Source organism: Streptomyces sp. NPDC050422, from assembly GCF_044458665.1.
Taxonomy (GTDB): Bacteria; Actinomycetota; Actinomycetes; order Streptomycetales; family Streptomycetaceae; genus Streptomyces.
Window position 1 is genome coordinate 114032 of record NZ_JBITIE010000006.1, and the last position, 113605, is coordinate 227636.

At 70.7% G+C, this 113605-nt stretch carries 95 protein-coding genes, 4 pseudogenes and 1 riboswitch (2 of these 100 cut by a window edge); of the genes and pseudogenes, 56 read left to right on the plus strand and 43 right to left on the minus strand.

The window, feature by feature from the left end:
• On the minus strand, positions 1-271 hold the start of the coding sequence (locus ACIBJG_RS10405) for a SpoIIE family protein phosphatase (protein ID WP_399306545.1). 2171 nt of this gene lie to the left of the window's left edge; 271 of the gene's 2442 nt are visible here — the first part of the coding sequence; it begins with the start codon at positions 269-271; the stop codon falls past the left edge of the window.
• A gap of 213 nt (positions 272-484) precedes the next feature.
• Between ACIBJG_RS10405 and ACIBJG_RS10410 the strand changes: the two genes are divergently transcribed.
• Complete coding sequence (locus tag ACIBJG_RS10410) at positions 485-655, plus strand: hypothetical protein (RefSeq protein ID WP_399306547.1); 171 nt, start codon at positions 485-487, stop codon at positions 653-655.
• Positions 656-936: 281 nt separating this feature from the next.
• On the opposite strand, the gene ACIBJG_RS10415 is transcribed toward ACIBJG_RS10410, so the two are convergent.
• The gene (locus ACIBJG_RS10415) at positions 937-1125 is read right to left on the minus strand and encodes an antitoxin (protein WP_399306550.1); all 189 of its coding nucleotides are present in this window, start codon (positions 1123-1125) and stop codon (positions 937-939) included.
• A 262-nt stretch (positions 1126-1387) separates the two neighbouring features.
• On the opposite strand from ACIBJG_RS10415, the gene ACIBJG_RS10420 reads away from it, so the two are divergent.
• Positions 1388-2974: a GMC oxidoreductase gene (locus ACIBJG_RS10420; RefSeq protein WP_399306553.1), complete on the plus strand. Its 1587-nt coding sequence runs from the start codon at positions 1388-1390 to the stop codon at positions 2972-2974.
• 130 nt (positions 2975-3104) lie between these two features.
• Here the strand turns inward: ACIBJG_RS10420 and ACIBJG_RS10425 are convergent, their stop codons facing one another.
• The 7 genes from ACIBJG_RS10425 to ACIBJG_RS10455 form a co-directional block, all read right to left on the minus strand.
• The gene (locus tag ACIBJG_RS10425; RefSeq protein ID WP_399306556.1) at positions 3105-3584 is read right to left on the minus strand and encodes a carboxymuconolactone decarboxylase family protein; all 480 of its coding nucleotides are present in this window, start codon (positions 3582-3584) and stop codon (positions 3105-3107) included.
• Positions 3581-4660: a dihydrodipicolinate reductase gene (locus ACIBJG_RS10430; protein ID WP_399306559.1), complete on the minus strand. Its 1080-nt coding sequence runs from the start codon at positions 4658-4660 to the stop codon at positions 3581-3583. Before ACIBJG_RS10430 ends, ACIBJG_RS10425 begins: the two co-directional genes overlap by 4 nt.
• Before the next feature lie 112 nt (positions 4661-4772).
• Positions 4773-6251: an esterase gene (locus tag ACIBJG_RS10435; protein WP_399306562.1), complete on the minus strand. Its 1479-nt coding sequence runs from the start codon at positions 6249-6251 to the stop codon at positions 4773-4775.
• 233 nt (positions 6252-6484) lie between these two features.
• The gene (locus tag ACIBJG_RS10440) at positions 6485-7387 is read right to left on the minus strand and encodes a transglycosylase SLT domain-containing protein (RefSeq protein WP_399306565.1); all 903 of its coding nucleotides are present in this window, start codon (positions 7385-7387) and stop codon (positions 6485-6487) included.
• Between the two features lie 5 nt (positions 7388-7392).
• Positions 7393-7578, minus strand: a riboswitch (cyclic di-AMP (ydaO/yuaA leader).
• Between the two features lie 283 nt (positions 7579-7861).
• Positions 7862-8767 (minus strand): ABC transporter ATP-binding protein, encoded by a 906-nt coding sequence (locus ACIBJG_RS10445; RefSeq protein WP_399306568.1) that lies wholly within the window; start codon positions 8765-8767, stop codon positions 7862-7864.
• Between the two features lie 7 nt (positions 8768-8774).
• Entirely contained in the window at positions 8775-9824 is a 1050-nt protein-coding gene (locus ACIBJG_RS10450) for a FecCD family ABC transporter permease (protein ID WP_399306571.1), read from the minus strand.
• Positions 9821-10903 (minus strand): FecCD family ABC transporter permease, encoded by a 1083-nt coding sequence (locus ACIBJG_RS10455; protein WP_399306575.1) that lies wholly within the window; start codon positions 10901-10903, stop codon positions 9821-9823. The genes ACIBJG_RS10450 and ACIBJG_RS10455 overlap by 4 nt, the downstream gene beginning before the upstream one ends.
• A gap of 163 nt (positions 10904-11066) precedes the next feature.
• Here ACIBJG_RS10455 and ACIBJG_RS10460 point away from each other — a divergent pair, with 163 nt between their 5' ends.
• The 7 genes from ACIBJG_RS10460 (at position 11067) to ACIBJG_RS10490 (ending at position 20854) form a co-directional block, all read left to right on the plus strand.
• Positions 11067-12062: an ABC transporter substrate-binding protein gene (locus ACIBJG_RS10460; protein ID WP_399306578.1), complete on the plus strand. Its 996-nt coding sequence runs from the start codon at positions 11067-11069 to the stop codon at positions 12060-12062.
• Positions 12059-12847 (plus strand): 2,3-dihydro-2,3-dihydroxybenzoate dehydrogenase, encoded by a 789-nt coding sequence (locus ACIBJG_RS10465; RefSeq protein ID WP_399306581.1) that lies wholly within the window; start codon positions 12059-12061, stop codon positions 12845-12847. Before ACIBJG_RS10460 ends, ACIBJG_RS10465 begins: the two co-directional genes overlap by 4 nt.
• A gap of 309 nt (positions 12848-13156) precedes the next feature.
• Entirely contained in the window at positions 13157-14374 is a 1218-nt protein-coding gene (gene dhbC, locus ACIBJG_RS10470; RefSeq protein WP_399306584.1) for an isochorismate synthase DhbC, read from the plus strand.
• Complete coding sequence (locus tag ACIBJG_RS10475; RefSeq protein ID WP_399306587.1) at positions 14371-16047, plus strand: (2,3-dihydroxybenzoyl)adenylate synthase; 1677 nt, start codon at positions 14371-14373, stop codon at positions 16045-16047. Before dhbC ends, ACIBJG_RS10475 begins: the two co-directional genes overlap by 4 nt.
• Before the next feature lie 12 nt (positions 16048-16059).
• Complete coding sequence (locus tag ACIBJG_RS10480) at positions 16060-16692, plus strand: isochorismatase family protein (protein WP_399306590.1); 633 nt, start codon at positions 16060-16062, stop codon at positions 16690-16692.
• A gap of 5 nt (positions 16693-16697) precedes the next feature.
• Entirely contained in the window at positions 16698-16925 is a 228-nt protein-coding gene (locus tag ACIBJG_RS10485) for a phosphopantetheine-binding protein (protein WP_399306593.1), read from the plus strand.
• Positions 16922-20854, plus strand: coding sequence for an amino acid adenylation domain-containing protein (locus tag ACIBJG_RS10490; protein WP_399306596.1), 3933 nt, complete (start codon positions 16922-16924; stop codon positions 20852-20854). Before ACIBJG_RS10485 ends, ACIBJG_RS10490 begins: the two co-directional genes overlap by 4 nt.
• 24 nt (positions 20855-20878) lie before the next feature.
• Here the strand turns inward: ACIBJG_RS10490 and fes are convergent, their stop codons facing one another.
• Positions 20879-22147: an enterochelin esterase gene (gene fes, locus ACIBJG_RS10495; RefSeq protein WP_399306599.1), complete on the minus strand. Its 1269-nt coding sequence runs from the start codon at positions 22145-22147 to the stop codon at positions 20879-20881.
• Between the two features lie 199 nt (positions 22148-22346).
• On the opposite strand from fes, the gene ACIBJG_RS10500 reads away from it, so the two are divergent.
• On the plus strand, positions 22347-23408 hold the full coding sequence (locus ACIBJG_RS10500) for a YncE family protein (protein WP_399306602.1): 1062 nt from the start codon (positions 22347-22349) through the stop codon (positions 23406-23408).
• 180 nt (positions 23409-23588) lie between these two features.
• Here ACIBJG_RS10500 and ACIBJG_RS10505 read toward each other — a convergent pair whose 3' ends face one another.
• The 5 genes from ACIBJG_RS10505 to ACIBJG_RS10525 form a co-directional block, all read right to left on the minus strand.
• Positions 23589-26396 (minus strand): hypothetical protein, encoded by a 2808-nt coding sequence (locus ACIBJG_RS10505; protein ID WP_399306605.1) that lies wholly within the window; start codon positions 26394-26396, stop codon positions 23589-23591.
• Positions 26393-27505: an AAA family ATPase gene (locus ACIBJG_RS10510; protein ID WP_399306608.1), complete on the minus strand. Its 1113-nt coding sequence runs from the start codon at positions 27503-27505 to the stop codon at positions 26393-26395. The genes ACIBJG_RS10505 and ACIBJG_RS10510 overlap by 4 nt, the downstream gene beginning before the upstream one ends.
• 12 nt (positions 27506-27517) lie before the next feature.
• Entirely contained in the window at positions 27518-28948 is a 1431-nt protein-coding gene (locus tag ACIBJG_RS10515) for a VWA domain-containing protein (protein ID WP_399307203.1), read from the minus strand.
• A 116-nt stretch (positions 28949-29064) separates the two neighbouring features.
• A complete protein-coding gene (locus ACIBJG_RS10520) occupies positions 29065-30453 on the minus strand; it encodes a hypothetical protein (RefSeq protein ID WP_399306610.1) in 1389 nt (462 codons plus the stop codon).
• The gene (locus tag ACIBJG_RS10525; protein WP_399306613.1) at positions 30453-30956 is read right to left on the minus strand and encodes a hypothetical protein; all 504 of its coding nucleotides are present in this window, start codon (positions 30954-30956) and stop codon (positions 30453-30455) included. Before ACIBJG_RS10525 ends, ACIBJG_RS10520 begins: the two co-directional genes overlap by 1 nt.
• Positions 30957-31201: 245 nt before the next feature.
• Here ACIBJG_RS10525 and ACIBJG_RS10530 point away from each other — a divergent pair, with 245 nt between their 5' ends.
• Complete coding sequence (locus ACIBJG_RS10530) at positions 31202-31633, plus strand: DUF6083 domain-containing protein (RefSeq protein WP_399306616.1); 432 nt, start codon at positions 31202-31204, stop codon at positions 31631-31633.
• Positions 31634-31677: 44 nt separating this feature from the next.
• Here the strand turns inward: ACIBJG_RS10530 and ACIBJG_RS10535 are convergent, their stop codons facing one another.
• The 3 genes and pseudogenes from ACIBJG_RS10535 to ACIBJG_RS10545 all read right to left on the minus strand — a co-directional run.
• On the minus strand, positions 31678-32460 hold the full coding sequence (locus ACIBJG_RS10535) for an SGNH/GDSL hydrolase family protein (protein ID WP_399306619.1): 783 nt from the start codon (positions 32458-32460) through the stop codon (positions 31678-31680).
• Positions 32447-33016 carry a PadR family transcriptional regulator gene (locus ACIBJG_RS10540; protein ID WP_399306622.1) on the minus strand — a complete coding sequence of 190 codons (570 nt, stop codon included), beginning with the start codon at positions 33014-33016 and terminating at the stop codon, positions 32447-32449. The genes ACIBJG_RS10535 and ACIBJG_RS10540 overlap by 14 nt, the downstream gene beginning before the upstream one ends.
• A 231-nt stretch (positions 33017-33247) precedes the next feature.
• A pseudogene (locus ACIBJG_RS10545) lies at positions 33248-33385 on the minus strand (VOC family protein); the annotation flags it as partial.
• 328 nt (positions 33386-33713) lie between these two features.
• Between ACIBJG_RS10545 and ACIBJG_RS10550 the strand changes: the two are divergent.
• Positions 33714-35924, plus strand: a complete 2211-nt coding sequence (locus ACIBJG_RS10550; RefSeq protein WP_399307205.1) for a HelD family protein — start codon at positions 33714-33716, stop codon at positions 35922-35924.
• 55 nt (positions 35925-35979) lie between these two features.
• Here the strand turns inward: ACIBJG_RS10550 and ACIBJG_RS10555 are convergent, their stop codons facing one another.
• Both ACIBJG_RS10555 and katG read right to left on the minus strand, forming a co-directional pair.
• The gene (locus ACIBJG_RS10555) at positions 35980-36528 is read right to left on the minus strand and encodes an FABP family protein (protein ID WP_399306625.1); all 549 of its coding nucleotides are present in this window, start codon (positions 36526-36528) and stop codon (positions 35980-35982) included.
• A 120-nt stretch (positions 36529-36648) separates the two neighbouring features.
• Entirely contained in the window at positions 36649-38880 is a 2232-nt protein-coding gene (gene katG, locus ACIBJG_RS10560; protein ID WP_399306628.1) for a catalase/peroxidase HPI, read from the minus strand.
• Between the two features lie 162 nt (positions 38881-39042).
• Between katG and ACIBJG_RS10565 the strand changes: the two genes are divergently transcribed.
• From ACIBJG_RS10565 to ACIBJG_RS10580, 4 genes are all read left to right on the plus strand, one after another.
• Entirely contained in the window at positions 39043-39459 is a 417-nt protein-coding gene (locus ACIBJG_RS10565) for a Fur family transcriptional regulator (RefSeq protein ID WP_399306631.1), read from the plus strand.
• 67 nt (positions 39460-39526) lie between these two features.
• Entirely contained in the window at positions 39527-41584 is a 2058-nt protein-coding gene (locus ACIBJG_RS10570) for a DUF4139 domain-containing protein (protein ID WP_399306634.1), read from the plus strand.
• Between the two features lie 8 nt (positions 41585-41592).
• Complete coding sequence (locus ACIBJG_RS10575) at positions 41593-43161, plus strand: mucoidy inhibitor MuiA family protein (RefSeq protein ID WP_399306637.1); 1569 nt, start codon at positions 41593-41595, stop codon at positions 43159-43161.
• Between the two features lie 707 nt (positions 43162-43868).
• The gene (locus ACIBJG_RS10580; RefSeq protein WP_399306639.1) at positions 43869-44156 is read left to right on the plus strand and encodes a hypothetical protein; all 288 of its coding nucleotides are present in this window, start codon (positions 43869-43871) and stop codon (positions 44154-44156) included.
• A gap of 80 nt (positions 44157-44236) precedes the next feature.
• On the opposite strand, the gene ACIBJG_RS10585 is transcribed toward ACIBJG_RS10580, so the two are convergent.
• Positions 44237-46465 carry a serine/threonine-protein kinase gene (locus tag ACIBJG_RS10585; protein ID WP_399306642.1) on the minus strand — a complete coding sequence of 743 codons (2229 nt, stop codon included), beginning with the start codon at positions 46463-46465 and terminating at the stop codon, positions 44237-44239.
• 329 nt (positions 46466-46794) lie between these two features.
• Complete coding sequence (locus ACIBJG_RS10590) at positions 46795-48669, minus strand: CocE/NonD family hydrolase (RefSeq protein WP_399306645.1); 1875 nt, start codon at positions 48667-48669, stop codon at positions 46795-46797.
• 224 nt (positions 48670-48893) lie between these two features.
• Between ACIBJG_RS10590 and ACIBJG_RS10595 the strand changes: the two are divergent.
• The 3 genes and pseudogenes from ACIBJG_RS10595 to ACIBJG_RS10605 form a co-directional block, all read left to right on the plus strand.
• Positions 48894-49048 (plus strand): annotated as a pseudogene (locus ACIBJG_RS10595) (biotin carboxylase); the annotation flags it as partial.
• A gap of 47 nt (positions 49049-49095) precedes the next feature.
• On the plus strand, positions 49096-49350 hold the full coding sequence (locus ACIBJG_RS10600; protein ID WP_399306648.1) for a hypothetical protein: 255 nt from the start codon (positions 49096-49098) through the stop codon (positions 49348-49350).
• Positions 49351-49383: 33 nt separating this feature from the next.
• Positions 49384-49512, plus strand: a complete 129-nt coding sequence (locus ACIBJG_RS10605) for an LPFR motif small protein (RefSeq protein WP_399306650.1) — start codon at positions 49384-49386, stop codon at positions 49510-49512.
• 80 nt (positions 49513-49592) lie between these two features.
• On the opposite strand, the gene ACIBJG_RS10610 is transcribed toward ACIBJG_RS10605, so the two are convergent.
• Positions 49593-51062, minus strand: a complete 1470-nt coding sequence (locus ACIBJG_RS10610; RefSeq protein WP_399306653.1) for an MFS transporter — start codon at positions 51060-51062, stop codon at positions 49593-49595.
• 142 nt (positions 51063-51204) lie between these two features.
• Between ACIBJG_RS10610 and ACIBJG_RS10615 the strand changes: the two genes are divergently transcribed.
• The 4 genes from ACIBJG_RS10615 to ACIBJG_RS10630 all read left to right on the plus strand — a co-directional run bounded on the left by ACIBJG_RS10615 (position 51205) and on the right by ACIBJG_RS10630 (position 55004).
• On the plus strand, positions 51205-51771 hold the full coding sequence (locus ACIBJG_RS10615; protein ID WP_399306656.1) for a TetR/AcrR family transcriptional regulator: 567 nt from the start codon (positions 51205-51207) through the stop codon (positions 51769-51771).
• A 433-nt stretch (positions 51772-52204) separates the two neighbouring features.
• Complete coding sequence (gene modA, locus ACIBJG_RS10620; protein ID WP_399307207.1) at positions 52205-53029, plus strand: molybdate ABC transporter substrate-binding protein; 825 nt, start codon at positions 52205-52207, stop codon at positions 53027-53029.
• Positions 53026-53886, plus strand: a complete 861-nt coding sequence (modB, locus tag ACIBJG_RS10625; protein ID WP_399306659.1) for a molybdate ABC transporter permease subunit — start codon at positions 53026-53028, stop codon at positions 53884-53886. Before modA ends, modB begins: the two co-directional genes overlap by 4 nt.
• Positions 53883-55004: an ABC transporter ATP-binding protein gene (locus ACIBJG_RS10630; protein ID WP_399306662.1), complete on the plus strand. Its 1122-nt coding sequence runs from the start codon at positions 53883-53885 to the stop codon at positions 55002-55004. Before modB ends, ACIBJG_RS10630 begins: the two co-directional genes overlap by 4 nt.
• A gap of 35 nt (positions 55005-55039) precedes the next feature.
• Here the strand turns inward: ACIBJG_RS10630 and ACIBJG_RS10635 are convergent, their stop codons facing one another.
• Together ACIBJG_RS10635 and ACIBJG_RS10640 are read right to left on the minus strand one after the other, a co-directional pair.
• Positions 55040-57388 carry an ABC transporter permease gene (locus tag ACIBJG_RS10635; RefSeq protein WP_399306665.1) on the minus strand — a complete coding sequence of 783 codons (2349 nt, stop codon included), beginning with the start codon at positions 57386-57388 and terminating at the stop codon, positions 55040-55042.
• Positions 57385-58077 carry an ABC transporter ATP-binding protein gene (locus ACIBJG_RS10640; RefSeq protein WP_399306668.1) on the minus strand — a complete coding sequence of 231 codons (693 nt, stop codon included), beginning with the start codon at positions 58075-58077 and terminating at the stop codon, positions 57385-57387. The genes ACIBJG_RS10635 and ACIBJG_RS10640 overlap by 4 nt, the downstream gene beginning before the upstream one ends.
• 221 nt (positions 58078-58298) lie before the next feature.
• Between ACIBJG_RS10640 and ACIBJG_RS10645 the strand changes: the two genes are divergently transcribed.
• The 3 genes from ACIBJG_RS10645 to ACIBJG_RS10655 all read left to right on the plus strand — a co-directional run bounded on the left by ACIBJG_RS10645 (position 58299) and on the right by ACIBJG_RS10655 (position 61214).
• Positions 58299-59576, plus strand: coding sequence for a sensor histidine kinase (locus ACIBJG_RS10645; RefSeq protein ID WP_399306671.1), 1278 nt, complete (start codon positions 58299-58301; stop codon positions 59574-59576).
• Positions 59573-60250 carry a response regulator gene (locus ACIBJG_RS10650; RefSeq protein WP_399306674.1) on the plus strand — a complete coding sequence of 226 codons (678 nt, stop codon included), beginning with the start codon at positions 59573-59575 and terminating at the stop codon, positions 60248-60250. Before ACIBJG_RS10645 ends, ACIBJG_RS10650 begins: the two co-directional genes overlap by 4 nt.
• A 271-nt stretch (positions 60251-60521) precedes the next feature.
• Positions 60522-61214, plus strand: coding sequence for a DUF2993 domain-containing protein (locus tag ACIBJG_RS10655; protein ID WP_399306676.1), 693 nt, complete (start codon positions 60522-60524; stop codon positions 61212-61214).
• Between the two features lie 217 nt (positions 61215-61431).
• Here the strand turns inward: ACIBJG_RS10655 and ACIBJG_RS10660 are convergent, their stop codons facing one another.
• Positions 61432-61797 (minus strand): ArsR/SmtB family transcription factor, encoded by a 366-nt coding sequence (locus ACIBJG_RS10660; RefSeq protein WP_399306679.1) that lies wholly within the window; start codon positions 61795-61797, stop codon positions 61432-61434.
• Between the two features lie 95 nt (positions 61798-61892).
• Between ACIBJG_RS10660 and ACIBJG_RS10665 the strand changes: the two genes are divergently transcribed.
• Positions 61893-63851, plus strand: coding sequence for a heavy metal translocating P-type ATPase (locus ACIBJG_RS10665; protein WP_399306681.1), 1959 nt, complete (start codon positions 61893-61895; stop codon positions 63849-63851).
• A 478-nt stretch (positions 63852-64329) separates the two neighbouring features.
• Here the strand turns inward: ACIBJG_RS10665 and ACIBJG_RS10670 are convergent, their stop codons facing one another.
• Together ACIBJG_RS10670 and ACIBJG_RS10675 are read right to left on the minus strand one after the other, a co-directional pair.
• Positions 64330-64938, minus strand: coding sequence for a class I SAM-dependent methyltransferase (locus ACIBJG_RS10670; RefSeq protein ID WP_399306683.1), 609 nt, complete (start codon positions 64936-64938; stop codon positions 64330-64332).
• 111 nt (positions 64939-65049) lie between these two features.
• Complete coding sequence (locus tag ACIBJG_RS10675) at positions 65050-65220, minus strand: hypothetical protein (RefSeq protein ID WP_399306686.1); 171 nt, start codon at positions 65218-65220, stop codon at positions 65050-65052.
• A gap of 454 nt (positions 65221-65674) precedes the next feature.
• Between ACIBJG_RS10675 and ACIBJG_RS10680 the strand changes: the two genes are divergently transcribed.
• The gene (locus ACIBJG_RS10680; protein ID WP_399306688.1) at positions 65675-66109 is read left to right on the plus strand and encodes a hypothetical protein; all 435 of its coding nucleotides are present in this window, start codon (positions 65675-65677) and stop codon (positions 66107-66109) included.
• A gap of 333 nt (positions 66110-66442) precedes the next feature.
• On the opposite strand, the gene ACIBJG_RS10685 is transcribed toward ACIBJG_RS10680, so the two are convergent.
• Complete coding sequence (locus tag ACIBJG_RS10685; protein ID WP_399306691.1) at positions 66443-67285, minus strand: helix-turn-helix transcriptional regulator; 843 nt, start codon at positions 67283-67285, stop codon at positions 66443-66445.
• A gap of 199 nt (positions 67286-67484) precedes the next feature.
• Between ACIBJG_RS10685 and ACIBJG_RS10690 the strand changes: the two genes are divergently transcribed.
• On the plus strand, positions 67485-68426 hold the full coding sequence (locus ACIBJG_RS10690; RefSeq protein WP_399306694.1) for an SDR family oxidoreductase: 942 nt from the start codon (positions 67485-67487) through the stop codon (positions 68424-68426).
• Between the two features lie 238 nt (positions 68427-68664).
• Positions 68665-69105 carry a hypothetical protein gene (locus ACIBJG_RS10695; protein WP_399306697.1) on the plus strand — a complete coding sequence of 147 codons (441 nt, stop codon included), beginning with the start codon at positions 68665-68667 and terminating at the stop codon, positions 69103-69105.
• A 17-nt stretch (positions 69106-69122) separates the two neighbouring features.
• Here ACIBJG_RS10695 and ACIBJG_RS10700 read toward each other — a convergent pair whose 3' ends face one another.
• Together ACIBJG_RS10700 and ACIBJG_RS10705 are read right to left on the minus strand one after the other, a co-directional pair.
• Positions 69123-69749 (minus strand): FAD-binding protein, encoded by a 627-nt coding sequence (locus tag ACIBJG_RS10700; protein WP_399307209.1) that lies wholly within the window; start codon positions 69747-69749, stop codon positions 69123-69125.
• Positions 69750-70146: 397 nt separating this feature from the next.
• Positions 70147-70536 carry a hypothetical protein gene (locus ACIBJG_RS10705; protein WP_285574611.1) on the minus strand — a complete coding sequence of 130 codons (390 nt, stop codon included), beginning with the start codon at positions 70534-70536 and terminating at the stop codon, positions 70147-70149.
• A 957-nt stretch (positions 70537-71493) separates the two neighbouring features.
• Between ACIBJG_RS10705 and ACIBJG_RS10710 the strand changes: the two genes are divergently transcribed.
• From ACIBJG_RS10710 to ACIBJG_RS10730, 5 genes are read left to right on the plus strand one after another with little or no spacing between them, the layout of a single operon-like run.
• Complete coding sequence (locus ACIBJG_RS10710) at positions 71494-72786, plus strand: helix-turn-helix transcriptional regulator (protein WP_365637114.1); 1293 nt, start codon at positions 71494-71496, stop codon at positions 72784-72786.
• A gap of 14 nt (positions 72787-72800) precedes the next feature.
• Positions 72801-73556, plus strand: a complete 756-nt coding sequence (locus tag ACIBJG_RS10715; RefSeq protein WP_399306700.1) for a toll/interleukin-1 receptor domain-containing protein — start codon at positions 72801-72803, stop codon at positions 73554-73556.
• Positions 73553-75556, plus strand: coding sequence for a hypothetical protein (locus tag ACIBJG_RS10720; protein ID WP_399306702.1), 2004 nt, complete (start codon positions 73553-73555; stop codon positions 75554-75556). The genes ACIBJG_RS10715 and ACIBJG_RS10720 overlap by 4 nt, the downstream gene beginning before the upstream one ends.
• Positions 75553-76635, plus strand: a complete 1083-nt coding sequence (locus ACIBJG_RS10725; RefSeq protein WP_399306705.1) for a hypothetical protein — start codon at positions 75553-75555, stop codon at positions 76633-76635. Before ACIBJG_RS10720 ends, ACIBJG_RS10725 begins: the two co-directional genes overlap by 4 nt.
• A 17-nt stretch (positions 76636-76652) precedes the next feature.
• On the plus strand, positions 76653-77090 hold the full coding sequence (locus ACIBJG_RS10730) for a hypothetical protein (RefSeq protein ID WP_399306707.1): 438 nt from the start codon (positions 76653-76655) through the stop codon (positions 77088-77090).
• 18 nt (positions 77091-77108) lie between these two features.
• On the opposite strand, the gene ACIBJG_RS10735 is transcribed toward ACIBJG_RS10730, so the two are convergent.
• Positions 77109-77258, minus strand: a complete 150-nt coding sequence (locus tag ACIBJG_RS10735) for a hypothetical protein (RefSeq protein ID WP_361344328.1) — start codon at positions 77256-77258, stop codon at positions 77109-77111.
• Positions 77259-77469: 211 nt separating this feature from the next.
• Here ACIBJG_RS10735 and ACIBJG_RS10740 point away from each other — a divergent pair, with 211 nt between their 5' ends.
• Positions 77470-79137 (plus strand): ATP-binding protein, encoded by a 1668-nt coding sequence (locus tag ACIBJG_RS10740; RefSeq protein ID WP_399306711.1) that lies wholly within the window; start codon positions 77470-77472, stop codon positions 79135-79137.
• 398 nt (positions 79138-79535) lie between these two features.
• Here ACIBJG_RS10740 and ACIBJG_RS10745 read toward each other — a convergent pair whose 3' ends face one another.
• A complete protein-coding gene (locus ACIBJG_RS10745; protein ID WP_399306714.1) occupies positions 79536-79958 on the minus strand; it encodes a YjbQ family protein in 423 nt (140 codons plus the stop codon).
• Positions 79959-80116: 158 nt separating this feature from the next.
• Here ACIBJG_RS10745 and ACIBJG_RS10750 point away from each other — a divergent pair, with 158 nt between their 5' ends.
• Positions 80117-81208 carry an NAD(P)-binding domain-containing protein gene (locus ACIBJG_RS10750; RefSeq protein ID WP_399307211.1) on the plus strand — a complete coding sequence of 364 codons (1092 nt, stop codon included), beginning with the start codon at positions 80117-80119 and terminating at the stop codon, positions 81206-81208.
• A gap of 21 nt (positions 81209-81229) precedes the next feature.
• Here the strand turns inward: ACIBJG_RS10750 and mltG are convergent, their stop codons facing one another.
• Positions 81230-82090: an endolytic transglycosylase MltG gene (gene mltG / locus ACIBJG_RS10755; protein ID WP_399306717.1), complete on the minus strand. Its 861-nt coding sequence runs from the start codon at positions 82088-82090 to the stop codon at positions 81230-81232.
• A gap of 512 nt (positions 82091-82602) precedes the next feature.
• The gene (locus tag ACIBJG_RS10760) at positions 82603-84411 is read right to left on the minus strand and encodes an ABC transporter ATP-binding protein (protein ID WP_399306720.1); all 1809 of its coding nucleotides are present in this window, start codon (positions 84409-84411) and stop codon (positions 82603-82605) included.
• Between the two features lie 330 nt (positions 84412-84741).
• On the opposite strand from ACIBJG_RS10760, the gene ACIBJG_RS10765 reads away from it, so the two are divergent.
• Together ACIBJG_RS10765 and ACIBJG_RS10770 are read left to right on the plus strand one after the other, a co-directional pair.
• Entirely contained in the window at positions 84742-85185 is a 444-nt protein-coding gene (locus tag ACIBJG_RS10765) for a MarR family winged helix-turn-helix transcriptional regulator (protein WP_399306723.1), read from the plus strand.
• A gap of 42 nt (positions 85186-85227) precedes the next feature.
• Complete coding sequence (locus ACIBJG_RS10770) at positions 85228-88188, plus strand: FAD-binding and (Fe-S)-binding domain-containing protein (protein ID WP_399306726.1); 2961 nt, start codon at positions 85228-85230, stop codon at positions 88186-88188.
• Here the strand turns inward: ACIBJG_RS10770 and ACIBJG_RS10775 are convergent.
• Positions 88178-88894 (minus strand): L,D-transpeptidase family protein, encoded by a 717-nt coding sequence (locus ACIBJG_RS10775; RefSeq protein WP_399307213.1) that lies wholly within the window; start codon positions 88892-88894, stop codon positions 88178-88180. The two genes, ACIBJG_RS10770 and ACIBJG_RS10775, sit on opposite strands and share 11 nt — an antisense overlap.
• 273 nt (positions 88895-89167) lie before the next feature.
• On the opposite strand from ACIBJG_RS10775, the gene ACIBJG_RS10780 reads away from it, so the two are divergent.
• The gene (locus ACIBJG_RS10780) at positions 89168-91045 is read left to right on the plus strand and encodes an ABC transporter transmembrane domain-containing protein (RefSeq protein ID WP_399306729.1); all 1878 of its coding nucleotides are present in this window, start codon (positions 89168-89170) and stop codon (positions 91043-91045) included.
• Positions 91042-92823, plus strand: a complete 1782-nt coding sequence (locus ACIBJG_RS10785; RefSeq protein ID WP_399306732.1) for an ABC transporter ATP-binding protein — start codon at positions 91042-91044, stop codon at positions 92821-92823. Before ACIBJG_RS10780 ends, ACIBJG_RS10785 begins: the two co-directional genes overlap by 4 nt.
• Before the next feature lie 94 nt (positions 92824-92917).
• On the opposite strand, the gene ACIBJG_RS10790 is transcribed toward ACIBJG_RS10785, so the two are convergent.
• Positions 92918-94552 carry an MFS transporter gene (locus tag ACIBJG_RS10790; RefSeq protein ID WP_399306735.1) on the minus strand — a complete coding sequence of 545 codons (1635 nt, stop codon included), beginning with the start codon at positions 94550-94552 and terminating at the stop codon, positions 92918-92920.
• A 275-nt stretch (positions 94553-94827) separates the two neighbouring features.
• Between ACIBJG_RS10790 and ACIBJG_RS10795 the strand changes: the two genes are divergently transcribed.
• Positions 94828-95823, plus strand: a complete 996-nt coding sequence (locus ACIBJG_RS10795; RefSeq protein ID WP_399306738.1) for an Lrp/AsnC family transcriptional regulator — start codon at positions 94828-94830, stop codon at positions 95821-95823.
• A 16-nt stretch (positions 95824-95839) separates the two neighbouring features.
• Here the strand turns inward: ACIBJG_RS10795 and ACIBJG_RS10800 are convergent, their stop codons facing one another.
• Positions 95840-96631, minus strand: a complete 792-nt coding sequence (locus ACIBJG_RS10800) for a metal-dependent hydrolase (RefSeq protein WP_399306741.1) — start codon at positions 96629-96631, stop codon at positions 95840-95842.
• Positions 96632-96801: 170 nt separating this feature from the next.
• Here ACIBJG_RS10800 and ACIBJG_RS10805 point away from each other — a divergent pair, with 170 nt between their 5' ends.
• Together ACIBJG_RS10805 and ACIBJG_RS10810 are read left to right on the plus strand one after the other, a co-directional pair.
• Positions 96802-99315, plus strand: a complete 2514-nt coding sequence (locus tag ACIBJG_RS10805; protein WP_399306744.1) for a DEAD/DEAH box helicase — start codon at positions 96802-96804, stop codon at positions 99313-99315.
• A gap of 46 nt (positions 99316-99361) precedes the next feature.
• Complete coding sequence (locus ACIBJG_RS10810) at positions 99362-100243, plus strand: acyl-CoA thioesterase (RefSeq protein ID WP_399306747.1); 882 nt, start codon at positions 99362-99364, stop codon at positions 100241-100243.
• A 4-nt stretch (positions 100244-100247) separates the two neighbouring features.
• Here ACIBJG_RS10810 and ACIBJG_RS10815 read toward each other — a convergent pair whose 3' ends face one another.
• Positions 100248-100478: a DUF6011 domain-containing protein gene (locus tag ACIBJG_RS10815; RefSeq protein ID WP_399306750.1), complete on the minus strand. Its 231-nt coding sequence runs from the start codon at positions 100476-100478 to the stop codon at positions 100248-100250.
• Between the two features lie 67 nt (positions 100479-100545).
• Here ACIBJG_RS10815 and ACIBJG_RS10820 point away from each other — a divergent pair, with 67 nt between their 5' ends.
• The 3 genes from ACIBJG_RS10820 (at position 100546) to ACIBJG_RS10830 (ending at position 104709) form a co-directional block, all read left to right on the plus strand.
• Positions 100546-101235 carry a hypothetical protein gene (locus ACIBJG_RS10820; protein WP_399306753.1) on the plus strand — a complete coding sequence of 230 codons (690 nt, stop codon included), beginning with the start codon at positions 100546-100548 and terminating at the stop codon, positions 101233-101235.
• Positions 101236-101443: 208 nt separating this feature from the next.
• Positions 101444-103210 carry a cation:proton antiporter gene (locus ACIBJG_RS10825; RefSeq protein ID WP_399306756.1) on the plus strand — a complete coding sequence of 589 codons (1767 nt, stop codon included), beginning with the start codon at positions 101444-101446 and terminating at the stop codon, positions 103208-103210.
• Positions 103211-103368: 158 nt separating this feature from the next.
• A complete protein-coding gene (locus tag ACIBJG_RS10830; protein WP_399306758.1) occupies positions 103369-104709 on the plus strand; it encodes a chloride channel protein in 1341 nt (446 codons plus the stop codon).
• 27 nt (positions 104710-104736) lie between these two features.
• On the opposite strand, the gene ACIBJG_RS10835 is transcribed toward ACIBJG_RS10830, so the two are convergent.
• The gene (locus tag ACIBJG_RS10835) at positions 104737-105174 is read right to left on the minus strand and encodes a hypothetical protein (RefSeq protein ID WP_399306761.1); all 438 of its coding nucleotides are present in this window, start codon (positions 105172-105174) and stop codon (positions 104737-104739) included.
• A gap of 157 nt (positions 105175-105331) precedes the next feature.
• Between ACIBJG_RS10835 and ACIBJG_RS10840 the strand changes: the two genes are divergently transcribed.
• Positions 105332-105913 (plus strand): helix-turn-helix domain-containing protein, encoded by a 582-nt coding sequence (locus ACIBJG_RS10840; RefSeq protein ID WP_399306764.1) that lies wholly within the window; start codon positions 105332-105334, stop codon positions 105911-105913.
• A gap of 13 nt (positions 105914-105926) precedes the next feature.
• Positions 105927-106493 carry a GNAT family N-acetyltransferase gene (locus tag ACIBJG_RS10845; RefSeq protein ID WP_399306766.1) on the plus strand — a complete coding sequence of 189 codons (567 nt, stop codon included), beginning with the start codon at positions 105927-105929 and terminating at the stop codon, positions 106491-106493.
• Here the strand turns inward: ACIBJG_RS10845 and ACIBJG_RS10850 are convergent.
• Positions 106427-107188: pseudogene (locus ACIBJG_RS10850) on the minus strand (amidohydrolase family protein); the annotation flags it as partial. The gene ACIBJG_RS10845 and the pseudogene ACIBJG_RS10850 sit on opposite strands and share 67 nt — an antisense overlap.
• Here ACIBJG_RS10850 and ACIBJG_RS10855 point away from each other — a divergent pair.
• The 3 genes and pseudogenes from ACIBJG_RS10855 to ACIBJG_RS10865 all read left to right on the plus strand — a co-directional run.
• A pseudogene (locus ACIBJG_RS10855) lies at positions 107188-107382 on the plus strand (Lrp/AsnC family transcriptional regulator); the annotation flags it as partial. The pseudogenes ACIBJG_RS10850 and ACIBJG_RS10855 overlap by 1 nt on opposite strands.
• 253 nt (positions 107383-107635) lie before the next feature.
• On the plus strand, positions 107636-107980 hold the full coding sequence (locus ACIBJG_RS10860; protein WP_399306769.1) for a hypothetical protein: 345 nt from the start codon (positions 107636-107638) through the stop codon (positions 107978-107980).
• Between the two features lie 35 nt (positions 107981-108015).
• Positions 108016-108504: a glutathione peroxidase gene (locus ACIBJG_RS10865; protein ID WP_399307215.1), complete on the plus strand. Its 489-nt coding sequence runs from the start codon at positions 108016-108018 to the stop codon at positions 108502-108504.
• Positions 108505-108584: 80 nt separating this feature from the next.
• On the opposite strand, the gene ACIBJG_RS10870 is transcribed toward ACIBJG_RS10865, so the two are convergent.
• Positions 108585-109814 carry an acyl-CoA dehydrogenase family protein gene (locus ACIBJG_RS10870; RefSeq protein WP_399306772.1) on the minus strand — a complete coding sequence of 410 codons (1230 nt, stop codon included), beginning with the start codon at positions 109812-109814 and terminating at the stop codon, positions 108585-108587.
• Positions 109815-110001: 187 nt separating this feature from the next.
• On the opposite strand from ACIBJG_RS10870, the gene ACIBJG_RS10875 reads away from it, so the two are divergent.
• A complete protein-coding gene (locus ACIBJG_RS10875) occupies positions 110002-110652 on the plus strand; it encodes a TetR family transcriptional regulator (RefSeq protein WP_399306775.1) in 651 nt (216 codons plus the stop codon).
• A gap of 12 nt (positions 110653-110664) precedes the next feature.
• Here ACIBJG_RS10875 and def read toward each other — a convergent pair whose 3' ends face one another.
• Positions 110665-111210: a peptide deformylase gene (def, locus tag ACIBJG_RS10880; protein WP_399306778.1), complete on the minus strand. Its 546-nt coding sequence runs from the start codon at positions 111208-111210 to the stop codon at positions 110665-110667.
• Between def and ACIBJG_RS10885 the strand changes: the two genes are divergently transcribed.
• The 3 genes from ACIBJG_RS10885 to ACIBJG_RS10895 form a co-directional block, all read left to right on the plus strand.
• On the plus strand, positions 111209-111430 hold the full coding sequence (locus ACIBJG_RS10885) for a hypothetical protein (RefSeq protein WP_399306781.1): 222 nt from the start codon (positions 111209-111211) through the stop codon (positions 111428-111430). The genes def and ACIBJG_RS10885 overlap by 2 nt on opposite strands.
• 228 nt (positions 111431-111658) lie before the next feature.
• Positions 111659-112897, plus strand: coding sequence for a MurT ligase domain-containing protein (locus tag ACIBJG_RS10890; protein ID WP_148015277.1), 1239 nt, complete (start codon positions 111659-111661; stop codon positions 112895-112897).
• A 34-nt stretch (positions 112898-112931) separates the two neighbouring features.
• Positions 112932-113605 carry the 5' portion of a type 1 glutamine amidotransferase gene (locus ACIBJG_RS10895; RefSeq protein ID WP_399306784.1) on the plus strand. 55 nt of this gene lie beyond the right edge of the window, so the window shows 674 of its 729 coding nt (coding positions 1-674); its start codon is at positions 112932-112934; its stop codon lies beyond the right edge, outside the window.

The window sequence follows — 113605 nt, forward strand, 5'->3', positions numbered from 1 at the left end:
CCATCAGCTGCGGGAAGCGACGCATCGCCTCCTCCGCGTCGGCGAGGTGCACGGCCTGGCCCGACCGGAACGCCTCGGCGACCGGGAACGGCCGGTTCACATGCATCCGCCACCAGGGCCGGAACAGCGGTCCGGGCAGTCCCGCCAGCACCGCGAGCCGCAGGAGACCCGGGGTGGCGGAGGCCAGGTACACACCTCCGGCCTGCCCGCCGGCGGATTCGATCGCGCTCACGACAGCCTGGGCGAGCACCAGCGACAGTTCGTCCGGCACCCGGCCGTTCCTGAGTCTCCCGGACACACTGCCACCCTCACTGAGCGGCTTACGCCGGACCGCGCCGTACCAGGTCACACAGCCAGCATGCTCCCGTGGCGCCGTGCGGCGCACTTCGGAGCGTTCGGCACAACCGACCGAAATGCACCCTTCGCACTTGTATGCAACTCTGAAGGCGGCCCATCGTCCGACATCCGGACAGGAGGCACGATCATGGGCAAGAAGCAGAGCCGGCAGAACCGCGGTGCCCGTTCCGGAGGCCATGAGCACTCCACGGCCACGGAGGCCAAGGAGCAGACGAGCACGGCGCCCGCACCCGATGCGGTGAAGGCGATCTCCGAACAGGTCTCCCACAAGCGCGAACGGAAGTTCGGCCACAACTGATCTTCCGGCACCTCGGCGCACCGCGTGACGAACCATGATGACCATGACGAAGGAGCGGCAGCCACCGCCAGCAAGGCGGCTGCCGCTCCTTCGTCGCCCTGCGGCCCCGCGACGGCCTCGTCGTCGTGCGGCCCCGCGACGGCCTCGTCGTCTTGCGGCCCCGCGACGGCCTCGTCGTCGTGCGGCCCCGCGACGGCCTCGTCGTCCGGCGCAGGCCCCGCGTCGGCGCAGCGCAGGGCCTGCGCCTGTCCGGGCGCAGGCCCTGCGGAGGGTGCGGTGCCCTACTGTTCGCCGGTGGGCGGACGGCGGTCACCGAACTGGTCATTGAGCTTCTGCTGAGCGGAATCGACCTGGCCGCTGTACTTGTTGCCCGTCTTCTTGTCCACGAAGTCGCCGCCCTTCTCGACTCCCTTGCGGGCCTGGTCGGGATGCCCCTTGATCAGGTCCTTGATCTTGTCGAGCATGCTCATGACTTTCCTCCTCATGGAACGCTGACCCTCCCAGCATCCATGCGATACCCCGGCGCCGCACCCCGGGGCGGCAGCCGCCTCCGCCATCGGCAGCGGAGGATCAGGGAGGCGGGGAGCCGGGGAAATTACCCATAGGTATGTAGTGACTTCTCACGCATGCGCCAGTAGAACTCGTTCCCATTCGATGGAGAGTGAGGAACGTCACATGACGGATTCGAGCTTGCCTCACAAGGGATCGAGCGGTGTCTCACGTCGCGGGTTCATGGCTAGAACAGGTTTCATCCTGGGGGCCGCGGCTCTCGCCGGTCACGCGACCGCCGCCCGGGCACAGACCACCGCCGCAGCCGGCGTGATCGGCAGTGGGGACCACGTCCCGGTTCTGGTGATCGGTACCGGCTACGGAGGTTCCGTCGCCGCCCTGCGCCTCGCCCGCGCAGGGGTCCACGTCCACCTGGTCGAGATGGGGATGGCCTGGGACACCCCGGGGGCGGACGGCAAGATCTTCGCCAACACGACGAAACCCGACGGGCGTTCGTACTGGCTCCGCACGAAGAGCAAGCAGCCCCTCAGTAACTTCCTCGGATTTCCCATCGACAGGGCGATCCCCCGTTACACCGGCATCCTGGACGCCGAGGACTTCAGCGGCATCACGGTGTACCAGGGGCGCGGCGTCGGCGGCGGGTCACTGGTCAACGGCGGTATGGCGGTGACGCCCAGGCGCGAGAACTTCGGTGCCATCCTCCCGTCGGTGGACGCCGAAGAGATGTACTCCACCTACTACCCGCGCGCCAACGCCGGGCTCGGGGTGGGCACCGTCGACCCGGCGTGGTTCGACAGCGTCGACTGCTACCAGTACGCCCGGGTCGGCCGCAAGCACGCGCAACGCTCCGGCTTCCCGTTCGTCTTCGTGCCCGATGTGTACGACTGGGACTACATGGAGAAGGAGGCGGCCGGCACCGTACCCAAGTCGGCACTGGACGGTGAGATCCTCTACGGCAACAACTACGGCAAGAAGTCGCTGCAGAAGACCTACCTCGCCCAGGCCGCGGCGACGGGCAACGTCACCGTCTCCCCGCTGCACCAGGTGACGTCGGTCGCCCCCGCACCCAGCGGCGGCTACACGGTCGTCATCGACCAACTCCGCACCGACGGGAGCGTCCAGACCACCAAGACGGTCACCGCGGACAAGGTGTTCTTCGCGGCGGGCAGCGTCGGCACCAGCAAACTGCTGACCCGGTTGAAGGCCACGGGCGCGCTGCCCGGTCTGAGCGACGAGGTCGGCAAGGGCTGGGGCGACAACGGCAACGTCATGTGCGGCCGCGCCAACCACCTGTGGGACCCGACCGGCGCGGTCCAGTCGAGCATCCCCTGCGGCGGCATCGACAACTGGGCCGCCGGAGGAGCGTTCGCCGAGGTCGCACCGCTGCCGACCGGGATCGAGACCTACGCCTCCTTCTATCTCTCGATCACGAAGAACCCGCACCGCGCCCGGTTCTCCTGGAACGCCGCCACGGGCAAGGTCGACCTGGACTGGCAGACGGCCTGGAAGCAGCCCTCCATCGACATGGCGAAAACGATCTTCGACAAGATCAACGCCAAGGAGGGGACGATCTACCGGACCGACCTGTTCGGTGTCTACAAGATCTGGGGCGACCACCTCACCTACCACCCGCTCGGCGGCGCCGTCCTCGGCAGGGCCACCGACAACTACGGCCGTCTGCACGGCTATACGGGCCTGTACGTCATCGACGGCTCGCTGATCCCCGGCAACACCAGCGTCAATCCGTTCGTCACCATCACAGCCCTCGCCGAACGGAACATCGAGAAGATCATCGCCACCGACCTGTGACAACATGCCGACCGGTGACCATGCTGCCGCCCTGTGCCGGCACTGCCGAAGGGGCGGACCTTCCAGTAGGAGGCTGTGGGCGGGCGTCCTACTGGACACGCGACGCAACCAGATCTGCCCGGCGGCCCGTTCAGTGCCCCGGCAGCACGCACACGGCGTCGAGACCCAGCACATGGTTGAGCCGGCCGAACGCCAGCCAGGAGCCGATGCTCATGCTCAGTTCGACGATCTCGTGCTGGCTGTAGTGCGCGGTCATCCGGGCCCAGAACGCGTCGTCCAGCCCGTGGTGGTCCAGGGCGTACCGCTCGGCGTACTCGGCCGCCAGCCGGGTCCGGTCGTCGAAGAGCTCGGTGGTACGCCAGTCGCTCACCGCACCGGCGAACTCCTCCTCGACCTTCTGGCCCTCGCGTTCGGTACGCCAGTCCAGGCAGAAGAGGCAGCCGTTGATCTGCGCGATGCGCAGCCTGGCAGCCTCGAACTCACGGAGCCCGAGCGTCGTGTGCTCGTACACCGACAGCGAGAAGTTCGCGGCGGCCATGCCGATGCCGGGGACCATGTCGCCCCATACGTAGCCGATCGGCTCCTGGCCCTCGGGGATGTCGATGATCATGACTGCTTCTTTCCGAGTCGGCCGACTGCGGGGCGGAGGGGGACGTCGAGCGCGTCGTAGAGTCCGGGTTCCGCCTCCACCAGCCAGTCGATGGCGTTCACCAGCCGGCCGACGGCGGTGGCGTTGCCGCCCGCCGAACGGTTCTCGCCCTCGTCGGTGGCCTCGACGGTGACCTCGATGCGCGGGCGCCCCTCGATGATCACCCGATGGGCACCGGCGCCGCCGGGCGGCGACGGCCAGTCCGGAGCACACGACGGATGGATACGGGTGATGTGCTCGATGACGATGCGGGGCTCGCCCTCGACGATGCCCTGGACCTCGAAGCGGACCGCGCCCTGGGTGCCGGCCTCGAACACGCCCATCGTCCTGGTGGTGACGGTCGTTTCGAGCGCCCGCCGCGCCATGGTCTCGCGGATGTCGTCGAGCTCCACGCCCAGGGCCCTGGCCATCAGGCGTATCTGCCCGCCCCACACCATGGTCGGTACGGAGGCCGCGAGCATGAGGGGCTCGTACTCCATGGGGTGCCCCATGCCGATGAGGTGGCGGACCGAGTCGGGCTGGTCGTACGTGGAGTAGTCGAAGATCTCCTGGCAGCGGATCGCGTCGACCGTGGTCCCGAGTCCGCTGATCAGCAGGGGCAGGACATCGTTGCCCCAGCCGGGGTCCACGCCGGAGACGAAGAGCGAACCGCCGCCGCCGGCGACGGCGGCGAGCACCGGTTCGCGCAGCTCGGGCGGGGCGCCCCGCTGGTCGTAGAGCGCGTACAGGGCGGGCGTGACGACGACCGCGCCTGCGGCCACCGCCCGGGTGATGTCGGCCAGGGCCTCGTCGGGGCGGATGTCGCCGGAGGCCGCGTACACGACGGCGCGCGGAGCCGTGGCGAGCACCGCGTCGATGTCGTCGGTCGCGGCGACGCCCAGATCGCGGTCCAGCCCGGCGAGGGCGCCCGCGTCGCGGCCCACCTTGCCTGGGTCGTGGACGAGTACGTGCGCGAGTTTCAGGGCCGGATGGGCCTCGACCGCGCGGATGGCCGCGCGGCCGACATTGCCGGTACCCCAGACCACCGTGGAAATCATGCGGCGGAGGGTAGCGCGCGGGATGAAAGGTTCATAGTGGCATCGCGCACCGGGTTGGGAACGGGCCGGGGGCAGCCCCGAAGAGTCCCGCCCCCGCCGCTCCCCCGGTCTGCTACTCGTCGATCGCGGACCCGTATCCGGCTCCGGTCTCCACGCCGCCGAACGTTCCCGCGTCGAACGTCCAAGAGCCGGCGGCGGTCACACCGCCGGTGCCGGCCGAGAAGGCCCAGACGATGCCGTCGCCGGCGTTCTCGCCGGGCGCGGCGGTCAGCAGACCGGACCGCCCGTCGTTGTCGGGGTCGGTCAGCCGCGTCCGGCCGCCCCAGCTGTCACCCTTCTCGGCAACGCCCGGCACGTTCACCGAGTCCTGGTCCCACGAAGCGGCGCCGGTGGCGGTGAGCCCGCCGGCCGCGCCACGCAGCACCCACACGGCCCCGGCATCGGCGACCGTGCCGATGTCCTCTCCGGGGGCGCCGATCGCCACGTCGGCGTAGCCGTCGCCGTCGGTGTCCGCCACGGAGAGGCCGGTGCCCCAGCCGTCGCCGGCCTCCGAGCCTCCGGGGACACCGGAGGTGTCCTGTGTCCACCACACGGGCGGGGTGCCCGGGCCCTCGGCGCCGACCGGCCCGTCACCGGCGCTGCCGTAGTACACGCCGACCACACCGCCGGTCACCGACTCACCGCCGTCGTCGGGGCTGTGCGGCTCCCCGGTGACGAGGTCGTCGTAGCCGTCGTTGTCGATGTCGCCGGAGGCGACGGCCGGGCCGCCGCGCAGATCGTGGTCGTAGCGGAGTCCCTGGACCTCGCCGAAGAAGAGCGCGGACCAGCCGTGGCCCGGCTCCTCGCCGACGGTGACGCCGGAGATGACCAGGTCGGCGAGGCCGTTGCCGTCGTAGTCGCCGGTCGTCATGGCCCGGGGGGCGATCTCGCGCCCCGGGGTGCCGGGGATACGGCTGCTGCGCGAGGTGGCGTTCCGCCGGGTCCCGGCGTCGTACTGGTAGAGAGTGAGGTCGGTGCGGTCGGTCACGGCCAGCTGGTCGCCGGGGATGTCGGGGCTGAAGTGCGCGGCGGCGAGAGCGCCGCCGAACCTGGCGCCGGCCGCGGGTTCCCCGGCCTGGAGCCAGTCGCTGTCCGCGCCGGAGAGCCCCTTCGCGGAGCCCCACAGGACGACGACGCCGCCCGCGTCGGTCAGCGGTTCGATGTTCTCGCCCGGGAGTCCCACGACCGCGTCGTCGTACCCGTCCCCGTCCAGGTCACCAGTGGCCAGGGCCCGGCCGAAGTCGTCGCCGGCCTCGGCGGCGCCGGGCACTCCGGTGGTGTTCTGGCTGAGGACGGCGCCGCGGACGGTTCCGATGCCGCCCGGCCCGCCGTACTGCACGGTCACGTAGCCCGCGCCCTTCCTTCCGTCGACGGTCCCGCCGGGCGCGCCGATGAGCACGTCGTCGTAACCGTCGCCGTCGAAGTCGGTGTTGCGGTCGTGTGCGCGCGTTCCGCCGGGGGTGCCGGCGTAGGCGGAGGGCGCGGCGATGGCGGCCCCTGCGATCAGGAGGAATGCGGCCGCGACAACGGCGGCGGAACGGTTGGTGCGCACGAGCGGCTCCTCGGTTCAAGGATGACCGGGCGGGGAGGCCGGTCCGGCCGATCGGGCCGGACAGACCGCTGGGCCGGGGGGACGCCGGGAAGGGCCCGTTGCCTTCCCGACGCCCTGTTTGACCGGCGCTGCGGCACAAGGGTTGTACGGCACGGCAAAAGGGGCGGAAGGGAGCAGTTCAGCCCCCTTCCGCCCCTGCTCACGACTCCGCCCGGGGGCGGACCCGCAAGGGGTCAGTAGGCCCCGAAGACGTTGTCGATCGAGCCGTACGTGGCCGCCGCGTAGTTGCACGCGGCGGTGATGTTGGCGACGGGGTCCAGGATGTCCAGCGAGGTGCCGGGCACGTGGAAAGCGTCGAACGTGGGCTGGATGACCTGGAGCAGGCCCTGGGACGGGGTGCCGGCCGCGGCGTTCGAGTCCCAGTTGTTGACGATCTGCGGGTTGCCCGAGGACTCGCGCAGGATGTTGCGGTGGATGCTGTCGTAGGTGCCGGGGATGCCGTTCTCGGCCATGACGGCGAGGGACTCCTTGATCCAGCCGTCGAGGTCGTCGGTGTACGCCGTCGCGGCCTGCGCCGGAGTCGTCTCGGTCTGCGCGGGGGTCGTGTCGGCGATCTCCTCGGCGACGGGCGTGGCCGTCGTCCGCTCGGAACGGTCGGCGCGGTCGGCACTGTCGGATCGGTCGGCCGACGGCTGCGAGGCACTGCCGGACGTGTTCTCCGCCTTGTACTCGCTCTTGGTCGCGGCCTTGGGGGCGGCGGCCGCGGACTTGGCACCGATGGTCAGCTTCAGGCCCGGGTGAATCAGGTCGGGGTTGCCGCCGACCACGTTCCGGTTGTCCTTGTACAGCTGCTCCCAGCCGCCACTGAGGGAATGCCCACGGGCGATCTTGGAAAGCGAATCTCCGGAGACCACGGAATAGATGGTGGACTCGGCCTTCTGTGCGGCAATTTCCTTGCCCGCAACGGAAGTCGAGGCTGCGGCCTTTTCTGCCACGACCGGCTTGACCGGCGCGGCGGAGGCCGATCCGGCAGCGATCAGGGGGAGCGCGAGAACGGCTCCGCCTGCGCTCACGGCGATGAAACCGCGGGTCAGGGAGGTGGACTTGGAACGACGGTGGTGACCCTTGATGGGCATGGCGCTTTTCCTCTCCGCCGCCTGCGAGGTGAGCTGTCGGGTTCGGACTGGAGATGCCCGGTCGCACATGGCGACTTCACCCCAAGCCGCTCCGGAAATCCGGACCGGCGTCAAACCTGGGTCCCCCGCTCCTGCCGTACGTGAGTGGTGTCGGGTTACCGGACGGCGGCAGGATTCGGCGTTCCATCCGGATTGACGGCGACCGTAAGCGAGAAAGGCCGGGCGAAACAAGCCCGGAATTCGTGATCACAATTGATGCGCAAGATCAATCAAAGGAAATGTGCGACACCGGTCACACCGACGCGGGTCAACTTTCTTGGCGCATCAGGGAACCGGCACCTCCGGTTCCGCGTCAGGGGTCGAAAACGTGACGCTGGCCACTGCGCCCGAAAGGGGCGTTTTGGTGGCTTTGCGAGCCTGTGGCCGGTAGAAACGCGACCCTGTTGAGCATTTCCGACTAATGCGAATAATCGCTTAATCAGGACAATACGGTGCGAGTGTCGGCCGGGCCGCCACCGCGGCACGGCTGCGCGGTACCACGACCGGTGAGCCGTCGCCCGGGGCGGGAAGAATGTCCGCGTCCAGCGCGTACAGCTCCTTCACCAGCGCCTCGTCGACCGTCTCGCGGGGGGCGCCCCGGGCGATGACGCGGCCGCCCTTCATGGCGACGAGCAGGTCGGCGTAACGGGCGGCGGCGGCGAGGTCGTGCTGGACCATGACGACGGTGCGGCCGGTGGCCGCGACCTCGCGGACGAGTTCCAGCACCTCGACGGCATGCCCGAGGTCGAGGGCGCTGGTCGGTTCGTCGAGCAGGACGACCGGGGTCTGCTGGGCCAGGACCATCGCGAGCCAGCACCGCTGGCGCTGACCGCCGGACAGCCGGTCGACGCGCTCCGCGGCCAGCGCGGTGGTTCCGGTGGCGTCCAGTGCGTCGCGTACCGCCCGCTCGTCCTCGCGCGACCACTGGCGCAGCAGCCCCTGGTGCGGGCTGCGGCCGTAGCGCACCAGGCCGGCCACGGTGACCGCCTCGGGGGCGCGCGGCAACTGGGGCAGCAGCGCGACATGGTGCGCGGCCTTGCGCCGGCCGGTCTCCCAGATGTCGGTGCCGCCGATCAGGACCGTGCCGGTCTCGGGCCGGTGGAGCCGGGCGACGGTCCGCAGCAGGGTCGACTTCCCGCAGCCGTTGGGGCCGACGATCGCGACGACCTGTCCCGCGGGGACGCTGAGGTCGACGTTCTCGACGACGGGGCGGCCGGGGTATCCGGCGTGCAGGCCACGGACTTCGAGGCCGGCGTCGAAGCCCGCGTCGTTGCCCGTCTCGAAGCCCGCGTCGTTGCCCGCTTCGAAGGCCGCCTTCGCGCCGGTCGGATTCTCGGTCATGTGCGGCTCACGCCTTTCCGGCGGCCGGGTCGGGCCGCAGCAGTACCCACAGAAGGAAGGGGCCGCCGAGGACGCTGGTGACGACCCCTACCGGCAGTTCGACCGGAGCGGCGACGCGTCCGATCGCGTCGGCCGCGGCGATGAGCGCGGCTCCGGTCAGTGCCGAGCCGGTGACCGGGACACGGGTGGGCCCGGTCAGCCGCTGGGCGAGGATCGGTGCCGCCAGGGCCACGAAGGCGATGGGGCCGCCGACCCCGACCGCCGTGCCCGCCAGCAGCACGGCCAGGACGAGCGCGACGGTACGCACGCGCCGCAGGTCGACGCCGAGGGAGCTCGCCACCTCGTCGCCGAAGCGCAGCAGTTGCAGGCGGTGCCCGGCCGCGAGCGAGAGCGGGACGAGGAACAGCAGGGCCACGGCCAGCGGCACACCGGCGTCCCAGTCGCGTCCGTTGAGGCTGCCGACGGCCCAGAGGAACACGCCGCCCGCCGTGTTGTCGTTCTCGCGCGACATGATCAGGTCGCCCACCGCGCCGATGAAGGTGGAGACGCCGATCCCGGCCACCAGCAGCCGGTAGCCCGCGCTGCCCGCTCCTCCGGCACTCAGGACGACCACGACCGCGGCGGCCACGGCACCGATCGGCCCGAGCCACCAGTTGCCGACCATGCCGGTGGCGGACCCCGCGGCGGCGGCGACCACGGCAGCGGTGGCGCCCTCGTTGACGCCGACCAGGTCCGGTGTGGCGAGCCGGTTGCCGGCCAGGGTCTGGGTGAGACAGCCCGCGATTCCGAGGGCGGCACCGACCAGCAGGCCGGTGAGGACGCGGGGCAGCCGGAAGTCCCGCACGATCATGACGGTCCCTGCGTCGCCGGTTCCGAGCAGTCCCGAGAGGGTCTCCGAAAGGCTCATTCCGGTTGAACTCGCCATCACCGCCAGCGTGATGAGGAGGGCGAGCAGCGGAAGAAGCAGCGCGGCGGCGAGCGCGCTGCGCTTCGGCAGGAGCCAGGACAGCGTTCCGGTGCGGAGCACGACGCTGTCGGGCGGGGTCACGTCCGTCATGCCGGGACCCCTGCCGTGGACAGCCGGGAGGAGCGGGCGATCCACACCAGCAGGGGGCCGCCGACGAAGGCGAGCAGCACGCTGACCGGGGTCTCCCAGGGCCGGATGACGATCCGCGCGAGAATGTCCGCGATGATCATGATGTCGGCCGCGATCAGGGCGGACAGGACCAGTTGGGCCGTCATCCGGGCTCCGGCCAGAGCCCGGGCGGCGTAGGGAGCGAACAGCCCGAGGAAGGCGATGGGGCCGGCCACGGCGACGGCGCAGCCGGCGAGCAACGAGACGGCCCCGGCGACGACGAGCCGGATCCGGCCGGGGTGATGCCCCAGGGAGCGGGCGCCGTCGTCCCCGAGTCCGAGTGCCGCCAGCGGCCGCGCACAGCCGAGCGCGGTGAGCAGGCCGACCGCGATGAGGGGCAGGAGGGGCAGCAGGTCGGAGATCCGGATGCCGGCGAGTGAGCCGATCGTCCAGTAGCGGTAGGTGTCGAAGGTCGACTGAGTACCCAGCAGGACGTACGAGGTGAGGCCGTGGAAGGTGGCGCCGAGCGCCGATCCGGCCAGGACGAGCCGCAGCGGCGATCCGCCACCGCGTCCCGACGCGGCGAACAGGAGGACGGCCGCGCTCGCGACCATGCCTCCGGCCAGGGCCCACACCAGCAACGAGGCGGGTGAGTCCGCGCCGAAGAAGGTGAGCCCCAGCACCACGGCGAAGGCGGCTCCCGAGTTGACGCCGAGCAGCCCCGTCTCGGCGAGGGGGTTGCGGGTGGCGGCCTGCAGGAGACATCCGGCCGTCCCCAGGCACGCTCCGACCAGGATCGCGGCGAGTGTGCGCGGCAGGCGTACGTCCACGACGGCCAGGCGCAGTTGCGCGTCTGCGCGGGCGGCCGGGTCGCCGACGAGGTAGTCCCAGGCGCCGCCCGTCGAGCTCGACCCGGTGCCGATGAGCAGGGACAGCAGGACGAGGGCCGGCAGCAGGAACACGAGACCGGTGGCCGCCCACACGGCCGCGCGCCCTTCCCGTGGCGGGACTTCGACGGGGCGGGGCCCGGTGACGGGCTGTCCCCCTTGGACGATCGACATATGGTTAGCCTAACCTAAGTACGTCGGGCGGCCGGCGGCGGGTCCCAGGGCTCCCCCCTGCCCTGAAACGGCGTCAACCGCCGTGCCGCGTCCCGCTTCGGCAGGGCGGGGCACCCGTCCGGACCGTCCCCCATCAATCGAACGCAAACGGAGATTCCAGGCCATGGCGCCGAATTCGACCTTCTCTTCCCGTGGCCTCGCCCGACCGTCGGTGGCGGCCTCCCTCATCGGCATCTGCGCCCTGGCGATGACTGCCTGCGGATCCTCCGAGGCGTCGGACGGATCCGCCGGCTCGGCCGCCTCCACGTCCCCGGAGACGGCCCAGCTGACGGATGCGACCGGGACGTCCGTGAAGGTCCCCTCGACGCCGCAGCGCGTGGTGGTCCTCAGCGAGATGGACCTGGACGCGGCCCTCGCGCTGGGCGTGAAGCCGGTGGGCCTGACCGCCGGACGCGGCCAGAAGGGTGCCCCCGGCTACCTCGCCGACCAGGCGAAGGGCATCCCCGTGGTGGGTGCGGTCACCGGCCCCGACATCGAGAAGGTCGTCCAGGCGAAGCCGGATGTGATCCTCGCCGGTCAGCTCGCCGACGAACAGGTCCTCCAGCAGCTGCGCAAGGTCGCGCCGACGGTCGTCACGATCGACGGCACCAAGGACTGGAAGAAGGCGCTCTCCCTCACCGGCAAGGCACTCGGCCGTGAGAACAAGGCCGCGTCGTTCCTCGCCGACTACGACACCCGGGTCACCGCACTGAAGAAGGACCTGGGCGCGGAGGCGGGCAAGAGCGTGTCCGTCGCCCGCTACTCGGCCAAGGGATCGGCCGTCATGCAGCAGGGCGTGTTCATCAGCGACGTCCTGAAGGACCTCGGCTTCACCCGCCCCGGCATCCAGAACGAGAAGGGCGAGGGCCACTCCACGCCGATCAGCGACGAGAACCTCAAGGAGATCGACGGGGACTGGCTCTTCATCGGCACCCTCACCTCCACCGGATCGGACCAGGGGCTCGTGGGCGAGCTGTCCAAGAAGCCGGCGTACAAGCAGCTGGAGGCCGTGAGCAGCGGTCAGTCGACCGTGATCGACGGCACGAAGTGGACGAGTCTGGGCGGCGCACAAGCGGCCGTCTCGGTGCTCGACGACATCCGCAAGGCCATGGTCAAGTGAACCCCGCCCCGGAACTCACCGGCCGGCTCGCCCTCGTGACGGGGGCGGGCCGCGGGATCGGCGAAGCGGTGGTGCACGCCCTCGTCGAACGCGGCGCCCGCGTCCTGGCCACCGACCTCGCCGCCGACGGCGTGACCGCGCTCGCCGCTACGTACGGCGAGCGGGTCACGGCCCGCACGCTCGACGTCACGGACGCCGCGGCCGTCGACGCACTCGTCGCCGAGGCCGAGGACACGCTCGGCCCCCTGGACATCGCGGTCAACGTCGCCGGAGTACTGCGGTGTTCCGCGGTCGCCGAGCTGACGGACGAGGACTGGGCGGCCACCTTCGCCGTCAACACCGACGGAGTCTTCCACGTCTCCCGGTCGGTCTCGCGCCGGATGGCCGGACGCGGTGCGGGCAGCATCGTCACCGTCGCGTCCAACGCCGCGGGCATCCCCCGTACGAGCATGGCCGCGTACGCGGCGTCGAAGGCCGCGGCCGTCATGTTCACCAAGTGCCTCGGCCTCGAACTGGCCCCCCTGGGCATCCGGTGCAACACCGTGTCACCGGGCTCGACCCTCACCGACATGCAGCGCGGCATGTGGCCGGCCGGAGACGAACACGCCGCAGCCCGGCGGGTCATCGACGGGGACGGGGCGAGCTACCGCACCGGCATTCCGCTCGGCCGGATCGCCGACCCGTCCGACATCGCCGACGCCGTCGCCTTCCTCGTGTCCGACCGCGCCCGCCACATCACCCTGCACGACCTCTACGTCGACGGCGGCGCCACGCTGCGGGCCTAGGCCCTGTCCGGCGGATCATGGCCGGATTGGCCCTAGGGCCTCTCGTCCGGATCAGGTTGGGCTCGCGAGGCAACGACACCGCACCTCGCCGCATTGTCGTCGCCTCGCCATGTTCCGCGCGAGCTCTCGGCTGCGCTCGGCTGCTCTCGAGCAGGGGCCCCATTCGCCATGGCTCCCTCCTCCGCCTTGCGATGCACGGCAGCGGACCCCGCCCCCTTGTCCAGCCCGATCCGAACGAAAGACCCTGACCCGCCCGCCCGGAACTTCCGACAGCGGATCGCAGCCCTCCCCCACTGGAGACAAGAAGACATGTCTGCCTCACTGCGCGTACCCACCGCCCCGCACCGGGCCGCCCACCGCACCTCCCCTCCCCCCTCCCCCGGCGCGGCGACCGCACTGCTCGACGCCTACCGGCCCGGCGTGGACCGCTTCCTCGCCACGTCCTGCCGGACCCTGCTCGCCACCGGCACCGTCGCCGAAGTCCCGCACGACTCACGGCCGTTGAGCGACCGGGTACGCGAGGTGCTCGACGGCCGACGGCGCGCCGGGGACCCGGCGCCGATCGTCGTGGGCGCGCTGCCCTTCAGTCCGGACGCCCCGCCCGCGCTGGCCGTCCCGCAGTCCGTGCGCCGGGCGTCGGCCCTGTGCGAGGACCCGCTCATCGCGCTTCCCGGCCCGTCGGCGAAGCCCGGCACCTGGCGGACCCGAGAGGTCCCGGCCGCCGCCGACTACGCCGCCTCGGTGGCAGCGGCGGTGCGGCGGATGCGCGCCGGGGAGTTCGACAAGGTCGTCCTCGCCCGCACCCTGGAGCTGACCTCCTCGCACGACCTCGACCTGCCCGCCTTGCTGCGCCGGCTCGCGCAGCACGACCCGAAGGGCTACACCTTCGCCGTCCCCAGCGGACCGGGCCGCACCCTCGTCGGTGCCAGTCCCGAACTCCTGGTCGCCCGTGCCGGGAACGTGCTCACGGCCAATCCACTGGCCGGATCCGCGCCGCGCAGCGACGATCTCGCCGAGGACGTGCGGCGCGCGGCCGCGCTGCTGGAGTCCCCCAAGGACCTGCACGAACACGCGGTGGTCGTCGCCGCCGTGCGAGAGGCCCTCGCTCCGTTCTGCGTGAGCCTCGACGTGCCCGAACGCCCCACCCTCGTACGGACCGCGGCCATGTGGCACCTGTCGACGACCGTCACCGGCACGCTCGCGGACCCCGGCACCTCCTCCCTCGACCTCGCCTCGGCGCTGCACCCCACGCCCGCCGTGTGCGGCACCCCGACCGAGGTGGCCCGCGCCGTCATAGCCGAATCGGAGCCCTTCGAGCGCGGCGTCTATACCGGCATGGTCGGCTGGCAGGACGCGGACGGGGACGGTGAGTGGGTCGTGACGATCCGCTGCGCCGAGGCCGAGGGCCGCTCGCTGCGGCTCTTCGCCGGTGCCGGTGTGGTGGCCGCCTCCTCGCCCGAGGCGGAGACCGCGGAGACGGGCGCCAAGTTCCGCACCTTCCTCAGCGCCGTGGGGGCGGCCCTGTGAGCGCGACCCCGCAGGTAGACGACGCACCCGCCTGGCCGGCCGGATTCGCCGAGCGCTACCGTGCGGCCGGGCACTGGCGCGGCGAGACGTTCACGGGCGTGCTCCGCGCGCGCGCCGCCGCCCACGGTGGCCGGGTGGCGGTCGTCGATCCTGCGGACGGCCGGCGCGCCTGGACGTACGGCGAGCTGGACGAGCGTGCGGCCCGGCTGGCGGCGGGGTTCGCGGCGCGGGGCATCGCCGAGGGTGACCGGGTCGTCGTCCAGCTGCCCAACGTCGCGGAGTTCGTCGAGGTCGTCTTCGCGCTCTTCCGGATCGGTGCCTTGCCCGTCTTCGCCCTGCCCGCCCACCGGGAGACGGAGATCGGCTACTTCTGCTCGTTCACCGAGGCCGTCGCCTATGTGATCCCGGACCGGCACGCCGGCTTCGACCACCGTGCGCTGGCGACCGCGGTCAAGGCGCGGACTCCGGAACTGAGGCACGTGTTCGTCGTCGGCGATCCGGGCGAGCACACGGCTCTGTCCGACGTGCCGTGTGAGGAGTCCGCTCCGCTCGACGGGCCCGAGCCGCACGACCTGGCGTTCCTTCAGCTGTCGGGCGGCACGACCGGGGTGCCGAAACTCATCCCGCGTACGCACGACGACTACATCTACTCGCTCCGCGGCTCCAACGAGATCTGCGGAGTCGACGAGGACACCCGCTTCCTCGTGGTGCTGCCGGCCGCGCACAACTTCCCGATGAGTTCGCCGGGCTGGCTCGGTGCGCTGTACGCGGGCGGCACGGTCGTCCTGTGTCCGCGGCCGGACCCGGCGACGGCGTTCGCGCTCGTCGAGCAGGAACGGGTCACCATGACGGGGATGGTGCCACCGCTCGCCCTGGTGTGGACCGAGGCCGCGCCGGACACGGAGCATGACCTGTCGAGTCTGGAGCTGGTCCTCGTCGGAGGCGCCAAGTACAGCGAGGCGGCGGCTCGCCGCCTGGAACCCGCGCTCGGCTGCCGGCTCATGCAGGTCTTCGGAATGGCCGAGGGCCTCGTCAACTACACGCGGCTGGACGACGACCGGGAGACCGTGGTCACCACGCAGGGCCGACCGATCTCCGAGGACGACGAGATCCGGATCGTGGACGACGCCGGACAGGACGTCGCCGAGGGGGACTTCGGACATCTCCTGACCCGTGGCCCGTACACGATCCGCGGCTACTGGCGTGCCCCCGAGCACAACAGGACGGCCTTCACCGAGGACGGCTTCTACCGCACGGGCGACATCGTGCGCCGCACCGCGAACGGCAGTCTCGTCGTCGAGGGCCGGGCGAAGGACCAGATCAACCGGGGCGGCGAGAAGGTCGCGCCGGAGGAGATCGAGAACATCATCCTCGCCCACCCGTCCGTGCACGACGTGTCGGTCGTCGGCGTCGCCGACGCGTTCCTGGGCGAGCGCACGCTGGCGTACGTGATCCTGCGCGAGGGCGCCGAACCGCTGAGGCCGGTCGCGGTGAAGCGGCACGTACGCGAGCGCGGAGTCGCCGCGTACAAGGTTCCCGACCTCGTCGAGTTCGTCGACACCTTCCCGCAGACCGGAATCGGCAAGGTCAGCAAGAAGGGACTGCGCTCCGGATCCGCTCCCCACCCCGGCGCCGACGCCGGCTCCCGCTCCGCTGAACCCGACCGGCACTGAAAGGCCCTCCCCATGGCACTTCCCGCCATCGCCCCCTATCCCCTGCCCGGCGCGGACGACCTCCCCGCGAACCGGGTCGCGTGGACCGTCGACCCGGCACGCGCCGTGCTCCTCGTCCACGACCTCCAGAACCACTTCCTCGCTGCGTACCGCTCCGGCGAACAGCCGCTGACCGGCATGCTCGCCAACACGGCCCGGATCATCGAGGAGTGCCGCGCAGCCGGCGTCCCGGTGGTCTACTCGGCGCAGCGCGGCGGCCAGACCGCTGAGGAACGCGGGCTCCAGCTCGACTTCTGGGGTCCCGGCGCGGCCGACGACGCCGAGGCTCTCGCCATGCCGGACTCCGTCGCACCGACGGCCGGTGACACGGTGCTCACCAAGTGGAAGTACAGCGCCTTCGTCCGTACCGAACTCGAGTCACTGATACGGGAGTCGGGCCGCGACCAGCTGGTGATCACCGGTGTGTACGCGCACATCGGGGTACTCATGAGCGCCGCCGACGCGTGGATGCGGGACATCCAGGCGTTCGTCGTGGCCGATGCCGTCGCCGACTTCTCGCGCGAGGACCACGACATGGCCCTGCGCTGGGCTGCGGGCCGCTGCGCGGTCGTGACCACCACCGAAGCCCTTCTGAAGGAGATCTGAGCACCGTGGCCCTCACCCTGGAACAGATCCGCAACGACGTCGCCGAGTCTCTGGGCGAGGACCCCGCGGACATCCCCCTCGACGAGAGCCTGCTCGACTACGGGCTCGACTCGGTCCGCATCATGGCGCTGCTCGGCGGGTGGCGCCGCGAGCACGAAGTGCGGGCGGACTTCGCCGATCTCGCCGAACAGCCCTCCATCGAGGCCTGGGCCCCGCTGCTGGGGGTCTCATGACGGTCCTGCTCACCGACGGAACCGGCACGGCGACGGACGGGGCGGACACCGAACTGCCGTTGACGGCCGCCCAGTCGGGCATGTGGTACGCCCAGTCGCTCGACCCGCTCAGTCCGGCGCAGAACACCGCGGAGTGCCTGGCGATCGACGGGCCGCTCGACCCGGCGGTGTTCGCTGCGGCGCTGCGCCGGGTCACCGACGAGGCGGACGTGCTGCGCGTCCGGGTCGAGGACGGACCGCAGGGGCCGCGGCAGATCGTCGCGGACTCGGTCGGACTGCCGCTCACCGTGCACGATCTGCGGGACGTGCGCGACGCGGACCGGCAGGCGGAGGCGTGGATGCGCGCCGACCTCGCCGAGCCGTGCGATCTCGCGGCCGGCCCATTGTTCCGGCACGCGCTCTTCCGGGTCGGGAACGAGCGCTGGCTCTGGTACCAGCGGATCCATCACCTCGTGATGGACGGTTTCGGCTACTCACTGCTCGTCCGGCGTACGGCCGAGGTCTACTCGGCACTGGCCCGGGGCGAGAATCCAGGACCGCGGACCTTCGGGACGCTCAGCGACCTCGTTGCGCAGGACGCCGGTTACCGGTCGTCGGAGGCGTTCGCGGCAGACCGCGCCCACTGGTCCGCCGCCTTCGCCGACCGGCCGGAGGCCCCCCGGCTCGCGGGACGCGGCGCGCTGCCGTCCCGCACGTTCCTGCGCCGCACCGCCTACCTGGGTCCGCAGGACACCGAACGGGTGCGGGAACTCGCGTCACGACTGCGCGCGACCTGGCCCGAGGTGCTGATCGCCGCTCAGGCCCTCTACACCTCACGCGCGACCGCCCGCTCCGAGGTGGTGCTCGGGCTGCCGATGATGGGGCGGGTGGGGTCGGTCGCCCTGCGGGTGCCGGGCATGGTGATGAACGTCCTGCCGCTGCGGCTGACCGTCGCCCCCGGCGCGAGCTTTGCCGAACTGGTGCGCCAGGTCGTGCTGGGCGTCCGCACCGTCCGCCGCCATCAGCTCTACCGCTACGAGGACATCCGCCGCGATCTGCGGCTGCTCGGCGAGAACCGGGGCCTGGTGGGTCCGCTCGTCAACGTGATGCCCTTCGACTACGACGTGGACTTCGCGGGTGCGCGGGCCCGGGCTCGCAATCTGTCCGCCGGTCCGGTCGACGACCTGACCGTCAACATCTACGACCGTGCGGACGGCCGCGGGCTGCGCGTCGACCACGACGGAAATCCGGCCCTGTACGACGAGGACGCCCTCGCCGCCCATCAGGAGCGGTTCCTGCACCTCGTGGGACGGCTGACCTCGGCGGACCCGCACGCGCCGCTCGCCGCACACGGCATCGCGACGCCTGCCGAACACGCGCTGGTCGTCGAGCAGTTCAACCGCACGGCCCGCGAACTGCCGCCGACGACGCTGATCGGGCCGATCGAGGCGCAGGTCGCCCGCACCCCGGACGCGACCGCGGTGGTGTACGGGGACGTCTCCCTCACGTACGCGGAGCTGAACACCCGCGCCAACCGACTGGCCCGGCACCTGCGGACGGTCGGCGCCCGGCCGGGGGCCGTGGTGGCGGTGGCGGTGCCGCGCTCGGTGGACCTGATCGTCTCGCTGCTCGCCGTGCTGAAGGCGGGGGCCGCCTATCTGCCGCTCGACCCGGAGTACCCGGCGGAGCGGATCTCGTTCATGCTGCGGGACGCGGCACCCGTCTGCGTGATCACCGACCGTGCGGACCGCCTCGCCGACGACGCGGCGACGGCGAGGGTCGTCGTGGACGGCCTCGACGTCTCCGGGTACCCGTGGTGCGATCCGTCGCGCCCGCTGACGCCCGCGCATCCGGCGTACGTCATCTACACCTCGGGCTCCACCGGCCGGCCGAAGGGTGTCGTCGTGTCGCACGGTGCGATCGACAACCGGCTGCGCTGGATGCAGGACACCTACGGGCTGACGGCGGACGACCGGGTGCTGCAGAAGACGCCCTCGTCGTTCGACGTGTCCGTGTGGGAGTTCTTCTGGCCGCTGCGCGAGGGCGCGGCGCTGGTCGTCGCGGAGCCGGGCGGTCACAAGGACCCCGCCTACCTGGCCCGGCTGATCGACGAACAGGCCGTCACCACCTGCCACTTCGTCCCGTCGATGCTCCAGGTCTTCCTCGCGGAGGCGGACCCGGGTGCGTGTGGCGGGCTGCGCCGCGTCTTCTGCAGCGGGGAGGCGCTGCCCCGGGAGACCGCGCACGCCTTCGCCCGCGGTCTGCCGCACGCCGGGCTGCACAATCTGTACGGGCCGACGGAAGCGGCCGTCGATGTCAGCTTCCACGCGTGCGCGGCGCACGACACCGGGCCCGTGCCGATCGGGCAGCCCGTGTGGAACACCCGGCTGTACGTCCTCGATGCCGCGCTGCGGCCCTGCCCTCCTGGGGTGCCGGGCGAGCTGTACCTGGCGGGCCGGCAGCTCGCCGACGGCTATCTGAACCGCCCGGACCTGACCGTGGCCCGGTTCGTCGCCGACCCCTTCGGGGGCCCGTCGGAGCGGATGTACCGCACGGGGGACCTGGCGCGCTGGACGGAGCGGGGCGAGGTCGAGTACCTCGGGCGTACGGACCACCAGGTCAAGCTGCGCGGGCAGCGCATCGAGCTCGGCGAGGTCGAGGCCGCCCTGGCTGCCCGGCCGCAGGTGGACGGGGCGTGTGCCCTGGTGCGCGAGGACCGGCCCGGCGAACAGCGGCTCGTGGGTTACGTGACGGGAGCCGCCGATCCCGCGGCCCTGCGGGCGGCACTGGCCCGGGAGCTCCCGGAGCACATGGTGCCGTCGGCCGTGGTCGCGCTCGACGCCTTTCCGCTGAGCCCCAACGGGAAGCTGGACCGCCGCGCGCTGCCCGCCCCCGTCTTCACCGGCGCCGGAGGCGGAGCCGGCCGGCGGACGATGAGCGCCCGCGAGGAGGCACTGACGCTGTTGTTCGCGGAGATGCTCGGGGCTGCCGCCGTGGGCCCCGATGACGCGTTCTTCGACCTGGGCGGGACCTCGCTGCTCGCGGTCCGGCTCGTGGCGCGGGTGCGGGAGGAGTTCGGCGCGGAGCTGACGATCGGTTCGCTGTTCGAGGCGTCCACCCCGGCCGCGCTCGCCGCCCGGATCGACGGTGCGGGGCCGGCGGCCGCGGACGCTCTGGACGTCGTCCTGCGCCTGCGTGGGGGCAGCGCGCGGACGCCGCTGTTCGCCATTCATCCGGCGGGCGGCATCGCCTGGTGCTACGCGGGGCTGGCCGCCCGGCTGGGCCCGGATCAGCCGGTGTACGGCATCCAGGCACGCGGCCTGGTCCGCGAGGAGCCGCTGCCGCGGACGCTGGAGGACGAGGCGGCCGACTACGCCCTGCGCATCCGGGAGGTGCAGGCCCACGGGCCGTACCGGCTGCTGGGCTGGTCGGTGGGCGGGGTGCTCGCGCACACGGTGGCGGTGCTGCTCCAGGAGGGCGGCGAGGAGGTCGAACTCCTTGCGCTGCTGGACGCGTTCCCGGCCGAGCAGTGGCGGGAGCGCCCGGCTCCGGAGGAGGGCGACGCCCTCACCGCGGTGCTGCGCATGGCGGGATTCGAGCGCACCGGCGAACGGACCCGCGAGGACGTGCTGGCCACACTGCGACGGGCGGGCAGTCCGCTGGCCGGGCTCGCGGACGGGACGCTGTCGAGGATCGTCGACATCGTGCCCAACCACGCACGCATGATGCGTGAGCACGTGCACCGGGGCTATAGGGGCGACCTGTTGTTCTTCACCGCTGCCGCGCCGCGGGCGGAGGACTGGCTCACCCGCGAGGCATGGCGCCGGCATGTGTCGGGCGCCGTCGTGAACCACGATCTGGACGCCACGCACCCGCAGTTGATGCAGGACCGCTTCCTCGACACCATCGGGGAGGTGCTCGCGGACCGGCTGAAGGAGCTGGACGCATGAGCGCCTCGCTCCGGGCGGCACCGGTCAGGGCGAGGCGGTGACCGGGGTCAGCAGGCCGACCAGGCCGTCCGCGAGCTCCGTACGCCAGCAGAGGTAGTCGTGCCCGCCGTTGAACTCCCGGTAGGAGGCGTCCTCGTAACCGGCGGACGCGAGGGTGTCGCGCATCCTGCGCGCGGCGGGCAGGGCCACCCACTCCTGCTCGCCGAAGGAGAGCCAGAAGCGGACCGGCAGGCGCGGGGATTCGGCGATTCGCGCCGTGAGCCACTCGGCCTCCGGCCCGTCCGGCCACCAGAACGAGCCGGACTGCGCGAGGACGTTGCCGAAGCGGCCGGGGGCCACGAGGCCGGCATAGGCGGCGGTGAGGCCGCCCAGGCTCTGTCCCGCGACGACGGTGCGCGCGGGGTCGTCCGTGACCGGGAGGCGCGCGGCTGCCCAGGGCAGCAGTTCGTCGCCGAGGAACGCGACGAAGTCCTGGCCGCAGGCGAGGTCCGTCCAGCGGGTGGCCACGTCGACGGAGTCCGGCAGCAGGGCCACCAGCGGGGGGATGCGCCCATCGGCGATGAGGTTGTCCAGAAGGTGCGCGAGCCCGAGGTGCGGCTGCCAGTGCTCTCCGTCCAGGAGGACGAGCACCGGCAGTTCGGTCGCCCCGTGGGCTCCGGCCGGGCGGTACGTCCACACGCGCCGGTTCCCGCCGAGCCGCTCGGAGGGAACCTCGTGTACGGACACCTCGCCCCGGGCGGCATCCGGCCTCGGCAGCCAGTCCCGGGCGCTCGGGGCGGCCGGGAGCTCGGCGTAGGAGACCGGGTCGCCACCCCAGCGACGGGGCAGCGAACGGTGGTTCAGCGGATCGTGACGGCGTCGGGTGCGCAGCCACTGCCAGTGGTCGGCGGCCTCGGGAGCGGGGCCGTCGCCTTCGTCGACGTAGAAGTCGTACGTGCCCCGCCAGTCGTTGCGCAGCCGCAGCGTCCAGTGCCACACATCGGTATCGGGGACGTGCTCCATCAGGTTCCCCTCGGGGGCCCGCGGGTCGCCGAGCTTGTTGGGCAGCACCTGGACGGCGCGGGTGCCGGGGGCTCCGCGCCAGAGGAACGTCACGGCGACGTGGTCGTCGGTGCCCAGCGGGTCCGGCCCCACGAGCGGCGTGCCGGACCTGGCCGCCCCGGCCCAGAACTCCTCGACGCCCTCCGGGTCCGGCAGGGCGCACACGGGTTCCGCGAGCCGGGACAGCGGGTCCGGCCGGGCCGTCCTCGGCGGTCGCTGAGGGGCGTCCTGGGGCGGCACGGGCGTGTTCACGAGGGGAGCTCCGAATGACGAGACGATCAACTTAGGGTCACCTTACCTTTCGGGTCGCACGGTCGATTGCGGCGTAATCCAGATCACACACCTGAAAGAGCGTTCCTTAGGTAAGGCTAAGCTCAGTTCTGACATGCGGATCCGAGCGGATCCCCCCGTACGAATCCCCGTGAAACACCATCAGGGAGTTGACCTCAGCATGACCTCACCCACCCGCAGCCTGCGTCGCACCGGTACCTGTGCGGCCATCGCCGTCGTGCTCGCCGCAGGCAGCACCGCGGCGCTGACGGGCACCGCGTCCGCTCAGACCCGGCCTGCCGCTTCGGCCGTCGCCACCGCGCCGGTCACCAACGGGCTCTACCAGTCCTCCTACTCGGAGCGGAACCACGTCCTGTGGACCACCTCCGCGGTGGGCAGGCCGCCGGTGACGAACTCCGCCCTGACGAAGGTGGACCCGCGGACGCTCGCGGTGAAGGCGACCTACGCCCCGCCGGTCACCGATGCGGCCACCGGCGCGGTCGAGGCGGTCTACGGGGTGGCGGTCGACGACGAGCACAACACCGTCTGGACCACCAACACCCGCAACAACTCGGTCGCCGTCTACAGCCAGCGCACCGGCGAGCACCTCGCCACGCTCCCGAACGTGAACCACGCCCGTGAGATCGTCGTCGACGAGCGCCACGACACCGTATGGGCGAGCGGGTACGCCGACGGCACGCTCGTCGCGTTCGACAGCCGCACCCTGAAGGAGAAGAAGCGCGTCACGGTCGAGGGTTCGGGCCCGACCGGCCTGGCCGTGGACGAGAAGTCCGGCACGGTCTACGCCGCGGACCTCACCAATGACCAGATCATCCAGGTCTCCACGCGCTCCACCACCCCGCGGCTCATCCCCGCCGGCGACGGCCCGATCTCGGTCGCCCTGTCCAAGGACGGCCGCACCGCCTACACCGCCAACCAGGCCGGCGGGGACGTCTCGGTCGTGGACCTCCGCAAGGGCCTCGTCACCAAGTCGGTGGCCACCGGCCAGGGTCCGCTGTCCGTGGCCACGGACAGCGGCTCGGGCAACGTGCTGGTGGTCAACCGCACGGACGCCACCGTCTCCGTCGTCAGCCCGCGCAAGGGCGCTGTCGTGGAGACCGTGGCCACGGGCGCCAACCCCAACCACATCGAGGTCACCGGCGGCATCGCGTACGTCGTCGACAAGTCCGGTGCGGGCGCCGACGGCAAGGACCAGCTCCACCGCATCCGCCTCGCCCGCTGACCTCCCGCCACCCGCCGTCGGGGGGGGGGGGGGGCCCGCGCCGGGGGCGGGGGGGGGCCCCCCCCCCCCCCCCCCCCCCCCCCCCCCCCCCCCCCCCCCCCCCCCCCCCCCCCCCCCCGCGCGCGCGCCCCCCCCGCCCCGGGCGCCGCCCCCCCCCCCCCCCCCCCCCACGGCGCACGGTCAGCCGGACAGCAGCGCTTCCAGGGCCAGCGCGGTGTCCGGGTGACGGCCGGCCAGGGCCACGCCCCCACGGCGGCCGCCCCCGGGACTCTCCCAGGTCCCCTCGCAGCCCAGCAGGACCGCTACCGCGTCGCAGGTCCCGGGGTGGTCGGCGAGCAGCGGGCAGCCACGGCCGGCGTCCGGACGGCCGGACGACGGCGCCTCCGGCCGCACCCGCCACGGCGGTATCCACGTGTCGAGCGCGTCGAGGCGGCCGGGAAAGGTGCGTCCGGCCTCACGGATGAGCAGCGGGGCCAGGTCCGCGCCGCCCGCGCGCAACGCGGTGACCAGGGTCGGCAGCCAGGGCAGGAGCACCGGGTCCGGCAGCCGTCCGAAGGCCTGCGACACCGCCTCCACGACGAAGTCCGTGAGGCCCGGGACGGGTTCCAGGGCATGGACCAGGCCGCTGAGGTAGCGCGGGTACGCGGGCACCACCAGGGGGTTGCCCAGCAGCGCGTCGCACCTCGACCGCAGCTCGTCACGGGAGAGTTGCCCGAGCTGGACCTGCGCCGCCCACAGCAGCGCCGTCCTCGACGGCTCCTGCGGATGCGACTGGGCCAGGGCCAGCTGGAGCTGGGTGCGGTCGCAGCCCAGCGACAGGGCCAGGCTCTCCATGCTGAACAGGAAGCCGAGCATCGCCGCCACCTGACGGACGGTGGCGTCGTCGTCGGTGAACGACATCGGCAGCAGGGTGCAGTAATGCGCGTACCCGGTCTTGACGAAGGACTCGATCCACGGCGGCAGGACCGGTTCACCGGTGCGGTAGTACGCCAGCAGCCGCCGTACCCGGCGCAGTACCTCAGGTGCCCCGTCGACGGTGCGTTCGGCCGCCAGCACCTCCAGCGCGCGGGTGCCGAGCTCGTCGGCCAGACGGCTGCTGCGTAGGTACAGCGTCGCGTCCTCGACGGCCTCCAGGACGCTCGCCGCGGTGGCCTGCGGGGCGTACGCCGCGCGGCGCAGCCGCTGCTCCAGCACCTGTTCGATGCTGACGCCCTCGTAGCCGAGCTCGATGAGGGCGCGCTGGTGGGTGCCCAGCGCCAGGTCCCACGACTCCTGGATCGACCGCTCGCCCAGGCTTCGCTCGCCCATGATCGGCCGGGCCGCGCCCGGCGGCATCAGCCGGCGCAACATCCACAGGACGTCGGAACACCGCTCCAGTTCCGGCCGGGAGGCGAGGTCGAGGAGCGCCCGCTGCACACCGCGCTGCTCGAGCCGCAGGTCCAGGGCCGCGAGCCGGTCGTGCACGTCACGGGCCAGCGGTGGGAGGGACTCGTAGCCGACCTGACCGATCCGGTCGCCGCCCATCATGATCTCCACCAGCCGGCGCACGTCGCGCCGGCCGGGCACGGTGTCCTTCTCGATGCAGGTGACGGCCGCGTCCTGGAAGTCGTACGGCGTGGGTCTGGCCCGGTCGCGTATGCCGGCCAGCAGGATCGACGTCTCGAACACCGCGATGGCGTCGGCGGTGGAGGCTAGATAGCCGTTGCGGCGGGCCGCGCGCACGATATCCACGCACCAGCCGAGTAGTTCGGCCTCGTCGAGGCGGTCCAGGACGGGCGGCCGCCGAAGGAATCCCGACAGCTTGTCGGAGGGATCCGCCGGCGGTGCGGGAACGGGCGCGGCCACGGCCTTCCTTGCCTTCGGCTTCTTCCCGCCCGCCTGGCCGGCCAGGCGGAAAGGCTCCACGCGGGTGCGCCGGATGTTCTTCGCCCAGAGAGTCGCGGCGATCGACACCGAGCCCGCCGCGAGACCGAACTGCGCCTCGATCGCCGCGTGGCTGGACGGGATCAGTCCGTGCTGCCACTTCGTGGCGGTGCGCGGGGCGATTGTGAAGGTGTCGCTGCCGCTGACACCGAACTCCGCCACCCGGCTGGCCGCGTGGAAGGCGCCGCAGACATAGAGGCCGTCGGCGGGGTCGGTCCCGGTCGCGGCCAGGTGTTCACGCATCCGCGTCCACATGTGGCGTTCGCGGTCCTCGTCCACGCGGACCCGGTGGGGGTCGCCCGGTGCGAGGTGCCGGAAGAGGCTGCCGATCAGGAGCATGACCTGGCGGTAGGTGTCGTGATCGCCCTCGCCGAGGGGGAGTTCCACGTACTGGTGCCACCACTCCGACCAGTGCCGCACCTTGCCGTGACGCAGCAGGTGCTCCTCCAGTTCGGCGAAGCGGGGCCGCAGGTCGCCGATCCCGACGCCGACCGCGTCGCCGTGCAGCGCGGCCTCCTCCTCGGCGGGTGGTGACTCGGATCCCGGTGATGCCGCGTCAGCAGCGTCGTCGGGCTGTTCCGCTCGGGCGTCCCACTGGTAGACGTGGTCCGAGGAGCGGTCGACGAGGACCAGTTCGACGCCCGGTGTGTCGAGGGCGTAGGAGATCGCCTGGTACTCGGCCGAGGCCTCGGTGACCGGGGCGACCACCGAGAGCGGGGCCCACTCTGCCGGGAAGCCGTCGGTCTCGGTCGCGAACGCCTGGACGGCCACGGGAAGCCTGCAGTTGCGCAGTTCCGCCAGCAGGGGCGCCATGTCCTCGCACAGCTCCAGGTAGACCACCTTCGGCTGCTTCGCCCGCAGCCGGCGCGCCATCGCGAGCGCCGACGCAGGCGAGTGGTGGCAGACGGGAAAGATCTCCAGGGGCTCACGCACGGCACGGTCCACGTCGTCGACGATGCCGAGGAGGATGGACTCCAGGGCGTCGGGCCCGTCGGCGAACGTCGCGGCGGCCTCCCGCAACTGCGTGCGCAGCTCTTCGAAGCTCCGCTCGTGCTCGGCGGTCACGACAGGGTGGCGATCGTCTCGCGGCCGCCCTCCAGGAATTCGGGCCAGGATCCGCCCTCTTCCTTGCTGCGAGGCTCGACGACACCGTGCAGGTACTTGTTGAGGATGGCCAGATCCTCGGGATCGCGCCGGGCCAGCGAACCGACGAGCGAGGAGGCCAGGGTCCTGGCGGTCAGGTCCCGTTCGCCGAAGAAGTTGCCGTGCAGGATCGCGTCCTCCAGTACGCCGATCTGTTCGGCGGTGGACAGGGCGGACTCCAGCTTCTCGTCGTCGCTGCCGGCGGCGGCCGCGGAGGCGCGCAGGTCGGCGAAGCTCTGCAGCAGCACGTCGAGGAGTGTCGGGGGCACGTCGAGCTCGATGCTGTGCCGGCGCAGCAGTTCCTCGGTGCGGAAGCGGACGATCTCCGCCTCGCTCTTCTTGTTCGTCACCACGGGGATGCGTACGAAGTTGAAGCGGCGCTTGAGCGCCGAGGACAGGTCGTTGACCCCCCGGTCACGGCTGTTGGCCGTGGCGATGACCGAGAAGCCGGGCTTGGCGAAGACGATGTTGTCGCTGTCCAGTTCGGGCACGGAGATGTACTTCTCGGACAGGATCGAGATCAGCGCGTCCTGGACGTCGCTGGTGGAGCGGGTCAGCTCCTCGAAGCGGCCGATCGCGCCGGCCTCCATCGCCGTCATGATCGGTGAGGGGATCATGGACTCCCGGGACTGTCCCTTGGCGATGACCATGGAGACGTTCCACGAGTACTTGATGTGGTCCTCGGTGGTGCCTGCCGTGCCCTGCACTACCAGCGTGGAGTCGCGGCAGATCGCGGCGGACAGCAGCTCGGCCAGCCAGCTCTTGCCGGTGCCGGGGTCCCCGATGAGCAGCAGCCCGCGGTCGGAGGCCAGGGTGACGATGGAGCGCTCGACGAAACTGCGGTCGCCGTACCACTTCTGTGTGATCTCCCGGTCGAGGCCGTCCGAGCGCTCGGAGCCCAGGATGAACAGCCGGACCATCTTCGGGGAGAGCCGCCAGGAGAAGGGCTTGGGGTTGTCGTCGACGGACTCGAGCCACGCCAGTTCCTCGGCGTACTTGATCTCGGCGGGGGCGCGCAACAGGTCGGACATGAGAGGCCCTTTCTAGGCGAGGAACGTCTTGAGCTCGTGGACGAGCTTGCTGATGTGGCCGGAAAGCACCGGCGTGCCGAGGGCCTTGAAGCGTTCGCGGAACCAGGGGTTGACCTCCTGGCGGCCGGAGCTGGTGACCGACCCGACGGGGATGAACTTCACTCCGGAACGGTGGACGGCCTCGATCCCCTCGAAGAGCGGCTGGGAGCGGCCGAACTCGTAGAAGTCCGAGATCCACACCATCACGGTGTCCTGGGGGTCGGTGATCTTCGGACGCGCCATCGCCATCGCGACGGGACCGTCGTTGCCCCCGCCGAGCTTGGTGCGGAGCAGGGTCTCGAAGGGGTCGTGAACCCAGGGGGTGAGGTCGAGCGCCTGTGTGTCGTACGCGATCAGGTGGACGTCCACCTTGGGGAGCCCGGCGAACACCGAGGCCAGGATGGTGCAGTTCACCATCGAGTCGACCATCGAGCCCGACTGGTCCACGACGACGATCAGCCGCTGGGGTGTCGTCTTGCGCGCGGTGTGCCGGTAGTAGAGGCGGTCGACGTACAACCGCTCCTCCTCCGGGCTCCAGTTGGTGAGGTTCTTCCAGATCGTGCGGTCGAGGTCCAGATTGCGGAAGACCCGCTTGGGCGGGACGGACCGGTCCACGGCGCCCACCGTGGACTTCGCCACCTGGGTGCGCAGCACTTCGGCGACCTCGTCGACGAAGCGGCGGATCAGGGCCTTGGCGTTGGCCAGGGCGACACCCGAGAGGTTGTTCTTGTCCCGCAGCAGTTGCTCGATGAGCGACATGCTGGGGGTGAGCTGCGCCGCGAGGAAGGGGTCGGCCAGCACCTCGCGCAGGTGCATCCGCCGGACGAGGTCGGCTTCGAGGGCGCCGAGCTCCGGCCCGATCGCCGGGATCAGCCGGGCGAGGTCGGGATGTGTGCCGCGCCCCGATGTCCCTCCCCCGGTGCGGCCGCCGCGCAGTTCGCCGGGCGTGCAGCCGAGCGCGCGCTCCAGCCATCCCGCGTCGGACTGCCAGCGCGCCAGTTGTCCGGCGGTGACCGTGCCGGAGCCGGAGGCGAAGACGTTGAGCAGCACCTTCGACACCAGCGCCGCCCGTCGCACCTCGGCGGCCCGGTCCCGTACGCCTTCGTCCGCGGGCCCGGGGGCCATCAGGCCGTCGAACTCGTCGGCCAGCTCCGGGTGGCGCTGCACGACCGAGTCGACGGAGGCCTGCGGGTCCAGCAGTGCGGACGGCAGCGCGAGGTCCTCGACGACGGCGAGGCTCGCCGACTCCAGCGCGGGCTGCTCCTCGGGGTCGAAGAGCCGGGCGAGGAGGCGCCAGTACAGGACCTGGCGGCGGTTCTCGTGCGGGTCGGCCTCGGGGGTGCGCGGGGACGTGGCCGGGTGCGTAGCGGACGGCTCCGGCAAGGCCGTCGTGTGCTCCGTCACGTGCTCCGTCGTCTGCTCCGTCACGTGCTCCGTCACGTGCTCCGTCGTCTGCTCCGTCACGTGCTCCGTCGTCTGCTCCGTCGTCTGTTCCGTCACGTGCTCCGTCGTCTGCTCCGTCATTTCCGCAGCAGCCTTCCCGCGCGCTCCCTCAGTACGGCCACCGCATCGGTGGCGGCCTTCTCGGCCCTGACGCCCGCCTTGTCGGTGGTGCCGCCCGCCCAGCCGCCGGCATGCAGCGCGACCGCCTTCTTGCGGACGGTCGTCTCGACGGCCAGGGGCTGGAGGCGGTAGCTGCCGGCGTCCCAGCGGAGCAGCGCGATGCAGGCGCCGGACGCGGCGACGGCTTCGGGCGTGAGCGGCCCGGCGGCCGGAATGCGGTCGGTGTCGACCTCCAGCGGATGGCCGGCCACGGTGAAGATCAGCGCGTCGTCGCCCTGTTGCACGGCGTAACCCTCCAGGAACACCGGCACGGCGATGCGTGCCGGATGACGGTCCAGAGGTGCGGTGGCCGCCTCGGTGGCGGCAGGCAGGGCGACCCGGGCCGTGACGAACGCGTCGGCGCTCCCACCCGGACGCGCGTGTGCGTCGCTCCAGATCAGGTCGCCCTCACCGGTGACCGGCATGGCGTCCAGGTCCATCGAGCGGCCTTCACCGACGGCTGCCAGAAGGGACATGTGCGGGCGGAGCAGTTGCCAGATGCCGGCTCCGACCACCGTGTCGGGCTTCGGCACCGCTATGCCGGCCCGTACCAGGCGGGCTCCCGTGCCGTCGGCGGGTTCGAACACCGCGTGCACCTGGGCCTGTACGGCGGTGGCGTGCTCGTGCAGGTCGACGCCGAGGGGCAGGAGGCGGCCGGTGGCCGTACCCGTGGCGGGCGCACCGGCGGCGCCGGGCAGTGTCAGCAGCATCGCCCGGGACCAGAGGTCGGCCCAGCGCCGGGCCGGAACGCGTTCCAGAGCCACGCCCGGGCAGGACGCGGCGAGTTCGGCCGCGAAGCCGTCGAGCAGTGTCGCGAGGCGGCGCAGAGCGGGGTCCGGGAGCATCGCGGAGACGAGGGGTGCCGCCCCCGAGATCACGTCGTGGTCCATTCCCTGCCAGCCGGCGCGCGCCAGGTCGGCGAGCCAGGAGCGGGCGGCCGTGAGCAGGTTCACCGTGGGCCGGCTCTCGGGTGCCGGTGCTTCGGCCACGCCGCGCGGCCTGCCGGTCGCTTCTTCGACGCGGCTCATCAGTGCGTCGTGGACGGAGCCGAGAAGCGCGGTGCGGGCGGCGGCGAGGGCGACGAAATCGTCCGCGCCGGCGGATCCGTCAGCGGTCCGGCCGGCCGCCTCGGCGACCCTCGCGGCCAGGGGTGTGCCCGCGACGGCGTGTGCGAACTCGGCCAGGCCCGCGGCCCGGTCGGGCCGGGGACGGAGCAGTCCGTCGACGAGGGCCCGGTCGAAGAAGTCGACGGCCGCCAGGGCCTCGTCGAGCCCGGGGATGGTTTCGAGGAGCGGATCGGTACGCATCACGCCACCGTCCTGGTAGGCGGGAACCACTGCATCTCAGGCAACGGCGCCGCGCTCGGCGCGAGTTCCAGATACGCCAGGTGACGCAGGAAGCGGCTGAAGACGGGGGCGGCGTCCTTGGTGTCCGCCTGCGAGGGACGGGTCCCGCTCATCCCGGCCTCGATGGCCGGAGCGCCCGGCTCCCCGTCGGCGGTCTCCACCTTCAGGTAGCGGGCCAGGCGCTCGGCACCGTACTGCAGCACCGCCTCGTTGATCAGGGCCCGGATGTGGTTGCAGAACGACCCCCGCGCGCCGCCGCAGGGCCGGTTGTTGTTGGTGCTGCAGGCGAACGCGTACGTGCCGGCGGCGACCGACGAGACGTACACCCGCCCGATGTCCGAACCGCTCGACACCACGCCCTGCAGACGCCCGCCGGCCAGCTCGACGAACGGTACCTTGGCCAGTTTGCGTGGCCGCGCGGGTGCTGTCACCCGTGCTGTGCTCGACCTCTCCCAGTCCGACAACGCACCATCTCCTATGCACCGAGGGGGCGTCCGCGCCACAACGGCGGAACACCACTGAACCTACGTGCGACCACTGACAACGCGGTCGTTCACGTACTCGGGGCCGGCCGCACGGAGCGGCGCCGCGGTGTCCCGCCTTCTCCTCGCGCGGTGCGCAGCCGCGTACCGGGCGGGTCTCCCCGGCCGCCCGGTACGGCCGGATTGCGGCCTACCGGATCCGGCCGCCGGTATGGACCCTGTGAGGTATGGGGGACATCGAGAACTCCGCCACCGGTCCGGACCGACCCGACGACGCAGTGCAGGCGGCCCTCGAAGGCGCCACCGCGCCGCCTCCGCCCGCCCCGCCCGACTGCCCGCACTGCGGCCTCGCCCAGGACCGCCGCCCGACGCACTACGACGGGCACTGGGTGTTCCTGGAGCCCGGTGTCGTCGTCGCCACGCACACGGTGCCGCCGCGCGCGCGCTGGATCCTCACCCCGGACGGCAGAGCCATGAACCTGTGGGATGCCGAACCGCTCCCCGACGCCCGGTGCCGCATCGCTCACCGCGCCGTCTGCCCCTGTCTCCCCCGCGAGGACGCCCCTTCATGGGTCACCGCCCTCCGGCAGCGGAACGAACACCGGGCACAGCGCCTGTTCGACCTCCCGGACGCATGGGGCCTGTCCGACACCGGCTGACGGGCGGCCGCATCCGCGTCACCCGCGGATACACACCCGGGGCCTCAGGAACCGACGCTCAAGGGCAGGAGCTGCGGGCGCTTGGCGGTACGTCCGTCTCCTGATGACCGGCCGCGCAGCCGGCGCCCGAGCCAGGGGCCGAGGAACCCGGCCGCCCAGCGCAGTTCGGCACCTGTGGACTGCCAGCCGCTGCGGACGGCCTGTGGGGGCAGCGGGTGCGTCCAGGTGTCGTCACTACGGGGCAGGTCGATGGCCTGGGCGACGGCTGAGGCGATCCGCGCGTGGCCGAGGGGGCTGGCGTGGAGCCGGTCGACGCTCCACAGGCGTGGGTCGGTGGAGACGGCGTGAGGGGCGATTTCCGCGACAGCGACCCCGTGGCGGGCGGCCGCGGCACGGATGTGGATGTTGAGCTCCGACACCCGCGACCTGACGGGCCGCGCAAGGGGCGCGATCTTCCCCACGTCCGGGACGGTCAAGGTCGCCACCTGTGCCCCCGCGGCGGTGAGCGCGGCAAACATCTCCTCCAGTTGCCCGGCCACCTCCGCGACGTCGAACCGGGGCCTCAGCAGATCGTTGACCCCGGCGACAACAGTCGCCAGGTCGGGGCGCAGGGCCAGGGCCGGCCCCAGCTGTTCGGCGCGCACCTGACCCGCGACCCGGCCACGCACGGCCAGATTGGCGTACTGGAGACCGGGGTTGACGGTCGTGAGCTGCTCGGCGAGCCGGTCGGCCCAGCCCCGGAGGCCGACGGTGTCGTCCCCGTCGCCGACCCCTTCGGTCTGGCTGTCGCCCAGTGCGACGTAACGCAGGTACTCACCGCTCGGCATGGCTGGCCTGCCTCTCCCGCAGCACTGCCGCGATCCGCAGGCACCAGTCCCGGTGCCCCTGTTCGAAGGCCACGCCACGCAGACACGTCAGGTACGGCCCGATCCGTTCGCCGTGGCGGAGGAACTCCTCCTCGTCCGCGTCCCCGCGCAACTTGCGCAGCAGATCGTCGAGAAGCGCGATCTTCGCCTCCGCCGCGGCCACTCGCTCATCGAGCTGCTCGATCACCTGCACGGTGCCGATGCGGTCGGCGGACTGGACCTTGACGAGCAGATCGTCGCGGATGAACGACGGTTTGGAGGCGGTGGCGGCGAACTTCTCCAGCTCGTCGCGGCCCGCGTCGGTGACCCGGAAGACACGCTTGTTGGGCCGGGTCTCCTGAACGACCTGCCGGCCCTGGACGAGCCCTTCCTTCTCCAGCCTGGCCAGCTCCGTGTACAGCTGCTGGGGCAGGGCGTGCCAGAAGTTCGCGACGCCGACGTCGAACGCCTTCGCCAGTTGGTATCCGCTGAACTCGCCGTCCAGCAGCGCCGCCAGCACGGCATGTCGCAAGGCCATCGAAGCAGCCCCTCCCTGTCTTCACCACGGGTCAGCACGGTGGCACCGGCCGACATACATCGTACTCAAGAATATGACTACTCAACTCATTGAGTACGTGATTCCGCGAACCCGGCCCCTCGATCGGCGACGGGGAGCGGCAGGAGCACAGCCGCCGCAGCTCCGGTGGAACCGCGGCGGCCGACAGAAGTACGGCGCCAGGCCGCGGGAGGACGACGGAAGACGCCGGGCCTACGACGCCACGGACGTCACTTCGTCGCCCCCGTACGGGCGCGTGATGATCTCCATACCGTGACCCGAAGGCTCAATGAAATACAGCCCGCGACCGCCGTCATGGCGATTGATCCCGCCCGGCTGTTCGAGGTGCGGGGCGCTCGCCGAACTGGTGGGCCGGGAAGCCGTGTCGTTCCCCGGCGGGCACAACGGCAACACCACGCACCCCCGCGCGTACGCGGCACGGCTTCACGACGTGACCACCGGGGCGTGACCCCGAGGACCGGATCCCGGCCCCGGAACCAGCACCGATTCGCAGTCGGCCCGCGATACAAGAAATCCCCGGTCCGCAATTGCGGACCGGGGATTTTCCCGAGTATATTGAGCGCTTCTGTGTGCCCACAGAAAAGGCCCCACACGGGGGGCCACTAAGAAGCACCTTATCCGCCAGGGAGCAATGTTGTCAACTCGGGAAAGCGCCGAATTGCAGAAGGAGCAGGAATTCATCGACCGGCTCTACGACCGTGTCGACGCCCTGCGCGGGGTCGCCGCCGAGCACCTCGACGACGCGCTGACGCCGGTCGGGACCGGGCTGCAGGCCCGTCTCGAACGCGATGTGCTCGTCGCCGAGCGCTCGGGACTGCTGGCCGCGCTGAACGCCGTGGACGGCTCTCTGTGTTTCGGACGGATCGATCTCTCCGACGGCGCCGCGCACCATATCGGCCGCATCGGAATCCGTGAGGACGACACCGCGCACACGCCTCTCCTGATCGACTGGCGTGCGCCGGTCGCCCGCCCCTTTTATCTCGCCACCGGTCACACACCCATGGGGCTGCGGCGGCGCAGGCACCTCACCACCGAGGGCCGCACCGTCACCGAGCTGCACGACGAGATCCTCGACGTCGGGGACCGTCAGCGCACCGGATTCGAGGACCCGAGCGGCGATACCGTGCTGCTCGCCGCCGTGAACTCCGCCCGCACCGGTCGCATGGGCGACATCGTGCGGACCATCCAGGCGGAACAGGATCGCATCATCCGTGCCCCGCACCGCGGTGTGCTCGTCGTCGAGGGTGGCCCCGGCACCGGTAAGACCGCGGTGGCGCTGCACCGGGCGGCGTTCCTGCTGTACGAGCACCGTGAGCTGCTCGCCAAGCGCGCCGTCCTGATCGTGGGCCCCAACCCCGCCTTCCTGAGCTATATCGGCGAGGTACTGCCGTCACTCGGCGAGACCGGAGTGCTGCTCGCCACGCAGGCCGAACTGTTCCCCGGCGTCCACGCCGACGGCGTGGACGCCCCACGCGCCGCCGCGGCCAAGGGCGGTGAGCCGATGGCGGAGGCGCTCGCCATGGCCGTACGCGACCGGCAACTGCTGCCCGAACCCGGTGCGCCCCTGATCATCGCGCACGACGACGGGGACCTGGTCCTCGACTGGGAAATCGCCTACGAGGCCCGGCAGTCGGCCCGCGACACCCTGCTCCCCCACAACCTCGCCCGCCCGCACTTCGCGTTCCGGATCATCGACGCCCTCACCGCGCAGCTCACGGAGCGCATCGGTGCCGATCCGTACGGCGGTCCCAACTTCCTGGGCCCCGACGACATCGCCCAGCTCGGCAAGGCGGTCGCCGTCAGCGGGGCGGTGCACAGCGCCATCGACGAGCTGTGGCCGCCGCTCACGCCGGAGGCCTTCCTCACCGGCTACCTGGCCGACCCCGTGTACGTACCGGCCGAGGACGCCGAGGCGATCAGGCGTGCGCCCGGCGGCGCGCGGTGGACCCCTGCCGACGTACCGCTGCTCGACGAGGTGGCGGAGCTCCTCGGGGCCGACGACAGCGCCGAACGGGCGGCCGCCGAGGCCGAGCGCCAGGAGCGGATCGCGTACGCGCAGGGTGTACTGGAGCTGTCGAGAGGCTCGGAGTCGTTCGAATTCGAGGACGAGGAGTCCGAGGTCCTGGCCGCCCACGACATCATCGACGCGGAGCGGATGGCGGAGCGGCAGGAGGAGGCCGATCACCGCAGTGCGGCCGAGCGCGCCGCCGCCGACCGCACCTGGGCGTTCGGGCACATCATCGTCGATGAGGCGCAGGAGCTGTCGCCCATGGCGTGGCGGCTGCTGATGCGCCGCTCGCCGACCCGCTCGATGACACTGGTCGGCGACCCCGCGCAGACCTCGGAGGAGGCCGGTGTCGGCTCGTGGGACGAGATCCTGAAGCCGTACGTCGGTGACCGGTTCGCGCACGTCGCACTCAAGGTCAACTACCGCACGCCGGCCGAGATCATGGAGCTGGCGGCCAGGGTGCTGCGCGCCGGCGATCCCTCCTTCGAACCGCCCGCCTCGGTGCGGTCCACCGGCGAGGCCCCGTGGCTGCGCGAGGCCGGGGACGACCTGGCGGGCGCGGTGGCGCGGGCGGTCCTGGAGCTGTCGCCCGGGGAGGGACGCCTCGCGGTGATCGCGCCCAGGGCGCTGCACGAGGAGATCGCCGCCGCGGTGGAAGGTGTGACGGCCGGTGCCGAGCCCGACCTGACCCACCCGGTGGTCCTGCTCGACCCGCGACAGGCGAAGGGGCTCGAGTTCGACCATGTGCTGGTCGTGGAGCCCGCCCGGTTCGGGACCAGCGACCTGTACGTGGCCCTGACCCGGGCCACGCAACGCCTGGGCATCATCCACCGCGAGGCACTGCCGGAAGCGCTGCGCTGAGTCCCGCGCCGCACCGGTCCCGTCCGCCCGGAGCCCTACGGGCGCCGGGCAGCCCTCAGTCCCGGCTTCCGCGGCGGAGCTGCGCCGCGAGGTGGTGCTGAAGCCGGTGGCCGACCGCCGCGAGGTCGTGGACGAAGTCGAGCGTGCCGTCGTCCGCCAGGGTGTAGCGACGGCGGCTGGCCTCGACGCCCTTGGCGGTGGGGGTGAGGGCGACCTGATGGGTGGTGAGGTCGACAGCTCCGCCGGCCGCGCGGCCGGTCAGGATCTCCGCGATGCCGGTGGGCTGGGTGATCAGTGCCTCCACCCGGCCGTCGGGCTGCATCCGCCACCAGCCGCTCTCCCGTGCCGCAGGCCGCAGGGGCAGCCCGTCCGCGTCCAGCAGCCAGGCGCGTGCCTCGTAGTGGAGGAAGGGCCGCCCGTCATGGCTGAAGGTGACCTCCTGCGCGTACACGAAGTCCTCGGCGAGTGTCGGGTACCCGCCGCGGCCCCGGCCCGTCCAGGTACCCAGGTACCCGGTCAGCGGTTCCAGCAGCGGGTGCGGCGCGGGGGCTTCGTCCGGCCGGAAGGCATCGGGGTACGGGGATGTCCGTGCGGGGTCGAACATGGGGTGCGCTCCTGGGTCGGGTCCGGTGCCGGTTGGCAGCCTAAGGGCTGTCCCGCCGGGGTGCCGTCCCGCGACACAGGTCCGGGCCGGCCCCTGCGAGAGGCCGGCCCGGACCCGCGCTCAGACGAGGTCGAACCGGTCCAGGTTCATGACCTTGTCCCACGCGGCGACGAAATCGTTCACGAACTTCTCCTTCGCGTCGTCGCTCGCGTAGACCTCCGCGACCGCGCGCAGCTCGGAGTTCGAGCCGAAGACCAGGTCGGCGCGGCTGCCGGTCCACCGGACCGCACCCGTGGCGGCGTCGCGGCCCTCGAACGTGCTCGCGTCCTCGGACGTGGCCTTCCACGTCGTGCCCAGGTCGAGCAGGTTGACGAAGAAGTCGTTGGTCAGGGACCCGGGTGTCTCGGTGAGGACACCGAGCGAGGACTGCTGGTAGTTGGCGCCCAGAACACGCAGGCCGCCGACGAGGACCGTCAGCTCGGGGGCGCTGAGGGTCAGCAGGTTCGCGCGGTCGAGCAGCAGGTACTCGGCGGGCAGCCGGCTGCCCTTGCCGCGGTAGTTGCGGAATCCGTCGGAGGACGGCTCCAGCTCGACGAACGACTCCTCATCGGTCTGCTCCTGCGAGGCATCGACGCGGCCCGGGGTGAAGGGGACCTCGATCTCGAAGCCGGCGTCCTCGGCGGCCTTCTCGACGGCTGCGGCGCCGGCGAGCACGATGAGGTCGGCGAGCGAGACCTGCTTTCCGCCCTGCTGGCCGGAGTTGAAGGACTCCTGGATCCCCTGGAGGGTGCGCAGCACCGCTGCCAGCCGGTCCGGGTCGTTGACCTCCCAGCTGTTCTGCGGTTCGAGACGGATGCGTGCGCCGTTGGCGCCGCCTCGCTTGTCGCTGCCGCGGAAGGACGAGGCGGACGCCCAGGCGGTGGAGACGAGTTCGGACACCGACAGGTCCGAGGTGAGGATCCGCGCCTTGAGGGAGGCGATGTCCCCCGCGTCAACGAGTTCGTACGTCCGGGCGGGCAGCGGGTCCTGCCACACCAGGACCTCCTCCGGGACCTCCGGGCCGAGGTAGCGGACGACCGGGCCCATGTCGCGGTGGGTCAGCTTGAACCACGCGCGGGCGAAGGCGTCGGCGAACTGGTCGGGGTTCTGGTGGAAGCGCCGCGAGATCTCCTCGTACGCCGGGTCGAGGCGGAGCGAGAGGTCGGTCGTCAGCATCGTCGGCGCGTGGGTCTTCGACGGGTCGTGCGCGTCGGGGACCGTACCCTCACCGGCGCCGTCCTTCGGCCGCCACTGGTGGGCGCCGGCCGGGCTCTTGAAGAGCTCCCACTCGTAGCCGAACAGGATGTCGAAGAAGCTGTTGTCCCACGTGGTCGGGGTGTCCGTCCAGATGCCCTCGAGACCGCTGGTGATCGTGTCGGCGCCCTTGCCGGTGCCGTGCGTGCTGCGCCAGCCGAGGCCCAGCTGCTCCATCGGGGCGGCCTCGGGGTCGTCGCCCACGCTGTCCGCGGGGCCCGCACCGTGGGTCTTGCCGAAGGTGTGACCGCCCGCGATGAGGGCGACCGTCTCCTCGTCGTTCATCGCCATGCGGCGGAACGTCTCGCGGATGTCGCGGGCCGCGGCGATCGGGTCCGGAGTGCCGTTGGGGCCCTCGGGGTTGACGTAGATGAGGCCCATCTGCACCGCACCGAGGGGGTTCTCGAGCTCCCGGTCACCGGTGTAGCGCTCGTCGCCCAGCCAGGTGGTCTCGGGGCCCCAGTAGACGTCCTCGTCCGGCTCCCACACGTCCGCGCGGCCGCCGCCGAAGCCGAAGGTGTCGAGGCCCATCGTCTCCAGGGCGACGTTGCCGGTGAGCACGATGAGGTCGGCCCACGAGAGGTTCTTGCCGTACTTCTTCTTGACCGGCCAGAGCAGTCGGCGGGCCTTGTCGAGGCTCGCGTTGTCCGGCCAGCTGTTGAGCGGCGCGAAGCGCTGCTGCCCGGCTCCGGCGCCGCCGCGACCGTCGCTGATCCGGTAGGTGCCGGCGCTGTGCCACGCCATCCGGACCATGAACGGGCCGTAGTTGCCGAAGTCGGCGGGCCACCAGTCCTGCGACGTCGTCAGTACCTCGGCGATGTCCCGCTTCACCGCGGGGAGATCGAGGCTCTTGAAGGCCTCGGCGTAGTCGAACTCCTCACCGAGCGGATTGGCCACGGCGGGGTTCTTGGCGAGGATCTTCAGGTTGAGCCGCTCCGGCCACCACTGGCGGTTCCCGCCGCCCTGGGTCGGGTGCGGCGCGCGACCGTGCGCGACCGGGCACCCGCCGGCGTCCTCCGCCTTCGGGTCGGTGACGATCGCGTCGTGGTTCTCAGTCATGGAAATCCTTCCGGACGGGGCGGATCACGGTGCTGAGGAACTATGTCCTGTCCCTTGGCTGTCGACCGGAACCGATCCTACGATGGACATAGTCCAAGTCAATACGAACGACAGGCGCGTACGGATCCATTCGTCGGACAACGCACAGATGGGCTGGTGGGCATGAGTGACCTGCTGCAACGGCTTCGGGCACGTGGCTGGCGAATGACTGCTCAACGCAGGGTGGTCGCCGAGGTACTGGCCGGTGAACACGTCCACTTCACCGCGGACGAGGTACTCGCACGCGCCACTTCCCGGCTGCCGGAGATATCCCGTGCCACCGTCTACAACACCCTCGGTGAACTCGTCTCGCTCGGCGAGGTGATCGAGGTGGCCACCGACGGCCGCGCCAAGCGCTACGACCCGAACGCCCACCACCCCCACCAGCACCTGGTGTGTTCCGGCTGCGGCGCCATCCGGGACGTCCACCCGTCCGGCGACCTCCTGGCGGAGCTGCCGGAGTCCGAACGGTTCGGCTTCACCGTCTCCGAGGCCGAGGTGACGTACCGGGGTCGGTGCCCGGACTGCGGACCCGTCTGACCGACGCGTACGCGCGACCGTCCCGGCGTAGGCTTCACCCACCATGAACGCGGCGGGGGCGGAGCGCATGAGGGCTGAGTCGGTACAGCGGTGGGGGTCGACCCTCGATTCCGTCGTGGTGTACGCGCAGGGCGCGCTGTGCACCCGGCTGGCCCGGGGCGGTGTGCCCTCCGACGGCCGGGTACGGGTGACGGGACTGCCCCGCTCCATGGACCCGGGATCGCTCCGGGTCCAGGTCCTGGGAGCGCCCGGGGTACGTGTCACCGAGGCCCGGGTGGAAGTCGAGGCCGAGCTGCCCGGCACGGATGTGCTGGACACGTTGCGGAGCGAGTACGAGCGGCTGAGCGACGCGCTCGCCGCGGCGCAGGGGCGCCGGGACCGGCAGCTGAGCCTGATCGAGGAGGTCAGGGCCCTCCATCCGGTGCCGCCCGCCCGCAAGCGCGACGACCCGCACCGCCGCACCCCGGCCGACGCGTGGCTGGAACTCGCCGACTTCGTCGACGAGCGGCTGACGGGACTGCATACCCGTCTCGTCGAGCTGGAGGAGGCGCTGCGCAGCGTCGAGCACGAGCTCTCGGTCGTCACGGACCGGATGGAGCGTGCCTCTACCGACGCGCCGTCAGCACATGTGGAGACGACGGTCTGCGCGGTCCTGACGCTCGTCGGCACCGGTGACACCGTCGGCGCCGAGGTGGAACTGGAGTACGGGGTGCCGGGCGCCGTCTGGGTTCCCGCGTACCGCCTCACTCACCGTCAGGGCGACGGCGGTGGACGTCTGGTGCTGCGTGCGTCGGTCGCCCAGCGGACCGGCGAGGACTGGACCGGTGTACGCATCGCCCTGGCCACCGCCGATCTGCGGCGCCGCACCGGTATGCCGAGGCTCCGTTCGGTCCGGATCGGCCGCAGCCAGCCCGCCCCCGCACCCTCCGGCTGGCGCGAGCCCCCGGCCGGGCTCGTCGGCCTGTTCTCCGGATACGACGCGGCAGGCCCTGCGCCGGCCAGGGCGTCCTCGCCCGCGGCCGCCGGGAGCGCCGGCTTCTTCGTGGGTTCCATGAGTGACGAACCCGCCTCCGGTCCCGTTCCGGCGCCTGCGCCGCAGGGTTACGGCGGTCCGCCGCCCCCGCCGGCCTTCGGCGGCCAGGTGCCGGCACCCGCGCCGCCGACCGGGGCGCGACCGCGCGGCAGGACGCGTTCCGGCGGTGGGCCCCTCGCGGGCGCCCCTGCCGCGGCGGCGCCCCCGGCTCCTGGCATGGCCCCGCCGCCGCCCCCTCCCCCACCGGTGGAGGGCCCGCCCAAGCCGACCGACGCCGAACTCGACTACGCCGCCCTTACGCTCGCCGGCCCGGGCGAGGAGGGTGCTCGCAGGGGCCGGCTGTTCCCCGGCTCCGGCTTCGACCCGGTGGCCGCCGAGTACCGCCGCCGTGCCGAAGTGGCGGCCGCGCTGCCGTTGCCCGGAAATGCCGTGCGTCCCCGTGAGTCGGCGGGTTCCTTCGACCACCGCTTCGATGCCGCCGCGCGCGCCGACATTCCGTCGGACGGCACCTGGCACACCGTCACCGTCGGCGAGATCCCGGTCGGCCTGCGCACCGAGTACCTCTGCGTGCCGTCCGTGGAACAGGTCGTGTACGCCACGCTGGTGCTCTCCAACGCGACCGAACAGGCGCTGCTGGCCGGCCCGGTGGAGGTCACCGTCGACGACGAGTTCCTCCTGACCACCGCGCTGCCCACACTGGCGCCCGGTGGTGTCCGCCGGGTGGGGCTCGGTCCCGCCGAGGGCATCCGCGTGACCCGCCGTACGAACCTGCACGAGTCCACCTCGGGCCTGCGCAACAACACCACCGTGCTCGACCACCGCGTCCACGTGGAGCTGGCCAACCGGCTGTCGGGGTCCGTCACCGTGGAGGTCCGTGAGCGGGTCCCGGTCACCTCGGAGCCCGACGTCAGGATCGAGGAACGGGCCGACTGGACGGCGCCCGATGAAACTGCGGGCCCCGATCGGCACGCTCCGGGTACCCGGATCTGGCGACTGGACCTTCCGGCAGGCGGCACGGCCGCTCTCGACGGCGGTTACGAGATCCGCATCCCGGCCGGCAAGGCCCTGGCCGACGGCAACCGCAGGAGCTGACACACCCCATGTCCACGGAAACCATGCCGAGGCCGATCGCCCTGCCGGTCACCGCCGTCACCTGCCTGGAGGACCGCGCCCACGTCGAGCGCGCGGTAGTGCTCGACCTGGAGGCGGGGGTCCAGCGGCTGCGTCTCGGGCCGGTCAGTGCGCTGGCCGTCGACCGGACCCTCCACGCCGTGCTGAGCGCTGACCACCCCGCGACGGTGCTCGACATGCGGATCGTCCGCACGTGGACGCCGCGCGAGCCGCTTCCCTCCGCGGAGGACGACTCCGCCCTGCGCCGTCGGGCGCACGCCCTCGGGGAGGAGCAGCAGGCGCTGGAACTACGCCGCGACCGGCTGCATGCCCGCCTCGACCTGCTCGGCCGCCTCGCCGGCGATCTGCTGCGGGAGATCGGCGAAGGCGCCGGCTCCGGAGAGACGGAACGGTCGCGCTGGTCCCGCGAGCTGGACCGGGTCGACACCGAACGGGACGCTCACGCCGAGCAGTTGCGTACCGTGCAGCACCGGCTGACCCGTCTGGCCGCCGAACTCATGGACGTACAGCGGGCACTGAGCCTGTCGGAGGAGGAACCGGCCGAACTGCTCGGGTACATCGAGCTGACCGTGAGGACCGCCGTGGCCGGGCCCGTCGGGCTGCGCCTGAGCCATCTCACCCCGTGTGCGCTGTGGCGGCCCGCCTACCGGGCCGTGTTGGACGGGGAAGCCCTGACGCTGGAGACCGATGCGGTGGTCTGGCAGCGCACCGGGGAGGACTGGTCCGGCGTACGGCTGACCTTGTCGACGGCCCGCTCGGCGATGGCCACCGAGCCACCACGGCTGGACGAGGACCGGCTGACGCTCAGGGACCGCTCCGCGGCGGAGCGCCGCACGGTCGACGTCGAGCTGCGCGAGGAGGAGATCGGCTCCCTCGGACCGGCCACGGTGGTCGGCCTGCCCGGGGTGGACGACGGCGGCAAGGCCCGGGTGCTGAGGTCCCCCGCACCGGTCTCGGTCCCCGGTGACGGCCTCGCTCACCGGGTGCCGCTCTCGGCGTTCACCACGGCGGCAGGGAGCGAGTACGCCTGCTCGCCGGAGTTGTCCCCCCTGGTCACCCAGGTCGTGCGGTTCGACAACCTGTCCGGCCACGCGCTGCTCGCCGGGCCCGTGGACCTCATCCGGGGCAGCGGGTTCAGCGGCCGCGGCACGCTGGACTTCACCGCCCCGGGCTCCCCCGCCGAGCTGGCCTTCGGCAGCCGCGACGACTACCGGGTGGTCCGGCACGCGGAGGAGTCCCGCGATTCCTCGGGACTCACCCAGCGCACCGTGGTCACCCGTACGGTCCGGCTGCACCTGTCCCGGTTCTCCGCCCCCGGTGAGCACGACGACACAGTGGTAGCCCTTCGGGAACGCGTCCCCGTCTCCGAGGTCTCGGCGGTGACCGTACGCCTGCACAAGGACGCGTGCTCCCCGGCGCCCGACCTGGTCGATGCCGAGGGAATCGCCCGCTGGGACGTCACCCTCCCGCCGGGCGGCCGACGCACAGTCACCTTCGTCTACGAGCTGTCGGCGAGCGCCAAGGTCAGCGGCCTCTGAACCGGCCGGTCGCCGCACCCTCGTTCCGCGACGGCCGACGGCAAGGCCGTCGCTGACTACAAGCGCCGGGCGATCGCCTCGTCCTTCGTGCTGACCGCACGCGACGGCCGCTGGTCCGGCCGTGGCGCCGCCGACGGCAAGGGACAACATCGTCATGCACCTCACCACCCCCGCCCGTACCTCCCTGCGCATCCCGCCCGGCACCGACGCCCCAGTGCCTCACCCACGCACCCGACGAGAGCGTCGTTTCCACCGAGATCGAGCACATGGCCCACGTCGAGGCCCTCTTCCTCCTCCACTACGCGGCCACTGGCGGTCAATGACCGGAGATCCTCGCGTGGCCCCCCTCCTGGCCTGAAGCGGGGGCCCAGCGGTAGGTGGCGTCGGGCTCGTTCTCCTCGTTGCGGCTGCCGTGATTCCGCAGCCGCACGAGCCGGTTGTAGGTCCGAACGATCCACACACGCCCACGACGACCAGAACCGCAACAATCGCACCCACGATGACACCCACGGCGTCGCCCCCAGAGGCCGTAAAAGATCCGCCCCCTGGCCAATGGGCGTGATCATATTCCGACCGTCAAGGCCCGCACCGGCCGGGGAGTGATAGCCCTCTGGGTCCACGGTCCGACGTCCTCGCGCCCACCGTTGGCACGGCCCCGCTGCCCCGGCACCGGTTGCCTGCGGCAACTCGCGTGAGATCATCCGTCCATGAGCAGCGACCTGGAAGTGAGCGCTCTGGCGATCAACATCACAATCCCGCAGGAGCTCCGCTGGACGGACACGCGACGCGGTGAAGCGTTCACCCTGACCACACTCAACGTCCGGCTTCTCCCGGACGGCCGTCTCGCCGCAAAGGCGTACGGCCGTCCGGTCAGTGGTGGCCGGGGCGCATATGTGTCCTTCCCCGTCCCGGACAGGCCCGAGCTGGCGGCTCTGGTCGCAAGCGCCGCCGACCGTGCCGGCGAGCTGTGGGCCGCCCATCGCGGTCTCGGCTGAGGGCAGTTGAGTCGAAGCGCAGGACAGACACCTCGTCGCGGGGCGGCGACATGGGGCCGCGCCGTCCGGTGGTGCCCGGGTCAGCCTGCCTTCGGCGGCTTCTGCGTGTCGAAGGCGAAGAGAGTGTTGTCGGCCGCGGCCACGATCACCGCACGCCCCGCGACGGTCACGCGTGCGCTCGCGCCCTGCTCACCCGTCAGGCCGTCGGCCTGCGGATCGGTGGTCCACAGGAGTTTGCCGTTGCCCGGAGCCAGCGCGACCACCCGGCCGGTGGCCGAGCTGAAGTACAGCGCGTCGGTGCCCGCCACCGGGCCCGACGCACCCTCCACGCTCGTCTGGCGGGCCCACTTCTTCCGGCCGGTCGCGGGGTCGAGCGCCGTGACGAGGCCGGTCTGCCCGCTCACGTAGAGCGTGCCGCCCGCCATGCCGGGCGTCCCCGCATACGTTTTGGCCAGCCGGGAGTACGTGACCTTCCGCGAGACGGGGTCGACTCGCGCCACCCCGTCGTAGCCGACCCACGCCGCTCCCTCCGTGCGCTCCTGAAGGAGTACGAGCCCGCCGTTGGCGACGCCCATCGGCACGGCGGGGCCGTCGAGCGCGATGGGCCCGCCCAGTTCCCCCGAGGCGCGGTCGAGCGGGTAGAGGGTGGGGTGGCGCACCTCTGAGGCGTCCACCTCCGCGTTCGCCGCGCACATCGCGAAGAGCTGAGGGCCCGCCGGAACGGGAGCGCACTGGGTGTCCGCGGGGAACGAGGTCCGCCAGGCGACGTCACCGCTGTGCGCGTCCCGGGCCTCGAAACCGGAGTTGGAGGCGTCGACCGTCACGACGGCGGAGCCGACCACAAGGGCGTCCTGGGACCGTCCCGTGACGGCCTGCGACTGGGCGCCGGACGGCACGGACCACAACTCCCGGCCAGTGTCCGCGTCAACGGCCACCACTTCGCTGGGAGGGTCCTGCGGGGCGTCCTCGGCGGCGAAGCGGTAACCGAGCACCGTGTCGTCGGTGGCGCCCACCAGGTGCATGCCCTGGACGGGGATTCCCGGGGCGTTCACCGTCCACCCCCGCGAGCCGTCAAGGGTGCTGATACGGGTCGCGACAACACCGCCGCCCCCGCAGAAAAGCGCGTCGCCGTGCGCGATGCAGCGCAGCTCGTCGGGGACGTCCTCGCGACCGCCCGGCACGGTCTTGTGCCAGGGCCGGAAGCCTGCCGGAATTGTCGCACCCGCTGCCGCGACGCCGGTGTTCTTGTCACCGTCGCTGTTCTCCCCGAAGCCGCCCGCATTGAGTGCGGCCACTCCCCCGCCGATCGCTGCGACCGCGACCGCGGCCGCGAGCACGGAGCGCCATCGGCGAGGCACACGGGCGCCGATGGAGGTTCCGGTGCCCCCTGTACCGGCACCGGCCGGGGTGACGGTCCGGGGGGCCGGCGTAGCGAGGTGATGCTGGGTGATCATGTCGCGGGTACGGCCCGCGCTCATCCTGTTCGCTTCGGACCCGCCCAGGTCGGCCGGCAGGTCCCGTAGCAGCACGAGGAGTTCGTTTGCCGAGGGACGCCCCCCGGGCTCCTTGTCCAGGCACGACTCGACGACCGCGCGCAGGGCCGTCGGAACAGCATCCAGTGACGGCTCCTCGTGCACCACCTGGTACGCCGTCATGTAGGGACTGTCCGCGTCGAAGGGCCCGTGGCCCGTCGCCGCGTACACGAGCAGTGTCCCCAGCGAGAAGACATCGGACCCCGGACCCACACCACGCGGCGCCTGCAACTGCTCGGGCGACATGAACGGCGGCGTACCGATGACGCGCCCCGTCATCGTCAGCGTCTGCTGGTCCGCGGCGCGCGAGATGCCGAAGTCGATGACGCGCGGGCCCTCGGGCGAGAGCACGACGTTCGAGGGTTTCAGATCGCGGTGGACGACCCCCACGCGGTGGATGTCGCGCAGCGCCTCCGCCAGCCCGATGGCGAGCCTCCTCAGCTCCGCTCCGTTCAGCGGGCCCTTCGCGGCGATGTGCTGGGCGAGCGTGTGCCCCTCGATGTACGTCGTCGCCATCCATGGGTGCTCGGCCTCGGGCGCAGCGTCGACCACGGCGGCGGTGAACGCGCCGCTCACCCGCCTCGCCGCCGCCACCTCCTGCCGGAAGCGGATGCGGAACTCGTCGTCCCCCGCGAACTGCTGGTGGATCAGTTTGATCGCGACAGGTCGCCCCGAGCTCGTACGGGCCAGGAAGACCGTGCCCATGCCACCCGAACCGAGCCGCGCCTCAAGCGGATAGCCGCCGATTTCGGCTGGATCACCTGCGCGCAGCGACACTCTTCCCGACCTTCCGTTCCCCGTGCACCCTCTGCCGCCACGGGCCCGCGTATCTGTCCTGCACACAAACTAGCCGCAGGGCAGTGCGGCAGAGAAAAGCGGGGTGGCCAGGGCGCCCCCGGGCGGCACCCGGGAGCGGCTCGCGGGCCGCCGGCCGGGCCACCCTGATCAGGAGATCCTGCCTGGGGCCCCGTCTGGACTCCCCCACCAGCAGTACCAGCGGATACGCCGGCGCGACGAAGGCGATGGGGCCCGTTGTCGGCCGGCACCGGCTGCGGCGGGCGGGGCTTCGAGCCATGCCCCGCCCGCCACGCCGGTCCCCGTCTCGGTCAGTCGGAGCGCCCGGGCCGCAGCCGGAACGTCCCCTGCGCCGAGGGGAGCTGCACCGTGTACTGGCGCAGGTAGGTGTCCAGGAACGGCGAGCGGGCGCCGGCCGTAGCGATGTCGTTCGCCGGGTCGTCCAGCGCCAGTGCGAGCCGGGCGTCCTTCACCTTGATCGTCTCGCCCGAGGGGGTGTCCCGCCAGGAACCCGTCTGGATGGAGCCGATCTCCACGGCCAGGACGTGACCGGCCGCCAGTGTCCAGTCGGTGGCCTTGAGGTCGACGGTCAGCCGTCCCCGGTCGACCAGCGACACCTGCTCGTCGAACATGACGGCGCTGCCGTCCGGGGCGACGTCGTACAGCTTCACCATGACGTTGCCCTCACCCTTCGTGGTCAGGGAGAGCCGGGGGGTACCGGTGACGCGGACCGCCCGGGCGACGGGTTCGGACCGGACGAAGAAGCTGGACGTCACCTCGCCCGCGGCCTGCAGCCGGGCCGCGCCCGCGGCCAGTGCCTTCGGTGCGGCCGGGTCCAGGGAGGGGGCGTTCTCCAGGTCCCACTCGCCGGACGGCTGCGCGGAGGGCCGCAGCGTCGGGCCGCCGTCCCCGGCCGCCGCCCCGCGTGCCGACGCGCCCCCGTCGTCCACGTACGCACCGCTGCCGAGCGCGACGTTCACCGTCCGCGACTCACCGGGCCAGGTGCGCTGGGCACGCCAGGTACCGGTGGAGTCCTCCACGGAGTAGGCAGGGTACGAGACCGTGGGCCGCTTGCCCTTGAGGTACTGGTCGTAGAAGGAGAGCGTCTCGTCGTACCACCCTTCGCGCCCCATGGAGAGGCGGCCGTCGGAGGTGCGGTCGCCGCCGCGGACGTGTTCCCACTGGCCGAGCCAGCCGCGCTCGGGGCCCTTGTGGTTGTCGAGGTACTCCTCCATCTCCTCGGGCTTGGTGTTGTTCTCGATGAAGCCCTGGGTGACGAAGAGTGGCGTGTCGGTGCCCTTGGCCTTCCTCGCCAGGTCGCGGGAGGTCCAGTAGCGACTCTGCTGATCGGTCGTCCGGTAGCCCGCGGTGTTCTGGGTGAGGCACTCCGGATGGGCCTGCTCGTAGGCTGCGTTGGCCTGGTACCGGGAGTCGTCGTCCGCCAACGCGCCCATCGTGGCTATGGAGTTGTAGGCGTTGGCCGTGCCGGTGACATTGGGGCGTGGCACTCCGTTGGAGTAGATGTACTGGTACATGTCCCAGACCGGTTCCTGTGCGACGACCGCCTTCAGGGCACGCTGGTCGAGGTCGTTGCCGATGAGGCCGGTGGAGGCGTCGTAGGACTTGCCGTACATGCCTACGGCGCCGGTCGACCACGACCGGTCCGCCGCCCAGTCGATGGCCGCCCGGACGTCCGCCTGTTCACCGGGGCCCGCCCAGTCGAGGCAGCCGGTGGAGCCTCCGAAGCCGCGCAGGTCCACCATGACGAAGGCGTAGCCGCGGGCGAAGAGGTCCGTGCCCTCGATGAAGTCCTGGAAGCGGGACGAGGGGCCGGTGTGACTCCAGCCCTCCGGGCCGGTCTGCCCGGAGTGCCCGAAATAGGGACCGACCGACAGGATGACGGGTACCCGCGCACCCTTCGGCAGCCCTTCGGGCAACAGGACGTCGGCGTGCAGTTCGGTGCCGGAGCGGTCGGACGAGGGGAAGTAGTGCTGGCTCCAGACGGCGCCCTCGGGGACGCGGTCGTTCTCCTCGTGGGTGATGGGGTCGGAGGGGGCGGAGGTGCCGGCTACCGCGGCCGGCTCCGCCGCGAGGGCTGGTGTGACGGGACCGGCGAGCGCACCGGTCAGGGCGAGGGTGGCGACAAGGACCGAGGCAGCCAGGGCTGCCGTGCGACGTACTTTCACATGCTCCTCCGGTGTGGTGGTGAGGCATGGTTCGGGTGGTACCGATCGCGCTCGGCCCCCGCCCCCGCCGAGGGTGCGCAACGGAGCACGGAACATGCCCACAATTGGTCGCGGACACGTCAATAGGCCGACGGCGAGCCTATGATCAACGCGGTCGCGGAGCAACGCCCCTGCGTGTACGGCTTGTTAACAGCGCCCCCGGGCACTGGCCGGCTCTCTTCAGACATTTGCACGAGGTGAGCGAGCGGACCATCCGACAGATAGGCATGGACTCCGCCACCTTCAGCATTGAGTACATCTACGACCCCAAGGGACCGACGACGTCTCGCTGCTGGAGATCAACCCGCGGCACTCGCCGTCGCACGCCGAGCTTTTCGACTGTCCTGCGCAGCCTCCGGCGAGCCCGAAGGCTGTGCACCGCCGGACGTGACCCAGCTGACCGAGACGGAACAGGCGTGGACCGTGTCGAGGAACCTGGTCGACTACCACTCCTCGCTCGACATCATCAAGGACCGCGGACTCCAGCGGTACGAGGAGATCGGCGAGGTAGACGACGGACTGCTGCAGACCGTGGGCTGCGCCCCCGCACACGAAAGGCGGGCGGGCAGGGGCCCGTTTCCCCGTGGGAAGCAGGGGTACGCGACGAGGACGCTCGGCTACGCGACCCACTCCCTGCACTGAGAGCGGGGCGGGCCGGTAGGAAGGGAGAGTTCCATGTTGCAGGCAATCGCAGACGTTTTCCGTTCGATCGGCAGCGCGGTCGCCACGGTGGTGAGCCTGCCGTTCCGTGCGATCGGTCGCCTCTTCGGCGGAGCCTCCGGCGCAGCGCACCGCCACGGCTGACGTGTGGTGCGGGGACAGGCCGGATGCCGGTCGGGCGGTCACGGGCCGTGACCGCCTGTCGGCCGAGCTCGGTGTCGCCGTCAATGGCTTTTCGCGGGCGCCTCGTTCGAGACGGAGACCGCACCTGGATCGGTGGAACGCCGTGGTGCCGTGGAGCCTTTCGCGGGCTTGGACTTTGCCAGCCACAGGCCCGTGAACACGGCAGTGGCCAAGGTGACGGCGCCGGCAGCGAGGAAGGCGCTGTTGAGGCCGGCCTCGAAGGAGGCGCCGCTGGATTGCCGAGCGCGGACGACGGCTCCGAGTACCGCCACGCCGAGCACCGCGCCGATCTGCCGGGTGGTGCTGCTGATACCTGACGCGAGGCCGCCTTCGTGCGCGCTGACTGCTTGGATGGCGGCTCCCGTCAGTGGGGACATGGTCAGGGCGAAGCCGGTGCCGACGACTCCCAGCCGCCACCACACGTTCCCGTAGCCGGTGTCGGCGTGCACCATCCCGAGGGCCAGCAGTCCCGGACCGGCCAGAGCCAGGCCGGCGGTCACCACGATGCGGAAGCCGTACCGGGCGGCAAGCCGGCCCGCGTACGGGCTGACGATCACCATGCCGAGGGACATCGGCAAGGTCTGCACGCCGGCGCGCAGGATCGAGCTGCCCTGGACGTACACGAAGAACTGGGAGAAGAAGAACGACGAACCCATGAGCGCGAAGCCCACCACGACCATGGCGGTGTTGGACACGGTGAACAGGCGCTGCCGGAACAGCCGGAGCGGCAGCAGCGGCGAAGGACGACGCGCTTCGACGGCGACGAAGGCGGCGAGGAGGACCACCGCGGCGGTGAAGCTGCCCAGGATCACCGGGGCCGTCCAGCCGCGGGCACCACCCTCGATCAGCCCGTAGGTCAGCGCGCCCACCCCCAGAACGGACAGCACCGTCCCCGGGACATCGATGGCGGGGGCGCTCGGATTGCGGGTCTCTTCAAGGCTGCGCAGACCGACCAGCAGAAGGACCACGCCGATGGGCAGATTGACCAGGAAGATGGCGGGCCAGCCGAAAGCTTCTGTCAGCACGCCACCGGCCACGGGGCCTGCGGCCAGACCGATTCCGCTGAGTCCGGCCCACAGCCCGATCGCCTTCATCCGTTCTTGCGGTACGGGATAGGCGGCGGCGAGCAGGGCGAGCGAGGCGGGGCTCAGCGCCGCGGCCCCGATGCCCTGCAGTACCCGGCCGGCGACCAGCCAGCCGACCGAGGGCGCGAGGCTGCACAGCAGCGACGCGATGGTGAACACCGCCACGCCGGTCAGGTACACCCGCTTGCGACCGAACCGGTCGGCGAAGACACCGCCGGACATCAGCAGCATGGCGACCAGCAGTACGTACGCGTCGACGATCCATTGCAGACCGGTCAGCTGAGTGTGCAGCCGGTGCTGCATGTCGGGCAGCGCCGCTCCGACGATCGTGTTGTCGAGCAGGACCATGAACTGGCCCAGGCACGTCACCGTGAGCAGCACGGCCCGGTTCGGTCGACTGCCTACGGGCGCAGGCGATGCGGCCATGAGGACCCTCTCCATCGTTGATTGCGCCTCCACGGCCGATGCAATCAGCCCCTGGGCGCCCTAAAGCAGTCACTGACTGCGTTAGGGGACTGTAGGGAGGGTTACCCACAAACGCAAGTACTCACTGCGTTAAGGTGGGGGCATGAACGAGCAACAACCAGCCCGGCGGCCCGGCGGGCGCAGCGCCCGCGTCGGCGCGGAGGTGCACCAGGCCGTCGCCGACCTGATCGGCGAACGCGGCTACGGCAACTTCAGCGTCGGCGAGGTCGCAGCCCGTGCGGGTGTGGCCGACAGCAGCATCTACCGCCGGTGGGGCAACCTGGAAACCCTGCTCACCGACGTGGCGCTCACCCGCCTCAACGCGCAGTCACCGATGCCCGACACCGGGAGCCTGGCCGGCGACCTGCGCACTTACGCGGCCCAAGTGGCCCGCGAGATCACCGGACCCGACGGTCTGATGGTGCTGCGCCTGGCCGTCGCCCTGTCGAGCAACGATCAGCAGGGCCGGCAGGCGGGTGAGGACCTCCGCGCCGAACGCACCCGGCAACTGCAGTCCATGCTCGATCGCGCCCGCGAACGCGGCGAGCCCGCACCCGACGCGTTCGGCGTGCTGGACCACATCCTGGCCCCGATGTACATCCGCGTCCTGTTCGGCATGGGGCCGCTCACCCCGGAGTACGTCGACGGGCTGGTCGACCGATTGCTGTGACCCCGACCCGGCCCCCGGGGTGAGCCCGCGGCCGGCTCACCCCGCGCGGCCGACAGAGCGAGATGGGGGCAGGTCCTCGGGGTCGATCGTGCGGCCCTCCGGCCCTCTTCCTGGCGCCGGCGCACGGAGTACCCGCCGTCCACTCGTACAACGTTGATACGTCGCCCCGTACAAACGCACATACCAGCCATTGCATTCATGATCCCGACTCATGCGAAGCAACAGGAGACTTTTACCTCGCACCTGCGGCAGTATCATCTGCACAGCATTGCCTACCGGAGCGGGACGCCGCCGCACTGAACCGAGGCCTGGAGCCCGGCGTCCCGGCGGTTGCCGTGATCAAGTCGACCCACGCGGTCGTCGAGAAACCGTAGATGGTCCGTCAGGACCGCAGGTGATTGTGTCCGTCAGGACAAGAGGGAGCAGGCCCGTGATGACCCGTACCGCGCTCAGGACCCGCCGGACGCTTCAGGTGGCCGGTGCAGGAGCCGCCGCCCTGCTGGCTCTGAGCGCCTGTTCGTCGTCCGACGACTCCTCGTCGACGGCATCGGGCTCCTCCGCATCCGACGCGTCGGAGAAGGTGTCCGGGACGGTCACCGTGTTCGCCGCCGCCTCCCTCAAGGAGAGCTTCACGGCGCTGGGCAAGGAGTTCGAGAAGGCGCACCCCGGCACGAAGGTCACCTTCAGTTTCGGCGGCAGCGACTCCCTCGCCGCGAGCATCACCGGCGGCGCCCCTGCCGACGTGTTCGCCTCGGCCAGTCCCAGGACGATGAAGATCGTTACCGCTGCGGGCGACGCATCCGGCACACCCGCCACCTTCGTCCGCAACCAACTGGAGATCGCCACCCTGCCGGGCAACCCCGACAGGATCGCCTCTCTCAAGGACCTCACGGACTCCAGCCTCAAGGTGGTCCTCTGCGACAAGGAGGTGCCCTGTGGCGCCGCCGCTCAGAAGGCCCTCGACGCCGGCAAGCTCAAGCTCACCCCCGTCTCCTACGAGCAGGACGTGAAGTCCGCTCTGACCAAGGTCGAGCTGAAGGAGGCCGACGCGGCCGTCGTCTACAAGACGGATGTCCACGCGGCGGGCGACAAGGTGGAGGGCGTGGACTTCCCCGAGTCCGCGGACGCCGTCAACGACTACCCGATCGTCCAGCTCAAGGACACGAAGAACGCCGGGGCTGCCAAGGCGTTCATCGCCATGGTGCAGTCCTCCGCGGGCCAGAAGATCCTGACCGAGGCCGGGTTCCTCAAGCCGTGACGAAGCTCGACAGGTCCGGAGCCGCCGCCACCGGTACCCGCCCGGGTGAGCGGCGGCGGCCTGTCCGGACGGGCGGAAGCCGAGGCGTACCACTGCCGCTGCTGGTGCCCGCACTGATCGGCCTCGCATTCCTGATCGTGCCGCTGGTGGCACTGCTCGTACGGGCCCCCTGGACCAGCCTGCCCGAGCTGCTGACCAGCGCCGAGGTGTGGCAGGCGCTCCGGCTGTCCCTGGTCTGCGCGACCGCCGCCACCGCGGTGAGCCTGGTCATCGGCGTACCGCTGGCCTGGCTGCTGGCCCGCGTCGAGTTCCCCGGCCGCGGCCTCGTGCGGGCCCTCGTCACGCTGCCGCTCGTCCTGCCCCCCGTGGTCGGCGGTGTGGCACTGCTGATGGCACTCGGCCGCAACGGCATCGTCGGGAAGACGCTGGACGACTGGTTCGGGATCACCCTGCCGTTCACCACAGCGGGCGTCGTGATCGCGGAGGCGTTCGTCGCGATGCCGTTCCTCGTCATCAGCGTCGAGGGCACCCTGCGCGCCGCCGACCCGCGCTTCGAGGAGGCTGCCGCCACCCTCGGCGCCTCCCGCTTCACGGCCTTCCGCCGGGTCACGCTGCCGCTGATCGCACCGGGCATCGCCGCGGGCGCTGTGCTGGCCTGGGCCCGCGCCCTGGGCGAATTCGGCGCGACGATCACTTTCGCCGGCAACTTCCCGGACCGGACCCAGACCATGCCGCTGGCCGTGTACCTGGCTCTGCAGAGCGATCCCGAGGCGGCCATCGCCCTCAGCCTGGTCCTGCTCGCGGTGTCCATCGCAGTGCTGGCCGGCCTGCGCGACCGTTGGATGACCGCAAGATGACCAAGGCTTCCGATTCCGCCCGCAACGCCCACTCCGCCACGTCCGAAGAGGCCCGCAACGCCCGCTCCGACACGCCCCAAGAGGGCCTCGACGCCCACCTCGTCGTCGAGCGCGGCACCTTCCGTCTCGATGTGACGCTGACCGTCGCACCCGGCGAAGTCGTTGCACTGCTCGGCCCCAACGGCGCCGGCAAGACCACTGCCCTGCGCACTCTCGCCGGCCTGACCCCACTCACCGGCGGTCATCTGCGGCTGGACGGAGCGGTGTTGGACCGTACGCCGCCCGAGTTGCGCCCGGTCGGCGTCGTCTTCCAGGACTACCTGCTCTTCCCGCACCTCACCGCGCTGGACAATGTGGCCTTCGGGCCGCGCTGCCACGGCGCGTCCAAGGCGGCGGCCCGGGTCCTGGCGGCCGAGTGGCTCGACCGCCTGGGTCTCGCGGACCACGCCGGCGCCAAGCCGCGGGGCCTGTCCGGTGGCCAGGCGCAGCGTGTCGCCCTGGCACGCGCACTGGCCACCCGCCCGCGCCTGCTGCTCCTGGACGAGCCCCTGGCCGCGCTGGACGCCCGCACCCGCCTGGAGGTCAGGTCGCAACTCCGGCGGCACCTGGCCGAGTTCGAGGCCGTCGCCGTCCTGGTCACACACGATCCGCTGGACGCCATGGTGCTGGCCGACCGCCTGGTCGTGGTCGAGGACGGCCGGGTCGTCCAGGAGGGCGCCCCTTCCCACATCGCCCGCCACCCCCGCACGGACTACATCGCCCAGCTGGTCGGCCTGAACCTCTACCGGGGTGCAGCCGACGGCCACACCGTCCGCCTCGACGCCGGCCCCGCCATCACCACCACGGAGGCCCTGTCCGGCCCGGTCTTCGTGGCCTTCCCCCCGAACGCGGTCACCCTCCACCGCGACCGGCCCGCCGGCGCCAGCGCCCGCAACCTCTGGCACTGCGAGATCGCGGGCCTGGAGACCCACGGGGACCAGATCCGCGCCGACCTCACCGGAGAGCTCCCTCTCACCGCCGACCTGACCACAGTCGCCGCCGCCGAACTCGACCTGCACCCGGGCGCGGCGGTCTGGGCGACGGTGAAGGCGACGCAGACACACGCCTACCCCACCTGAGAACCGCACGCCTGCCCCTTCCGGGAACCGCACGCCTACTCCGTGCGCAGCGCCGTTGCCGTACGGGCCCTGGCCGCCCAGCCCGCCGGAAGCATCGCGCCCAGCATCGCGATGGCGACGCCGGCCAGCCCCAGCAGGACCAATTGCCAAGGCTCGTACACATCGAGGATCGACGGCGGCAGATTGGTGCCCCCCGCGTGCCCCATCACCGGCAGCACATAGCCGTGCAGCGCGTACCCGGCCGGGACGCCGATCAGGCCTCCGAGCACGCCGATCCCGGCCACCGAGGCGAGCACGAGGCTCACGGTCTGCCGCGGGGACATGCCGAGCGCCTTGCAGACGCCGATGTCGTGCACGCGTTCCCGGGTGTCGAGGACCACGGAGTTGAGCACCCCGAGGCCCGCGACCGAGACCAGCATGAGGGTGAGCAGCACCGCCATCGCGTTCAGGATCAGGATCATGTTCTCCCCTTCGGATGGGGAGTTGGCCATGACATCGGCGCCCAGCGGCTGCACCACCGAGTTCAGCTTCTGCGCGTAGTCGGCGGAGGAGACGCCCGGCTTCACGTCGATGAGGAAGTCCTGGGGCTCGGCCCCGGTGAAGGTGGCGAGGTCCATGGTGAGGTGCAGGCCGTCGTCCGAGGTGTCGAAGGTTTCACCGACGATTTTCAGGGGTTTCGTCTGCTCCTCGTAGGTCACCTGGACCGTGTCACCGATCCTGGAGCCGGTGCGCTCCAGGAAGCCGGTGGGCACCACGGCCTCCCCCGGTGCCGCGAACCAGCGGCCGGAGATCATCTCGTAGCGGCCGGAACCCGTTTCGCCCTGGTAGAAGCCGGCCCTGACCGTGCCGGAGATCCCGGGCACGATGACGTCGTCCTGCATCAGGCCGTAGTACGAAGCGGTGCCGGCCTGCGCCTCGATGGCGGCGCGCACCTCGGCCGGGTCGGCGTGCGGAGCCGGCCGGCCGCCGGGCGGGGGTTGGCCGCCCTCCGGCCTGTCGGCGATGACGGTGACCTCGGCCCGCTCCTCGGGGTCCGCCGCGGCGCCGACCGCGTTGAGGGACGAGGTCAGCCCCAGCGCGAAGGTCGCCGCGACCGTCCCGAAGGCCACCGCGAGGAGCAGCGCGAGCGCGCGGACGGGGTGGGCGAAGGGGCTCGCGAGGCCGTACGTCACCGCCCGCGGCAGCGGCAGCCGTCCCGCCGCCCGGTGTGCCCACTGGCCGCGCCCGGTACGTGGGGCCCGGCCGACCGCGATGGCCTCGACGGTACGCAGCCGGCCGGCCCGCAGCGCGGGGACCAGCGCCGCGACGCCGACGACGAGCATGGTGACGGCCACCACCAGTACGTCCACCCACCAGGCGACGGAGAGCGAGGCGGTGCCGTACACCGACTCGGTGTCCGCCAGCAGCGGCATGGCGAGGAGGTTGCCCAGGACGACGCCCAGCGCGATGCCCGCGCCGGCCGGAATCAGCGCCTGGGCCACATAGGCCCGGACGACCTCGCGCGGGGTGAAGCCGATGGCCTTGAGGATGCCGATCCGGCGCAGACCGGTGCCCACCGAGCCGCTGATCACGCTGCCGACGATGATCACCGACATGATGATGCCCAGCACACCGAACGCGATCAGGAACGGGATGGTCGGAGCCGCGCCCCGGTCGGCGGCCCGCTTGGCGTCCAGCCAGGACCGGGTGCCCACCAGCGCGCCTGAGGGTACGGCGGCGGCGAGCTGCTTGCGGCCGGCGGCGATCTGCCCCTTCGTCCCCGCGGAGTCGAAGCGGTAGAGCATCTGGCTGGTTTCCGGGCCGGCCTTCGAGGCCAGCGCGCTGACCTGGGCGGGGGCCGCCCAGGCGTCGGCGGTCCTGGCGGCGGAGATGGCGAGACCGACGACGGTCAGGCTCGGGCTGTTCGCGTCGTCCGAGGCCTTCAGGGCCGTGCCGAGCTCGAAGTCAGGTCCGGCGACGGACGCGGTGAGCACGATCTCGCCAGGCTTCGCGGCCCATCGGCCGGACTTCAGATTCAGATCGTCCACCTTGCTCTGCGGACCGGTCCGTCCGACCAGCGTCAGCGGCGTCAGGTGACCTCCTCGCTCGTCCACCGGGCGGATCGTCGTCGTCGGAAAAGGGCCCGCGCTCGCGCTGACCCCGGGCAGCTGTCCGGTCTCCACGAGCTGCGCCGCACTCACCTCGGCCGGGTCGAACTGCGCGGTGATGTGCGCCCCGCGCTGCTTGGCGAAGGCGTGGTCGAAGGGGGCGTCCGCGGCGACCATGAGCGACCCGGCGACCACCGCCGAGGCCACGGCCATCATCGTGGCGATGGCGATCACCACGGTCTGCACCCGGCGTCGGCCCACCCCGGAGCGCACGACCCGGCCGAGAGCGCTGCTCATCGGACGGCCTGGGTGTGCGTGTCGAGCGCGAGGTGCCCGTCGACCAGGTGGATGGTGCGGCCGGCACAGGACTCCGCCAGTGCCAGATCATGCGTGACCAGCACGATGGTCTGCCCGCCGCGGTGCAGATCCACCAGCAGCTCCCGTACGTCCTGGCCCGAGGCGGTGTCGAGCGCACCGGTGGGTTCGTCGGCGAGCAGCAGTGCGGGCCGGTTGACCAGCGCCCTGGCCACCGCGACCCGCTGGCGCTCGCCCCCGGAGAGCCGGCCCGGGTAGGCGCGGGCATGCTTGGAGATGCCCAGCACCTCCATGAGCTCACCGGCGCGGACCGCCGCCTTCTTCCTCGCCGTCCCGGTCAGCTGGGCGGGAAGCTGGATGTTGTCGGCGACGGTGAGGTCGTCGAGGAGATTGAAGAACTGGAAGACCATGCCGATCTGCTCGCGGCGGAAGCGGGCCAGGGAGTGTTCGCTCAGCTGGTCGATCCGCCGCCCGGCCACGGTCACGGCACCTTCGGTCGGCTTGTCCAGGCCGGCGACGAGGTTGAGCAGGGTGGACTTGCCGCTGCCGGAGGGACCGGTCACGGCGAGTGCCTCGCCCTCGGCGACGCTGAGGTCGATGGGTCCGAGCGCAGGAGCGCCGGCTCTGTCGTAGCGCTTGGCCACGCCCCGCAGTTCGATCACGTGAGTCATGGGGGTTGTCCGTCCTTACGGTCGAGAGAGTGCGCATGTCCTGGCCGGCCCGGCGAACTTAGGGGCGCGTGCACGTGGAGCGCGTCCTCCGCGGCACCGACATCCGCCCTCCGCTCGGAGGATCCGGCCGCGGGGTCATCCCTGCGACGTACGCCCGCGGGACGGCGGCCTGGTCAGGAAGACGGACGTGCATCGGGGCGGAAGAGCCGCACAATGTGCTGATGGAGACGGAGGAACGGCGTCGGTGGGCCGGGCAGCTGCGCGATGCGCTACGCCCGGATCCCCGGCCTGCTCCGGTGTCGTCCACGGCAGTGCGCTTCGATGTGGTGCTGGCCCTCGTGCTGACCGTCGTTGCGTTGTACTGGGTCGCGCGTTATCCCGACGCCGGACACCTCGTCCGGATCGACAGGGATGCTTTCGCGCCCCCGGGGCCGGAACGACCCATCGTCGTACGGGAGCCGGAGCACGCGTCAGTGATCTGGCCCTTCGTCGTGCTCTCGTCGCTGCCGCTGGCGGCCCGGCGCCGGTATCCGCTGGCGGCCTTCTCCGTAGTGATGTGCGCGACCCTGGTCATGGTCGACGACGCGTCCTGGATGAACATGGTGACCTGCGTCATCGGCGCGTACAGCGCCGTCGTGCACAGTCGCTACCGGATGCGGGCGATGGCCGGAATGGTCATCGCCGCTGTGCTGGCCGGCCTCGCGTTCCGGGAGACGGAGCCCATCCTGCCGGGCTGGTCCAGCCCGGCGGTCGTGCTGCTGATCGCCGGGGTGGTGGCCAGCCTCGTCCGGTTCTGGCAGCGGCAGTTACGTGCGAGCCAGGACCGCTACGCACAGCTGCAGCAGGCCCAGGAAGAGGGCACGCGCCGGGCCGTCGAGGAGGAACGGTCCCGGATCGCCGCCGAGTTGCACGATGTCGTGACCCACAATGTGAGCGTGATGGTGATTCAGGCGGGCGCGGCACGCAAAGTGATGGACGCGGCGCCCGAGCGCTCGAAGTCAGCGCTGCTTGCGGTCGAGGCCGGAGGACGGGCCGCCATGTCCGAACTTCGCCATGTGATGGGCCTGCTGGCGGCTCCGGCCAACGAGCGGCCCGACGGCTTCGAGCCCCAGCCCGGGCTGGGGCAGCTCGACACCCTGGTGGAGCGGGTACGCGCCGCCGGGACACCGGTGCGTGTCGCCGTGACGCTGCCGCCGGAACCGCTGCCGCCCGGGGTGGACCTCGCGGCGTATCGCGTCGTCCAGGAGGCGCTGACCAACACGATCAAGCACGCCCCCGACGCCGAGGCATCCGTGATGATCGGCTACGCCGAGGACTGGCTGGAGATCGAGATCGCTGACACCGGCGGCAGACGAGAGGCCGTACCGGCGGAAGGCAACGGCAGCGGCCTCATCGGACTGCGTGAGCGGCTGGCGGTCTACGGCGGCGAACTGGCAGCCGGGCCGACCCTTGCCGGCGGCTACCGGGTCAAGGCCCGTGTCTCCTGGAGGACCGCATGAACCGGCCGGGCTTGCGCGCCGTCGTCGCCGACGACCACGCCCTGGTACGAACGGGCTTCGGGATGATCCTGGCCGCGGACGGCATCGAGGTGACGGCCGAAGCGGCCGACGGAGCCGAGGCGGTCGCCGCGGTCCGCCGCACGCGGCCCGATGTCGTTCTCATGGATATCCGGATGCCCCGGATGGACGGCATCGAAGCAACCAGGCGGATCCTCGCCGACGGCCAGGACAACACCCGCGTCATCATCCTGACCACGTACGACCTGGATCACTACGTCTACGCCGCCCTCACCACCGGCGCCAGCGGCTTCCTGCTGAAGGACGTCAGCCCCGAGCACCTGGTGGCCGCCGTACGACTGGTGCAGTCCGGCGATGCCCTCCTCGCACCTTCGATCACCCGCCGCCTGATCGAGCGCTTCGCCTGCCGTGAGGAGCCAGGGACCACCTCCGTACACCGCGAACTGACGGGCCTGACCCCGCGCGAGCTCGAGGTGCTCCGCCTGCTGGCGACCGGCCTCAGCAATGCCGAACTCGCCGAGCGCCTCTTCCTCAGCCCGACCACGGTCAAGACGCATATCGGCCGCATCCTGTCGAAGCTGGACCTCCGCGACCGTGTACAGGCCGTGGTCCTCGCGTACGAGACAGGGCTGATCGTTCCGGAGGGCGGCGCCTAGCGGTGAAGTCGCACAGGCCGACCGGCCTTGCCGCAACCCGAGCGACCGTTGTCCAAGTCGCTGCCCCTGGACTCCACCCAACCTCGTTCACAACAGCCGCCGGATCGCTGGGGTGCACGCATTCTGACGCTCATGAAGTAGGTCACGGATCTTGTTCGGTGAGGCAATCCCTTCGCAAAGCACCCCCTCGGCGCGCCCCGCGCGACGCACGATCACGACGCCAAAATCGAATGAGTGATCGCATGGAGGAAGTGACGTGAGTCGTAGATGGGTGAAGGTCCTGGCCATCACGGTGGTCGTGCTGGCCGTACTCTTCACCGCTGTCGACCGGATAGCCGTGCACTACGCGGACAAGGAGGTCACTCAGCTCGCGAAGGAGAAGTACGGCTACGCGAACACCACCGACGGACATCTGGACCTGTCCATCAAGGGATTCCCCTTCCTCACCCAGGTGGCCGGCGGCACCCTTGATCACGTGACACTGGATGCGGGCAGGTTCTTGGTCGACAGCACGACCAACGCACGGGGCGGTTACCTGCATATTGAACGTCTCCACCTCGACCTGAACGGTGTGACGGTGAACTCGCTGACCGCCCGCAGCGCTGAGGCGAATCTCGCCACTGGCACCCTGACCCTTTCCTACAAGGAACTGTCCGGAGCGGTGACGCGACTGGTCGGCGGTGGTGGCCCGCTGACCGTTTCGAAAGCCTCTGGATCGAGCGGCCAGGCAGCACACATCAAGATCTCGGGCACGGCCGGCGGGAAGGCGGTGAACGGTACGGGGACACTTCTCGCGCAAGCCGGAGAACTCACCCTGAACATTCCGGGCATCGAGCGGGAAAACCTGGCGTGGTCGGTCGGTCTCCCGAGCGGCGCCGACTTCACCGCCGCCCGCGCCGACGAGGACGGGGTGGAGGTGAGCATCGTCGGGCATCAGGTGAACCTTGGCTCATCTCGCTATTGAACCTTTTCCGATCCGGCGGCACCGAAGGCAAGTTGGGTACAGGGCGCCGCCGGTCGCAGTATCGGGGAAGTCGTCGAACCGTCCGGCGTCCCCACCCGTGGACGATCTGCCGAAGCAGAGAACCCGTCCTTCCCGCAGATCACCAGCACGTGCAGGGCGCAGGCCCCGCAGGTGGCGACGGCCGGAGCCGCGCGGTCGCGCCTCCGGAGCCGCGCGGTCATGCCTCCGGGGCCGCGTCGCGCAGGCCGAGCCTCAGGTGCTCGACATGGAAGAGCGCCTGGTCGAGGAGTTCGGCAACGTGGTGGTCGTAGAGGGCGTAGACGACGGAGCGCCCGTTGCGTTCGCTCGCGACCAGTCCGAGGTTGCGCAGCAGCCGCAGCTGGTGCGAACAGGCCGACTGCTCCATGCCGACCGCCGCGGCCAGATCCCCGACCGAGCAAGGACCTTCCTGGAGACGGGCAAGGATCCACAGCCGTGAGGGTGTTGCCAGTGCCTGAAGGGTGGCCGCGACATCCGCGACACCTACGACGTCGAGTCGTTCGCGGGTGGTGGCGGTGCTCTTGTCGTCGACTCCATGGCCCATGGGCCCATCGTAGCCAGGATGCATGAAAAGGTGTTCATGTATTCCTGTATCGTGGTGAGCGTCGCTCCTCCCGTGCCTCGAAGGGTTGCTCCCGCATGCTGTCTGCCGTGACACAGCGCCAGGACCAGGCACCACCGGGCGCTCCACCCGCCGGGCCGCGCCGGCCCACACGCGTATTCGCCCTCACCGAGGCACGATGGGCCGCCCTGGCCACCATGGCCTTCCTGGTGGCGCTGCCCCTACAGCTGACCGGCGCCCCGGCCTGGGCCTGGGGCCCGCTGTATGCCGTCGCCTATGCGACCGGCGGCTGGGAGCCGGCCCGGGCCGGATTGCGGGCCCTGAGGGAGAAGACCCTGGACGTCGATCTGCTGATGATCGTCGCCGCCATCGGAGCCGCCTCGATCGGCCAGGTGATGGACGGAGCCCTCCTGATCGTCATCTTCGCCACCTCCGGAGCTCTGGAGGCCCTGGCCACTGCCCGCACCCAGGATTCGGTACGCGGCCTGCTCGACCTCGCGCCCTCGACCGCCACACGACTGACAGGGGGCAATGGCGAAGAGACGGTGCCCACAGCAGAGCTGGTGGTCGGTGACACGATCCTGGTCCGGCCCGGCGAGCGCATCGGCGCCGATGGCCTCGTCCTGTCCGGGAACAGTGATGTCGACCAGTCGACCATCACCGGAGAGCCGCTGCCTGTCGCCAAGCAGCCGGGCGACGCCGTCTTCGCCGGCACACTGAATGGCACCGGCGCCCTGCGCGTGGAGGTCGAACGGGACGCCGCCGACTCCGCGATCGCCCGGATCGTGGCCATGGTCGAGGAAGCATCCGAGACCAAGGCACCGACCCAGCTCTTCATCGAGAAGGTCGAACAGCGCTACTCCCTCGGTCTCGTGGTCGCGACCCTTGCCGTATTCGGCATCCCGCAGGCCTTCGGCTCCAACCTGACCGATGCCCTTCTGCGGGCCATGACCTTCATGATCGTCGCCTCTCCGTGTGCCGTGGTGCTGGCGACCATGCCTCCGCTGCTCTCCGCCATCGCCAACGCCGGACGCCATGGCGTACTGGTCAAGTCGGCCGTCGTGATGGAGCGTCTGGGCCGGCCCGACACCGTCGCGCTCGACAAAACCGGCACTCTGACCGGAGGCACGCCCCGCGTCACCGCGATCCGCCCGCTGCCCGACAGTGGTCTGACGGAGAACGAACTCCTGACTTCGGCGGCAGCGGCGGAGCACCCCAGCGAGCACCCACTGGCCCGTGCCGTCGTCGACGCCGCCCACACCCGCGGTCTCGACATCCCCATCGCTGAGAACTTCACCTCCGTCCCGGGCGTCGGCGTCAGCGCGACCGTTCGGGGAGTCGCGGTTTCCGTCGGAGCCCCCGCCCGCCTCCCCTCACACGCGGAGGCGCTCGCCACGGTCTCCGAACTGGAAGAGAGCGGCCACACCGCCGCACTCGTCCTGCTCGACGACCGTCCGGCAGGCGTGCTCGGCATCGCCGACCGGCTCCGCCCCGATGCCGCCGCCACCATCTCCGCTCTCACCGCACTCACGGGCAGCGCCCCGATGCTGTTGACCGGTGACAACCCACGTGCGGCTGCCCGCCTGGCGGCCGAGGTCGGCATCACCGACGTACGAGCCGGCCTGCTGCCTCAGGACAAGGTCACTGCGGTACGCGAACACGAGGCGGCCGGACGCAAGGTACTGGTCATCGGCGACGGCGTGAACGACGCGCCCGCCCTCGCCGCCGCCCATTGCGGCATCGCCATGGGCCGCGCGGGCTCCGACCTCGCCCTGGAAACCGCGGACGCCGTCATCGTGCGCGACGAACTCACCACCGTACCCAAGGTCATCCAGCTCTCCCGCCGCGCGCGGGGGCTGGTGGTGCAGAACCTCTGCATCGCGGGGATCTTCATCTCGGTGCTCGTCGTCTGGGACCTCGCCGGTCATCTGCCGCTCCCCCTGGGCGTCCTGGGTCACGAGGGCTCCACAGTCATCGTCGGCCTCAACGGTCTGCGGCTGCTGCGCGAAGGGGCCTGGGGAACACCTTCGGGCTGACGCAGGGAACCGGTCGAACCTTCGCCCGACGACGGTCTCGCCGTCGGAGACGTCCGGGGCGCAGTCAGCTCTTCCTGACCGCCTCGCTTGCCGCTGCCGATGAGGTGCGTCAGGGGCGCCATGGCCGGGGAGCACCCAGGACGCCACCGGTCCGGCGATTCGGGTGATTGAGGCGAGCGCCTCGGCCGGGTCGCCCGTGTCGCCAACAACTGCATGTGCGACAGCCGCCGCACGCTCCACATCACAGACCGGAGAACGAGAAGAACGCCTTCAACCACTGGCGCCTGAGAGCACGACGCTCCCTCTCCACAAGGCGCCCGGCACGGCCTGGCCACGCGCATGCCGATCGGGCGGCACGGCCTCAAGGAGTGCGCCGGTCGGGCCGGGGGAGCCTTCCTCCGGCTCAGGGCCGCTTCGCCCGGAACTCAGCTGACATCCCCGCCATGGCGAAGCTTCGGAGCAGACGCCCGGCACGCCCTCACCGACGGTGGACACTGACGGCGTAACCGCCGCCGTCGTCGTAGGGGTCGGCATCCCAGGTGGCGAACCGGTCGACGAGGGCGAGTCCGGCCGCTGCGCAGCAGTCGTCGTAATCCGAAAGTGTGAGGTTGGGCGGCACCGGCAGGTGCGCTTCGTCCAAGCCGAAGCCGGCGACCAGCAGGCCGCCCGGACGCAGTGCCGCGGACAGGTGCTCAACCACCGTGGCCTCCGTGCCGGGGGTGAGCAGCGGGAAGATATTGCCCGCAGCAACGACAAGGTCGAAGCCTCCCGCAATGCCGAGCAGGGCAGGCTCGAACTCGGCCAGGTCGAGCTGGAACCAGGGCAGTCCAGGCGCCTGCTTCCGCGCCACTGCCAGCATCGACGCGTCCAGGTCCACCCCGACACAGTCGTATCCGAGTTCCGCGAGCCGGATCATGACGCGTCCGGTGCCGCACCCGGCATCCAGCACCCGTGCCCCGACAGGCACGAGAGCTGCACAGAACCGCGCCTCACCGTGCACGTTCTTGCCACTACGAGCCAGGGTCGCGAAGCGTGCGGCGTAGTCCTCTCCGGACGCCTTCCCGGCCAAATCCGTCCAGCGACTCATAAGGACAACTATAGGGCGCCCGTGTGGCTACGCGAAGAAGTGGCTGGGCGCGCAGCACTGAAGGCCACATCCTGGGTGGACCTCGGACCCGAAGGCCCAGAGGCGGGCCTTCTACTGCAGCGAGGAGTGCGACTCCTGGCGCACGGTCCACAGCGCCGGGTCCAGACCCTTTGCCCCGCCGCTCATTCGTCCACCGGCGATGAATCCCACCACCCCAGCGGCTACGCCGAGGCCGATACCTACGCCGAAGGGGACCGCCCCGACGAGATGACGGTGCCTCATGGGAACTCCCCCGTACCTGACAACATGTATCGCGTGTGACCCGAATCGCGATGCATCCAGGACAGATTACGTACACCGATCGCCGTCTCGTTACTCCGGCACCCTCACGAGGCCGCCGCCCGGTAACACCCGCTTGTGGAACGGGTGTTCATGGCGTGCCACTGACGGCGTCGAGCGTGTGCACCGCGCCCCGGTCCTACTCGTCGCAGGCGCGCGCCCCTTTGCGTAAGACCTGTCCGGCAACAGCTGCAGCCACCGCCCCCGCGGCGCGACCGCGTATGACCCAACTCGGCACGCCTGCACCTGACTCGGGCATCGAGGCCCGTTGCCCTCGGCTGTTCGGTTGCTCGCAGTCCGGCTGGAACGGCAGATCAACTACCCGGTCGAGAACCGGCGCAGCCGCCGGGACCTGTCCGGGCGATCGCGGTCGTGGACGGTCCGGCATGATGTCCGGGTGAGTATCATCGCCGAGTTCTTCGCCGCTCCGGATGACGCGTCAGCGGCACTGATTCTCCAGACCGGGCCACAGCGCGCATTCGAGTCGCTCTCCTTCGGGAACTTCGATCCCGAAGAAGCTGTGGTCGAGTGGCAGTGCCTTCTTGCCGGCGGCAGCTTCGAGGAACTCCTCGAAGCCGGTGAGCCTCGTCCCGTCGCCGGCCAGGGCGATGACGGATGCGTCGTCTTCGCGATCTCGCCCCGCCTGTCGGCAGCTCTCGCCGAGGCCGAGCGGTCCGAGTGGGAGGATGCCGCCGGCGCTTGGGCCTTGCAGCGTGCGGAGGAGGGCGAGGTTGTCGACAAGGAGATCGCCTGCGTGATCCTGGGTGATCTGGCTGCTCTCGTCCGCAATGCCCGGCACCAGGGCCAGAACGTCTACTGCTGGGTCGCGTAGGGGGCCACACCGACGCGGGCTTGTTGCCTCGTGGCATCCCTTCTCATCGGGAAGTCGTAGGACGCCGGCGGTTCGTCGACGTCGTCGGTGATCTCCCGGGCCGCCTTGGCCGCTTCGCGCCGTAGGCCTACTCGGACGAGGCGAAGGCCTTGACGGCGCGCTCGCGGTCCTCGGTGTTGTGGGTGTGCTGGAGCCGAGCGCGCCGTTGCCGACGGCGAGGGCGGAGGCGCGCATCCCGCGCCGTGCGGCGTCCCGGAGCAGGTCCGCCCAGGACTCGTCGTCACGCTGTCGTCATCGCCCGGCGGACGTCAGCTTGAGACGGGTCCTTGTCGGTCAGCGCATCGCTTGCGTCCCTATGACCGACAGCAGTTGCAGCCGGTCATAGCTCTGGCTGCCCGGCGCGGCCGTGTACACGAGCAGACTGTGCGACTGGTCCGGGTCCAGCAACTGCTGGCAGTTCAGCTCCAGTACGCCGACCTCGGGGTGGATGAAGCGTTTGACCTCGTGCGGACGGATGCCGACCTCATGCCGGTCCCAGAGACGGCGGAACTCGGCGCTCTGTTCGAGCAGCACCTCGGCGCAGTGCGCCGCGCGGGAGCCGGTGCCCCGCAACGTGGCCCGCTCCCGCAGGCCGGACGCGAACATGCGGGAGAGGAAAGCATGGTCGTCGGCCACGTACAGCGACCGGGTCCCGGGGTCGGTGAACCAGCGGTAGCCGATGCTGCGAGCGAGGCCGGTGTAGCGGGTCGTGTCGCCGGTGAGCGCGACCCCGAGCGGGCTCTGGCGTACCGTCTCGCCGAGTTCGGTGACGATCTCGGCGGGGGTGTCGTCCAGCCGGTCGAGGATGCGGAGCAGACCGGGGCCGATGTGTGCGCCGGTCGTGCCCCGGGCGGGCGGGGTGTGCCCGGAGAGCCGGAAGAGGTGGTCGCGCTCGTCCAGGGAGAGGTGGAGGCCCTGCGCGATGGAGGCGATCATCTGTTCGGACGGCTGCGGGCCGCGTTCGCGTTCCAGCCGGGCGTAGTAGTCGGTCGACATGTGGCAGAGCACGGCGACCTCCTCTCGGCGCAGTCCGCTGGTCCTGCGGCGTTGTCCGCGCGGGAGGCCGACGTCCTCCGGTTGCAGCAGTTCCCGGCGATGCCGCAGGAACAAGGCCAGTCCGGCACGGTCGATCTCCATACGCTTCCTTCCACGGCGCTGGCTCTCTTTGTACCGCCCGGCGCCGCCGTCAACAACGGATCGCTGATCCCCCCATCCGCCCGCGCAGGCCGAACCTGCGCAATCCCCCGCCCGCGGAACGGTGGATCGGGAGTCCCTGGATAGCTGGGCGCGCTGTCGTCACGGTTGAGGCAAGCGAACCGAACGGAAGTGAACCCTCATGCCACGCCAGACCTCCGACATCCCCCTTTCCGACCTGTCCGGCAAGCGCGCCGTCGTCACCGGAGCGAGCGACGGCATCGGACTCGGCGTCGCCACACGCCTCGCCGCCGCCGGCGCCGAGGTCGTCCTGCCCGTACGCAACCCGGACAAGGGAGAAGAGGCGGTTGCCACGATCCAGCGAGAGGCCCCGGGTGCGCAGGTATCGCTACGTACGCTCGACCTGTCCTCCCTGGACTCCGTCGCGGCCCTGGGCAAAACCCTGCTCGCCGAGGACCGGCCCATCCATCTGCTGGTCAACAACGCCGGTGTCATGACGCCGCCCGACCGTCAGACGACCGCCGACGGGTTCGAGCTCCAGTTCGGCACCAACCACCTCGGCCACTTCGCTCTCGTCGGCCACCTGCTGCCCCTCTTGCGGGCCGGGCACGCTCGGGTGACCTCGCAGCTCAGCGTCGCCGCGAACCGCAACGGCATCAACTGGGACGACCTGAACTGGGAGCGGTCCTACAACGGTATGCACGCCTACAGCCAGTCGAAGATCGCCTTCGGCCTCTTCGGCCTGGAGCTCCACCGGCGCAGCGAGGCCGGGGGCTGGGGCATCACGAGCAACCTGTCCCACCCGGGCATCGCACCGACTAACCTACTCGCGGCCCGCCCCGAGGTCGGCCGCGCCAAGGACACCCTGGGCGTGCGCGTCATTCGTCTCCTGTCCGCCCGCGGGATCGTCGTCGGCACCGTACGGAGCGCGGGACTTCCCGCCCTGTACGCCGCCGCCTCGCCCGACTCCCGGGGTGGCGCCTTCTACGGCCCCGGCGGGCCCGGGAACATGGGCGGCCCCCCTGCGGAGCAGACGCTGTACAACCGCCTGCGCGGCACCGAGGAGGCCCAGCGGGTGTGGCAGGTCTCCGAAGACTTCACGGGCGTTCGGTTCGCGAGCTGAGAGGCGGGCGCGTCGCTGATCGCTTCGGCGATCTGGGCATGGCCGGTATGGGTGCCCCCTTGATGGCCATCGAGTCCACCGCCCCGATACCTTGGTGGGCCGTCAACGTATCGGCGTTCACCCAGGCCAAAGCATCGGTGACGCTGGTTGCCAGGCGTTGAGGCATGGTTGGCCGGTGTGGAAACTCTGCCGGGACCCTGGTGCGCGGGGTGGCGCCCGGGCAGGCTAGTTTGCTCGGATGAGCCTCCTTGATGATGTGGCCGAGCGCGACGGCTGGCGATGCTGGGTGTGTGACGAAGCGGTCGACCCCGACGAGTCGGTGAACGACCCGCGGGGGCCCAGCGTCGACAGCCGGACTGCCGACCGGAAGGCCAAGGTCGCCGAGCGGCTGGCACACCGCGGATGCAACACCCGCAAGGGCGCGGTCAAGGTGGTCATCGCCTGGCCGGACCGCCTGTACGTGGTCGAACCCGCGCCGCTGATCACCGTTGCCGGGAGGCTGGAGCGCAAGGGGGGCCGCGAGATGGTAGGACGTTGTCCGACCAGGCGGGACGCCCAGGAGGCGGCGGACTGGCTGGTGGACCGCTTCTCCCGACTGGTACCGGGGCTGCCGGTGACCGCCGACATCGAGCCGGGCGGCGGCCAGTTCCTCGTCACTCTGACCACCGGCCGTCGCTGACCAGGGATCACCGGCGCTCACTCGCATCGAGGTGATCCGTCGGCCCGCACCGACCTGTCCTGGCACGAGCTGACCACACTGCGCACCTGTGCCCAGCTACGGGTCGACGTCGCCGATCCCCGCAACCATGACGAGGACCGAACCGGAAACACAGCGCGTGCTCCGCGTCCCGCTCTTCGGCCGGGACGCGGCTCTCCTCCCAGGCCCATGCGGCCTGGAGCCACTTCCCGGTCCCGCCGCCACTTCCTCACGCCAAGGCCCACGGCCTGTCCGCGGAGGTGAAGTGTCCGGCCGGAGTGGAGGTAGCCGGTTGCCATGTGCCGCTTGAGAAAGGGTCGTGGTGTGTGCGGGTGGATCATGCCGAGGCCGTACGAGGCCAGGGCGCGTGCGTCGGTCACGAGCCAGGCGGGAATCGTCGGCACGGAGGCGTGGGACGCGGACACGGCACGGGTGAAGCGATGGTAGGACACTGATTCGTCCACGAATCGGCGCCCGGCGGCGTTGACCGCAATGATCCCTGGCTTGGCCCGGTCCCAGATGTGAGGGAAGACCGCGGTGGTGCCTTGCCATCCTTGATCTGCGACGTCCTTGGCTACGAACCCAACGACTTCATGGTCCGAGAACCGGAGAAGGCCCGCGCTCAGCTCCCGCCCGTGCGGCGGTCGCGGGCGAGCGCCCTAGGCTCGACCGCAGGGTCGGCCGGACGGAACCGGCGCTGTCAGCCATCTGCGTCCCCGATCGTGCAAGCAGTGCGGCGAGAAGATCGCGGAGTACGGCCGGGCCCGCTGCTTCAGCTGCCTGCATCCCAGCCTTCCGCCTCCGAACTGCAGGGTCTGCGGCAGCGACGCCCACTACGCCGGCGGCTTCTGCCGCCGATGCCATCCCCGCGTGCCGTATGCGGACAGCTGCAGCGACTGCCTTGCCTGGGGCATCTGGCGCCGCCGCGGCCGCTGCTCGCCGCCATCGTCGAGCTCGGCGGTGAGCTCCCAGCTACCCGTAACGGGCGCTTCAGGGGCGCGGTCATCCCAGAAGGCTGCGCGGTCAGCGCCGGCCGCCGCCGATGCGGCGGTCGTCGGCCAGTCCGGTAAGCGGGCCGAACTCGCGGGCAAGCTGGTTCCACGTCAAAACCTCGCCACAGCGGGCCGGGAACTCCTTCGGGTTGAACTCGGGCATGGTCCAGGTGCCGGTGCCCCGGTCCCGCAGCCACAGGTCCCCGTCACCGTCGACCACAGTCGGCGGGACCGGTACGGGCTCGGCCTGATCGGTGGGCTCCCAGGTGACCCGGCCCGGGTGGGAAACGCGGCGCAGCTCGGTGGTGGCCAGCCGCGCGGCCAAGTCACGGGTGGACTCTTCGGCGTCCTTGACCGACGCGAGTCGGAATGCGTCGTCAAGTACGGGCAGGGCTGGATTCTTGCTGCGCTTTGAACTCATACGCTGACTACCTCCGGTGGGGGGCGTCACATCCGTTATGGCACCCCGTAGAGGAACACGGTATCCGAGGCGGGAGCCGGGCCGGCTACGACCACTGTCCAGGTGGAGGCGCTGGCACACCGGGCGGTGGAGCTAGGGCCTGCCTCTTTGGCTTCACGTTGATTGGGCCACGTGCGAGGGTGGTGGCCATGCCGCAGCTTGGTCACCGCCTCCAGTCCTTCAAATTCGCATTCGGGCTTGCCCCGACGAGATTCGCGGCATGCCTGGAGACAGGTGGCTCGGGTCTGGAGCACGCCCTCGCGGAAATGGCGACACCCCCCGGCATCCCTCGGCGCCAGGTGACGGTGTGGCAATACCCCGGCAGGTAGAACCGCAGCCTGGAGCGGCCGGAACCACTCATACAGTGGCGTCGGACCCAGCACTATCCGAGGAAAGACAACCGCACCTGCCGGTCCGCGTTGTCGACGTTCGTGTCCACCAAACTCCGTTAAGGCAACCTGCAGGATAGCCGCCGAACACCTCCCAGGTCGCACGATCTTCGTTCGGGACGGACGGATGGTGCGGATGCCCCGCGAGACTGGCATCGCACCTGGGCGCCAGTCGCGATGCCCTGCGAGGCAGCCAGCACCGCCCATCCGGTGGTCAGGTCTGAGTACCTGCCGGTTGCGCTCGACGAGTGCCGCCAGTTCCACACCGGCTTGCGCTTCAGCCCGGATCCCGTCACCGCCAACCAGCTGCCGTCGGTATAGGGGCGGTGGACCTCGGTCGGATGCGGGGGCGCACGCGCAACATCCCGGTGGTCACCACGCCCCAAACAGCACCCGATTCAGGGAGTAGCGCCCCTCACCTGCGGAGAAGGAAACGGGAAACAGCATCGATCGCCTTGTCCGTCCGGCTGGCACTGCCGCACTCTTACCTGCGAACGCCTTCGCCTGGACGGTCGGTCAGGAGAATTCCGTGCCACATCCGTCCACCGGGTTCGGCGAGGAGCTGAGAAAGCGTCGTCTGGACGCAGGACTCAGCCTCACCGCACTGTCCGGCGCCGTGCACTACAGCAAGGCGCAGCTGAGCAAGGTCGAACGAGGCATCAAGGCTCCCAGCCGGGATCTCGTCCGTCTGTGCGACGCCGTCCTCCAGGCCGACGGAGCACTTGTCGCCCTGGCCACCAGACCTGTTGCCGACACACCGCTTGTGCAGACTCCCGACGCGATCGATGAGGAGGAGTGGACCATGCAATTGTCACCGGATGGCCCGAGCTGGTTTCAGCCCTTAGGACGGCGACAGGTAGTGGGGGCAGGCGCCGCATCGTTGATGAGGTTGGGCATGGGCGTCCCGGGACCGGTCGCGCCTGCTGCAGGTGCGGGCATGCTGGAGGCGTCCCGCTCTCTGTTCACGCACTACCGGCGTCTGGGGCAGAGCGTCGAGCCCGGGTACCTGCTTCCCGGCCTGATCGCCCAGACACACACACTGCGGGAACTGTCCGTGCATGTCGATGACGGGACCCGCCGGGATTTGTTGGCGCTCGGCTCCCGCTACGCCGAGTACGTGGGCTGGCTGATGCAGGAGACAGGCGACGAGCATGCGGCGCTGTGGTGGACCCAGCGCGCGGTGGATCTGGCAGCCGCCGGCGGCGACCACGCACTGGGCGGCTACGCATTGGTCCGCAGAGCGCTGATCACGTTGTACCAAGATGACGCGGCGCAGACGATCGCACTGGCGCAGCGGGCCCAAAGCGACACGCTGCCACAGCGGATCCGCGGGCTGGCGGCGCAACGCGAGGCGCAAGGCCATGCACTGGCAGGCGATCGTGACGCCTGTCTGCGCGCGCTGGACCGGGCTCGCACGCTCCTTGTTCGCAAGGACGGCGGCGCCGGAACTCCTGTAATCGGCAGCATGCACCTGCCAGACTCGGTCGGCATGGTCACCGGCTGGTGCCTGGTCGACCTCGGCCGTCCGCGGGAGGCCGCTGAGGAACTGGACCGGCAGCTCGCCCTGGTGTCCCGGGACGCGGTCCGCACCCAGGTGCGGTACGGGATACGCCGGGCGTTGGCCTACGCGTCGGACGGTGAGATCGACCACGCCTGTGCTGTAACAGAGCCGCTTCTCGACGGGGTGGTCACGGTCCGGTCCGCGACTGTCACGATCGATCTTCGGCGTCTCGCACGTCTCCTGGCTCGGCATCCCACGCACGCTGCCGTACGCCGGCTTGCTCCGCGTCTCGGCACGTTAACGCGCCCTCCCACATCCTGAAGAGAGGCTTAGAGATGACCGATGTATTCATCAACTACCGCACAGGGGACGGCGACAAGACGGCTGCCCTGATCGACCAGGAGCTCTCACGTCGCTTCGGCAGTGACCGGATTTTCCGAGCCTCGAAGTCCATCGCGCCCGGTCAGGCATATCCCGATGAACTACTGGCGGGCCTGCGTCGCAGCGCGGTGGTTCTGGCTGTCATCGGCCCGGACTGGACTAATTTCCAGAGTCGGCTGCGCGACCCCGAGGACTGGGTACGCAAGGAGATCATGGAGGCGTTCGACTGTGAGCTTGCCGTCGTCCCCGTACTTGACGGCCGGAAGACCGACCGGCTGATCAAAGCCGACCTGCCTGACGAACTGGCCTGGCTTACAGAGATCCAGTCCGTCCCGTTCAGCACACATGACACCGAGGCAGGTCTGAAACGCCTCGGTGACGTGGTGGCCGACATCGTCCCGGGTCTGCCCGACCTGGACCGGGACGCCGTCTCCCCGCTCACACCGGACTCGGTGACCAACTCGATCGGGGATGTGAGCGGCACGGCCGTACAGAGCCGTGACTTCACCGGCGACGTCGGCTCCACCGTCATCAAAGCCTCCACCGGGCCCGTCCACACGGGCCAGGGCGACATCTACCAGAATTCCCGCAATGAGTCAGGTGGCCGGCACTTCTCGGGCGACGGGATGACGTACTTCGAGGGCGACCACCACGGTGACATCAGGCACCGGTTCGGTGAAGCCGAAGGACCTGAGGGCGACGGCCGGTGAGCGAGCGCAGCGGCAGTACATGGGTCACCAGCACGAGCGGGGCCCTGCACAACGGCACCGGGGACATGTACGTCACCTTCGCCGCCGACCAACGGAACTCGGGCAGACCCAGCTTCCGGCGCGTCGCCGACGACCAGCTCGCGTGGCTTCGGCGCGTGCTGGTCGCTCCGCCCGGCATGGGGAACGCCCGCCTCCAACTGGCCGGCACCGGCACCGTGATCCTGGACGGCGCACCTGGCAGTGGCCGCACCTCCGCGGCCCGTGTACTCCTGCGCGAACACCACAAGGAAATCGGCGCCTTCCGGGATCTCCTGCCGGGCGAGGAAGGCGAACTGCCCCTCACCGACCCGGAGCTGGTCGGAGCCGGCGACCGCCTGCTGCTGGATATGTCGGCCGCCGAGGCCGTCCGGTGGGCCGCCGCCCAGGCCGATCTCTCCGCCCTCCGCAAGGCGGTACACGAGCAGAACGCACATCTCGTGGTCGTCATGCCTCATGGGGGAATCCTCGACTCCGACCTGCAGCAGTACAGGGTCGAGATTCAGCAGCCATGCCGCAAGCGAGTCCTGCGGCGGCACCTTCGCGTGCATGGGGTGCCGAGCGAGCACTACCTCCGCCCGGATGCCACAGTCACGGAATTCGTCAGCGAGCAGAGGCCACTGCGGGAGATAGCGGACTTCGCCGACCTGGTACGGCGTGCGCGCGAGGCCCACGCGTGGAACGAAGGGTTCGCGCAGTGGTGCACAACTGCACACAAGGCACGGGCCGACCGGCGAGAAGAGGTCGCCACCCTCGTCGCCACGCTGGGTGACAGTCCTCAGAGGGCATTGCTGATCAGCGTCGCCATGCTCCACGGAGCTCACTCCGACGTCATCCATCACGCCACTCAACTCCTGCTGGACACCGTGGGTTCGCTGCCCGACGATGTCCCGCTGCTCCAACGTAAGGATCTCGCGGAGCGCTTGGGGGAGATCTCCGCCGGTGCCGGACCGGACGGTCACGTGCGGTTCAGGGAGTTGGACCACGACTCGGCCGTCCGCGCTCACTTCTGGGACCATATGCCCGATCTTCGCCGGTATCTGGGTATGTGGACGGCGCGCAGCGTGGCGCTGAGCGGCCCCCACATCACCCAGGAACTCCGCGACGCCCTCGTGGCGAAACTCGCCGGGGAGTATCTGCGGACCGGTCGCCCGGAAAGTCTGGCGTCTCTGGCCGAAGCCTGGGGCTCGACGGCCGCGAACAGGGCTGGGCTGGAGGCCGCCGTCCAGGCACTCACCTGTGGTCTCGGTGATCCCGTACATGCGAGGAGCTTCCGGGGCTGGATCTACAAGTGTTGCATCGGCAAGCAACTCAAGGAACAGTTCGCCCAGGTCCTGGTCCGGGTCTGTGCCGAAGTCATCGCAGCCGACCACCCCGACCAAGCCATGCTCCGGCTGTACTACCTGGCTCGCCACGAGCAAGGCACCGTCGGCGCACTGCAAGCGCTGAGTGACCTGGTGGCGCAGAGCCACCGACTGCGCCGTAGATTGCTCCACCGGTTGGCGCGCTCCGAACTCTCGCAGGCCGACCTCGGCATCTTCCTGCGGGTCGGCGTCGCCGAAGCGCTGACCGACCCGTACGACAACGGGCGCGCGCTGGTGGAGGAGGAGAGCGTGCAGTCGTCCGTGACCGCCTGCTGGCGCGCCGTACTGAACGGGCTGCCTCGGCCGACATGGCAACCGTACGCAGAACGCTGGATGCACGCAGCGGCTGATGACTGGCGCGAGGGTGACCTCTTGCTCGAACTCCTCGTCAGTGCCGCCGACCGGTGCGAGGGCCGACGCGGTGCAGCCTTCGCCGCGCTCTACGCGAGCGCCCGCGACGCCGAACGCACCGCGCCCGTCGGATCCTCGCGCGCCGCGCTCACTACCGACCTGCTACTTCAGAAGATCTGCTCAGCTCAGCGCCTGAGCCGCCCGACTACACCGCCTCGCACGGAATCAACCAGGGGGACCGAACCGTGACCACCGGACACAAGACGACAACCGTCTTCCTCACCATCCTGTGCGGTCTGGTGCTGACCATTTTCGGCCTGACGGAACAGTGGCCCACATGGGCTTGGCCGCCCCTTGCGGTGATCCTCGTCGCGGCCCCCGGCGTGGCTTTCAAAATCGCCGGGCGTCGCCGCGGCTCCGTGCCAGTCGCCTTCGAGGAACACCACACGGCGGCTCCCATCGACCGCACGGAGCACCACGTCAGCCGAGTGGCACTTCCCAGTCACTGGCCCGACTACGACTTCTTGATCTCCGCAACTGTTCGCTGGTACGCCCTCGACGCTTCCCGCCCCGGCCGGGTACTGAACCCGGCGGGACTCGCCGTCGAATCCGTACTGGACCGTGCCCGAGTGGTCACCGAGCAGCGGGAGCCCGGTCGGGTCTCACTCGTCCAGCACGAGCTGAGCGGTGCGCTCAGCTCGCTGCTTCCTGACAGCACGGGGCAGCTCCACGCCATGGCGGAGGATGTGCGGCTCACCCTGCACGAGCACGACCAAGAACGCCTGGACAGCCTCGCCGGGGTACGCAAGGACCAGGCAGTCTGGGAGCACCAGCGGAAATACGAGCAGAGCAAGCGCAAGTACCTGGGCGAAGACGTGCTGAAGGACACCGGCAGCGCCGTGGTCTGGTGGCTCGCCAAGAACGACGAAAAGGTCGAGAGGACTGTGGAAGACCTCGGCTTGCTCGCCCGGCTTACTTCCGCGGCCAACGACACCGACGTTCCCGAACGGCTGCGGGACCTCATCCCGCAGCCGCGTGAGGTGGAGGACGGCCAGGTGCTTGCGGATCGGCAGGCAGCCCCCTTCGGCCGGGCACCGACGGCCGCGGACCACCTCGCGGACGCGCTGACCGCTCTCAACCTCGAGGACGCGGACACCCAAAGGAGGTTGCTGGCCAAGCAGTTCGCCGACGCCATCAGGGACCAAGACCAGCATGAGACGGCTGACGCTCTGGTGCGCCGGTTCGACCCGCCGGCGGCCTTCACCCCGGACGACGGAGAGCAGCCTGAGAGCACCGGCGGCGCAACCCGACCGACATCCGGGATCTGACCCTAGGAAAGGAAACAATGGAAGCCGAGTTCACCGCTCTCGCCGCCTCGGGAGCGACCACGTTGGTCTCACTCATGGTCACCGATTCTTGGACGCAGGCGCGTGCGCTCGTCGGCCGGCTCTTGTCACGTGCTGATGCAGGCGGCACCACGATCGCCGACCTTGACGCCGCACGGACCAGGCTGCTTGCTGGCGACGCGCAGGCCACCTGTGAGATCACGGACCGATGGCACACGGACCTGTACAGGCTTCTACAGACGGCCTCTGTCACCAGCGCTGAGCTGCATGAGGTGCTGACCTCTCTCCGGCAGCTGGTCAACACATCCGTGGCCCACCCGGTACCCGTATACAACAACGTCAACGGCGGAGTTCAGCACGGCCCTGTGATCCAGGCAGGCCGGATTACAGGGCTCACCTTCCATGTCCGTGGCACCGGCCTCCCCGTGGAGGACTGAGATGCGCGCGAACCGGCCTCACTTACGGGCGATCAGCTCAGCGAGGAGGGTCACCACCGTGGCGGCTCCCACGACAGCGGCACCGACTTCAGGTGCGTATAACGTCAAGGCGGTAACGAGGACGCCGACCAGTAGAAGAGCAGCAGCGCGCACATTCGTGTCTTCCATGTACATTCACCTTCCACGCAGGAGAACTGGGATGTGAATCCAGCGTGGGCCCCTCGCGGAGGGCTTTGACGACCGGAGACGCCCCCTGACGGCTTCGGCCAAAAGTGGCCGCCACCTGACACGATCTCGGCCGAAACTTGGTGAATCCCGGGCACACCTATCACCCCATCTGGTTGACAGGATCTGACACAGGCCAGCGAGAGAGGATCACATGTCAGGCATCCAGTCCTGGAGGAAGCCCGACCTGCGGGCACGCCCGGTCCTTAGGAAGCTCAACGATGAGCTGCACGAACTGCGGTTGGACGCAGGGCTTCCATCTGCGCGAACGATTCGCGACCGGATCGGGAAGGACGCGCAGGAATACTGGATCGCGAACCACCAGGCAGTGTTGAACACCTTCCAGAAGCCGGATCTGCCCCGCTTGGGCCGCCTGGAGCTCATCGTCGAGGTCCTGTCGGAGGATGCAGGCCACAGCGACACACGAGGCGAAGTTACCCGGTTCAAGAGCCTATGGAAGCAAGCATTCGACGAAACTGTCTCGCAGGCATCAGTACAGCCGCCGACGGAGGCTGCAAGGGTTGGCGACGACGAAGCGGAGACCCCTGCCGATTCTCCGGGGGGACAGCCGAAGCAGAGTGTCGGAGACACTCACCAGCACGCTGCAAGAGACCCATCGGCCGACGCAGAGACGCCCCTCGACGCCGACCAAGCCACTGCGCACATCAACTATGCCGAGGAGTCCCTCAAAGGTCTGATCATTAACGCAGCCCAGGCCCTGTGGGACGACAAGGACGCCTTGAGAGTCTTCCTGGGCGTCGTGCGCCGCAGTGAAGGGTTCGTTAGGTTGGCTGACGCAGCTGCCGAGCGCAGGCCGGCAAACGCGACATTCTACGGGGTCGAAAGCAGGGAGTTTGAGGTGGACTCCTCCCCGGCGCGACACGAGCTGGTCATGCTGCATCGTCTCCTCAATGAGCACAGGAGCAAACGGCAGTGGTCTTTCACCTACCTGGGCGAGCAGACTGGCGTCTCGTCAGAAGACTGGATCCGTTGGTACACGCGCGACGAACTGCCGCGAAGAGAGGCGGTCGTAGCCTTTTCTCACATGGCGCATCTGACACTTGAGGATCACGTTCTACTACTCGGGCTTTGGGACGCGGCCTGCGAAGCGTTGGAGGCACAGAGCCGCTTCGACGCATTGCCGGACCGGATCAGTTTCGACGAGGCATGGTCGATGCGCGATCCGGCGACACCGAGGTTGTGGACACTCGCCGGCGTCGGAGGAGAGGATCGACGCGTGTACGGGCCCGACCTCGCCACCGGAACCGCTCCGGCATTCGTCGTGGCCGGGCCATCAGGGTCGGGACGATCCACAGCACTGGTCAACATCGCGCGCTCTCTTCTCGACGTCAACACCCGAGTCGTACTGGCCGCCCCCGAAGCGTCCCCCCTGCGAGAACTAGTCGGCCGTAGTGGCGTGGTGGCCTGCTTCGTCCGAGATGACATCGGGTACGACGAACTCGAGGAAGTCCTGTCGTCGGCATCTCCCGACGAGCCGGTCGTCGTGGTGATGGACGACGCGGAGACCCTGGAAAAGTGCGAGGCTGCGCGTCTGCTCAAGAGCCTGGTGCAGCACGGATTCGAGGAGGGGACGGCCCTAGTGGTGAGCTGTCGCGAGGATAAGCTCCCGCTCAGCTATGGGTGGCTCCAGGAGACGAAGAAGGGCCATCGCGGCCTTCTTTTGTCCCCTCAAGATCGGAGCACGGGCGACGTGGTCGGCATGAGGACCGGAGATGCCATCATCGGCCGGCCTGTCGTCCCTGGCCAAGGCTGGCTACACCTCGGCGACGGCAAGCTTCTGGCTGTGGCTGTCCCTGGGTAAGGCTCCGCCCTTGGCCGACGCTCCGACAGCTGCCTATCCCCCTCCACGCGCTTGCAAACGTAGACCGCTTCGCCCACCTGCCGTAGTGCACCAACGCCGGCATCACCCCCATCAGGACCAACGTCGCGGGCGCCATTTCAGCGTCCAGAAATCGCCCGCAAAACCCACCCCCGCACACAGTGCGCACGCACAAGACTGCAGCTCCAGAGGCGTCGGCCGCCGATTCACGATCGCCACGCACTCCCCATCGCGCGTCGTCGGGAACAGAGGGGCGATGTGGAAGGGAGCCCACCAGAGGTGGAACCACGCTCTGTGACCTCCGTACCGGCGAGCAGCCGCGCTCAGCACTCAGTTGGCGCGGCCGGGCTTCTCCTCTACAGCCCCATCCAAGCGACTCACTAGCCGTAGAAGCTCAACCGCACCTGACGGTTGTAATTAGAGATGTTGGTATCCACCAGGCACACCGACTGCCACGTCCCCAGCTCCAGCCGCCCCGCGATCACGGGCAGCGTCGCATGCGGCGGGACGAATGCCGGAAGTACGTGGTCGCGGCCGTGGCCCGGGCTGCCGTGGCGGTGTTGCCAGCGGTCGTCCGCGGGGAGCAGGGCGTGCAGGGCCGAGAGAAGGTCGTCGTCGCTGCCCGCGCCGGTCTCCAGAATGGCGATGCCGGCGGTCGCGTGCGGGACAAAGATGTTGAGCAGGCCGTCACGGCCTGGGGCCACCCTGGTGAGGAACTGTTCGCAGTCGGACGTCAGGTCGGTGACGGTCTCCGTCGTACCCGTGGTGATGTGCAGGACGCTGGTGGTGAAGGCAGAGGACATGGGCTCATTGTCCTGCCCGCACCGCGGGATGGCGCGTCCACGTGCCGAGACGGCGTGGCCGGATCGCCCGGAGGCAGGCCGCTGCTGAGCGTGGTGACGGGCGCCGCGGGAAGATCCTCGCCACCCGCACGGTTGGTAGAAGCGTGAACAACATCGGGGTGCACTCAGTGGATGTCGTGGTGATCGGCGCCGGGCAGGCAGGGTTGTCGAGCGCCTACCATCTGCGGCGCAGCGGTCTGGAGCCGGACCGCGATTTCGTGGTCCTCGACCACGCCCCGCGCCCCGGCGGCGCCTGGCAGTTCCGCTGGCCCTCGTTGACGTACGGCAAGGTGCACGGCATGCACGCGTTGCCCGGCATGGAGCTGACGGGCGCCGATGACAACCGGCCCTCCTCCGAGGTGATCGGGGCGTACTTCGACACGTACGAGCGCACCTTCGACCTGCGGGTGCACCGGCCTGTCGAGGTCAGCGCGGTGCGTGAGGGTACGGGCGGGCGGCTGCTCGTCGAGACGTCCGAGGGGACGTACGCGACGCGGGCCCTGATCAATGCCACCGGGACCTGGGACCGGCCGTTCTGGCCGCGCTACCCGGGCCAGGAAAGCTTTCGTGGCCGGCAGCTGCACACGGCGAACTATCCGGGGCCGGCCGAGTTCGCCGGGCAGCGGGTGGTCGTCGTGGGCGGTGGGGCGTCCGGGACCCAGCACCTGATGGAGATCGCCGAGGTGGCGGCGGACACCTTCTGGGTGACGCGCCGGCCCCCGGTGTTCAGGGAGGGCCCGTTCGGTGCCGACCAGGGCCGGGCGGCCGTGGCCATGGTGGAGGAGCGGGTGCGGCGCGGGCTGCCCCCGCAGAGTGTCGTGAGCGTCACCGGGCTACCGGTCACCGATGCGGTCCGGCGCGCCCGCGAGTCGGGGGTGCTCGACCGGCTGCCCATGTTCGACCGGATCACTCCCGGCGGCGTGGCCTGGGACGACGGTCGCACCGTCGAGGCCGATGTCATCCTCTGGGCGACCGGTTTCCGGGCCGCCGTCGACCATCTCTCCCCGCTGAGGCTTCGCGAACCCGGCGGCGGGATCCGGGTCGAGGGGACGCAGGCCGTGCGCGACGAGCGCATCCATCTCGTCGGGTACGGGCCGTCCGCCTCCACCATCGGCGCCAACCGGGCCGGGCGCTCTGCCGTGCGGGCGATCAGCCGGCTGCTCGGGCGCGCCGAGCCCGCCGCGGCGGGGACTTCGTCCGTGCTCGCGTGAGAGCGCGATTCGGCGTGCCGCTCAGCCGTTGCCGGCCTCGCGGCGGTTGCGGTTGAACTCGGCCACGTTGCGCTGCTGCTCCGCGTAGTCGTCGGTGAAGCGGGTGTCGCCGGGCGCGACCGTGACGAAGTACAGCCAGGGGCCGGGGCTGGGGCTGATCGCCGCCACCATCGCCTGCTCTCCGTGGTTGCCGATGGGGGTGGGCGGGAGGCCTTTGCGCTCGTAGCTGTTGTACGGGCTGTCGATCTTCGTGTCACCCGTGGTGGTGTCCAGCGTGCTGCGGTTCATCGCGTAGTTGAGCGTGGAGTCCATCTGGAGCGGCATGCCACGGTCGAGCCGGTTGTGGATGACCCGGGCCACCTTGCCCATGTCGGACTCGGTGTCCGCTTCGGCCTGGACCATGCTCGCGATGGTCACCGTCTGGTAGACGGTGACGTTGTTGCGCTGCGCGTCGGCCGTGATGTGGTCGGCGCCGAATCGGCTCACCGCCGTGTCGACCATGTAGCGCAGCATGCTCTTCGGGGTGGTGCCGGAGGTGATGGGGTACGTCGCCGGGAAGAGGTAGCCCTCGGGGTTGCCCTTCGCCTCCGCCGGAAGGGGCAGGTCCGCCGTCGCGACCGCCTTCTCCGTGGTCCCCGCGGGTTCGCCAAGGGCCTTGTCGGCGGCCAAGTACACCTGTGAGGCCCGCCATCCCTCCGGAATGACCAGGGTGCGGGACTGCTCGGTCTTCGACTCCCTGGTCAGCAGCGGTACGAGCACGGCAGCAGCCACCGCCAGGACGAGGACGGTGCCGATGATCAGGGCCAGGCGGCCGCGCCGGGTCGGGCGGATCCTGCGGCCGGACCTGCGGCCAGGAGGGACGTCCGGGGACTCGTTCACCATGCGGGCACGCTATCCCGCGCCGATCGAGGCGTCGGTACCCCGTCCGCGACGACACGCGGTACGCACATTGCGATGCGAACAAACGAACAGGGGATCGGGTGTTCGCTGGAACGCGTGATCGTGTCGGCATTCGTTGCTCAACCACCCGGCGGCAGCTGATGATTACAGGGCGCAAGCGACGGGCTGCAGACCGCGACTGTGCTGTCCCAGAGATTCGCCATGCACAAGGAGAAACACCCGATGAACCTGATCACCAACCTGCTGGCCGGCGTCGTCCACTTCGTGGGTTGGCTCATCTGATCCATTGATTCCGCCCGGCGCCGTCGCTCCCCGTCCCACGGGGGTGGCGGCGCCGTCGCGTGTGCCGTGTCCGCCGGGGCCAGAGGCCCCGGGGTCCGCGAAGGGGCGGGAGGGCGGCGCAGCCGCGGCGATCGGAACGGCCTGGACGAGAGGGAGTGGGCGACGAAGGTGATGAACGCCTGACCGGCGGGCCATTCGCCGCGCCCTACCGGTCAGCTCGCAACCGGAGCGAGCCGGGTGTCGTCCCTGCGGACCAGGGCCGCGTACCGGCCGTCCTGCCGCAGCAGTTCCTCGTGACTGCCGCGCTCCGCCGTGCGACCGCCGTCGAGGACGACGATCTGGTCGGCATCGCGGACGGTGGAGAGCCGGTGGGCAATGGTGATCGTCGTACGTCCGGCGGAGAGCGCGTCGATCGCCTCCTGTACGGCAAACTCGGTACGGGTATCGAGGGCGCTCGTCGCCTCGTCGAGGATCAGCACCGGCGGGTCGCGCAGGATCGTGCGGGCAATGGCCAGGCGCTGCTTCTCGCCTCCCGAGAACCGATAGCCCCGTTCACCGACGAGGGTGTCGTAGCCGTCGGGCAGCGAGGCGATGTGGTCGTGGATCTGCGCGGCGCGGGCCGCCGCCTCGATCTCCTCGTCGGTTGCCTCCGGCTTGGCGAAGCGCAGGTTATCGGCGACCGAGGCGTGGAAGAGGTACGTCTCCTGGGAGACCACGCCTACCGCCCTGGCGAGGGTGTCGAAGTCCAGTTCGCGCACGTCGACCCCGTCCAGCGTGACCCGGCCGCCGGTGACGTCGTAGAGCCTCGGCACCAGGTAGCTGAGGGTGGACTTGCCGGAACCTGTGGGACCGACGACCGCCAGGCTGGCGCCGGCGGGCACGGTCACGTCGACGCCGCTGAGGGTCGGGCCGCTCTTCTCGTCGTAGCTGAAGTCGACGTTCTCGAAGCGGACCTCGCCGCGGATCTTCTCCAGGCGTACCGGCTTCTCCGGCTCGGTGATGTCCACCGTGAGGTCGAGGTATTCGAAGATCCGCTGGAACAGGGCGAGGGACGTCTGCATCTGCACCCCGGTGGAGAGCAGGCTCACGGCGGGCCGGAAGAGGCCCTGCTGGAGCGAGACGAAGGCTACGAGCGTACCGATCGAGACGTCCGGACCGCCGGACTGCAGGGCGATTCCCGCAGCCCAGTAGATGACGGCCGGCATGGCCGCCATCACGATGCCGATCGTCGACATCCGCCAGCGTCCGGCCATGCTGGAGCGCACTTCGAGGTCGACCAGGCGCTCGGACTCCTCGGCGAAGCCCTTGGTGAGCGAGTCCGAGCGGCCCATGGTGCGGCCGAGCAGGATGCCGCTGACGGAGAGCGATTCGGTCACGGTGGCCGCCATGGCGGCCATCTGCTTCTGGCGCTGGGTGGTGATCCTCTTCCGCTCGCGGCCGACCCGACGGCTGATCCAGACGAAGACCGGCAACAGGAGCAGCGAGACTACGGTGAGCCGCCAGTCGAGCGCCAGCATGGCGACGATCGTGGCGATGACCGCGGTGAGGTTGGAGACCAGGGAGGTCGCCGTCGACGTGACGGTGGCCTGCATGCCGCCGATGTCGTTGGCGATCCGGGACTGGACCTCGCCCGTGCGGGTTTTGGTGAAGAAGGCGAGCGGCATCCGCTGGAGCTGCGTGTAGACGGCGGTGCGCAGGTCGTGCATGACCCGCTGGCCGACCGTCGTGGAGATGAGGGTCTGGAGCACGCCGAAGACGCTGTTCATCACCGCGGTGAGGATCATGCCGAGGGCGAGCAGGGAGAGCAGCCCGGTCCGCCCCTGGGGGATGGCGGTGTCCAGGATCTCGCGCAGCAGGAACGGAGAGGCGACCGACACCAGCGACGAGGCGCCGACGAGCAGTCCGACCACCGCGAGGCGGCCGCGGTAGGGGCGGAAGAGGCGCAGGATGCGACGCACCTCGGCGGGAGGCCGGTCGGCATCCCGGGGCGGGGGTGTCCACGTGGGTTCGTCGGGTTTCATGGGCTCCTTCGTCAGGCGTGCGACAACGATGAGGGGCGGGCGCGGGCGCCTGCGAAGCGTGCGCGTCCAGTGTGCGGGCAGGGCGACCGAAGGCGCTGCTGCGTGCCGTGCCGCCGTGCAGCAAGGACTCGGACATCACACCCGCGATATCCGGAGCAACCCTTGCCTGCGCAGACGGCTCTGCCGGCCGGACTGGCCTACCGGCCGGACTGGTCTACCGGGCCCGGACAGCCCTGTTGGCCGGACTGTACTTGTCGGTCGGACAGGATGAGATCCTAGCTCATTGTTACCTATACTCACAATGAACAAGGTCCTGATATTGTTCCCGGTATGGATTCCCCCGACCCCGACGGCGTGCTCGCCGAACAGCTGCTGCGGCTGACCCGCAGGCTCCAGCGCATTCAGGGCCGCCAGCTGGAGCCGATCGGCATCACCCCCGCGCAGTTCCGGCTCCTGCGCACCGTCGCGCACTACGACGGTCCCCCTCGGATGGCGGATCTCGCCAAGCGTCTCGACGTCGTCCCCCGCGCCGTGACCACGCTGGTCGACGGGCTGGAGGCCAGTGGCCGGGTGCGCCGGGCCCCCGATCCTGACAGCCGTCGGGTGGTCCGGATCGAGATCACGGACGAGGGCATCGCCACGCTGCGGTCGCTGCGCAACGCGCGCCGCGCGGCCGCAGAGGAGATCCTGGCTCCACTGACCGCCGATCAGCGCGAGGTGCTCGGCGGGCTGCTGACCGCTCTGGTCAACGGAATGCCGGAGCGCAACTGCTGACCGGTGCGAAGTGCCGCGCCGAGCCGCCGAGGGGATCTGGACATGCCACTGCTGGAACCGAACCCGGAATCCCTGCGCCCCGGCGTGGCGCGGCCTCCGTCCCACGACCGGGTTCCCGACGCTCAGGCACCGGGCACGCCCGAACCGCTCCGGGGCGAGCTGACCGCGCTCCTGGGCGCGCAGAAGGTGCTCTGGAAGATCTCCGACCTGGTGCGGTACGCCTCCGACGCCAGTCCGTACCGGTTCGTCCCCCAGGTCGTCGTCGTTCCGGAGGACATCGACGACATCTCCGCGATCCTGTCGTACGCCCACGGCAAGGGCCGCAACATCGTCTTCCGGGCCGCGGGCACCAGTCTGAACGGCCAGGCGCAGGCCGAGGACATTCTCGTAGACGTACGACACCACTGGGCGGGCATCGAGGTCCTGGACGGGGGCGCGCGGGCCCGGATCCGCCCGGGGACGACGGTCATGCGGGCGAACGCCACCCTTGCCCGGCACGGCCGGCTGCTGGGGCCGGACCCGGCGAGCGCGATCGCCTGCACGATCGGAGGCGTGGTCGCCAACAACGCCTCCGGTATGACCGCCGGCACCACCCGGAATTCGTACAGAACCGTCTCCTCCCTCACCTTCGTGCTGCCCAGCGGCACGGTGGTGGACACCGGTGATCCCGCGGCGGACGAGGACCTGGCGCACGCGGAGCCGCGGCTCTGCGAGGGGCTGCTCGCTCTCAAGGCCGAGATCGAGGCCGATCCCGCGCTGACCGCCCGGATCCGGGCCAAGTACGAGATCAAGAACACCAACGGCTACCGGCTCGACGCCTTCCTGGACGGTTCGACGCCGGTGGAGATCCTGCGCGGTCTCATGGTCGGTTCGGAGGGGACGTTCGGATTCATCTCCGAGGTCGTTTTCGACACGCTGCCGCTGGACCGCCGGATCTCCACCGCGCTGCTCTTCTTCCCCTCCCTCACGGCCGCTGCGGCAGCCGTCCCGTTGTTCAACGAGGCGGGCGCCATCGCCGTGGAGGTGATGGACGGGAACACCCTGCGCGCCTCGGTCAGCGTCCAGGGGGTGCCCGGCGACTGGGCCGGGCTGCCGAAGGAGACCGCGGCCCTGCTGGTGGAGTTCCGAGCTCCGGACGAAGCGGGCCAGGAGGTGTACGAGGAGGCGGCGGCCGCGGTCGTGCGGCGGCTGGAGCTGGTCCGGCCCGTCACGTCGGTGACCAATGAGTTCACCCGGGACGCCCGGACCATCTCCGGTTACTGGAAGGCCCGCAAGGCCTTCGTCACCGCCGTCGGCGGCTCCCGGCCGTCCGGTACGACGCTGATCACGGAGGACTTCGCGGTCCCGCCCTCCCGGCTGGCCGACGCCTGCGAGGCCCTGCTGGGGCTGCAGGCCGAGCACGGTTTCGATGCCGCCGTCGCGGGCCACGCGGCCCACGGCAATCTGCACTTCCTGCTGGCGTTCGACGCGGCGAAGCAGTCCGACGTCGACCGGTACGCCGCCTTCATGGCGGACTTCTGCCGGCTCACCGTGGAACGGTTCGACGGATCGCTCAAGGCGGAGCACGCCACCGGCCGCAACATCGCCCCCTTCCTGGAGCTGGAGTGGGGGCCGCGGGCGACCGAGCTGATGTGGCGTACGAAGCAGGTCATCGACCCCGCCGGGGTACTGGCGCCCCGGATCGTGCTGGACCGCGACCCGAAGGCCCATCTGCGCGGGCTGAAGACCATTCCCCAGGTCGAGGCGGTGGCCGATCCCTGCATCGAGTGCGGTTTCTGCGAACCGACCTGCCCCAGCCACGACCTGACCACCTCACCGCGTCAGCGCATCGTGCTGCGCCGCGAGATGATGCGACAGCCGGACGGTTCGCCGGTGGAGACGGGACTGCTCGACGCCTACGGCTACGACGCCGTCGACACCTGCGCGGGCGACTCCACCTGCAAGCTCGCCTGCCCCGTCGGCATCGACACGGGCGCCATGATGAAGGACTTCCGCCACCAACGGCACTCCCCGCGCGAGGAGCGGATCGCCGCGCTCACCGCGAAGAACTTCCGCGCCGTCGAAGCCGCGGCCCGGCTGGCGGTCGCCGCGGCCGGCCGGATCGACGACCGGCTGCTCCAAGGTGTCACCGCTCTCGCCCGCAAGGCCGTCCGCCCCGATCTGCTGCCCGAATGGCTGCCGGAGATCCCCGGCGCGGCCGCCCGGAAGCTGCCCCGTACCGCCAGGGTGGGAGCGAGCGCGGTCTACTACCCGGCCTGCGTCAACCGCATCTTCGGCGGCCCCGAGGGGCATCGCGGCCCGTCGCTGCCCCAGGCCGTGGTCCTCGTCTCGGCGCGTGCCGGCAAGCCCGTCTGGATTCCGGAGGACGTCGCGGGCACCTGCTGCGCGACGATCTGGCACTCCAAGGGGTACGACGCCGGAAACGCCGTGATGGCCAACCGGATCGTCGAGGCCGCCTGGGGCTGGACCGCCGGCGGAAAGCTGCCGCTGGTCGTCGACGCCTCCTCGTGCACGCTGGGCATCGCCCACGAGGTGGTGCCGTATCTGACCGAGGACAACCGGGCGTTGCACCGGGAGCTGACGGTGGTCGACTCGCTGGTGTGGGCGGCCGACGAGCTCCTGCCGGAGCTGACGGTGCTGAGGAGGACCGGCTCGGCGGTACTGCACCCGACGTGCTCGATGGAACACCTCGACGACGTCGCACAGTTGCGCGCGGTCGCGGAGGCCTGCGCGGACGAGGTCGTGATCCCGGACGACGCCGCGTGCTGCGGCTTCGCGGGCGACCGGGGCATGCTGCACAAGGAGCTGACCGACTCGGCCACGGCGAAGGAGGCCGCCGAGGTGAACACCCGGGAGTACGACACGTATCTGTGCGCCAACCGCATGTGCGAGATCGGGATGGACCGGGCGACCGGGCGTTCGTACCACTCGGCACTGATGGAGCTGGAACGCGCGACCCGCCCCGGGCCCGCACAGGTACCGGAGAGCTCGCTCAGGCCTTGAGGCTCGCGCGGTCGCCCATCACCACGACCGGGTTCTGCTTCGGGTCCAGGGTCTGCAACAGTTTCACCATGGCCGCCTTCGGCAGACTCACGCAGGCCGATGTGCCGCTGCCGTGGTCCATGTGGAGCCAGATGCTGCCGCCCTTCGACTGGCCCTCGGGGCGCGTCGGGTCGTTGGGGGCGGTGCCCTTGACGCGGTTGTAGTCGATGGCGATGACGTAGTCGAAGTCGTGCCAGTAGGGCTTGGCCCAGTAGCGGGGGGCCTGGATCGCGGCGGATTCGCTGTACGGGAGCCGCGCGCCCGGGTCGGACAGCGCGCCGCCCGCGTCGGTGAGGGTGAAGACGCCGACCGGGGAGCGCTTGTCGTCCTCGTGATGGTCGGCGGTCCAGCCCTTGCGGCCGTTGTGGGCCTTCCAGTCGGCGGTCTTGTCCCAGGTGGAGCCGGTCCGGGTGTACAGCACGACCGTGGAGTCCGCCGAGTTCCTGCCCGCGCCGTACACGGCGACGACCTGGCGGGAGTTCTGCGGGATCTTCGACCGCAGCCGGTCACCCACGTCCGGGATGCGCTTCAGGTCGGTGGTCCGCGCCTCGTCCTTGTCCGTCCGGGATCCGGCCGACCGCGCGTCGCCCTTCTCCGGGTCCTGTCCGTCGCCGCACGACGTCAGGGTCGTGAGCAGGACACCGCAGGCGGCCACCGAGGCCACCATTCGTACCGCACCGGCTATACGCATCCGGCCATGCTCGCACCCCCCGGCGGCCGAGGTCGTCCTCGTGTGCGTAGTGCGGTGAATGCGTGCGCAATCTTTACTCCGCGGGCCGGCCCGGCAACTGCCCGGCGTTCACGGGTCCGTACGTAAAAGCGTTTGCCTCGGCCCCTGCGGGGAGCGAGGCTTGGACGGTTTGGTTCCCCACACACCTCCCCCCACGTGTTTATGGAGGTCCCTCGCGGATCTCAGCTCCTTCCGATCTTTTGGGACGTCATGCAAATTCGCGATCTTCCGTACTCGGATCCCGGCGATCCCGATGTCCGGTCGGGCCCTCGCTTCCTTCTCTGGCTCGGCCGCAACCAGATCCGCGGACAGCTCAAGTCCATGTCGTGGGGCCTGCTGCACCAGTGCTCCATCGCGGGGCTGCCGCTCGCCGTGGGATTCGCGGTCCAGTCGGTCGTCGACCGGTCCGGCGGGCGGCTGGCGCTGGCCGGCGGCATGATCGCGGTGCTCGGCGTGCTGATCGCGGTGGGCGACACCATGCTCCACCGCACCGCCGTCACCAACTGGATCACCGCCGCCGCCCGGGTCCAGCAGCTGCTGGCCCGTAAGACCGCGGAGCTCGGCTCGGCGCTGACCCGCCGGGTCGCCGCGGGAGAAGTCGTGGCGGTGTCCACCGGCGATGTGGAGAAGATCGGATGGTTCGTCGAGGCGCTCTCCCGCTTCGTCGCGGCCGCCGCGGCCCTCGTCATCATCTGTGTCGGGCTCGTCCTCTATCTGCCTTCGCTCGGCGTGCTCGTGGCGCTCTCCGTGCCGCTGCTGGCCCTGGCCGTCCTGCCGCTCCTCCCCCAGGCCACGCGCCGCGCCGACGTCCAGCGTGAGAAGGCGGGCAAGGCCACCGAACTGGCCTCGGACACGGTGGCCGGGCTGCGCGTGCTGCGCGGTATCGGCGGCGAGGAGCTGTTCCTCGGCCGCTACCGGCGCGCGTCGCAGGAGGTCCGCAAGGCTGCCGTGCGCAGTGCGCGGATGTGGTCGCTGATCTCGGCGATCCAGGTGCTCCTGCCGGGCGTGCTGCTGATCTCGCTGGTCACCTACGGAGCCACGCTGGCCCGGGACGGGAAGATCGACGTCGGTCAGCTCGTGACGGTGTACAGCGCGGCGACGCTGCTGCTGTTTCCGCTGCGGCACTTCGAGGAGATCGCCATGGCGTACTCCTTCTCCCGGCCGTCCGCGCAGCGCGCGGTCCGGGTCCTCTCGCTGAGCCGGGTCGCACGGCCGTCCACGGTGGACGCGGCTCCGGCCGGTGACCTGTACGACCCGGCCACCGGTCTGATGGCTCCGGAGGGGCTGTTCACCGCGGTGGTCTGCGGCGATCCGGACGAGGCGGGCCGCCTCGCGGACCGGCTCGGCGGCCATGCCCAGCCGGCCGTGGCGCAGGAGGGCGAGGCGGAGGACGCCGCGGCTCCCGCGCTGCCGTCGGTCCTGCTCGGGGGCGTGCCCCTGGACGAGGTGGCGCTGGACGTCGCCCGGACATCCGTCCTGGTCCAGGACAAGGACCCGGTGCTGCTCTCCGGCACGCTGCGCGAACTGCTGGACGTGCCGTCGTCCGGCCGGGTCGCCGCCGCAGACGCGCTGGCGGCCGCACAGTGCGGTGACGTCCTGGACGCGCTCGCGCAGGCATCCGTCAACGAGGACGGCGACCCCATGCACACCCGGATCACCGAGCGCGGCCGGTCGCTGTCGGGCGGCCAGCGTCAGCGGCTCGCCCTGGCGCGGTCGCTGGTGACCGACCCGGAGGCGCTGGTGCTGGACGAGCCGACGTCGGCAGTCGACTCGCACACCGAGGCGCGGGTCGCCGAGGGCATCAAGGCGCTGCGCAGGAACCGTACGACGGTGGCGTTCGCGTCGTCGCCACTGCTGCTCGACCTGGCGGACCGGGTCGCGCTGGTCCACGGCGGCACCGTCGTCGCGGTCGGCACCCACCGTGAACTGCTGCGCGACGAGTCGCGCTACCGCGCGGTCGTGACCCGTGAGACGGACGACGAGATCGCCGCGGCCGGACCGGACTTGAGCGAAGACAGCGAAGTCAGCGAACACAACGAAGGCATTGACACGATCGACACGATCGAGGAAATCGAGGAGAGGGCATGATCGGCGTCGCACCACCGGCGTACGACCCGGCCGCCCCGGAGTCGGCGACGACTCTGCCGGTCGGTACCCCCACGACCGTACGCACCTATGTCCGGGAGCTGATGCGTCGCCACCGGCGGCCGTTCATCGTGGTCACGGTGCTCAACTGCGTCGCGGTGATCTCGTCGATCGCGGGCCCGTACCTGCTGGGCGGACTGGTCGAGGACCTGTCGGGCGGCGTCACCGACCTTCATCTGGAGCGCACCGCCGCGGTGTTCGCGCTGGCGCTGGTCATCCAGACCGTGGTGACCAGGATGATGCGGCTGCGCAGCGCGATGCTGGGCGAGGAGATGCTGGCCGATCTGCGCGAGGACTTCCTCGTGCGGTCGGTGCGCCTTCCGCCGGGTGTGCTGGAGCGGGCCGGGACGGGTGATCTGCTGTCCCGGATCACCACGGACATCGACCGGCTCGCCAACGCCATGCGCGAGGCGGTGCCGCAGCTGGCCATCGGCGTGGTGTGGGCGGGGCTGCTGCTCGCGGCCCTGGCCGTCACCGCTCCCCCGCTGGCGCTCTCGGTCCTCATCGCGCTGCCGGTGCTGATCGTCGGCTGTCGGTGGTACTTCCGCCGGGCGCCGTCGGCGTACCGCTCGGAGGCCGCCGGGTACGCGTCGGTCGCGGCGATGCTCGCGGAGACCGTCGACGCCGGCCGGACCGTGGAGGCGCACCGGCTGGGGGCGCGGCGCGTCGCTCTGTCGGACCGGCGGATCTCGGAGTGGACCGCGTGGGAGCGGTACACACTGTTCCTGCGGTCGGTGCTCTTCCCCGTTATCAACGTCACGTACGTGACGATTCTCGGTGCGGTCCTGATGCTGGGCGGCTGGTTCGTCATCGAGGGCTGGCTCACCGTCGGCCAGCTGACGACCGGCGCGCTGCTCGCGCAGATGATGGTCGATCCGATCGGCCTGATCCTGCGCTGGTACGACGAGTTGCAGGTGGCCCAGGTGTCGCTGGCCCGCCTCGTGGGGGTCCGTGAGATCGAGCCGGACGCGGGGGACGACGGTGTGGCTCCGGACGGCCGTGAGGTGCGCGCCGACGAGGTGCACTTCGGCTACCGCGCCGGGCTCGACGTGCTGCACAAGGTGTCGCTGGACGTCGCTCCCGGTACGCGGATGGCGCTGGTCGGGCCGTCCGGTGCGGGCAAGTCCACCCTGGGCCGGCTGCTGGCCGGGATCTACGCACCGCGGACCGGTGAGGTCACGCTGGGCGGTGCGCAGTTGTCGGAGATGACGGCGGAGCGGGTCCGGACGCATGTGGCCCTGGTCAATCAGGAGCACCATGTGTTCGTCGGGTCGCTGCGGGACAATCTGCTGCTGGCCCGTACCGGTGCCGGGGACGCGGAGCTGTGGGCCTCGCTGGCCGCGGTCGACGCGGACGGCTGGGCGAGGGCCCTCGATGAGGGGCTGGACTCGGAGGTCGGCTCGGGCGGCCTGGTGCTCACCCCGGCACAGGCCCAGCAGATCGCGCTGGCCCGGCTGGTGCTGGCCGATCCGCACACGCTGGTGCTGGACGAGGCGACGTCGCTGCTCGACCCGCGCGCGGCGCGTCATCTGGAGCGCTCGCTGGCCCGGGTGCTGGACGGTCGTACGGTCGTGGCGATCGCCCACCGGCTGCACACGGCGCACGACGCGGATGTGATCGCCGTGGTCGAGCAGGGCCGGATCAGCGAACTGGGCAGCCATGACGAACTGGTGGCGGCGGACGGCGCGTACGCGGCGCTGTGGCGGTCCTGGCACGGGTGACCTGCGCTCACGGCACACGGCGGGCGGGCTCGTTCCTGAGCCCGCCCGCCTCGTCGTTCCGTACCGAAGGCGTTGGCCGTCGGCCGCGTCGCCGTCAGCCGCGTTGCCGCACCGCGGCCGGGTCGCCTCCCCCACCGGATGTGACCTCGTCGGCGGCGGCGCCGGGCACGGGATGCGCGGCAACCGTCACCGTGGCGCTGGATGCCTTGCGTGGCCGGAGCAGGACCACGGACACGAGGGCGGCGAGCAGCGTGAGTGCCGCGGCGACGATGAGGCACAGCCGGAGTCCGTCGAGGAAGGCATCGCCCATCGCCCCGAGGGCCTGTCCGGTGTGCGCGCCCAGGTTCATCCGGGCGACCGCGCCGAGGCCCCCCTCGCGGGCGGTCTCCACGATGTTCTGCCGGTCGGCTCCGGAGATGCCCGCGTCGGCGAGGTGCGCGGGGAAGGTGTCCAGGGCCCTGGCCGTGAGGAGGGCGCCCAGAACGGCCGGGCCCAGTGCGCCGCCGATCTGTCGGAAGGCGTTGTTGCCGGCCGCGGCCATACCGGCCAGGTGGTGCGGGACGGAGGCGACCGCGGTGGCCGTCATCGGCGTCAGGATGCCGCCCATCCCGATGCCCAGCAGGGCCAGCCGCCACGCGATGGACGCGAAGGACGTGTCCGCGTCGAGGGTGGTCATCGAGAGCAGCGCGCCGGAGACGACGAGCAGCCCGGTGGTGATCAGGGCGCGGGCGGGAACGCGGTGCATGAGGCGGGAGACGGGGCCGCCGACGACGATGGATGCTGCGGTGACCATGAGCAGCCGCCAGGCTGCCTGCAAAGTGTCGAGTTGTTGCACCAGGCCGAAGTAGAGGCTCAGCAGGAAGAAGAAGCCGATGAGCCCCAGGAACGTGATCATGGCGACGAGGGTGGTGGCCGTGAACGCCGGGCTGCGGAACAGCGCCAGGTCCAGCATCGGGCTGTCGCTGCGGAGCTCCGCCACGACGAACGCGACTCCACCGGCCACGGCGACGAACAGTGCCACCAGGACCTGCGCGTCGGTGAAGGATCCGGCGCCGCCCTCGATCACTCCGTACACCAGCGCGGTGATCGCCACCGCGGCGGTGATCTGGCCCGGCCAGTCGAGCCGTCGGCCGTGCGGGGCACACGAGTCGGTCAGCAGTCGCGCGGCGAAGACCATCGCGAGCAGCGAGACGGGAACGACCAGGAGGTAGATCCACCGCCAGGCGGCGTATTCCAGGACGATTCCGGCGATCACCGGGCCGACAGCCAGTGCCATCAGGAGCGAGGTGGCCCACAGGCCGATGAACTTGCCGCGCTCCCGGTGGTCGGGCACCGCGTGGCTGATCAGGGCCAGGGTCGTGGGCAGCAGCGCCGCCGCGCCCAGTCCGGCGAGTGCCTGGCCGGCCCACAGCACCTCGATCGACGGGGCTGCCAGCGCGACAGCGGCACCGACGGCGGAGAGCAACAGGCCCGCCTGGAACACCTTCTTGCGCCCGTGGACGTCGCCGACCACGCCGGCGGTCAGGATGAACGCGGCCATGGGGAGAACGAACGCGTCCTGCACCCAGGACAGTTGGGCCGTCGACGCGCCCAGCGCCGCCTGGATGGCGGGCAAACTCACGGCGACGGTGGTCACCGGCAAGTAGGCGACGAATACGCCCAGGCAGGCCATGACGAGCGTGGCCGCCCGTCGGTCGGGCCGGCTGCTCGCCGCGGGTGTGACGTTCAAGGAAGTACTCCTTTGCGACGCGGTGCGCCGCCGTTGATGTCCGAGCGGGGTCTGTCCGGCGGGGATCCAGTGGCGTTCACTCCCGCGGAGCGGCCGCCGCGCGACCCGGACGGCACTGTCCGCGCCGCCGTGGGGCGAGGGCCGAGAAGACGTCAGGCTCTCGCTGCGGACAGACCCGGGCCCAGCATCGGTGAAACGGCACAGAATCCACAAAGCGACAGACGCCCTTGCGGGCAAACCTCCACCCTCACCGTTCGACGTGCCACACTTCCACCGTGATCGACGACGTGGACATGAAAATCCTCCGTGCGCTCCATCGCGCGCCGCGTGCCCCGTTCCGGCTCATCGGCGAAGTGAGCGGGGTGTCGGAGCAGACGGCTGCCCGCCGCTATCAGGCGCTGCGCCGCGCGGGCGTGATGCGGGTGGTGGGACTGGTCGATCCCGCCGTGCACGGCGAGGCCCAGTGGGTCGCGCGCATCCGCTGCCGCCCCGACCGGGTCGCTCCCCTCGCCGACTCTCTCGCCCGGCGCCCCGACATCGCCTATGTCGGCATCGCCTCGGGCGGCTCGGAGATCATCTGTGTCATCCGCTCGCCACTCCATGCCCCGCGCGAGGACATGCTGCTCCAGCAGTTGCCCAGGTCCGCGGCCGTTCTCGACCTGAGCATCGACCTGCTCATCCATCCGTTCGGTGACCCCGGCGCGTCCGGCTGGACCGGCTACGGCGGGCGTCTCACCGCCGAGGAGGAACAACGGCTGGCCGGCAGTCCGCCCCCTGCCCCGGCCGGCCCGCTCCTCCCCCTGGGCGCCGAGGACGGCCCGCTGCTCGACGCCCTCGCCGAGGACGGCCGTGCCACCCACACGCGGCTGGCCGAAGTCACCGGCTGGTCCACGGGCCGCGTCGCCCGCCGACTGGAGTCCCTGGAGACGTCAGGCACCCTCTCGTACGACATCGACCTGCTGCCGGAACACCTCGGCTACCACCTCAACGCCACCCTCTGGCTGCGCGTGGCTCCCGCCCGTCTGGAAGACACCGGAAACGCGATCGCCCGTCACGACGAGGTCGCGTTCGCCGGCGCCACCAGTGGCGACCACAACGTGATGGCCATCGTCATCTGCCGCGACGCCGGGGAGTTCTACCGCTACCTGACCAGCCGCCTCGCCACCACTCCCGGCGTCGACGCCTACGGGGTGAGCATCCGGGTGCGCCGCCTCAAGCAGGCCGCCTCCCTCATCTCGCACGGCCGCCTGGTCCCTCCGGCACCTGTGTAGGCGCGGGGCCGCGCCGTCAGATGAAGTTCATCGCGGCAGCCGCACCCACGCCCCCGAGCACCATGAACACCGGCATCAGCACCTTCAGCTCCACCCAGCTGCCGGCCCTGAACCGCATGGCCTTCGGCGGGCCGATCGGGTACCAGCGCTTGCGGCCGACCGGGATCGGCCACAGGATCGGGCAGCCGGAGACGGTCAGCGCGTCGCCGATGTCGTGGACGAGGGCACCCAGCACGATGGGCAGGCCGAGCCAGAGGTACTCCTGACCGGGGGCGTCGAAGAGCCAGTCCGAGCCGTTGCCCGCCTTGTCCAGGACGCCGGCGAGAATCCATGCGCTGGTCGCGCCGAGCAGCCACACCAGGACGTCGCTGGACATCCGGGCGGCCCGCCAGAGCAGTCCTTCGACGGCGAGCACCAGGTGGACGAAGAGAATCCCAAGCACCGCCCACCGGCCGCCGGTGATCGCCGCGGCGGAGGCGCCCGCGCCGATCAGGACCGCCCAGAGCCAGGTGTGGGTCAGCGTCCGGTGGCCGCCGTTGCGGTTCGAGTCGCCCCGCATCTTCGTGGCCTTGTAGACGGCGTGCGACAACGTGTCGACGATCTCGCAGAGTCCGCGGGAGACCGGTCCGAAGGCGCGCGAGATGGTCGCCGACTTGTGGTCGAGGTCCGGGGCAAGTGCCGCGCCCGCGCTGATCAGCGCGCCGACGACCAGGACGGGCCACGGCATGGTGTGGCCCGCGGCAGCCGCGGCCGCGCCCACCCCCAGCCAGGCCGCTGCTCCTGACAGAGAGTGTGCCGGTCCCATCATGGCTGTTTCCGCCCCCGTAGGTGTCGTGAGGTGCGACAGGTATCGCCTGTGCACGCATTCCGGCCACCGTCGTTGTGGTGCGGCCGAGTTGAGAGGGAAGCGTATCGTCCGTGATCTTCGTGCCGTCGTCCGGTTCCCTCATCGGGGCACAAGACAGGCAAGATGGGGGTGTGACCCTTATCGATCAGCTGCCCCCGACCGACGACCCCGACGCCCTCTTCGAGGCTTTCTCGTCATGGACCGAGACGCAGGGGATCACCCTCTATCCCGCTCAGGAGGAGGCGCTGATCGAGGTGGTCTCCGGGGCCAACGTGATCCTTTCCACCCCCACCGGCTCGGGAAAGAGCCTGGTCGCGGCGGGTGCGCACTTCACCGCCCTGGCCCAGGACAAGGTCACCTTCTACACCGCTCCGATCAAGGCCCTGGTCTCGGAGAAGTTCTTCGACCTGTGCAAGCTGTTCGGTACGGAGAACGTCGGCATGCTCACCGGCGACGCCTCGGTCAACGCGGACGCCCCGGTGATCTGCTGCACCGCCGAGGTGCTGGCCGGCATCGCGCTGCGTGACGGGAAGTACGCGGACATCGGCCAGGTCGTCATGGACGAGTTCCACTTCTACGCGGAGCAGGACCGCGGGTGGGCGTGGCAGATCCCGATCCTGGAGCTGCCGCAGGCCCAGTTCATCCTGATGTCGGCCACCCTCGGTGACGTCAGGATGTTCGAGGAGGACCTGACCCGCCGCACCGGCCGCCCCACCTCCGTGGTGCACTCGGCGACCCGTCCGGTTCCGCTCAGCTACGAGTACCGGCTGACGCCGATCACCGAGACGATCACGGAGCTCCTGGACACCCGGCAGGCGCCGGTCTACATCGTGCACTTCACCCAGGCCTCGGCTGTCGAGCGGGCGCAGTCGCTGATGAGCATCAACATGTGCAGCAAGGAGGAGAAGGAGAAGATCGCCGATCTCATCGGCAACTTCCGCTTCACCACCAAGTTCGGCCAGAACCTCTCCCGTTACGTGCGGCACGGCATCGGTGTGCACCACGCGGGCATGCTCCCGAAGTACCGCCGTCTCGTGGAGAAGCTCGCGCAGGCGGGTCTGTTGAAGGTGATCTGCGGTACGGACACGCTCGGCGTCGGCGTCAACGTCCCCATCCGCACCGTGCTGTTCACCGCACTCACCAAGTACGACGGCACCCGGGTGCGTACGCTGCGCGCCCGCGAGTTCCACCAGATCGCGGGCCGGGCCGGACGCGCGGGTTTCGACACGGCGGGCTTCGTCGTCGCGCAGGCCCCTGAGCACGTCGTCGAGAACGAGAAGTTGGTCAAGAAGGCCGGCGACGACCCGAAGAAGAAGCGCAAGGTCGTCCGCAAGAAGGCCCCCGAGGGCTTCGTCGCCTGGTCCGAGACCACGTTCGACAAGCTGATCCAGTCCGACCCGGAGCCGCTGACTTCCCGGTTCCGGGTCACCCACACGATGCTGCTGTCCGTCATCGCACGTCCCGGCAACGCCTTCGAGGCGATGCGGCACCTGCTGGAGGACAACCACGAGCCGCGCAGGGCGCAGCTGCGCCATATCCGCCAGGCGGTCGCCATCTACCGCTCCCTGCTGGACGGCGGCGTGGTGGAGCAGCTCGACAAGCCCGACGCGGAGGGCCGCATCGTGCGGCTCACCGTCGATCTGCAGCAGAACTTCGCACTGAACCAGCCGCTGTCCACGTTCGCGCTCGCCGCGTTCGAACTGCTGGACGCCGACTCGCCGTCGTACGCGCTGGACATGGTCTCGGTGGTCGAGTCGACGCTCGACGACCCGCGCCAGATCCTCGCCGCGCAGCAGAACAAGGCGCGCGGTGAGGCGGTCGGGCAGATGAAGGCCGACGGCATCGAGTACGAGGAGCGGATGGAGCTCCTCCAGGAGGTGACGTACCCGAAGCCGCTGAGCGAGCTGCTGTGGCACGCGTACGACGTCTACCGCCAGAGCCACCCGTGGGTGGGTGACCACCCGGTGTCGCCGAAGTCGGTGATCCGCGACATGTACGAACGCGCCATGACGTTCACCGAGTTCACCTCGAACTACGAGCTGGCGCGCACCGAGGGCATCGTGCTGCGGTACCTCGCGAGCGCGTACAAGGCGCTGGAGCACACCATCCCGGACGACATCAAGTCCGAGGACCTGGAGGACCTCATCGCGTGGCTCGGCGAGATGGTCCGTCAGGTCGACTCCAGTCTCCTCGACGAGTGGGAGCAGCTCGCCAATCCCGAGGTGGAGACGGCCGAGCAGGCGCAGGAGCGTGCCGACGAGGTCAAGCCGGTCACGGCCAACTCCCGCGCCTTCCGGGTGCTGGTGCGCAACGCGATGTTCCGCCGGGTCGAGCTGGCCGCGCTGGACCGGGTCCGTGATCTGGGCGAGCTGGACGGCGACGCGGGCTGGACCGAGGACGCGTGGGGCGAGGCGATGGACGCGTACTGGGACGAGTACGAGGAGCTGGGCACGGGTCCCGACGCTCGCGGGCCGAAGCTGCTGAAGATCGACGAGGACGCCGAGCACGGCCTGTGGCGCGTCCGGCAGACGTTCGCCGACCCGAACGGCGACCATGACTGGGGCATCAGTGCCGAGGTCGACCTGGCCGCGTCCGACGAGGAGGGCCGGGCGGTCGTCCGGGTCACCTCCGTGGGCCAGTTGTGAGCGCGTCCGTACCGACGGCGCCGCTGCGAGAGTGGAGAACAACCGCATGACGAACCCCGCCGAGCGCCTGGTCGACCTGCTCGATCTGGAACGGATCGAGGTCAACATCTTCCGCGGCCGCAGCCCCGAGGAGTCCCTCCAGCGAGTCTTCGGCGGGCAGGTGGCAGGCCAGGCGCTGGTGGCGGCCGGCCGGACCACCGACGGGGACCGGCCGGTGCATTCGCTGCACGCCTACTTCCTGCGGCCGGGCCGTCCCGGGGTGCCGATCGTCTACGAGGTCGAGCGGGTCAGGGACGGCCGGTCGTTCACCACCCGCCGGGTGACGGCTGTGCAGCAGGGCCGGACCATCTTCAACCTCACGGCGTCCTTCCACCGCCCGGAGGAGGCCGGCTTCGAGCACCAGCTGCCGCCGGCCCGTGTGGTGCCGGATCCGGAGGAGCTGCCGACGGTCGCCGAGGAGGTGCGTGAGCACCTGGGCGGTCTGCCGGAGGCCCTGGAGCGGATGGCCCGGCGCCAGCCCTTCGACATCCGCTACGTCGACCGGCTGCGCTGGACGCAGGAGGAGATCAAGGACGCGGACCCGCGGAGCGCGGTATGGATGCGCGCGGTGGGTCCGCTCGGCGACGATCCTCTGGTGCACACCTGTGCGCTGACGTACGCGAGCGACATGACGCTGCTGGACGCGGTGCGCATCCCGGTGGAGCCGCTGTGGGGGCCGCGCGGCTTCGACATGGCGTCGCTGGACCACGCGATGTGGTTCCACCGTCCGTTCCGGGCCGACGAGTGGTTCCTGTACGACCAGGAGTCGCCGGTGGCGACCGGCGGGCGAGGTCTGGCGCGCGGCAGGATCTACGACCGCGAGGGCAGTCTGCTGGTGTCGGTGGTGCAGGAGGGGCTGTTCCGGCGGCTGGGCGAGCGGCCGTCCTGACGGCTCACATGCCCGGCAGGAAGTCCTGCTCGGCCACGCGTCGGCGGGTGCGGATGTCGGGCGGCGCCGGGTGCAGTTTCGCGTCGCAGGTGGGACCGAGACCGGTGCGGCGCGATGCCGTACCGGTGAGCGGGCGTCCGCACATGCGGCAACGCACCGGACCGCGGCCGGTGTCCGCGGCGGTGCCGGGCAGCGGTTCGGCGCCGGTTCCGGGGGCAGGTTCTGGGGACTCCACGTACCGATCCTCTCAGGTGCCCGGCCTACGCTCGACTCCCTGACCACGCACCACCAAGGAGCCGTACGTGACCAGCGCCCTGAAAGTGATGCCCCTCCCCAAGGGAGGGAAGGCCAGGCCAGAGGTTCTGCCTGGCGTGGCCGAGGGCTTCGAGCACGTCGTCGTCGACACGTCCCGGGGCCACTTCCACGTGGTCGCGTACCTGGAGCGCGAGCTGCCGCCCGACGGCATACCCGCGTACCTCACGGCGCGCAAGGACGGCGCCCGTTCCTTCGTGCTGTGGGCAGACCCGGGGCGCCGCTCACGGCTGGCCACGCTCGTCACCACGGCGGCGGGCAAGGGTGTGTCGGAGTATCAGGTGTGGGGCGGGCAGGGCGAGCTCATCGGCACGTTCGTCCGGGAGAAGGCCCTGTCCGGCAAGGGCCTGCGCACGCGCTGGACGGTCACCCAGTCCGGCTGCCCTCAGACCGTCGGCTTCAAGGGCCGGATCTTCTGGTGGTACGTGTGGTGGCCGCTGTTCCCCTTGTGGGTGCTCACCGGGGTGGTGGGTCTCTTCAGCGGCGACGGCGACGTGCCGCGCGGGCCGCGGCGGATCGTCTGGCAGGCCGGCGCGGAGGCGCCGCTGGAGTATCTGTCCAGGGACGAGGTCGTCGTGCACGCCCCGTGGGTCGACCTGCGGCTGGCGGCCGCGCTTACGGCGACGGTCCGGTCGTTCGACAGCTGGATCGGCACGCCGTGGGACGACAAGAAGAAGTAAGCCCACCCCGGCCCGGCCGGTCGTCGGGGCAGGCCGGGCCCTCGCACCGTTAGTCCATTGGATGGATACCGCGGGCCCCTGCCCGCCCCGGGCGCGCGCCTGACCGCCCTGTCGCGCCGCCGCCGCGGAAGGTGGTCGCGCGCGGTGTTCCGCGGGCCGCGACCGCTGCCCCGGGCGCCGGAGGGATGTCGTCCGAGGAGGCGCGGTCATGACGGCCGATCAGGTGCTCATAGGGCTGGGACTGATCGTGGTGCTCGCGGTCGGCTCGCAACTGCTGGCGAACCGGCTGCGCGTTCCCGCACTGCTGATCCTGCTGCCGGCCGGCTTCACCGCCGGGGCGCTCACCGACACCGTCAACCCCGAACGGCTGCTGGGCACCGCCTTCTCCCCGCTGGTGTCCCTGGCGGTGGCGGTGATCCTGTACGACGCCGGGCTGGGCCTGGACCTCAAGCGGCTCAAGGGTCATACGCGCCGGGTCGTGCACCGGCTGCTCTGGCTCGGGACGTTGCTCACCGTGGTGTCCGCCGCACTGTTCGCCGTACCGGTCCTGGACATGTCCATGGGGGCTGCGGTGATGCTGGCCGCGATCCTGGTCGTCTCCGGGCCGACCGTCGTCGGGCCGCTGCTCAACTTCGTACGGCCCACCGAGCGTCTGCAGCGCATCCTCATCTGGGAGGGCTCGCTGATCGACCCCGTGGGCGGCATCCTGGGGGCCTTCGTCTTCCACGGCGTCATCGCCTCCGGCCGGCACGGTTTCGGCAACCAGCTCGGGGAGTTCTGGATCAGCGCGGCCGTGGGCCTGGTGGGCGGCGCGGTCGGGGCGGCGCTGTTGTGGCTGGTGCTGAGCCGGATGCGGATGAATGAGGAGCTGGGGACCTCGGTGCAGGTCGCCGCTGTCATCGGCATGGCGGCGGCCTGCGACATGCTGCGCGACGACACGGGACTGATCTCGGCGGTCGTCATGGGGATGGCCATGGCGAATCTCCCCAGCCTGGACATCCCGGCCAGGCGGCCGTTCTTCGACACCCTGGTCTCGCTGATCATCGGTCTGCTGTTCGTCTCCATCTCCGCCACGGTCACCCCGTCGTCACTGCGGCACGTGGTGCTTCCGTCGCTCGCACTGGTCGCGCTGCTCGTCCTGGGGACCAGGCCCCTGGTGGCCCACCTGGCGACGCTGCGTACCGATGTGCCGCGCGGGGAACGGTGGTTCATCGGCTGGATGGCCCCGCGCGGCATCGTCGCCGCGGCCACGGCGTCCACGTTCTCGGCCGAACTGGTCGAGAAGGACATCGCGGGCGCCGCGCGCATCCTGCCCGCCACCTTCGTCGTGATCGTCGCCACGGTGATGCTGTACGGCCTGACGGCGTACCCCGTCGCCCGGCGGCTCGGGGTGCTGCGCCCGGCCCGGTCCAGGCCGTTGCTCGTCGGCGGCGCACCGTGGGCGGTCGACCTGGCATGTGCGCTGAGTTCGGCGGGGCTGGACGTCCTGATGTGGGCCGGCGCCGAGCGTGAACGGGTACGGATCGTGGGCGCCGGGCTGAAACTGGCACCCGGTGAACTGCTCGCCTCGGCCACCGGCGCCGGCGCCGAGCTCGAAGGGATCACCGGAGTACTGCTGCTCACGGGCGAGGACGACTTCAACGCCCTCGCCTCGACGACACTCCGCGAGAGCGTCGACGGCCCGGTCCACCGGCTCGCTTCGCCCTCCGCGAGCCACGGGGTGGTCGCGCCGTACACCGGCGGTGAGTCGCTGTTCGGCGGCGGGCTCACCGGCCCCGAGCTCTCCCGCAGGTACGAGGCGGGCGCCCGCGTGGTGGCGCGACCGGCCGACAGCGCTCTCGCCGATCACGTGCTGCTGTTCGTGGTCAGCCCGGACAGGCGGCTCACGCCGGTCACGGACACCCGGACCCCCGCCCCGGGTACGGGCGACACCCTCATCCTCCTGAGCCCGCCCACCGGCGTGCTCACCGGCTGACCGCGACAGCGCGGTCAGCACCCCGGGCGGCGTGGCCCGTTCGCGCCCACCCTGCACGGATATCCCTTGTCCCGCACATCACCCATCGTGGATTCGCCTTGCGGATGCCTTCAGGACGGGGCGTCCCCAGGAGTTCCTGAGCCGAGGAGACAACGAACATGTCGGACGAACCTTCAGGAGCGCCCGCCGCCCAGCAGCCCGATCCAGTCACCCTGATCCGCACCCGCGGCTACGCGGCCCTGCTGATCATGGTGGCGATCCTGGGGGTCCCGATCTCGGCGGGGGCCTTCGGCTTCCTCGCGCTCGTCTCCGAACTGCAGTCGCTGACGTACGACGATCTGCCCAAGGCCCTGGGCTTCGCCGGGACACCCACATGGTGGCCGGTGCCGCTGGTCGGCGTGGCGGGGCTGCTGACGGGGCTGGCCATCCGGTACCTCCCTGGAGACGGAGGACACAAACCGGCCGAGGGGCTGGTGAGCTCCGGCGTGGCCCCGGCCGCACAACTTCCCGGCATCGCCCTCGCGGCCATCGCCTCGCTCAGTCTCGGCGCGGTGCTCGGCCCCGAGGCACCGCTCATCGCGCTGGGCGGGGGCGCCGCCGTGTACGCGGTGCGGCTGATCAAGCCGGACATCACTCCGGGGGCGACCGCGATGGTGGGGGCCGCGGGCAGCTTCGCCGCCGTCAGCGCTCTGCTGGGCTCGCCGCTCCTCGGCGCCTTCCTGCTGATGGAGGCTTCGGGGCTGTCCGGGATGATGCTGGGGGTGGCTCTCGTACCCGGGCTCCTGGCGGCCGGGATCGGCGCGCTGATCTTCACGGGCCTCGGCTCGTGGACGGGCCTGGGGACGTACTCCCTGGCGCTGCACGAGGTGCCGCCGGCGGACGGCCCCACCGTCGCCGAATTCGGCTGGGCCGTCGCCCTCGGGCTGGCTGCCGCTCTCGCCGGCGCGGGAATCCACCGGCTGGCGCTGTTCCTCCAACCGCGGGTCGAACGACAAAGGCTGGTGGCCACCGTGGTGATGGGCCTTGCCGTCGGCGTTCTCGCGCTCGTGTACGCCGAGATCACCGGGAACTCCGCCTCACAGGTGCTGTACTCGGGCGAGCACGCCCTGGATCCGCTGCTGGCCGACAGTGCGAAGTACTCGGCGGCCACCCTGGTGGTGCTCATCGTCTGCAAGTCACTTGCCTACTGCGCCTCGTTGAGCGCTTTCCGGGGCGGCCCCGTCTTCCCGTCCATGTTCGCCGGCGCCGCGGGCGGCCTCGCGCTTTCCCATCTCCCGGGGCTGAACCCGACATCCGGATTCGCCATGGGGATCGGGGCAATGTGTGTGGCCATGCTGAAGCTTCCGATGACATCGGTGCTGCTGGCCACACTGCTGCTGGGGTCCGAGGGTGTCACCGTCATGCCGCTCGTGATCGTCTCGGTGGTCGTCTCGTATGTCCTCACGCTCAGGATCACTCCCCCGCCGGCAGCATTCGCCACGAAGCCGCCCGCGCCATAGGCAAGCCGCGAGCCGCGCAGGGTGCTGTCAGACCCGTTCGCGCTCCCCGGGTCCCGCACAGAGCGCCCAGATGATGAAGATGTCCAGCGCGATGAGCACGATGGACCACAACGGGTAGTGCGGCAGCCATGCGAAGTTGGCGAGCGCGCCGAGTCCGGCGAGGACGACGCCGACGGCGCGCGCCCAGAAGGCCCCGGTGAACAGGGCGCAGCCGGCGAGAACGATGACGATGCCGAGAATGAGGTGGATCCAGCCCCAGCCGGTCAGGTTGAACTGGAACACGTAGTTGCGCGTGGCGACGAACACGTCGTCCTCGGCGATGGCGGAGATCCCCTGAAGGATCGCCATCCCGCCGCCGAAGATCATCAGAACGGCGGCGAAAGCGGTCCAGCCCGTGCGGAACGGGTGGCGGGAGCCCGTTGCGGCACCCGGCGCCGCTTTGGGTTGGTTGCTCGTACTGGCCATGCCGGCCTCCTCCGGTAGCGGAACCGCCCGGCAGGACCAAAGCGCCGCGCCGGGCGTCCCCCGTACCAGCGTGGCACGACAGCGGGTGACCGGCACCACCAGCGGGAGCCCACGTGCGCCGCCCACCTCCTCTCCATATGGAGATATGATCTCCGACATGAGAGAGACGCAGGGAGCTGAGGCCGGATCCGTCGAGGCCGGGCTCGCGGCGCGACTCGGTGAACTGCGGGTCGAGCGCGGCTGGTCGCTGGACGAGCTGGCCCGGCGCAGCGGGATGAGCCGCTCGACGCTCTCCCGGCTCGAACGCGGTGAGCTGAGTCCGACCGCCGCCCAGCTCGGCCGGTTGTGCAGCGTGCACGAGAGGACCATGTCCCGGCTGCTGCTCGAGGTGGAGGGGCAGCCGCCTCAGCTCGTGCCCGCCGGGCGCCAGAGCGTGTGGCGGGACCGGACGACGGACTTCGTCCGCAGATCCGTCTCGCCTCCGCACGCCGGCCTGCGCGCGGAGGTCGTCGAGGGCATCCTCGGCCCGTGTGCCGCGATCGCGTACGAGAATCCGCCCGTCCCCGGCCTGGAGCAGCACATCTGGGTCCTGGAGGGGACGCTGGAGGTCACCGTCGACGACACCGTGCACACGGTCGGCCCGGGTGACTGCCTGCGATTCCTGCTGCGCGGCCCTTCGCGTTTCCGTTGCCCGGGCCCGGAGCGGGTCCGTTACGCACTGATGATCGTCGCACCGTGAAAGGACCTGCCCCATGACCGAGATCGTCCCGGTGTCCGGACCCGAACTGGTCACGTACGCCGATGAGCTGGCCGCCCTCCTCGTGGAGACGGTCGAGGGCGGATCGTCCGTGGGGTTCCTCGCCCCGCTCGACCGGGACTCAGCCGCCTGCTGGTGGCGGGAGCGCGCCGCGTCCGTGGACGCGGGACATCACGAGGTCTGGATCGCCCGGGACGGTGAGCGGATCGCGGGGACCATCGGCCTGGCCCGGGCGCCGCTGCCGAACGCCCGTCATCGCGCGGAGGTGGCGAAGCTGATGGTCCGCCCGTCGGCGCGGGGCCGGGGGCTCGGAAGGCGGCTGCTGGACGCGGCCGAGCGCTCGGCCGCGGGGGACGGCGTCACACTCCTGGTGCTGGACACCGAGAGCGGCAGTCCGGCCGAGCGGCTGTACCGCTCGGCCGGGTGGACGGAGTGCGGCTCCGTTCCCGACTACGCCGCCGACCCTGCCGGTGTCCTGAAGCCGACCACCTTCTACTACAAGGCGGCCGGCCGGGACGGTTCGGCACCGGTTGTGGCGACGAGCCCGTCGACGTCCTTGTAGGCGACGCCGTCCTTCATCACCAGCAGAATGTTCGCGGGGTCGCCGAGGGCGCGGATGTCATCGAGCGGGTTGCCGCGGGTGATGACGACATCGGCACGCTTGCCGGGCTCCAGGGTGCCGATGTCGGCGGCGAGTCCCAGGAGTTCGGCCGCCTCGGAGGTACCGGCCCGCAGCGCGCCCATCGGGGTCATGCCGCAGTCCACGAGGTATCCGAGCCCGCGCAGGTTGGTGCCGTGCTCGGCGATGCCGCAGTCGGTTCCCATCGCGATCCGCACCCCGCGCTCGATGGCGCGCGGGATGTGTCGGCGTGCGACGTCCTGCCAGTGCTTCTTCTTCGCGTACGCCCAGGGCGCCGCCTTCTTGGGGTCCGGGTCGGTGTTGGCGGTGGTGAGGGTCGGCACGAGGAACGTTCCCCTCTCCAGCATCAGGCCGATGGCCTCGTCGATCTCGTAGCCGTGCTCGACGCCGGCGACACCGCCTCGCACGGCGTTGAGGATCCCGCCCCTGCCCTGGGCGCGGGCGGCGACCTTCTTGCCCCGGTGCCCGGCGGCGATCTCCGTGATCGTACGGATCTCGTCCTCCGGGAAGCCTTCGTCGTCGGGCTGGTCGGTCGGGCTCCACACACCGCCGGTCGCCGCGATCTTGACGCGGTCGGCACCCTGGCGCAGCACGCTCCGGACGGCCTCTGATCGAGATCGACTGCGCGCCCGGACAGGCGGGGGCGGTCGCGGAGCTCCTGTCGGCGGACCCGCACGCGGTGACCGTGGAGCACACGGCGGGCGGCCGCGATCTGCTGATCACGGCGATGGCCACCGGGTTCGGCGCGCTCTCGCCCTACATCGTGGACCGGCTCGGCACCATTCCCGGCATCACTGCGACCCGGGCGCACCTGGTGACCCGCAGTTACACCGAAGGCAGCGAATGGCGGCTGACCGACCTCAGCCGCTCGCAGCAGGAGGCACTGACCGCGTCCCGCCGGTCGGCTCTGGGCGACTCGCAGCACCTTCCCGAGCACGCCGAACTCGTCACGGCGATCGGCGAGAACGGGCGCATGTCCCTCAGCGAACTCGCCGAGGTGCTCGGGATCTCGGTCAACACGGCGAGTCTGCCGGCTGAACCGGCTGCTGGAGTCCGGCCGGCTGGTGATCCACTGCGACCTGACCCGCTCACTGTCCGGCTCACCGGTCGCCGTGACCTTCTTCGGCACCGTAGCGGCCGAGCATCTGGACTCCACCGCACGGGAATTGGCGAAGCTGCCGGAGATCAGGCAGTGCCTGGGGCCGGCCGGCCCGCAGAATCTGATCGCCACGGTCTGGGTCTCGTCCCTGGTGGACGCCCAGGCCCTGGAGGTGCGCCTCGCCGCGACACTCCCCCATCTGCGGATCGCCGACCGCGCGGTCGCGCTGCGCGCGGTGAAACTGATGGGCCGGCTGCTGGATCCGGACGGCCGGGCGACCGGCTTCGTACCGATGAACCTCTGGGAGTGACAATGGCCGTGGAAGACACCGACGAGGAGATACCCATGACGCTGCACGACATCCCGCTCCACACCCTCACGGGCGAGCCGACCACGCTGGGCGCCTACAGCGGCCAGGCGGTCCTGCTGGTCAACGTCGCCTCCAAGTGCGGGCTGACCCCGCAGTACGCCGGTCTCGAACGGCTGCAGAAGGAGTACGGGGACCGGGGCTTCACCGTGCTCGGCGTGCCGTGCAACCAGTTCGGCGGCCAGGAGCCCGGCAGCTCCGAGGAGATCCAGACGTTCTGCTCGACGACGTACGGGGTGAGCTTCCCGCTGCTGGAGAAGACCGATGTCAACGGCGCCGGCCGGCATCCGCTCTACGCGGAACTCACGCAGCTCGCGGACGCGGACGGCGAGGCCGGGGACATCCAGTGGAACTTCGAGAAGTTCCTCATCTCCCCCGCGGGCGAGCCGGTCTCCCGGATCCGGCCCCGCACGGAGCCGGAGGCCCCGGAGGTCGTCGCGGCCATCGAGGCGCAGCTCCCCGCCTGAGCCGCCGCCGGTCCGGCACGACGCGGCCCCGGCCCTGTCGGAGCGACAGGGACGGGGCCGGTTCACGGGCCGGCCGGACGTCAGCGGATGGGCATCCCGGACAGCGTGCGGGCGATCACCAGGCGCTGGATCTCGCTCGTCCCCTCGAAGATCGTGTAGATCGCCGCGTCCCGGTGCATCCGCTCCACCGGGTACTCACGGGTGAAGCCGTTGCCGCCGAGGATCTGGATCGCCTGGGCGGTGACCTTCTTGGCGGTCTCGCTCGCGTACAGCTTGGACATGGAGCCCTCGGCCGACTCGAACGGCTTGCCGGCGGACGCCATCCACGAGGCGCGCCAGACCAGCAGGCGCGCCGCGTCGATCTGGGTGCGCATGTCGGCGAGCTGGAAGGCGATGCCCTGGTTGTCGATGATCGGGCGGCCGAACTGGGTCCGGGTCTTCGCGTAGTCCAGTGCGACCTCGTACGCGGCACGGGCGGTGCCGACCGCCATCGCGCCGACGGCCGGGCGGGACGCCTCGAACGTGGCCATGGCGGCGTTCTTCACGCGCTCGCCGCCACCGGAGGCAGCGCGCTCGCGGGCCCGGGCGAGGCGCTGGTCGAGCTTCTCCTTGCCGCCGAGCAGGCAGTGGCCCGGGACGCGCACGTCCTCCAGGACGACCTCGGCGGTGTGCGAGGCGCGGATGCCGTGCTTCTTGAACTTCTGGCCCTGCGAGAGGCCGGCGGTGTCCGGCGGCACGATGAAGGAGGCGTGCCCCTTGGAACCGAGCTCGGCGTCGACGACCGCGACCACGACGTGGACGTTGGCGATGCCGCCGTTGGTCGCCCAGGTCTTGGTGCCGTTGAGCACCCACTCGTCCTTGGCCTGGTCGTACACGGCGCGGGTACGCATCGAGGCCACGTCGGAGCCGGCGTCGGGCTCGGAGGAACAGAAGGCGGCGACCTTCACATCGTTCGCGTCGCCGTACATCTGCGGGATCCAGGTGCCGATCTGCTCCTCGGTGCCGTTGGCGAGGACGCCGACGGCCGCCAGGCCCGTGCCGACGATCGACAGGGCGATGCCCGCGTCGCCCCAGAACAGCTCCTCCATCGCCATCGGGATGCCCAGGCCCGTCGGGTCGAAGAACTGCTGCGCGTAGAAGTCGAGGGAGTAGATTCCAACCTTGGCGGCCTCCTGGATGACGGGCCAGGGCGTTTCCTCACGCTCGTCCCACTCCGAAGCTGCCGGACGGATCACATCCGCGGCGAAGCCGTGAAGCCAGTCACGGACCTGCTTCTGGTCGTCGTTGAGCTCGAGCGTGAACTCGGCCATGTTCCCCTCCACGTACTGCCGTCAAAAGTACTGCCGTCAGAAACTGATCGTTACTTGCGGTAACAACAGTCTGTTACCGACAAGTAGCCTGTGTCAACCGCTCGGGCGGCGATCCACACACCGCTGGGCAGGGTGTTACGTTGCGCAGGCAGGACGGACATGCACGGTCAGGGGTGGGAGAAACGGCATGGAGACCACACGACAGGCCGAGCGACAGCGGACCGCGGCCGAACGCCGCCGCCGCGAGCTGCTCGAGGCCGCCGACCGCGTGGTGCTCAGGGACGGGCCCGGGGCCTCGATGAACGCCATCGCGGCAGAGGCGGGCATCACCAAGCCCATCCTCTACCGGCACTTCGGCGACAAGGGCGGCCTCTACCGCGCCCTCGCCAAGCGGCACACCGACGCACTGCTGAGCGCTCTGCGGGCCGCGCTCGACGCCCCCGCCGACCGTCGCGAACGTGTAGAGGCGACGCTCGACACGTACCTCGCGGCGATCGAGGCGCGTCCGCAGGTCTACCGCTTCCTGATGCACCCCTCCGACGACGCGGCTCCCTCGTCCGAGCAGGGCTTCGACGTCGGGCGGCACTCCGCCCCGCTGCTGCGACGCCTCGGCGAGGAGCTCGCCACGGTCATCGCGGAGCGGGTGGACCTCGGCCCGGACAGTCAGGAGATGGCCCGGATCTGGGGCCACGGCATCGTCGGCATGATGCACGCCGCGGGCGACTGGTGGCTGGGGGAACGCCCCTGCTCGCGCGAACAGTTGGTACGGAGTCTGGCCGATCTGCTCTGGGGCAGACTGGCCGCGGCGGGCGACCGCCCGGGCGGCCCCGGGTTCTGACGCCGACAGCCCTCAGCCGGCGCGCCCCCAGGGCGCCCGGCGGGCCGCCCGCAGCGCGCGTGCCTTGCGCAGGCCGGTCAGCCGGTCCGTGTAGACGGCCCCGTCGAGATGGTCGCACTCGTGCTGGAGGCAACGGGCGAAGAAGCCCGTCCCGCTGATCCGCACCGGCTCCCCCTCGGCCGTCACCCCCTCGACCACGGCGTGGTCGAAGCGTGGCGTGCCGGCCTCGATCCCGGGGAGCGACAGGCAGCCCTCGGGGCCGCGCACGGTGATGCCGTCGGCCTCCACGAGCGTGGGGTTGACCACGTGCCCGAGATGACGGACGTCCTCGTCGTCGGGGCAGTCGAAGACGAACACCCTGAGCGGCACACCGACCTGGTTGGCGGCGAGACCGACACCCTGCGCCTCGTACATCGTGGCGAACATGTCCTCGATCAGCCGGGCGAGCGACGGCCCGAAGTCCGTCACCGGCTCGCACGCGGCGTGGAGCACCGGGTCGCCGAGCAGGCTCATGGTCCGGACGAGGCCGGAACTGCCGGGGATGGGGCGGTTTCGCATGACGGCCATCGTACGGTCCACCGGAACGTACGAAGCAGGCCGCAGCCGCCTGCGCATCGCCCGGCACGGTGCCTCCTCCGTGCCTCCTCCCCTGCGGGACCTCGTGCCCCGGGCCTCCTTCGCCTGCCTGACCTCGTACCCCGGAACCGGCACCGACGCCTCCGGGCCCGCGGTGGAGAACGACCTCGCGCAGCCGGCGAGCGGGAGCGGCGAGAGGTGACGCACGGTCAGGGATTCTCGGCGCCGCCTCGTGCGGCAAAATTCCGGGCCCGGACCCGATCCGTACGAACCCCCTCTGACCTGTATGTTTGCCAGATCAGTGCGGGGGTGTTATTTCTCCCGCCGCACGTTCCACGGGAACTCCACGGGCCTGGCGGTGCCGCCGTGCCTCCGCCGCGCCGGACATCGATAGGCTGGGCGCGGACCGATGCAAGGAGGATCTAGGACGATGGCAGGCAACACGGAGCCGTTGTCGCCGCGGGCCAAGCTGGCCGTGACGGCGGGCAAGGCCGCTGCGGCGGTGTCGCGAGCGGCCGGGCGGGGCAGCGGATCGGTGATCGGCGGCCGGGTGGCGCTCAAGCTCGACCCCGACCTGCTCGGGCGGCTGGCGCAGCACCTGGACGTGATCCTCGTGTCGGCGACGAACGGCAAGACGACCACGACCCGGCTGATCGCCGAGGCACTGCGGGCCGCGGGCCCGGTCGTGTCGAACGCGCTCGGCGCCAACATGCCCGCGGGCATCACCTCGGCCCTGGCCGGCGGATCGGACGCGCAGTACGGCGTGATCGAGGTCGACGAGAAGTACCTCGCGGGGGTCGCCCGCGACACGACGCCGAAGGTGATCGCGCTCCTCAACCTCTCGCGTGACCAGCTGGACCGCGCCGCGGAGACCCGGATGCTGGCCGAGAAGTGGCGGGAGGGGCTGTCCGGCTCGAAGGCCGTGATCGTCGCCAACGCCGACGATCCGCTGATCGTCTGGGCCGCCTCCTCCTCCCCCAACGTGGTGTGGGTCGCGGCCGGCCAGGCGTGGAAGGACGACGCCTGGTCCTGCCCGTCCTGCGGCGGTGTGATGCAGCGCCCCGGTGACGACTGGTTCTGCGGGGAGTGCGGCTTCCGCCGCCCGCCGCCCAGCTGGGTCCTGCACGGGGACTACGTGCTCGACCCGCACGGATCGGCGTGGCCGATCCACCTCCAGCTGCCCGGTCGCGCCAACAAGGCCAACGCCACCAGCTCGGCCGCCGTGGCCGCCGTCTTCGGGGTGCCGCCGCAGGTCGCCCTGGAGCGGATGTACCAGGTGCAGGCCGTGGCGGGCCGCTACGACGTGGTCACCTTCCTCGGCCGCGAGCTCCGGCTCCTGCTGGCGAAGAACCCGGCAGGCTGGCTGGAGACGTTCTCCCTGATCGACCCGCCGCCCACCCCGGTGATCCTGTCCGTCAACGCACGCGGCGCGGACGGCACGGACACCTCGTGGCTGTGGGACGTGGACTACACCCAGCTCGCGGGCCACCCGATCTTCGTGCTCGGCGACCGGAAGCTGGACCTCGCGGTCCGGCTCGAAGTGGCCGGTCTCGACTTCCGGGTCTGCGAGAACCTCGACGAGGCCGTCCAGCAGGCACCGCCCGGACGCATCGAGGTCATCGCCAACTACACCGCCTTCCAGGATCTGCGCCGTCGTGTCGGCAACTGACCCCGGCCCCGGGCCCCTCAGGAGAGGACGAAGCATGAGCAACAACAGCCTGCGGCTGGTGTGGGTCTACCCCGACCTGCTGAGCACCTACGGCGACCAGGGCAACGCCCTCGTGGTGGAGCGCCGGGCCCGTCAGCGCGGTCTCGACGTGTCGCGCGTCGACGTGCGCAGCGACCAGCCGGTCCCCACGTCCGGGGACATCTATCTGATCGGCGGCGGTGAGGACCGGCCGCAGCGGCTCGCGGCGGAGCGGCTGCGCCGCGACGGCGGCCTCAGCCGGGCCGCGTCCAACGGCGCGATCATCTTCTCGGTCTGCGCCGGGTACCAGATCCTCGGCCACGAGTTCGTCAACGACCTCGGTGAGCGCGAGCAGGGTCTCGGGCTGCTCGACGTGGTCTCCACCCGGGGCGAGGGGGCCCGGTGCGTCGGCGACGTGCTCGGGGACATCGACCCGCGCCTCGGGCTGCCGCCGCTGACCGGTTTCGAGAACCACCAGGGCGTCACCCATCTCGGGCCGACGGCACGCCCGTTCGCCCGGGTGCGGTTCGGGGGCGGCAACGGCACGGGTGACGGGACTGAGGGCGCGTACAACGACACCGTCTTCGGCACGTACATGCACGGGCCCGTGATGGCCCGCAACCCGCTGATCGCGGATCTGCTGCTGAAGCTGGCCCTCGATGTGAACGCACTGCCGCCCACCGACGACCG

What these genes read in the sequence shown, in the direction of transcription:
- ACIBJG_RS10835 (WP_399306761.1), bottom strand. Translation starts at nt 105,174, where the DNA reads ATGGCCAGTACGAGCAACCAACCCAAAGCGGCGCCGGGTGCCGCAACG.
- ACIBJG_RS10660 (WP_399306679.1), bottom strand. Translation starts at nt 61,797, where the DNA reads ATGGGCCATGGAGTCGACGACAAGAGCACCGCCACCACCCGCGAACGA.
- ACIBJG_RS10800 (WP_399306741.1), bottom strand. Translation starts at nt 96,631, where the DNA reads ATGATGGGACCGGCACACTCTCTGTCAGGAGCAGCGGCCTGGCTGGGG.
- ACIBJG_RS10745 (WP_399306714.1), bottom strand. Translation starts at nt 79,958, where the DNA reads ATGTCCTCTGCCTTCACCACCAGCGTCCTGCACATCACCACGGGTACG.
- dhbC (WP_399306584.1), top strand. Translation starts at nt 13,157, where the DNA reads ATGTCTGCCTCACTGCGCGTACCCACCGCCCCGCACCGGGCCGCCCAC.
- ACIBJG_RS10735 (WP_361344328.1), bottom strand. Translation starts at nt 77,258, where the DNA reads ATGGAAGACACGAATGTGCGCGCTGCTGCTCTTCTACTGGTCGGCGTC.
- ACIBJG_RS10445 (WP_399306568.1), bottom strand. Translation starts at nt 8,767, where the DNA reads ATGACCGAGAATCCGACCGGCGCGAAGGCGGCCTTCGAAGCGGGCAAC.
- modA (WP_399307207.1), top strand. Translation starts at nt 52,205, where the DNA reads ATGACCCGTACCGCGCTCAGGACCCGCCGGACGCTTCAGGTGGCCGGT.
- ACIBJG_RS10665 (WP_399306681.1), top strand. Translation starts at nt 61,893, where the DNA reads ATGCTGTCTGCCGTGACACAGCGCCAGGACCAGGCACCACCGGGCGCT.
- ACIBJG_RS10785 (WP_399306732.1), top strand. Translation starts at nt 91,042, where the DNA reads ATGATCGGCGTCGCACCACCGGCGTACGACCCGGCCGCCCCGGAGTCG.
- ACIBJG_RS10615 (WP_399306656.1), top strand. Translation starts at nt 51,205, where the DNA reads ATGAACGAGCAACAACCAGCCCGGCGGCCCGGCGGGCGCAGCGCCCGC.
- ACIBJG_RS10630 (WP_399306662.1), top strand. Translation starts at nt 53,883, where the DNA reads ATGACCAAGGCTTCCGATTCCGCCCGCAACGCCCACTCCGCCACGTCC.
- mltG (WP_399306717.1), bottom strand. Translation starts at nt 82,090, where the DNA reads ATGGTGAACGAGTCCCCGGACGTCCCTCCTGGCCGCAGGTCCGGCCGC.
- ACIBJG_RS10480 (WP_399306590.1), top strand. Translation starts at nt 16,060, where the DNA reads ATGGCACTTCCCGCCATCGCCCCCTATCCCCTGCCCGGCGCGGACGAC.
- ACIBJG_RS10440 (WP_399306565.1), bottom strand. Translation starts at nt 7,387, where the DNA reads ATGCCCATCAAGGGTCACCACCGTCGTTCCAAGTCCACCTCCCTGACC.
- ACIBJG_RS10740 (WP_399306711.1), top strand. Translation starts at nt 77,470, where the DNA reads ATGTCAGGCATCCAGTCCTGGAGGAAGCCCGACCTGCGGGCACGCCCG.
- ACIBJG_RS10670 (WP_399306683.1), bottom strand. Translation starts at nt 64,938, where the DNA reads ATGAGTCGCTGGACGGATTTGGCCGGGAAGGCGTCCGGAGAGGACTAC.
- ACIBJG_RS10555 (WP_399306625.1), bottom strand. Translation starts at nt 36,528, where the DNA reads ATGTTCGACCCCGCACGGACATCCCCGTACCCCGATGCCTTCCGGCCG.
- ACIBJG_RS10695 (WP_399306697.1), top strand. Translation starts at nt 68,665, where the DNA reads ATGAGCCTCCTTGATGATGTGGCCGAGCGCGACGGCTGGCGATGCTGG.
- ACIBJG_RS10690 (WP_399306694.1), top strand. Translation starts at nt 67,485, where the DNA reads ATGCCACGCCAGACCTCCGACATCCCCCTTTCCGACCTGTCCGGCAAG.
- ACIBJG_RS10650 (WP_399306674.1), top strand. Translation starts at nt 59,573, where the DNA reads ATGAACCGGCCGGGCTTGCGCGCCGTCGTCGCCGACGACCACGCCCTG.
- ACIBJG_RS10685 (WP_399306691.1), bottom strand. Translation starts at nt 67,285, where the DNA reads ATGGAGATCGACCGTGCCGGACTGGCCTTGTTCCTGCGGCATCGCCGG.
- ACIBJG_RS10840 (WP_399306764.1), top strand. Translation starts at nt 105,332, where the DNA reads ATGAGAGAGACGCAGGGAGCTGAGGCCGGATCCGTCGAGGCCGGGCTC.
- ACIBJG_RS10865 (WP_399307215.1), top strand. Translation starts at nt 108,016, where the DNA reads ATGACGCTGCACGACATCCCGCTCCACACCCTCACGGGCGAGCCGACC.
- ACIBJG_RS10780 (WP_399306729.1), top strand. Translation starts at nt 89,168, where the DNA reads ATGCAAATTCGCGATCTTCCGTACTCGGATCCCGGCGATCCCGATGTC.
- ACIBJG_RS10530 (WP_399306616.1), top strand. Translation starts at nt 31,202, where the DNA reads ATGGGGGACATCGAGAACTCCGCCACCGGTCCGGACCGACCCGACGAC.
- ACIBJG_RS10575 (WP_399306637.1), top strand. Translation starts at nt 41,593, where the DNA reads ATGTCCACGGAAACCATGCCGAGGCCGATCGCCCTGCCGGTCACCGCC.
- ACIBJG_RS10885 (WP_399306781.1), top strand. Translation starts at nt 111,209, where the DNA reads ATGACGGCCATCGTACGGTCCACCGGAACGTACGAAGCAGGCCGCAGC.
- ACIBJG_RS10540 (WP_399306622.1), bottom strand. Translation starts at nt 33,016, where the DNA reads ATGGCCTTGCGACATGCCGTGCTGGCGGCGCTGCTGGACGGCGAGTTC.
- ACIBJG_RS10510 (WP_399306608.1), bottom strand. Translation starts at nt 27,505, where the DNA reads ATGTCCGACCTGTTGCGCGCCCCCGCCGAGATCAAGTACGCCGAGGAA.
- ACIBJG_RS10420 (WP_399306553.1), top strand. Translation starts at nt 1,388, where the DNA reads ATGGCTAGAACAGGTTTCATCCTGGGGGCCGCGGCTCTCGCCGGTCAC.
- ACIBJG_RS10430 (WP_399306559.1), bottom strand. Translation starts at nt 4,660, where the DNA reads ATGATTTCCACGGTGGTCTGGGGTACCGGCAATGTCGGCCGCGCGGCC.
- ACIBJG_RS10845 (WP_399306766.1), top strand. Translation starts at nt 105,927, where the DNA reads ATGACCGAGATCGTCCCGGTGTCCGGACCCGAACTGGTCACGTACGCC.
- ACIBJG_RS10705 (WP_285574611.1), bottom strand. Translation starts at nt 70,536, where the DNA reads ATGAGTTCAAAGCGCAGCAAGAATCCAGCCCTGCCCGTACTTGACGAC.
- ACIBJG_RS10500 (WP_399306602.1), top strand. Translation starts at nt 22,347, where the DNA reads ATGACCTCACCCACCCGCAGCCTGCGTCGCACCGGTACCTGTGCGGCC.
- ACIBJG_RS10610 (WP_399306653.1), bottom strand. Translation starts at nt 51,062, where the DNA reads ATGGCCGCATCGCCTGCGCCCGTAGGCAGTCGACCGAACCGGGCCGTG.
- ACIBJG_RS10810 (WP_399306747.1), top strand. Translation starts at nt 99,362, where the DNA reads ATGACGAACCCCGCCGAGCGCCTGGTCGACCTGCTCGATCTGGAACGG.
- ACIBJG_RS10825 (WP_399306756.1), top strand. Translation starts at nt 101,444, where the DNA reads ATGACGGCCGATCAGGTGCTCATAGGGCTGGGACTGATCGTGGTGCTC.
- ACIBJG_RS10520 (WP_399306610.1), bottom strand. Translation starts at nt 30,453, where the DNA reads ATGCGTACCGATCCGCTCCTCGAAACCATCCCCGGGCTCGACGAGGCC.
- def (WP_399306778.1), bottom strand. Translation starts at nt 111,210, where the DNA reads ATGCGAAACCGCCCCATCCCCGGCAGTTCCGGCCTCGTCCGGACCATG.
- ACIBJG_RS10890 (WP_148015277.1), top strand. Translation starts at nt 111,659, where the DNA reads ATGGCAGGCAACACGGAGCCGTTGTCGCCGCGGGCCAAGCTGGCCGTG.
- ACIBJG_RS10765 (WP_399306723.1), top strand. Translation starts at nt 84,742, where the DNA reads ATGGATTCCCCCGACCCCGACGGCGTGCTCGCCGAACAGCTGCTGCGG.
- ACIBJG_RS10415 (WP_399306550.1), bottom strand. Translation starts at nt 1,125, where the DNA reads ATGAGCATGCTCGACAAGATCAAGGACCTGATCAAGGGGCATCCCGAC.
- ACIBJG_RS10605 (WP_399306650.1), top strand. Translation starts at nt 49,384, where the DNA reads ATGTTGCAGGCAATCGCAGACGTTTTCCGTTCGATCGGCAGCGCGGTC.
- ACIBJG_RS10565 (WP_399306631.1), top strand. Translation starts at nt 39,043, where the DNA reads ATGAGTGACCTGCTGCAACGGCTTCGGGCACGTGGCTGGCGAATGACT.
- ACIBJG_RS10830 (WP_399306758.1), top strand. Translation starts at nt 103,369, where the DNA reads ATGTCGGACGAACCTTCAGGAGCGCCCGCCGCCCAGCAGCCCGATCCA.
- ACIBJG_RS10450 (WP_399306571.1), bottom strand. Translation starts at nt 9,824, where the DNA reads ATGACGGACGTGACCCCGCCCGACAGCGTCGTGCTCCGCACCGGAACG.
- ACIBJG_RS10715 (WP_399306700.1), top strand. Translation starts at nt 72,801, where the DNA reads ATGACCGATGTATTCATCAACTACCGCACAGGGGACGGCGACAAGACG.
- ACIBJG_RS10580 (WP_399306639.1), top strand. Translation starts at nt 43,869, where the DNA reads ATGAGCAGCGACCTGGAAGTGAGCGCTCTGGCGATCAACATCACAATC.
- ACIBJG_RS10635 (WP_399306665.1), bottom strand. Translation starts at nt 57,388, where the DNA reads ATGAGCAGCGCTCTCGGCCGGGTCGTGCGCTCCGGGGTGGGCCGACGC.
- ACIBJG_RS10675 (WP_399306686.1), bottom strand. Translation starts at nt 65,220, where the DNA reads ATGAGGCACCGTCATCTCGTCGGGGCGGTCCCCTTCGGCGTAGGTATC.
- ACIBJG_RS10410 (WP_399306547.1), top strand. Translation starts at nt 485, where the DNA reads ATGGGCAAGAAGCAGAGCCGGCAGAACCGCGGTGCCCGTTCCGGAGGC.
- ACIBJG_RS10490 (WP_399306596.1), top strand. Translation starts at nt 16,922, where the DNA reads ATGACGGTCCTGCTCACCGACGGAACCGGCACGGCGACGGACGGGGCG.
- ACIBJG_RS10460 (WP_399306578.1), top strand. Translation starts at nt 11,067, where the DNA reads ATGGCGCCGAATTCGACCTTCTCTTCCCGTGGCCTCGCCCGACCGTCG.
- ACIBJG_RS10535 (WP_399306619.1), bottom strand. Translation starts at nt 32,460, where the DNA reads ATGCCGAGCGGTGAGTACCTGCGTTACGTCGCACTGGGCGACAGCCAG.
- ACIBJG_RS10645 (WP_399306671.1), top strand. Translation starts at nt 58,299, where the DNA reads ATGGAGACGGAGGAACGGCGTCGGTGGGCCGGGCAGCTGCGCGATGCG.
- ACIBJG_RS10760 (WP_399306720.1), bottom strand. Translation starts at nt 84,411, where the DNA reads ATGAAACCCGACGAACCCACGTGGACACCCCCGCCCCGGGATGCCGAC.
- katG (WP_399306628.1), bottom strand. Translation starts at nt 38,880, where the DNA reads ATGACTGAGAACCACGACGCGATCGTCACCGACCCGAAGGCGGAGGAC.
- ACIBJG_RS10875 (WP_399306775.1), top strand. Translation starts at nt 110,002, where the DNA reads ATGGAGACCACACGACAGGCCGAGCGACAGCGGACCGCGGCCGAACGC.
- ACIBJG_RS10640 (WP_399306668.1), bottom strand. Translation starts at nt 58,077, where the DNA reads ATGACTCACGTGATCGAACTGCGGGGCGTGGCCAAGCGCTACGACAGA.
- ACIBJG_RS10770 (WP_399306726.1), top strand. Translation starts at nt 85,228, where the DNA reads ATGCCACTGCTGGAACCGAACCCGGAATCCCTGCGCCCCGGCGTGGCG.
- ACIBJG_RS10775 (WP_399307213.1), bottom strand. Translation starts at nt 88,894, where the DNA reads ATGGTGGCCTCGGTGGCCGCCTGCGGTGTCCTGCTCACGACCCTGACG.
- ACIBJG_RS10455 (WP_399306575.1), bottom strand. Translation starts at nt 10,903, where the DNA reads ATGTCGATCGTCCAAGGGGGACAGCCCGTCACCGGGCCCCGCCCCGTC.
- ACIBJG_RS10570 (WP_399306634.1), top strand. Translation starts at nt 39,527, where the DNA reads ATGAGGGCTGAGTCGGTACAGCGGTGGGGGTCGACCCTCGATTCCGTC.
- ACIBJG_RS10870 (WP_399306772.1), bottom strand. Translation starts at nt 109,814, where the DNA reads ATGGCCGAGTTCACGCTCGAGCTCAACGACGACCAGAAGCAGGTCCGT.
- ACIBJG_RS10425 (WP_399306556.1), bottom strand. Translation starts at nt 3,584, where the DNA reads ATGATCATCGACATCCCCGAGGGCCAGGAGCCGATCGGCTACGTATGG.
- ACIBJG_RS10730 (WP_399306707.1), top strand. Translation starts at nt 76,653, where the DNA reads ATGGAAGCCGAGTTCACCGCTCTCGCCGCCTCGGGAGCGACCACGTTG.